Consider the following 115,343-nt stretch of genomic DNA (forward strand, 5'->3'; position numbering starts at 1 on the left):
TCACCACCAATCCTGCCTACCACCCAACAAAAAAGGTGTGAATTCTCTCCAGAATTCACACCTACTTCAGTTCCTTTTACAAAACCCTTGCAAATCCGTGATAAATATGGCCTTGATGAGGGTCGATGGTGACTTCATCCCCGTCTTTAAGTGTAGTGGTTGCTTCCTCCACACCGATGATGACGGCCTTGCCTAAGTGAAGGCCAACAATGGCTCCGTGGGAGGTTAGTCCACCTTCTTCGGTAATGAGTCCAGCAGCTTTCTCAATATACGGGGTAATGTCTTTATCCGTTGCCTTGGCTACAAGGACGGTTCCTGAATCTACTCGATCCTCCCAGCCCTCACTGCCAACCACCACAACCTTGCCAGATGCTGAGATATCGCCGATGCCTTTTCCTCTTGCGACAACTTTTCCAACGATGTGGACTTTCATCATATTGGTCGTTCCTGGTTCACGAACGGGAACTCCAGCTGTGATGATAATCAAGTCACCGCGCTTAATAATCTTCTCTTGAACAGCAGCGTGAATGGCTTTCTCCATCATTTCGTCGGTATTGTCCGCACTCTCAAATCGAATCGGTACAACTCCCCATACCAAAGATAGTCGGTTCACTATGTGCTCGTGCGGTGTAACCGCCACGATTGGGCAAGCTGGACGATGCTTGGACACGACATGAGCCGTATATCCACTTTCTGTAGGGGTAAGGATGGCTGCCGCATGCAATGAAGAAGCCGTGGTAGTAACTGCTAGTCCCATCGCATCGGTGATCGTTACTTTCTCCGACTGGTACGGCTGCAGAACGCGTTCTCTGTACATGGCCGACGACTCAGCGCTTCGAGCGATGCGATCCATTGTCTCCACCGACTCCACTGGATATTTTCCTGCTGCTGTCTCCCCAGATAACATAATCGCATCTGTACCGTCAAAAATTGCATTGGCAACATCACTTGCTTCGGCGCGAGTAGGGCGGGGATTGTTCTGCATTGAATCCAACATCTGAGTAGCGGTAATAACCGGTTTTCCTAGGCGATTGCAGTTGCTTATTAATTTCTTTTGGACTAGAGGTACTTCCTCCGCAGGAATTTCGACCCCTAGATCACCACGAGCCACCATTAAACCATCAGCTACCCCAAGAATCTCGTCGGAGTTTAACACACCTTCCTCGTTCTCAATTTTAGCAATAATGGCGATGTTCGCCCCCTGCTCCTCTAACATTTGACGAATTTGCAGGACGTCGGAAGCTTTACGTACAAAGGAAGCCGCAATAAAATCCACTCGTTTGCGAATACCAAAATTAATGTCAGATACATCTTTTTCTGTAATACTTGGAAGGTTAACTGCAATCTTTGGCAGATTGACACCCTTGCGATTCTTCAACAACCCTCCGTCTACTACACGACAAAGTACTTCTTTTGCTCGAATCTCTTCCACTTTCAGTTCAATTAATCCGTCATCAATTAAGATGGTCGCACCTACATGCACATCCCGTGGGAGTTGATCATAGGTCACACTGACTTTTTCCTGGTTACCTTCGATCTGCTCAGTAGTAAGGATGAAGTGATCCCCTGTTACTAAAGTAACTTGACCCTCTGCAAGGATTCCCGTACGAATCTCAGGTCCTTTCGTATCGAGCATAATAGCGACATTCTTTCCTAATTCCTTAGCCACTTCGCGAATACGGTCGATTCTAACCTCATGCTCCTCATGAGAGCCGTGAGAAAAATTTAATCGAGCTACATTCATTCCTGCAAGGATTAATTTCTTTAGCGTTTCAGGCTGTTCACTGGCTGGTCCAATTGTACAAACAATCTTAGTTCTTCTCATCCCTTCACCTCATTTGTTTATATGGAAAGACTTCTTGCTAGATGGTATTTTGACATGTCAATCGTATGCTTGTCCTTGGCAGCTTCCCCGAATGGGGCATGAATGAGCTGGCCGCCCTTTAGACCAACCATTACTCCCTTTTGACCTTCTAAGAGGAGGTCAACAGCTTTCGCTCCCATCTGACTGGCCATCATTCGATCGTAAGCGGATGGGGATCCCCCACGTTGCAAGTGACCGAGGACAGTAACTCGCGTTTCTAAGCCGGTCCGATCCTGAATAATTTTTGCAATATCTGAACCACTGCTTACCCCTTCTGCTACAACAATGATACTATGCTTTTTCCCGCGGCGATTTCCTTGCTCTAAACGAAGGATGACATCATCCATATCCGTCTCCGCTTCCGGGATAATAATCGATTCGGCTCCGACACAGAGGCCAGACCATAAGGCAATGTCCCCTGCATCTCTACCCATAACCTCAATGATATAGGTGCGTTCATGAGAAGAAGCCGTATCTCTTATTTTATCAATGGCATCGACAACCGTATTGACAGCTGTATCAAACCCAATGGTATAGTCCGTTCCTGCAATATCATTATCAATAGTTCCTGGAATCCCTATCGTCGGGAAGCCTTGTGCTGTCAACTTCTCTGCTCCACGGAAAGATCCGTCTCCACCGATGACAATCAACCCGTCAATTTCGGACTCTCTCATTCGATGAAGAGCCTTCTGTTGTCCTTCTGGAGTTCTAAATTCTTCACTGCGAGCACTGCGCAAAATGGTTCCACCACGATGTATTATGTCCCCTACACTACCTAAGTCCATGGGGATGTAATCCCCTCGCATTAGCCCGTCATAGCCATGCTGGACTCCAAATACGCTTAACCCCTGAAAGATCCCTCGACGGACAACGGCTCGAATGGCCGGATTCATTCCCGGGGCATCTCCTCCGCTAGTGAGTACAGCGATTTTCTTCATGATAAACTCCCCCCATTCGAAACATTGCGATGGACAAGCCATGCGGCTCCAAGCCATCCCGCTCGATTTCCAAGCTTAGCCGGGACAATTTCGGCAGTTTCACTTACTTTCGATAATGCATACTTCTTAAAGTTCTTACGAATTGGTTCCATGAAGAAGTCTCCTGCCTTTGATACGCCTCCACCAATAACAATCTTCTCGGGATTCAATACATTGGATAATTGGGCAAGAGAGAGCCCGAGATAATACCCCACTTGGTCGAGAATCTTCTGGGCGGCTTGATCCCCTTGTCTAGCGACATCAATGACATCCTTCGCCGTAATCGCTCCTGTATTCTTGAGAACTTCAGCCAAAGGAGGAGATTCTCCTGCTTCAGCTATCTTACGCCCATAATAAGTCATAGCCGTAGCAGAAGTCTCAGTTTCTAAACAACCCATCTTGCCACAATTGCATCGTTGCCCTTCGTCCGCTCGAACGGTGACGTGACCAATCTCACCCGCTAAGCCAATAGCCCCGTGATAAATATCTCCATTAAGAATGAGCCCTCCGCCTATCCCTGTACCGACCGTAATGCAGATCAGATGGCGAGCGCCTACACCTGCCCCTTGCCACATCTCCCCTAGCGCAGCTGTATTGGCATCATTATCGACATAGCAAGGAAGACCAAGTAACACTTCTAATTCCTCTTTAAGGGATACATTCTTCCACCCTAAGTTTACAATTTCATAAATATAACCCTTCTCTATATCAAGCAAAGCTGGTACACCAACCCCTACACCCTTCACCGTATCCAGAGAGATCTGAGCCTCAGAAACCAGCTGATGAATCATCTCTTGGAAAACTTCTAGTACATCCTTATAATGTCCTTGCGGGGTAGGTCTTTCTAATTCGCGAACAGACTGCCCGGTCTCGGTGCAAATCCCCATCTTGATGGAGGTGCCACCTAAATCAATACCAGCATAATACTTTTGGTCCATAGAAGACTCCTTGTCAAATGGACAAAAAATGTCCCTGCTTTACATTCTGCGTCCATAGTATATTGTATATGAAACTCCAAAGATTGACAATGAACTTTTTGTATTATTTTGACAAACGTTTTGTAAACAATAGGTTTTCCTTCCAATAGCCTGATTGAATGGAATTAATGGTAACACCGTTCTTCCCGTGTGTATGTACAAACTTTCCATCCCCTATGTATATTCCTGCATGTCCAACGATAGAGTTGGTCTGAAAACGGCCAGGAATCTGGAAAAAAAGCATGTCCCCCGGCTTCATGTTTTCTGAACTCACCGGTATCCCCATAGCCGCTTGTGCTCTTGCCGTCCTTGGCAGCTCAATGCCAAAACGGGAGTAGACATGCCGAGTAAAAGAAGAACAGTCAAATCGCTTCGATTGCGGATAAGGATCTGCCCCGAATTGATAGGGAACCCCTAGGTATCTTCTTGCATAATGAACGAGCGAGGGTCGATGAAGCTCTGGCATTGATTTACCTGACATCCCCACTTGGCCCTGAACCTCTATTACGACTGGTGACCCATCCTCTATTCTCTTATCATTCATAGGGGCAATCGTTAGGCATTGTCGTGCTTCACTCCAGGTTACGGATGTTCCCCAGAGCTCCTGTAAAGCATCAATGGTTATGTATGGTTTTTGTTTAAACGTTTGTGGTGCCATAGATAGGATCATATCTTGACCATTCGCCCATGCTTCCGTTTGCTTCATGCTCACTTGATAGATAACATCCGTATACCCCATGCTAAACGTCTCATCCGTTACATCCCAGTGCGTCTGAAAGTCTAGCGATTGAGCAGCCTCTTCAAGGGGAATCCAAAGATGTCCAGCATTGTCTTTTCGATATAGTATATCAGAAAACGTCGATTTCTCCCCTACCATGAGACTAGCTGCTGCAACGGTTTCTCTTTGAACTCCCATCTGATAAGGATCTAACTTGGCACCGCAAGCTGTTAGTAACAACACAATGATCATGCACAAAATGTTCAATGAAGTTCGTTGAAACAAAATGTTTCACCTCTGCTCATAAGTGTTTACTTCCTTATATTGGAGAAAATTCCAAGGAAGTATTCACTTGTTTTGCAAAAGCGCTGAACCTCGACACTAAGGGTTTAACTTTAATACGCCTTCTGCCGCTGCTTCATCTATAATTAGAATATCGATAAATCCTACTTTTGAGATAGCGTATATGGCTTCCGCCTTATTCACTCCCCCAGCCAATCCAATGACATGTCTGGCCTTCTTCACATCCTCGAGCTGAAGACCCATCGTTTCCATACGGTAGATAATATTTCCTTGTTTGTTAAAATAATAACCAAAAGCCTCTCCCACAGCTTCTCCGAGCTCTAGAACCTTCAGCACTTCACTAGGGGCATTACGCCGGATAGCCATCTCCACCGCTCTTCCTATACCGTGAACGACCACTTGCGAAGAGCGAATAAGTGAGAGCATCTCGCTGATGTAAGGGTCCGCCTGTAAAGACTGATAAGCCGAAGCACCAAGAAAATCGGAAATATGCAACATACGGTATTGGGCTCCTAGCCTTTTCGCACAATTGGCCGCGATTTGGTTGGCTTGCAGCTCCACATTTTCCCCTAATCCACCACGTGCAGGGACAAACATGACATCAGGAAACTGACGTGAACTGCTCATCATCTCCGCCATCGTAGCAATTGTAGAGCCTCCCGTTACCGCAACGACATCACTCTCATGCAGAATAGATGTAAGGTGGTTGGCCGCAGCGCGGCCTAGCTCCTTCTTATCTACCTCCGATTCATGGGATTGACCAGGGACGACAATGACTCGTTTGACTTGGAGCACTCTTTGCAGCTCAGCTTCCATATCGGATAAACCGTACACATCTTTAATTAATCCTTCCAGAGTTTCAAGAATCTGTAGCCCTGTATCCGTTAGGAACATGCCTATGCTCTCTACATGCACAAGTCCTTGCTCCTTTAAAAAATCAACCTCTGCCCTTAAGATCCTTTCCGTCGTGTTTAACGAAGAGGCCAAACTGCGGCGGCCAATTGGCTGCTGCAGATAGATGTTCCTAAGAATGGAGAGGCGCTTTTGCATGACTTCAACTAAGTCTGGTACCAGCTTCAGCTGCAACGACAGAAACTCACGCATAGCCATTCTCCTCTTTGGTAAATTTTATTCTTATTCCTTCCATTATAAAATGATGGGACGCTATTTACAACGAAGGACAAATTGAGTCCCTTTATTCTTTATTTAATTTCCAGTAATTCTGATACCGTAACAAATTGATATCCATCTTGCTTTAAGTCGTGGATTAAAGAAACCAAGGCCTTCATGGATTCCTCTTGGTTCACTCCTCCATCATGAAAAAGCAAAATATCCCCAGCACCTACTTGATTCTCAATACTTCCCGCTATTACTTCAGCCGTGCGATCCCGTTTCCAATCCTTAGGATCGACAGACCAGTGAATCAAGTCATATCCTGCATCAAACGTCGCCTTAAGCACAGCAGGAGTTACGACACCCCCTGGGGGGCGATAACACTTAGGTCGAAATCCGGTAGCTCCTAGGATCACTTTTTCCGCACGCTTAATTTGCTGATAAATTTCTGGTCTTTTTAATTTCTTGATATCAGGGTGGGAATAACCATGGTTTCCAATCTCATGGCCAGCTTTGTGAATCCACTGCAAAATATGTGGGGCCTTTTCCGCCTGTATCCCAAGAACAAAGAAAGTAGCCTTTACTCCTTCTAAGTTCAGAGTTTCTAATAATATGGGGGTATACTTTGGGTCCGGACCGTCATCGAAGGTGAGAGCTACTACTTTTTTCTCCGTGTCGATCTTTAGGATAGGCGTGGCCTGATCCGTACCTGCGTAGGCAATAGGAAGGGACGAAAAGAACAACAAGAGAAGAAACATGGATAACGCTCTATATCTCATGGACTTTCCTCCTTTTACTCACTCTAAATTAGTATGATCCCGCAAAACAGGAATCATCCTTGGCATACAGTTTAAACTAAGACAGTGAGCGTGAGGAGGAGGATGTAAGTTGCGAGTTCGTTTAGGCTATGTTGCCTTATCTCTGGAAGTCAAGGACAGTTCCCCAAATAAGACGATCACTTGGAAAAACCTGCAGAAGGTCGACCCTAAGTATTACATATCAAGACTGCGTATTTTATCTAAAGAAAATCTCAAAAATCAACTCCGGTTACTTCGTTATAATCTAGGTGAGGAGATTATGGTTTATCGATTCACTTCAAAGCTGATTCCTTTAGCCACCCATGAAGCGGCTGCGGGCTGGAACTTCGCTGAAGATCTAGCCGAGGAGTTTGCCCAGATTGGAGAATTTGTCCGTAAGCATAAAATGCGGGTGGGTTTTCACCCTGATCATTTTGTAAATTTAAACAGTCCAAAGGAAGATATCGTGGAAAAATCGATTCAGGATTTACAATATCACCTTCAACAATCTCAAGCGATGGGAATGGATGAAAAGATGAAGTTTAATATTCATATGGGAGGGGCTTATCAAGATAAGCAGAAGTCCCTTAAGCGGCTGATTGATAATTGGAGTCAGGTACCTGAGGTTATTCAGAAGAGACTGACCTTTGAAAATGATGATAAAACGTTTACTGCTCATGAAACCCTGGAAGCTTGCCAAGCACTGAACATTCCCATGGTCCTCGATATTCATCATCATCGATGCAACCATGAGCATCAGGATCTCTCCTCTATCCTGCCTGATATTTTTGCTACGTGGAAGGACTCCGGTCTTCCTCCCAAGATCCATGTCTCTAGTCCAAGAGGGACGGAATCCTCTGCGGCTCTTCGAAGTCATGCCGATCTAGTCAATCTCCATGACCTACTTCCTTTTTTACAGCTGGCCAGCAAGCATACCGATGCGCTCGACGTTATGGTTGAGGCGAAAAATAAAGATCAAGCCTTAAAAGGGTTGATGAACGAGCTTGTCGCGCAGGAAGGCATTGAGAAAATAACTGAAGCTTCTTTTGAGATCTAACGAATAATAGCCTATGCCGTCTGAAAATCCATGAGGAATTCTCGACAGGCATAGGCTTGTCTTCAAATGTGGGAGTAATATTTGTGTAAAGTTTACCTTATCCATGCTGATCTAAACAGTGACCGTACGAATCAAATTCTTCTTCGTCTTCGTAATACTTAATCCTTCCCAGATATCTGGTGTGTTTGCAATCACTTCTACTAATTCTCCCCTATCATCATACACGTAGATCACATTATCACGGTCGAACTCGGTGTCACATTGCAAGCAATACCAGTGTTTCTCGGCCATAAGGTAATTCACTAGCTGTGTCTCTTGACATACGGGGCAGCTCTTCTGTTCTACCTTTCTCTTGCGATTATATCCTGTCTTGATCGTCTGTTTCTTCGGCAGGCTTAAGTTGAATTTAGAAAACCAAGCTCGCACGGTTTGTGGCGTGACATTCCACTTCTCGGAAATCCAATCCACAGTCTTGCCTGCACTCAAAAAACCTTTAAGCGTATCTTTATCCGGTGTAGTCTTAGTTCCTTTCATTCTATTTTTCGACTCCTTTTATATAAGAATACTCTAATTTTTAAACTTAAATATTTACTAATATGTATTAATACGAATTATCAAAGGAAGAAGTTTCGTTTTTTTTTAAAAAAAGTATAAAAAAAAGATGAGAAAGCACCCAGGCTCCCCTAGGTGCTAGATCACTACAGCTTAGATGGACTATCAACCAACCGGATATCGGGATATTTTTCTTGAGCCCAGCGCAATCCGAATTCATTCTGAAATAGAGCAACAAATCGGTCTTGCTTATCTTTTACAATGACATTGGTTCCACTGACAAACTTGTTCACAACATCCTTTGGTCCATCGACCCAACGAGCCAATTCGTAGCCTAAGCGATGCAGTTGAATATCTACACCATACTCCGCTTTCATCCGATGCTCAAACACTTCATACTGTAGGACCCCAACTACGCCAAGGATCATCTCGTCGATCCCCGTCCCATGGGTTCTAAACACCTGGATAGCCCCTTCTTCCGTAAGCTGATCGACCCCTTTATGAAACTGCTTGTATTTCATAGCATCCTTAACCGTTACCTTAGAGAAATGCTCTGGAGCAAAGTGAGGCATCTCATCGAAGGTAAAGCTTTCTCCTACACACAAAGTGTCTCCAATTTGAAAGAGACCCGGATCATACAATCCAATAATATCTCCCGGATAAGCTTCCTCAATGATCTCACGCTCTTGAGCAAAAAATTGCTGAGGCTGAGATAATTTAATCGTTTTCCCTGTTCGTACGTGATTTACGGCCATTCCACGCTCGAAGTGACCCGAGCAGATGCGAAGGAACGCGATTCGATCACGGTGAGCTGGGTTCATGTTGGCTTGGATTTTAAATACATATCCTGAAAACTGAGCACGATTCGGCTCTACGGGACCTTTCTCACTTTTGCGTGGGCCTGGAGTTGGCGCTAAGGTTAGGAAATGATCCAAGAAGGTCTGAACCCCAAAGTTATTAATGGCACTTCCGAAATAAACAGGCGTTAATTCCCCTTTTTGAACTCGTTCCATATCGAAAGGATCTCCCGCTACATCTAGCAGTTCGATATCATCCATGACTTTTTGGTAAAGAGATTCGCCTAGAAGGTTAATCAGAGCATCTTTATTTCCATCAATGACTTCCACTTCATCTTTTTCATAGTAATGTCCATGCTTGTAGAGAACGACTTCGTTTTCGTTACGGTCATAGATTCCCTTGAAATCCTGACCCATGCCAATCGGCCAGTTCATCGGGCACGAACGGATGCCCAATACTTCTTCAAGTTCTTCTAACAAATCAAGAGGCTCGCGTCCCTCACGGTCCATCTTGTTCACAAACGTAAAGATCGGAATTCCTCTCATGCGACAAACGGCAAAGAGCTTTTTCGTCTGAGCCTCTACCCCTTTCGCCGCGTCAATCAACATCACGGCACAGTCGGCTGCTGTTAAGGTTCGGTACGTATCTTCACTGAAGTCTTGGTGACCTGGGGTATCAAGAATATTAACTTTAATGTCCTTGTACGTAAATTGCATCGCACTGGATGTAACCGAGATTCCACGCTGCTTCTCAATTTCCATCCAGTCGGAAGTTGCAGTCTTCTGAGATTTACGCCCCTTCACAGCACCTGCTAGCCGAATAGCTCCTCCAAAAAGTAAAAGTTTTTCCGTCAGGGTCGTTTTCCCTGCATCCGGGTGAGAAATAATCGCGAAAGTTCTTCGGCGATCGATCTCCGGTAGCAACCTTGAATTGGTAGTATTCATTATAAAATCTCCTTGAGTGAGAATGAATTTTTTTAACAATATACAACCATTCATTGTACATTTATGTTCCGGAGAAGTCTAGGGGTAAATCCTAGAGACTTTTTTTACTCTACATAAAAAAGGGTTGATTTCCCATTTAATTATAATTATAATAGTTACAAATAAGAAATTATTTCACGAAGAAAGAAGATGGCTTTTATGAGTAGAATTCTAAAAGATAGACGACTTTACAGCTTACTTACTGCTAATATCTTTTCCTCTATTGGGTCTGGTATTACCATGATTACGATTCCTTGGTTGTTGGTCAATCGAGAAGGTGGAGAGCAGCTCTTCGGCTATGCGGCGCTGAGTATGACTTTACTCTTGTTTTTCGCTTCTCCTTATATCGGGACGTTAATCGATCGTTTCCCACGTAAGCAGATGCTGCTCTTTAGTGAGATCTTTGGTTTTACCGTGATTGCTACCCTGGCTTTTTGGGGATTTTTCTCTGGGCACTTCGAAACCTGGCAATTGATCTCGATCTACGCAGCCGGCTCTTTATACTATTCTTTACACTATCCTACTCAATTTGCTTTTACTCAGGAGATCTTTGAGAAGTCTCAATATCAATCACTTAATAGTGTCATGGAAATCCAAAACCAAACCGCCTCCATGGTTGCCGGAGGGCTAGCTAGTTTACTTATTGATAAAATCAACTTATCGTATCTGCTCATGCTTGATGCTGCCACTTATATTATCGGTTATTTCCTTATCCTCTCTATTCCTTATATTCAACACCAATCTGGGGCTGCTAGAGAGAAGTCTACCGTATGGAACAATATGAAGGAAGGGTTCCTCTATCTAAAGGATAAGCCCTTATTTACCCTCTTTTTCATCTGTTCGCTTATGCCGTTTATCGGAGTCATGGTGGGGAATTACTTATTTCCTGTTTATATCTCCAAGATACTTCAAGCGGATGCTAGTGTGATGGGCCTATCTGACATGGTTTATGCCATTGGAGCGGTTCTCGCAGGGTTTACCCTTCCTATCCTTATTAATAAATTAGGCTCCTATCGCGCTGTCGCCATTACGGTTGCCGTGTTCACGATAGGAACGCTTATTACTGCCTGGATCCCAGTGGTTAGTCTATTCCTTTTCCTCAAGATTGCTTTAGGCTGGGGAAATGCAGGAGCTCGGGTGGCAAGGAATACCATTCTAATGGAAACTGTACCGAACCATCTGATTGGTCGGGTCAACAGCTTCTTCAATGCCGTAGGCATGGGACTACGAGTCTGCCTCATTGGTCTGTTCAGTCAGACCATTGTTTATACAGGTGCATCGGTTTCCTTATCTATTATGGGAATCGTCCTAGCCTTCGCTCTTTTTGGTGTACTATCGAGTCGCAGCCTGTTCACGGTTCAGAAAGCTGATCTCATACCTGCCACCAGCAAACCAACGGCCCTTTAAGGTATATTCAGCAAGTGCCAAACACTCCCGAAGCGTATAATACACGACATTCAATGGAGTTAGCATGACCGGTTCGGCACTTGCTTTTATCCCTATATCACGTGCCATCATTAGGGCTCGATACGTATGAAAACCGTGCGTAACGATAATAGACGACTTCAGTCCATGATTCTTCATCACGTCTTGACTAAATGTAAGATTCTCCCACGTACTCGTAGAGCGATCTTCTATCAGTACATCTTCTTGAGGCACTCCCTGTTTTGCTAGGTAGTCCCTCATCACCTCAGCCTCAGAGTATTCTCCCCGTCCTACCCCACCGGAAACAATGATTCGCGGGGCCATCCCATTCTGATATAGCTCGATCGCGACATCTAGTCGCTCTCTCATAGCAGGACTCGGTTTGCCATTCCAAACGGCAGCTCCAAGAACAATAAGACAATCGCTTTTAACGCCCTCAGATGTTTTCCACGTATTGACGATCTTCCAACTGGTATAACCAAAATAAGCAACCGATGCCAGCATGACTGCCAGCATCGGGAAGAGCCACTTTCTATTTTTTAAGAGGAATAATCTCATCATCAACCTTCAACGTCCCATCCTGCTGGAATTCATAGGAGCCAATGTACTCTTTTTCTATTGGAGGAATCACTTCCTTGCCTGATTCCAGGTCCACCACATAAAGGTACATCTTCGCTACAGACTCAGGAGGGAACCCATGTACACGAAAGGCAGCTAACTTCCCATCTGGGGAAAGCTTCGTTTGACCATCAAGGGCAACTGGCTCATTAAAGTCTGTTTCGAAAAAGGACTCATACTGGTTGGTTGGCAAATGGTAAATCCCAAACCGCATTCCAAAGGTCTTCTGATCAACGGTATAGACGGAGCCTATCAATTGCTTTTCTCCCTGATTAGGTCCATTAAAATGATACTGATCATAGAGGCGACTCTTGGATTGCGCCACTAAGTTATCAACAGGCAAGAATTCGCCCTGATCAAGATGGACAGCATAGAGTTTTTCCGTGCCATGGAATGAAACATCAAAGACAGGACTTCCTACCTTTACGATAGCCACCCTAGGATTCTCATTGACTGGAACTGAAATGTCCTTCACGTACTGCCCTTTGCTGAACTTAGGAAGCAATATTTCTCTATACTCCCAAGCGCTCTGGTTTTGCGTATTCACTCCATAAAAAGCGTGACTGCCAGGGTTATAAACTAATAGCTCCTCATCACTGACCCACGCCACCTCCCAGTTTGCCCTCTGTTCTGGAATATCAGTGCTCACTTCATTCGATTGTTTCGTGATCTGACCATACAAAGGCTTAAAGGTTAGCTCGTCTTCTAACAACTGTCCCACTATCCATTCCCCTCGGTTCTCCATTGCTAGATAAGCCTGGTTCCCAGCAGGAGACCACTCCATGGTATGGGTCGTATCATAACCAGGTTGAGGAAGATTCGCCACCTCAGCAAAGGTTCCATCCGCCTTGAAGAGTAGGACGTGAGCGTCTCTCTTTATCTCTTTGTCAGGTACAAGCACTTCATCTTCTAAGAACCAAATGTAGAATTGGCCTTGCTGATTCGGGAAAGGATAGCTTTGTGACGTGATAATCTGAGTTTTCTCCGTTTCATAGAGAAGGACTCCCCGATTTTCTATTACAGCATAAAGTTTCTTTCTATCAGGAGTTGTATATAAGGCTAGGTTATGTCTCCCCTCATAATCTTGGTCCAACAACTCTAGTTGATTCGTATCAATCGTTTCCCAAGAATCCATCTGCATAGTCAGGGTCTGATTAGGCATCGTTTCAGACGGATCAATATTTGCCATATGGTTGTCTTGGTTGTTAATCCAACCTATAAGGTCATTTTGATAAGCCATCACCCCAACCAGCAAAGATGCAGCTATCGTCCCAGACCAAGCTACTCTACGAAAAAATTTTCTTTTTCTACTCGTCTCCCTAGCCTCTTGCAAAAATTCGGCTTTCAAACGGGCTTCAAAGGCCGGATCGGGTCCAGGAGACGTATACTGTTGTAACGATTCGATAATCTTCTTTTCGGCAGATTCTTGTCTCATCGGATCTCCTCCTTTACCCAATTTTCCGTAGTGACCAATGTTCTCAACTTAGCTAATGCTCGGTTCTGTGTTACGCTCACTTGATTAGGCGATATATCCAAATACAAGGCCGTTTCTTGAACAGAAAGCCCCTTAATAAATCTAAGATAAATAACCGATCTCATCTTCTCTGGCAAATGCATGAGCATCTTATAGATCGAGTCCTTTTGCTCCTTTTTCTGTAGGATCTCCTCAGGTAAGTCAAAGTCATCTGCCGCCTCATAATCTTCAGGAATATGATTTTTCCAGAAGGTCATGAATTTCTTTGTTTTCTTTTGTCTTGTAAAATCAATGACCGTCCTTCTAGCAATGGTGTATATCCAAGTCGAGATGGAGCTGTCCCCTCGAAACTGATGGTACGAGGAGGCTACTTTCATAAAGACCTCTTGGGTAATGTCTTCAGCGTCGGCTTTATTCCCTACCATATAGTACACATAGTGATATATGGAGTGGAAATTCTCTTGAAACAATCGTTCAAAATCATCCATATTTGTTACCTCCCCCCAATGAGTTGGCTATTTTGTTGCCATGGGGTTGTTATCTATTTATTTAGACGAAGAAGCTATCTGTTTCTTACAACTCTTAAAAAAGAATATCATGAAAGAAGCTATATTGGGAAAAGAAAAGGAGAATGGGGCATCCTTTAAAGTGTAAATAAATACACGTTAAAGGAGTCGATTCTTCGTGACCCATACAATCGGAACAAACGGCTTCCCTCCCCAGCATCAGAATCAGCAGCCAGGGATTGAGGCCGTCATGAATCCTCGCCCCGTGTCCGCTCAGCCAGGGGCCAATGGCAATGGAAAGCTTCATAATAAAGTAGCTATCATTACAGGTGGGGACAGTGGAATTGGCCGTGCCGTTGCCTATGCTTTTGCGTTGGAAGGAGCCGATCTCGCAATTGTTTATCTTAATGAGACGGGAGATGCGGAAGAAACGAAGCAGCAAGTCGAAAGCTTGGGAAGGCGCTGTATTCTGTTTGCAGGTGATATTAGGCAAGAAGCATTCTGCCGTCAAGTGGTGGAGCAGACCGTTCAAGAGCTTGGCGGGCTGGATATATTGGTTAATAACGCTGCGGAACAACATCCGCAAAAAAGCATTTTGCATATCACGACCGAACAATTGGAGAAAACCTTTCGAACGAATGTGTACTCCTTTTTCCATTTTACAAAGGCTGCCCTGCCCCACTTCAAGCAAGGCAGTTCGATTATCAACACGGCGTCTGTAACAGCTTATAAGGGAAACGAACAACTCATTGACTACTCCGCGACAAAGGGAGCCATCGTTGCTTTTACCAGGTCCCTCGCTTTGCAGCTTGCTCCTTCGGGGATTCGTGTGAATGGAGTGGCCCCTGGTCCAATTTGGACGCCTCTAATTCCTTCCACGTTCACCGAACAGGAAGTAGCAAAATTCGGTATGGACACGACCATGAAACGAGCTGGACAACCAGCAGAAGTGGCTCCGTGCTATGTCTTCTTAGCTTCTAATGACTCCTCTTATATGACGGGACAGATGCTTCATCCCAACGGTGGGATCCCTGTTAACGGATAAACCATTCAAAACCGGGAAATTTATAGAAGGATCATCTATTTAAGGAGTGAAAAAAATGGTGCGAAACAAGGATAACCACTTCCCTGGTGACCGTGAAATTGAAGATCCAAAAGCAAAAGCCGCACACTCTCCCCTAAAGCCGAACGGACAAACTGCCCCTCGGCCACAAGAGAGAATGGCGAAAAGAACGGAATAGGTGAAGGTAAAAAGAGAAAGGCATCCCCACAGCTTAGGGAATGCCCTTTCTCCTTATCTATCTCCTAGTTCTCTAACCAAACCGTCTTCAGAGAGATCGGCTTGCGCATTCCTGGCTTTATCACCTGATCTGGGTAACCTACGTAGACAAAACCTAAAAGATGCTCTCCCTGTTCCAATCCGAAGAATTCCTTCAACTTAGGTTCATACGTAATTCCGCCCGTTCTCCAGATCGTACCCAGGCCAAGCTCATGACCTGCCAGCATCATATTTTGCACGGCACAAGCGACGGCCTCAATCTGTTCTACCTCAATCACTCTAGCATCATCCGAAGATCGTGAAGCCACTGCAATAATAATGGGTGCACGCAAGGGATTGTTTCTTTGTCTATTTAAGCGTTCTTCTATTTCTGTCGGGTCTGCTGAGTTTAGCGAGTCACGTAGAATGGTAGCCATCGCTTCCCCCAACCGTTCTCTTGCAGCGCCTGTCAGCACGAAAAATTTCCAAGGCTCCGTTCGAAAATGGCTTGGGGCCCAATTTGCCGCTTCCAGCATTTTCTCAATTGATTCTCTTGGCGGCATATCCGTCTTCATCTTCCCAATCGATCTTCTTCCTTTAATAGCTTCCCATAACTCCATATCCGCTCTTCCTCCCTTATACTCTCTGAAGATGAGTATCCTTGAAATCCGTCGGGTACTTCAAACCGTAACCTAACATGCGATCCATTCCAATATGAGCTCCCCAGATGAATCCGTACATTAATAAAGCTTCTATCCCAACAGCCAGACTTATCAAAATGAAAGCCATAGGCCACAGGTATGTATGAAAAATATTATATGCGATAGCTCCAGCATTCTTTCCAAACAAATAACCTAGCATAGATAGATCCGGTACAAGCAGCAGTAGGAAAAAGGTCAACCAGCTATAATCGTGATGGGCGTAAAAGTAGATGCAGGTAATCACCACCGTCAAACCTTCCAACTTTAGCAGGAGCTTGTTCATCAATCCCCATCCTTCACTTTTAATTAGCTGATCAATTCTATCATACACCATTTGCATTCATTTAAGAATGACTATTATGATCAGTTGGGTGCATTTTACTGGAAAATACCAACAAATCCGGGTTCTGAGCATATCAGGAGTTGAAGATGCTTCCTACACATGCTATCCTAACAACTATGATCATTTCAAACGAATAGGTGGTAAACATGGTTGAAGTAAGAACTTCCACACTGAGCAACGGAGCATTCAATAGAGGAGTATTTGCAACACGGGATATCAAAGAAGGTGAGCTGCTCCACGAAGCTCCCGTCATAGCGTATCCGAATGAGGAGCACATCCACATCGAGAAAACACTCCTTGCTGACTACGCATTTGAGTATGGCGCCAATCATACAGCCTTTCTTCTTGGATATGGCATGCTTTTTAACCATTCTTATGAGCCTAATGCGAGGTACGATATTAACTTTGATAATCACACATTCGACTTCTTTGCCTACCGCGATATCAAAGCCGGGGAAGAAATTCTAATTAACTATAATGGAGAAGAGGATAATGACGATCCGTTGTGGTTTAATGAAGAAAGTTAAATACTAATTAAATTTTGACTTACATCTACTCTTACGGAGTAGATGTTTTTTTTGCTAGATGGAGTGAGTAGTAGCCTATCCTTCATAACGGAAGAAATTCCGGTTATTCTTAAACTTGATCGTTTTTTGTTTGAAATAGCAGGAGAAATTCCGCCTATTCACCTAAAAACGAAGAAATATGGCTACTTCACATCAAATCGCGGAACATATTCCGCTTATTTTAGCCCTTTTTTGCCCAATTACCAAAATAACGGAAAATCCTCCGGTTACCCGAGAAATCCACGACCAGGCATAAAAAAAAAAGACCCGGTTCACTCCAGGTCTCATGATAGATGTTTAGGTATTTCCTGTGTATGACCATCTTGTATTACCTCTTCGAAGATACTTTCCTGTGAGGCCCCTGGTGGGATGACAGCAAAGGGGAAGTTCGCCTTCAATAGCTCCTCTAATTCTCCCTTGGTTACCGGTTGGGCATGGGGCATAAGTTCATAACCAAACTCCCCATTGTCTTCGATGGTTCCTGACTTGATGTCCTTGAAGCTTGATAATCCTACAAGCCTCATTCTTTTTTCTAAGTCATCTACCGTTAAACGAAGCGACTTTAAGTTATGAACAAGAATCTTCCCTTCCGAGATAACTGGAATAGATTTCCCTTTAATAACCAACTCTGCATTATTCCATTTCATAGAAACCCATTCTACTAAGGCTAAAAAAGCAATAAAGGTTCCTGTGGCTAATATGGATTGAGCTAACCCCTTTCCAGCTACCTCGGAACCAAGAATCGATCCGATCGTTATCATAATGGCCACTTGTGCAGGTGTCATTAACGCGATCGATTTACGACCACCTATTCGAAGAAATAGTACACCGACCATACCAAGTAAAATAGATTGCCAAAATACAGTGAACACAATGGATTCCACCTTTGATGTTTTTCCATATTTTAACCAATTGGATAAAATCGATGAGTTACTCCTCCAACTATCCGGATAATTCGCCTTCAGTTACTGGAAGACATATCTAATACTAAAAAGCAGCCCCAGGAAAACAATCCCAGGGCTGCAAACTTGTACTTTATTATCGAACAACTTGGCTAACGGATAGAATATTAGGATCGGTTTGAACCTCGATTAAGGCTGGTTTGCCGCTATCTATCGCCCGTTGCAAAGCAGGAACGAATTCTGCGTTACTCTTCACGGTTTCACCATGACAACCAAACAAACGAGCTAGCGCTGCATAATCTGGATTGCTGAGTTCCGTGGCCACTACTCGACCAGGAAAATGCTTCTCTTGATGTGCTCGAATGGTTCCGTACATATTGTTGTTCACTACAATTGTGATGACCGGTACGTTATAACGTGCTGCCGTTTCAAGCTCCTGCATCGTCATCATGAAACCCCCATCTCCCGCGAAGGCAATGACGGTACTATCAGGGCTTGCAATCTTAGCCCCAATGGCCCCAGGAAGTCCGTAACCCATCGCACCTGAAGTAGGTCCAATATAGGATTTCTCCTTTTTGAAAGGATAGAAACGACATACCCAGCCGAAGAAATTACCCGCATCACTTGTAATCACCGTGTTTTCGGGAACACGAGGAATAAGATCATGGATGACCCCTTCCATATCCGTATATTCTTCATTATAATAAGGTCTCGCTGTAGCAAACGTCTCATAATGATCTCGTGCTTTTGCAATTCTCTCTACACGGCTCTCTGGAACGACCGCACCTTCATGCTTTAACGCCTCCACTAAAAAGGCTTTGGCATCAGACACAATCGCAACTTCAGGTGCATAGACTTTTCCAATTTCATTCGAGGAAATGTCGACATGAATCAACTTGGTATCCTCACGAAGAAGCTCATAGTCTTGCGTACTCACTTGAGAGAATCTCGTCCCTAATGCTAGGATAACATCAGCTTCCTTGATCGCATCCAAGGTTGCCTTACACGGACCAAAACCTAACCATCCGATATAGTTCGGATGTTGATTAGGGAAAGCATCAAATCGACGGAAAGCCGTAACAACCGGGATATTAAATTTTTCTGCAAACTGAACGAGCTCTGAAGTAGAACCGGAAAGAGTGACTCCACCACCGGCGATCAAAACAGGTCTTTCTGCTGATGCAAGCAATTCAAGTGATTGTTTCACCAACGCTGCATCCACACCCGGTACCGAAATAGAATACGGCTTACGAACTTGAATATCGACAACATCCTCTAACATATCATGAGGAAGACCAACGACTACAGGTCCCGGTCTACCTGATTGAGCTACAGCAAAAGCGCGGTGCATGATCTCTGGGATGCGGTTGGCATCATCGATTTCTACGGCCCATTTTGCAATGTGACTATAATAACCAGCCAAATCTACTTCTTGGAAAGCTTCTCTCGACTTAAACGGACGCTCTACCTGACCAATTAGTACGACCATAGGGGTAGAATCCTGGTAAGCGGTATGAATACCAATAGATAGGTTAGCGGAACCTACGCCTCGGGTCGCCATACATACCCCAACTTTTCCAGACATCTTGGCATAGCCTTCTGCCATAAAGGATGCCCCGCCTTCATGACGGGCCGAGATCACTCGAACATTCGTATCATATAGCGCATCCAAGACACCTAAGTAGCTTTCCCCTGGTACGCAAAATACGCTTTCGACCCCTTCTGCTACCATTACCTCAACAATTGCTTTACCACCTGACATTCTCACTTCACGAACACTCCCTTCTCACATTCCTGGACCACATCGTTAAATATCTGAAGACCTTCTTCTAGCTGCTCATCTGTAATGACGAGCGGTGTAAGGAAACGTATCACATTGCCATACCAACCTGCAGTGAGAACGATGAGTCCACGCTCCAAGCACATCTTCGCAATTCGTTGCGGTAATTCAGCATCCGGTTCCTTCGTAGAACGATCCCGAACAAACTCAACAGCACACATGGCACCCAAGCTGCGCACTTCTCCAATGGAAGGACAAGTATCCGCAAGCCTCTCTAGGTTTTCACTAATTCTTCGACCGATGACCTGAGCACGGTCTAACAAATTTTCCTCTTTCATCATTTCAATAACAGCCAGAGCCGCTGCACAAGCGAGAGGGCTTCCCCCCAGCGTACCGCCAAGCTCCTTTTTCTTTAGCGAATCCATAATATCCGCACGACCCGTAACAGCACTCAATGGAACACCTGCTGCTAAAGATTTTGACATAACGATGAGATCAGGCTCAATATCGAAATGCTCAACAGCAAACATTTTTCCAGTTCGTCCGAACCCCGTTTGGATCTCATCCGCAATAAACAAAATACCATGTTCTTCACAGATCCGCTTTACTCCCTGTACAAACTCCTTCGAAGGGATAACGAACCCGCCTTCCCCCTGAACCGGCTCCATAATGACAGCTGCAATATCTTCCGGTGCAATCTCCATACTAAATAGACGTTCAAATTGTCGAAGAGCTTCACGATCGGCTTCTGGTCTAGGATTCTCTTCACGGTAGTAGTAGGGATATGGCATCCGATACGTATCCGTAGCTAGTGGCCCAAACCCGAATTTATAAGGTTTCACTTTACTTGTTAGGGTCATGGTTAAATGAGTTCGTCCATGAAACCCTCGATCGAAGGATACAATTCCTCTTCTTCCCGTATAGTAGCGAGCGATTTTTACCGCATTTTCTACGCCTTCTGCTCCACTATTAAATAACGCCGTTTTCTTCGGACTGCTTCCTGGTACTAGCTCATTCAATTGTTGAGCGAGCTTGATATAAGATTCGTACATGACAACATGAAAGCTGGTATGTATAAAAGAATCTAACTGTTCTTTAACGGATTCTACTACTTTAGGCGGTCTATGCCCCACGTTCAAGGCACCAATGGCACCAGCAAAATCAATATAGGTGTTCCCGTCTATATCGGTGAGTAAAGCCCCATCAGCTTTCTTGGCAAAGATCGAAGTCGTATTCGCTAAAGCTTGTGGTACAGCCTGCTCACGCTCAATCTTAAGCTGCTCAGATCTTGGGCCAGGAACCGAGCCTGTAAGTACTATCTCTCCCATGCTTAAAGCACCTCTTTCTCTATTGAGAAGAGAAGCACGGATTGGATCCCGTGCATCTCCCCATTATATATGTTATTTTATAGCACCTTTTTCTTTTAGGTACTTCTCCGCACCTGGATGCAACGGAATCGGCATACCATCCATAGCGCTGTTCAACTCAATGCTGTCGCCTTTAGGGTGAACAGCGGTGATTTCTGCTTTCTTTTCGAAGATCGTTTTTGTTAATGTGTAAACCAATTCTTCAGACAATCCTGCATGGGTTGCTAACATAACCTTTGCACCGGCTGTCGGAATGTCTACATCAATGCCCTTATAGGTTCCCTTAGGAATGATGACGGTGTTCGAGAAATAAGGATACTTTGAAACGAGTGACTTGACTTTATCTTCATCAATTGGAAGAATAACAACTTCATGCTGGGCTGTAATATCAATTACCGCAGAGTTTGGAATACCAGAATCAATCATTACTGCGTCAATTTGGCCGTCTTTCAACATGTTAACCCCTTCAGAATAACCAACAAATTGTGGTTTGATATCCTGTAAAGACAACCCATACTCAGCAAGGACTAATTCCATATTAAGTGCGGAAGAGCTTCCTTGAATCCCTACGGCTACTGTTTTTCCTTTGAGATCGGCATAGGATTGAATACCAGAATTTTTCATAACTACAGTTTGCATCAAGTTAGCATAGAGAGATGTAATCCCGCGAAGGTTTTCAAATTTGGAATCTTTAAACATTTCGATCCCTTCATAGCCATAGTAAGCAATACCCGTTTCCGTAAATCCAATTTCAGCGTTCTCTTGTCCTAATAAACGAACATTCTCATTAGAGCCCCCTGTTGACTCAACACTAGCATTTACACCAATGCCTGCATCATTCAGAGCTTTTCCAATTCCTCCACCAAGTGGATAGTAGGTGCCGCTCGTTCCTCCTGTTACGATAGAGATTGCTTGTTTAGTCCCACCAGATGAGCTTTCTGCAGGCTTTGCAGTTTCAGCTGGTTTTGCGCCTTCTGTAGTGCTGGAAGCCTGTTGGTTTCCACCACCTCCACAAGCAGTACCTAGCATAGTAAGTGCGACAATCGTAGATAGTACCATTCCTTTTTTCCACATCTTCATCATCTTCATAATCCCCCTAGACTGTTTAGTTTGCTTGCTCTATGTTAATCTGCGTTGTCTGTTTGGACGTTTTCCATTGCCATACAAAGATCGATACTAAAGCGATAGCTCCAACCACATCAGTCACGTGTTCCGGAGTTAGTAAGCATGCACCGGAAAGCAGAAGAATGAGACGTTCCACTTTGGTAGTGATTCGCAGTAGATAGCCTTGGATGGCAGCGGCTAAAGCAATAACAGCAAGTATGGCAGTTATTGTAGCAATGACAATATCACTTGTTTCCCCTACCCATAGTAAAGATGGGAAATAAACAAACATATAAGGAACGATAAAGCCGATAATTGCGATTTTCATTGTTGTCATACCGGTCTTCATCGGGGAAGCATTGGCTATACCTGCTCCTGCATAGGAAGCGAGGGCAACCGGTGGAGTAATATCAGCAAATACTCCAAAATATAGAATGAACATATGTGCTGCGATTAACGGGATACCCAGCTGTACTAAAGCTGGAGCGGTAAGAACGGATAACACGATATAGGTCGCTGTCGTCGGTAACGACATCCCTAGAATAATGGAAGCGATCATACTTAAAAATAACCCTAAGAACAAATGTCCATCAGCAATTGAAATAATGAAGTCTGTAAACTTCAAGCCTAACCCTGTAAGAGATACAGTTCCAACGATCATCCCAGCACATGCGGTAGCCGTAATAATACTAATGGATAATTCTGCGCCTTCCTTACAGGCCTCAAATATCTTTTTAATCCCCATTCTAGTAGAAGCCCTAATCATACTGACGGCAATTAAGCTGAAGATAGCAACGTATGCTGCCTTTGTTGGGCTTGAACCAGCCGCCAAGACCGCAACCACCATAACTAGTGGAAGAATAAATTGCCCACCCGTTAGTAAGGTTTGTTTAACATTAGGAATGTCTTCCTTCGCCATTCCTTCCAGACCTGTCCTTGAGGCTTCAAAGTGAACATTCATGTACAAGCTTATGTAATAAAGCAATGCAGGCAAAATGGCTGCCATCGCAATATCCATATAGGGAAGGCCCGTAAGCTCGGCCATGATGAAAGCCGCTGCTCCCATAATGGGTGGCGTGATCTGTCCTCCGGTCGAAGCCGCAGCCTCTACCGCACCTGCAAAATGAGGTTTGTACCCTACTCTTTTCATTAAGGGTATGGTAAAGGTTCCCGTCCCTACAACATTTGCAATGGAACTTCCAGAAATCGTCCCCATAAAACCGCTTGCAAAAATGGCGATCTTTGCAGGTCCTCCCTTGCTTCTACCAGCAAGACTAATAGCTAGATCTATAAAGAACTTCCCTGCACCAGATTTATCAAGGAATGCTCCAAACAAAACAAACAAAAATACGAAAGTTGCCGCTACCCCAAGAGGCACACCGAAGATTCCTTCGGTTGTTAAGTACATTTGGTTTATCACTCGGTCAAACGAATACCCACGGTGATTAAATACACCAGGAATATAATTTCCAAACAACCCGTAAAGAAGGACTACGAGAGTAATAAGAGATAATTCCCATCCAATCGTTCTCCTGGTAGCTTCAAGGATCAGAAGGACCGCTAAGGCACCCATAATCAAATCCATTTGGTTAGGCATTCCCATCCGTGTAATCAACGCGTCAAAAGAAACAATGACGTAAGCGGTTACGATGAAGGAAATAACAGCAAGCCCAATGTCTAAAAATGATAAGCGATCGCTATTTTTCTTCTTACTAGCAGGAAAAAGAATAAAGCAAAGCACTAACGAAAACAAAAGAACAATAGCACGCTGTTTCATAGCTACCAGTGAACCAAAAATAGCAGTATACAGCACGAACAAAGAAAGCATGACCCCAAAGAAAGTAATAATTAGTTTCCAATGTCTAGCATTTCTATTCAATCCCTTTTCACCTCAACTTTAGTTATGATGTAAATCTTTTACCTTCCTTTTATATAGCCTAAATCTCTTGATATGAGATCTGCAGCTTTCTCCGTTTCCTCTAGCAAAATAGGCATACGCTCCTTATTAAAGCGAGATTTCATTCCGCTAATCGTGAGTGAAGCAACGACAGCTCCGGTATGATCCTTAATCGGGAGAGATAATCCTATCGTCTCTAGGGTCTGCTCACCATCACTAATGGAATAGCCATTTTGAAGAATCTTGTCTAACTCTTCCTTCAATCGCTCTGCTGAAGTAATGCTATTTGGCGTCATGGAAACGAACTCCATATTTTCAATAAGTTGTTCCTTCTGTGGATTGTTCATATAGGCCAATAATAGCTTCGAAGCAGAACCGAGGTGGAGCGGTGATCTTTTTCCTACACTGGTAAATAATCGAATGGGCTGCTTACTATCAACCTTCTCAATGTAAACTGCTTCTTCTCCATCAACTACGACTAAGTGAACAGCCTCATCCATAGATTCTGCTAATTGCTTCATAAATGGTAAAGCTACTTTCCGCAACTCGGATTGCTCTAAGACCATATTCCCTAGTTCAAGCAACTTCAGACCGAGACGGTACCTTATGTCCTGTTCTGAATACTTCACCTTGGAAACGAAACCACATGTCTCCAAAGAACTTAGTAAGCGATAGGCAGTCGGTTTTGTCAATTCAGAGAGCTTCGCGATCTCAGCGAGGGATAGTTCAGTTTTATCCGGTGAAAATAAATCAAGTAAGCTTAAAGCTTTAATTACACTTTGGTTCATCTGTTTTTCACCCCAAGACCGTTTCAATATTTGAAATACCATTTCAATAACTGGTTATGTGTTTTATTTTATTTCGAATAGAGCATTATGTCAATATTTTTATTATTTTTAAAAACATTTTATTCATAAACAAAAAACATCAGCACGTTTCTCTCGCGCTGATGTTTTTGGGGCTCTAATTTAAGAGCAGGCTATTCTCCTTGTGCTCATGTAATTCCTCTTTTTCCACATGAGTTACTACTCGATACTCCCCGCTTATCGGAAGGATAACCTCGGCCGCATACTCTCCTGGCTTTTGCTCCATCGCATCGGCGTAGATGTGCTTAGAATCATTGACCTGCCAGTATTCAAACCGCACTACAGCTCCATCCAACGGAGTCCCGTCCTTCTGAATGTGAGCTAGAAAAGTTTGTGGCTGATTAGCTTTGGCCTCCTTATCACCTATAAAGTGAATGTTTACCCCATGATCATGGTGATGATCTTCAGCTTGCTGTTGAGCTTGCTGCTCTGGCTTCTCTTCTCCCGTTACCACCACTTCCATCGCCTTCATCTCGTGCATATCTCTTGCCGTTACATGATACATTACATAATAAGTGCCGGGTTCATGAAATCTTTCTTGGAAAGAGTAAAGCCCATCGCCCTGATATTGGGCCTGAACCATATCATGCTTTTCCTGACCGTCCTTCCAAATCTCAAATTCCACCTCTTGGGCATCATCCACCCATTCTTCGCCTTGCTTAACGAATACTTGTATCGTGGTAATCTCCCCTGCCTTTACAGGTTCCGGTTGTACTTGGAACTCGACCGTGATGGGTTGAGGAATTTCCGGTTCAGGTGGAGCTTGGTTACAACCTACTAATAACGTAAATACGAATAGACTCGATAATAATAGCTTGTACATATAAAAAGTCCTTTCTATGATGGCTTGATACCATAATCTATCGTACCTCATTCTTTACAAATATAAAATGACCCGAGTGGGCCATTTTATATTCTATAAAGTAGACTTCTTTAAGTTAAAGTATCGAAAAAAATAAGAAGCTGATCCCCGTGTTGGTTTACCCAATCTTAGGGACAGCCTCTTATTTTACAATCATGACGGGACAATGAGCTTCGTGTAGTACTCTCTGACTTACACTCCCCATGATGACTTCAGACAATCTTCCTAAACCTCTGCTTCCGATAATAATGACTTGAGAGCCTTCCCGTTTAGCTTGGTTCACGATTTCTGAAGCAGGATCTCCCCATGCAACTTCCAAGCGATAATCAATCCCTTGCTCTTGGAATTGTTTCTCTGTCTGCTTTAGCGCATCATGCGCCTGATCTTCAAGAATACTTAGCACATTAAAATTCGATTCAAATAATTTCTCCCGTGGAGGGATCTTCGAGCTTACATGGATTAAAGTCACTTCTGATTGAGGAATACTCCCTGCGAGAAACAAGGTCTGTTCTACTGCCCGATTAGCATGTTCAGAACCATCCGTTGCGAGTAAGATCTTATACACCTTAAACCACACCTCCTTCTAGGAATTCCACCCATCCTTCTGTCGCGTTCATTCGAGCTCGGACACCGATAGGCAAAGTTAGATTGGGCTGGCAATGACCAGACTTCAATCCATAGTACGAAGGAATTCCAAGAGGCTTGATGATATCATGAAGCACTTGTTCTAAGGACAGAGATGGATCATACTGCTTCGGTTCCGCCTCGCTAAAATCCGTAAACAAAAGTCCCTTTGCCTGTTGCAGTTTTCCTGCTAATCTAAGCTGGGTTAACATCCGGTCTATGGAATAAGGTTCTTCTCCAATATCTTCAATAAAGAAGATCTTATCTTTCGTATCCACTTCAAACGCTGTACCTAACGTAGCAACTAGAAGACAGAGATTCCCTCCTACAAGTCTCCCCTCTGCTGTTCCTTCGTTGATCGTATACTGGAACATGTCTGTTGGATATCTCATCGCAAGATCGGGTTGCGACAAGTGATGGAAAAGAGTAGGCCACGTCCGAGAATCGGGTTCATCAGCGAGCTCTGCAATCATCGGTCCATGAAAGGTAACCAAACCCGTGTGGCGATGAATCGCTGTATGTAAGGCTGTAATGTCACTATAGCCGATGAAAGGTTTTGGATTTCGCTTAATTAAATCATAGTCAAGCATCTCTAAGATTCTAGGCGTTCCGTATCCTCCACGCAAGCACATAATAGCATCCACTTCAGGATCTGCAAACATCTGGTTGATATCATGGGCTCGTACTGGATCACTGCCAGCTAGGTATCCATACTCCTGTCCAAGTGTCTGACCAAGCTTTAGCTGATAACCGAATTCCTTGAAGATGCTTAAGGACTTCTTCATTTTCTCCTGGGGAACCGGGCTCGAAGGAGCAATCACTCCAATCGTGTCCCCAGGTTGAATTGCCTTTGGCTTAATGATTATCATTGTTTACTATCTCCTTAGATTCTCCGGATGCTCTTTATTTGTACATCCGTCACCGTGTTAATCTCACCTGTTGTCAGCGTAATCTCCGCCATACAACGATCAGGGCTCAACCAGCTTAGGACACCTCGAATCTTCCCACTTGTCTTGGTTTGAATCTCGATTTGTTGACCTAAACTTTCCTGAAGCTGTCTTCTCATTTCCTCATTCATCGGAAAGCCTCCCCCATTCACTCTCAAGTTTGTTATACAGATCGCACATCAAAATGGGGATTTGTGATCTGTTCATTAAGTTCAAAAATAAAAAACCACGGGAAGAGGACGCTCTTCTCGTGGCTTCTCGAGCACACCATCGTAGACTTAGAGTAATCCCCCAAGTTTACTTGTCCTGTTCCATAGATAAAGAAACAGAACAAAAATACTGTGCATTCGGTTCACGACACGGTTGCCTCTCTCTGTACGCTTGCGAAGTTAGCTGACGGATTCGGGTATGAGAGTAACCCTACTTGATACATGAATCAAGATTCACCCCATGTGAAGCAAAAAAAGTGTTGCCAACACAAATGGTTCCCCCGCTCCTTAAAAAGGATTCAGCGTTAAAGACAATTTTTAAGTTTATTGGAAACAATAATACTCCTGCCCGAAATGATTGTAAAGGTTAAAATTCACGCAAGAAATCGCTTTCTTAGGGCTATATTGCTGTTTTGCATGATCTTTCTAGTTTGCGTGATATCGAATAGCTAATTGGAGCAAGGTTCGTACCGCAACTCCAGTCGCACCTGCTGGATGATGTCCTTTATCCTTCTTCGTCGTTGCCGTTCCTGCAATATCCAAATGCACCCATGGCGTGTCACCAGCAAAAGCCCCGATAAAGATGGCTCCCTGAATACATCCGGCAGGTCTTCCTGCATCATTCTTGATGTCAGCAATATCACTTTCAATATACTCTTGATATTCTTCAAAGTTTGGCAACTGCCAGACCTTTTCCCCTGCAATCCTTGCTGCTTCTTTTACATCATTGGCCCAGCTCTCATGATTGGTAATTAATCCGGTTGCCTCATATCCCAATGCTGTAATCACAGCTCCTGTTAAAGTCGCTACATCAACGAGCTTAGTTGCTCCTAGATGCTTAGCATAAGCCACACCATCAGCTAGAATTAAACGTCCCTCTGCATCGGTATGGATAATCTCTATGGTCTTTCCGCTGAAAGAGGTAATCACATCTCCAGGCTTGAGATTATTTCCTGATATCATGTTCTCACAAGTAGGTACTACGGCAATGATATTCACGTGGGGACGAAGTGTCCCAATCGCATCCATTGCTGCAATCACAGCTGCGGCACCAGCCATGTCTGTCTTCATTTCACCCATACCTTCGTCAGGCTTAACCTGAATTCCACCGGTATCAAAGGTAATACCCTTCCCTACTAGTCCAATGATCTCCTTGTTATCGGCTGCACCCATATACTTCATTACAATCATCTTCGGTTCATTTGCACTAGCTTGTCCAACACCAAGCAGTGCGCCCATCCCTAGCTCTTCCAAGTCATTCTTATGTAAAATGGTAATATCTAAATTCCGCTGATGGGCAACCCGCTTGGCCCGCTCCGCTAAAACCGCTGGTGTTACTTTGTTTCCTGGTTCGTTCACGAGATCACGGGCTAAATTCGTTGCAAGAGAAGCTGCTTCTGCTCGCTCAATCCCCGCTTGGATCGCTTCCTGTCTGAGCTCGCGGTCTACGACAAGTACCAAATCCTCCATTTTCTGCTCACGTTCTTCTCTTTGCTTATAACCATTAAATTGATACGTTCCGAGGTTAACCCCTTCCACTACCCCTTGAATAATATCTACAGGATTCCAGAGGTTCTTCTCTACATAATAATGAGAAACACCAAAAGTAATATTCTTTAAACCCTTTGCTTTGGCATGCCTTGCCGCGATCCCCATTGCGTCACGCACTTTTTGTACCGTAAGCTTTTCTTCTTTACCGAGCCCCAAAACAAGGGTTCTTCTAGCCGGGATCTTTCCCCAATTATGTAGGAGCGTCACTTCCCCGAACTTGCCCTTAATCTCTTTTTCAGCAATCAACTGGGAGATTCGATGCTCAAGAGCTTCATCTACAACTTTCGTATAACCTTTAACATTATCTTGTCCTTCACAATAGGTGACAATTAAACAATCCGTAGCTATAGAAGAAATCTGTTCGGTTGATATTTTGACGTTCATATCCGAGCCTCCTTAAAGCATAAATGGTATATAAATTCCAAACAATTCCATTATACACTAACAAGGCATCCTCTGTAATAAAAATCCCCTCCAGCATATTTTTAGCGGAAGGGGTATATCAAATTACCACTTTAAAGTTTTAGCTAAGCGAGCAAGTTTTTGTTGAGCCAATCTTTGAGCTTTAGGACCAAAGAAATAATTTAGCATGCTCATGCGCCTCCGTTCGTTGAACTCATCTTCTTCTTGATTTTATTTTATTACGCTGGCGACAAAAATACAATGGTATTTTGTATTTGGTATACCAAAGTTTTGTTTTTGGTCACATTTGCGTTCACAAAGGATTCACAATAGAAAGCTACAAGGAGGGGCTCTCAACTGCCTGGGCTGTGGGTGGGAAGCCCAGACGGGGGCTCTCACCTACCTGTTTTGTGTAGGGGCGGAATAAGCGGAGATTTTTCCGTTAAGTGGTTGTTTGGGCTATTTCAGCCGAAAATAAGCGAAAAAATTTCCGTTAATGGTTTAAAAGTAGCTCATTTTTAAGATTTTGAGACCAATAGGCGGAATTCGTTCCGCTATTTTGACCGTTTTTGTTCGCATGGTGTAAATAGCGGAAGTTTCTCCGGTTACATTGCCTTTTCAATTCCAACAAAAAAACCGGAAATGCTCCGGTTATTTTTGTTCCTCCTGCTGACTCTTTTCTTCTGGTGTCTGATCAATCGTATGCTTATAGGAATATCCACTATTGATATACCATACCGCAAGTCCAATCATCCCGATACACATTAAGATAACTAATACCATTACTATAGATATAGACATGTTACTCACTCCAGATGGTTATTCTTGTTACACTTGCATCTCTGCATGTTGTAGCTGTGATTTCTCCACTTGGATTGTCGTGTGCATTATTTTAAATCTCTCTTCGATCTTATTAATCGCCTGCTGTAAGATCTCCTGACTATCCTTGTCGTCTTCAATCAACAAGTGGCAGCTCAACGAATCTAATCCTGATGTAATGGTCCAGATGTGAAGATCATGTACATCCAAAACACCTTCGATGGATTCCAACGCTTCCTTCACCTCTGCCTGGTCGACCGTGATAGGTGTACCTTCCATAAGGATATGAATCGTATGCTTGATGACTCCCCATGCACTTCGCAAGATTAATATAGAAACAATAACGCTAATTATGGGATCTGCCAAGTACCAGCTGAAGAAATACATAACAAAACCAGCTAAAATGGCCCCGACCGAACCAAGAGCATCCCCTAATACGTGAAGATAAGCACTACGCAGATTCACATTGTTCTTTACATCCCCCTTACGCATAAGGGCCCATGCACTAAGTAAATTTGCTAATAATCCTACCGCTGCGATAGCCATCATCGCCCCACTCGCTACGACTGGAGGCTCAAGGAAACGATGATAAGCTTCCCATACGATAAAACCAGCTATTATAAAAAGGGTAACTCCATTAAATAAGGCCGCTAAAATCTCAAATCGATAATAACCATACGTTTTGTTCGGTGACGCTGGCCTCGACGCGAACCATATCGCAAATAAACTTAAGGCCAAGGAACTTGCATCACTAAGCATATGTCCGGAATCAGATAATAGGGCCAGACTATTGGTAATAAGTCCACCGAAGAACTCCAATAACATAATACTTGTCGTTATTACTAAAGCAATAGTAAGTCCCTTTTTATTTCCTTCACGTGATATCTCATGATGGTGATGACAATGGCCATGCCCATGATGGTGATCGTGATGGTGGTCATGGTGATGCATACTAATCCCCTCTATTCATGCATAATGTGATGAACCATTTGCTTCAGTATCGTAATGACATGTTCATCATCAATGGAATAATAAAATGTCTGTCCCTCTCTCCTATATTTGACCAAACGCAAATTTCTAAGAAAAGAGAGCTGATGAGAAACTCCTGATTGGGTCATGTTTAATACCTCTGTAATGTGTCCTACGGAACACTCTTCTTGCGACAGAAGATGTAATATCTTTATGCGTGTAGGATCAGAAAGGGCCTTGAAAGTAAGTGCTACCTTATCTATCGTTTCTTGTGTTAGAAAATCATGCTGTGCTTTCTCCATATAATCTACTTCACCTCAACCCTATGTAACAATATATGAGCATCTGTTCATATATTATAACCTAATAGTAAAAAAATCAATCTATTTTTATAAAAATAAATGGAGGTTCCGGAAATCCTGTCGTCTCCATAGAAAAAAGCTGACGAAATGTTCGTCAGCCTATGCTTTCTTCCGTTAACCCAAGACGCTCTTGCAGTTTTTTCGGCTGGAACCCTAATACTACTCTACCATTAATAAAGGTTGCAGGTGTTCCAAAAATACGTCGCTCTTGCAGCTCCTTAAAATACTGCTCATTATCCGAGACGTTTCTCTCTTCAAAGGGGATCCTCCATTCTCTAAGCTGCTCCTTAACCTCCAGACACTTTATACATCCAGTGCTGGAATAAACAATAACCTCCATTGGTTCTCCCCTCTTTTCCTTATCAACGCACCGTTCTGCTACTTAATTATAATTATTATTAATAAGTTGTCAATACTAATTGATACTGACATGACAAAGCGTGAATTCTGTAAGAATCCACGCTTTGTCCGTTTTTATTTAGTCCGATATCCCATGGTAGCTTGAACGGCACGTTTCCATCCCTCATAAAGCTGATCTCGCTGTTCCTCACCCATAGCTGGTGGGAAGGTCCTCTCGATCACCTTGTTCTGCTCGATGTCCTCTTGACTTTTCCAGTAGCCTACAGCTAGGCCTGCTAAGTATGCAGCTCCAAGCGCCGTCGTTTCACTCACCCTTGGACGCTCTACTTTAGTCCCCAAGATATCTGCTTGGAATTGCATGAGAAAGTTATTTTGAACCGCTCCTCCATCAACCGCAAGCTTCTCTAACTTGATGCCCGCATCCGCCTCCATTGCTTCTAGAACGTCCCTCGTCTGATAAGCCAAAGATTCCAACGCCGCTCTTATAAAGTGATCTTGGCTCGTTCCTCTCGTTAAGCCGAAGACGGCCCCTCTTGCTTCCATGTCCCAATAAGGAGCACCTAACCCAACAAAAGCAGGGACAAAATAGACACCATCCGTACTCTCCACGGCAAGAGCATACTTTTCCGAGTCTGCCGCCTTCTCAATCAGTTTTAGTCCGTCACGAAGCCACTGAACAGCAGCGCCTGCCACGAAGATGCTCCCCTCAAGAGCATACTCTACTTTCCCCCCTACTCCCCAAGCAATTGTGGTAAGGAGTCCATTCTTTGAACGAACGGCCTTCTCTCCTGTATTCATCAGCATGAAACAACCGGTCCCATAGGTATTCTTCGCCATTCCCTCACGAAAGCAAGCTTGCCCGAACAGAGCAGACTGTTGATCTCCTGCTATTCCCGCAATAGGTATGGTCGTGTGGAACAAGGTTTTTGCCGTCTGCCCATAAATTTCACTGGACGGGCGAACCTGAGGGAGCATAGCCTTAGGAACATCCAACAGCTTCAAGAGCTCCTCATCCCACTCTAACGTATGAATATTAAAAAGCAGAGTTCTAGAGGCATTTGAATAGTCCGTGACATGAACAGCTCCATCTGTCAGCTTCCAGATTAACCAAGTATCAATGGTTCCGAATAATAACTCTCCTTTTTCCGCTAACTCCCTCGCTCCTGATACATGATCTAGAATCCACTTCACTTTCGTGCCGGAAAAATACGCATCAACAAGAAGACCGGTCTTTTCACGGATAAGGGGATCATAACCTTGATCCTTTAGCTGATTGCATATATCTATCGACTGGCGACTTTGCCAGACAATGGCGTTATAGATAGGCTTGCCTGTTTTTTTATCCCATACTACCGTGGTTTCGCGCTGGTTCGTAATTCCTATCCCTGCAATTTGATCAGGAAGGATATGATTTTCAATCAACACTTTCTTTAAGACCGCTAACTGAGACTCCCAGATTTCCTCCGCATTATGTTCTACCCAACCTGGCTTAGGGTAAATCTGAGTAAACTCCTTCTGAGCTATTCCTATCACCGCACCTGAGTAATCAAAAAGTATGGCTCTTGAGCTTGTTGTTCCTTGATCTAAAGACAAAATATATTTTCGTTCCATGATCGAGTAACCGCCTCCCCCAGTCTATTGGAAATATTTTACCACAGTTTTGGGCTTTTCTCTTGTTGGGGAGAAGGAGAAGAACTCCCACTACTGACGGTGGGAGTTCTAAATTCGGCGTCCTTCTCTAACTACCACTTTCCCGTTCTTGATGACCGTATCGACGAGATTGACACCGAAGTTATACTGCAAGTATGGATAGTTTGGAGCATCGAAAAGGACGAGATCTGCCTTTTTGCCCGGTTCGAGGCTTCCGATTTCCTTTGCACGGCCAATCGCATGAGCCGCATTTATGGTGGTTGCGACCAGTACCTCGGCCGGCTTCATCCTCATGTTCATGCAAGCTAAATTCATAATGAGCTGCAAGGACTCCGTAGGCGATGAACCTGGGTTTCGATCCGTGGATAAGGCCACAGGTACCCCCGCTTCAATTAAGCCTCTAGCATCAGCGGGTTCTTCTCTTAAGAAGAAAGCGGTCCCAGGCAAGAGCACAGCGATAACCCCTGCTTCTGCTAGCTTACGGATTCCGTTCTTCGATGCTTTTAGCAGATGATCTGCTGACACTGCTCCAACCTTCGCAGCCAGCTCTGCCCCTCCAAAAGATACAATTTCATCGGCATGAATCTTAGGTTTTAAGCCATACTTCTTCCCCGCTTCAAGAATCTGTTCCGATTGCTCAACAGTAAATACGCCCTTCTCACAGAACACGTCACAGAATTCCGCTAATCCTTCACCTGCCACACGAGGAAGCATCTCTTCTATGACCAATCGTACGTATTCATCTGGGCAATCTTTATATTCACGAGGGATAGCATGCGCCCCCATAAAAGTCGAAACTAGGTCAACGGGATGATGTTCTTGCAAAAGTCTAGCCACCCTGAGCTGCTTCAACTCATCCTCCACCGTTAAGCCATAACCGCTTTTCGCTTCTACTGTCGTTACCCCATAAAGTAGAAAGCGATCTAGCCTTTTACTTGTTTCTTCTATTAGTATTTCTTGCGTTACCGCCCGTGTCGCGTCCGTGGTAGAAAGGATGCCTCCTCCCTGCTTTAAAATATCCATGTAGGTTACACCCTGCAGACGCCATTCCAGTTCTCGCTCTCGACTACCTGCAAACACGATATGAGTATGCGGATCAATTAACCCGGGTGTCACAATCTTTCCCGTGGCATCCAAGATGGTAAATGAGCTTCCTCTGGATTTGGCTTCTTGTTCCGCTTGATCGTCCTTGCCGACGAAGATAATTCGATCATTCTCCAGAACAACCCCGCCACCCTCTATCAGATTGATCTCTGACATTTTGGATCCAGTTTTCGGCTGGTTAGTAGCTCCACTCATCGTAATAACTTGATTGGCATTTTTTATATAGATGACTTCACCCATGAAACTCACCTTTATCATCTAGCATGGGCATTTGAATACCTTTATTTTTAGCCGCCTGGATGGCTAGATCATAGCCCGCATCAGCATGGCGTACAATCCCCATCCCCGGATCCGTCGTCAGAACGCGCTCAAGCCTTTTCCCCGCCTCCTCTGTACCATCTGCCACGACCACCATCCCGGCATGTAAAGAATACCCCATTCCTACTCCTCCCCCATGATGGAAGGAAACCCAGCTCGCTCCCGCTGCCGTATTGACTAGGGCGTTTAGAATAGGCCAATCGGCTATGGCATCGCTTCCATCTTGCATCGCTTCCGTCTCACGATTGGGGGAGGCTACGGAGCCTGCATCCAAGTGATCACGGCCAATCACAATCGGAGCGCTTAATTCCCCGCTCGCCACCATGTCGTTGATGATTTTTCCGAACTTGGCACGCTCGCCGTAGCCTAACCAGCATATTCTAGCGGGAAGACCTTGAAAAGCAATCCGCTTTTGAGCCATCCGAATCCAGTGACAAAGATGCCTATTATCCGAAAACTCTCTTAAAATCACTTCATCTGTCTTATAAATATCCTGTGGATCGCCGGATAAGGCTACCCATCGAAAAGGACCCTTTCCTTCACAAAACTGAGGGCGAATATAAGCAGGGACAAATCCAGGAAAACTAAAAGCCTTTTCTACCCCTTCATCATAAGCCACTTGCCGAATGTTATTCCCATAGTCAAAAGCTATTGCTCCTCTATTCTTCATTTCCAAAATAGCCCTCACGTGATCGGCCATGCTTGCTTTAGACCGCTTCATATATTCGTCCGGCTCGGACTCGCGGAGCTTCGTTCCTTCCTCTAAGGTCACCCCTGCTGGCAGATACCCATGAAGAGGATCATGTGCTGACGTCTGGTCTGTAATAATATCCGGGATGAAGTTGCTCCTCAGCATCTCTGGAAGAATCTCAGCCGCATTGCCTATCAAGCCAATCGACAGAGGTCTTTTCTGTGCTTTCGCCTCAGTAGCCAGCACGATGGCATCATCTAGGGAATCCACCATAATATCACAGTATCTTGTTGCGATTCGTTTTTCAATCCGTGTCCTGTCCACTTCAATTCCTATTAAAATTCCATCATTCATCGTGACCGCTAAAGGTTGCGCTCCTCCCATGCCGCCTAGTCCGGCGGTTACCGTAATGGTCCCTTTCAGCGTCCCTGCGAAATGCTGTCTCGCACACTCAGCAAAAGTCTCGTATGTTCCCTGGACAATCCCCTGACTTCCAATATAAATCCAGCTTCCCGCCGTCATTTGCCCGAACATGATTAAGCCTTTTCGATCTAACTCATGGAACGTTTCCCAATTCGCCCAGGCTGGGACCAGATTGGAGTTAGCCAGGAGCACTCGCGGGGCGTCCTTATGCGTCTTGAAGACGGCTACAGGCTTTCCCGATTGAATGAGTAAGGTCTCTTCTTCTTTCAGATTCAATAGCGCTTCTACAATCCGATCGAATGCCGTCCAGTTCCTTGCCGCTTTTCCGATGCCACCATAGACGACAAGCTGCTGTGGATGTTCAGCGACCTCCTCATCTAGATTATTTAATAACATCCGCAGGGCAGCTTCTTGAATCCACCCTTTGGCATTTAATTGGGTACCTCTTGGAGCACGAATGGGCTTTCCTCTCATCTGGATCTCCCCTTTCAAAGCTTCCTACTTTACTATCTTACGATCAGAGACGAGCTGTTTATGTTATAGGGAAAATAAGTATCTAAATAGGAGAGCTTACCAAGGGTAGTGATAGCTTTATTAGGCCGGTATCAGCCAAAAACAGCCCAATCCTCGAGGGGATGGGCTGTTTTCTCCACTAGCTAAGACTCATTAAAATATTCAGTGGTCGCTCTATGTCCTGGAACCCAATCTCGGTGACACTTCTTCTTGAAGGGGCACTTGCTGCAATCCTTAAAAGACTTTGGTCTGGTGTAATCATCCGTGTTCTGCAACAGATCCTTTGTCAGGTGAAAATAGCCTACAGCCTCTATAATATCGTCGGCAACCGGATAGAAGACATACTCTTGACCTGACAAAAGATTCATGATTTCAATTCGCTCAGGCAATTTCTGAAAAGCTTTGTAGGAAAAGAGAGTCGCCATATGCTTATAGGTCTCATAGAAATCTTCTTCTACGTCGATCACATACTTTTTTAAAATAAAGGATTCTTCCGTCCACTCTGCCACCTGTAAGGTCATGGATAAATCGATCTCTAACTCTTCCACACTGGTTTTAAACTTCTCATACATGAATAAGGGTGGATTTGCCTTTCTTTCTCTCGACAAGAAGCTAATAAGATGATTCGTAACAGATCCTAGCACGTGGAAGTAATGTTCTCTTGAATGGAATAAATCCACCTTCTTCACCCAATATCGCTGAAGCAACTCTAGAATTCTGATCGATGAGCGGCTATGTTCTGGGGATTGATAGTAATCGCGGATGACTTGACCCACCGTCTGTTGAACGGTATGCCGCCAAGTTTGGTAGAGCGGGGCGTGCCCTAACAAGTGGCGGTAATAAAACTGGTGAGAACACCGCATGAATTCCTCAAGATGATAGTCCGCAATAGTCTTAATCGAGACAACGGGCTTTTTATCCATTCCCTTTCCACCTACCCAATACTTAACAACTGTGCAGCAAATTTCCGGCCAAAGTCCTTACATTGCTCTTCTTCTGCACTCGTTGGAGACATTTCAATTTTAAGTCCTTCCTGAACTAGCTCCGCCCCACACTCTTGCAGCTTATTCTCCAGGATATCAACAGCCGCACAAAAATGCAGATAAGCGTGATCACCTGAACCGAATACGGCTGCTTTTTTACCCGTAAGATTAGTAGCATCCATATCATCGTAAAAATCTAAAAAGTCATCAGGTAATTCACCGTCTCCCCATGTGTAAGCGCCTAAGATGATGCCATCATACTCTAATAGGTCCTTGGCAGTAGCATCGAATATCTCTTTTATATCTACTTCTTTACCCGCTTGTTTTATACCCTCAGCTACAAGATGGGCGATCCCCTCTGTATTCCCTGACATGCTTGCAAACACTAAAAGAACCTTATTCATATTTCCGCCTCCTATGTATGTTGTTTGCTTATATTAGTGATAACGATTTTCATTATCTATATAATACATGGTAATGATAATTATTGTCAACAGTAAAAGTCATTCTGAGGCTGACTCGCCCACCCTCCCCCGAAAATAACCGGAGAAAGTTCCGCTATTCCCCCCAACTCACCAAAAACAGCCAAAATAGCGGAACGAATTCCGCCTAATGGCCTCACAAACTTAAAAACAAGCTAGTTTTGGACATTTAACAGGAATTTTCCCGCTTATTTCAAGCCAATTTACCGAAACCAACCACTTAACGGAAAAATTTCCGTTTATGCCCCCGCCGCACCGGACCACTCCCAACAAAAAAAGAAGATTCCCCTTCGGAAATCTCCTTCACACCTTGACTTTACTATGGTATTCCTCTAACACTTGCATCCTTGCCGCGTCACTAATCATGGGGCAGGTCGTGCACGGGGTCGCCTTCGGAAGACAGCTTCTTAGGCAGCATTCCCTTCTCAAGGTTAGCTTCTGCTCAGAAAACAGAGGATGTTCGATGATAGTAAAATCCATCTCAAGTTCTTTTATCATTTGGCATAGCATTTGGTAATCCTCGTCTTGTTCTTTGGCTTGGCCCTTCCACTTATCAAAGAGATAATGAACCGAATAAGCAGCATGCGCCCATAGCACTTTCTTCTTGATGCCGGTATGCCTCATGAGTGTATGGTAGACCGGCTTAAGGTTATCTAGAAAAATCGAAGTCAATGCCTGCTTCTTGCAAGCTTCCCCCTCTATATCCGTAGGCGTGCGATCTAGCACGAGGGAAGGACTCCACAATGGATCCGTTTCAATAGAGATCATAGGCAATGATAGGTCAAGCTTTTTTCCCATATGGGTCAAGGCAAACAAGCCCCCTGCAATAAGGGTGTAACTATAGTATTTGGCAAATAAAGACGCACTCACAACAGGATTTGGCGACTTCAAACTGGCACCGACTAGATTCAGAAGTTCACTCACTTTGTCCCGGTCTTGCAAGTCTTCTCCATAAAATCGATAAGCCTTATCCCCATTCGTAGAAAACGAAAACCCGTAATCTTGCAGGAGCATATTTTCCACCTACCCTATGACACTGACTTTATGATTTAAAGGCTTCACTACTCTTCCTCTACCATGAGGTATACACATGGGGGTTCCAAATAAGGGGTCAACTGTGATCTCACACTGCATGCCGAAGACACTCTGAATCATATCAGCGTTCACGACTTCTTCCGGCTTCCCTTGAGCAAATACGGATCGGTTCTGAATGGCCACGATATGATGGGCATAACGGCAGGCTAGATTTAAATCATGTAACACCATGACAATTGTACGCTGTTCTTTTTCATTGAGTTCAAACAACAGGTCTAGAATCTCGATTTGATGGGTCAAATCTAGGTATGTGGTCGGCTCATCAAGTAAAATTGTTTCTGTCCCTTGAGCGAGAGTCATGGCGATCCAAGCTCTCTGACGTTGCCCTCCTGACAAGGAATCCACCGGACGTTCCGCAAAAGACTTCATTTGTGTTGCTTCAAGCGCACGATACACCATCGTTTCATCTTCTTCCGACCATTGCTTCAACCAGCTCTGATATGGGTATCGGCCTTGCTTTACTAATTGTAGAACGGTTAACCCTTCAGGCGCGATAGGTCCTTGCGGCAGGATGGCTAGTTTCTTCGCAATTTCTTTGGTGGCTAGCTTACTAATTTCGTTCCCATCTAATATAATCGAACCGGTTTGCGGTTTCAGTAATCGGGCGAGAGAGCGAAGTAAGGTAGACTTCCCACAACCGTTGCTACCGATGAATACCGTAATTTTACCTTTGGGTATCTTTAAATGAAGTTGGTCGATAATGACTTCCTTCTCATAGGCTAGTGTTAGAGCCTTCGTTTCCATGGCTTGCATGTTTGATTCTCCTCCTATTTACATATTTCGGTTCTTATAAAGAAGATAAATGAAATATGGAGCCCCTATGACTGCTGTAAACACTCCCGCTGGGATATCTAATGGAGTAAAGGCCGTTCGCGCGACGAGGTCTGCTACCACGACAATGATCCCCCCGATAAGCGCGGAGACCGGAAGCAATCCTCCAAAAGCGGAACCGACTAATTGTCTTGCAATATGCGGAGCCATTAAGCCAACGAACCCAATCCCTCCGGCAAAAGCAACCGCTCCTCCAGCTAAGGCCGTACTAATTAATAAAAGTAACATTCGATGCTTTTGAACGACACTTCCCACGCCAGTGGCCAGATCATCTCCCAGCTCCTGTACATTCAAGATGCGAGTGATAATAAACGTAAAAGGTAGAAGAAAGCACACCCACGGAACTAACGTCCACACATTATCCCAAGATGACCCGTATACGCTTCCTGTCAACCAAATTTTCGATTGAGTAGCCAGATATAACGGACCAAAAATCATCATTAATTGCGTCATCGCTTTCATCGCGGCATCCAAGCCTACCCCGACAAGAACCAGTCGTACAGGGGTTACGCCCTTATTCCAAGATAAACCGTAGATTAAGAAGGCCACGAGAGTCGCACCAAGGAAGGCTACTGCAGGGAGCCAATGAATGCTAACGCTTAAAGTATTATTATTTGAGTCTAAGTAAAACGTCAGGAAAGTAATCACAGCTACCCCTGCCCCACTGGTAATCCCGATAATATCAGGAGACGCAAGGGGGTTTCGCATGATCCCTTGCAGAATCGCTCCCGAAACCGCAAGGGAAGCTCCTACGAGGAACGCAATCAGAATCCGTGGCATCCTGAACTGTTGGATGACGAGCGCGTGCATATCAGTACCTTGACCCAATAACGTACGAACCACATCCAACGGATTGATCTTCATATCTCCCATGCCAATACTTACAATCATGAGAAGAAGAGAAAGAATGAGTAAAACTGAAAAAACCACCATGACTTTCTTGTCTATGAGAAAGGAGAATCTCCCTTTTTTAGGACGAAACGATACATACTTTTTCATTTCCGGTAAAACCCCTTGCGTGCAATGTAAACAAAGAATGGAGTTCCGATCAGTGCGGTCATAACCCCTACTGGTACCTCTTTTGGCATGATAATGTATCTTGCACTAATATCCGCTAGAAGCAGTAAGATCGCTCCCAGTACTCCGGAATAAGGAAGAAGCCAGCGATAATCGACTCCGACCAGCGCTCTTGCTAAATGAGGAACAACGATACCAACAAAACCAATAGGTCCGGCTACAGCAACAGAGCTCCCTGCAAGGAGGACAATAACGGCCCATGTCAGGCTCTTGATCCAGACGGTTCGCTGACCCAATCCTTTCGCTACATCCTCTCCCATGCTTAAGGTGTTGACTTGTTTCGCTAAGAGAAAAGCAGCTACCCAAGCTGTAATCATATAGGGAAGAACCGGTGTAAGCATCTCTAAGGAGCGTCCTTCAACAGAACCTGCTAACCAAAACAGTACTTCATCTAACGCTTTCTCATTCATAGAGAGCATCCCTTGGGTTAGGGAAGAAAAAAGTGCTGCCATGGATGCCCCAGCTAAAGTCAATTTCATTGGGGAAAGACCATTCCTGCCCAGTGACCCTAGAACATAAATCGCTAAAGCCGCTAGCCCTGACCCTAAAAAGGCAATCCAAGTAAATGCAGACAAGGATGATACGCCAAGGAATACAACGAAAAATACGATAAAGAAGCTCGCCCCTGCGTTCAAACCATAGATATCCGGTGCAGCTAACGGATTCTTGGTCAACCCTTGCATCAAGGCTCCTGCCATCCCTAAACTGATTCCCACTGCAATGGCGATCAGCGCCCTCGGCACCCGCGAGGTGGTAATGATGATCTGTTCATTCGAACCATCAAACTGCGAGTACGCCTGCCAAACCATCTCCCAAGTAATTTGAGTCAGCCCAAACCGGACGCTAGAAAAGCCGCATACGATCATAACTAAAATCAAAGCAAATAAACCTAAAATTTTAAGGATTCGATTGGATAATAAAAATGTCATCATTGCACCTTTTCTTCTTCACTACATCTAAATACTCTTCTTCTAGTTTAAAGACAATGAAAATCTTTGTCAACGACGGTGATAATCAGTTTCATTTTTCTGTTGACATTTTTCCTCTTCTCTTTTACCATATGAACGTAAATGAATTTCATTATCAAAAAGGAGAGAATGATTGATGGTTTCCAATACATACAAGTTAATGACTCTTTTGTTAACCTTTGCCCTTTTCCTTATAGGATGCGGCGGCGGTAAAACTCAGGAACCTGCTGCTCCATCTGGTCAAGCGGCTAAGCCACAGGAACAAGCAGCGCCTGCTAGCGATGAAGTCCGCACGATAGAGCATGCTATGGGTACAACAGAAATTAAAGGAACTCCTCAGAAGGTCGTTATTTTAACAAACGAAGGTACAGAAGCCCTGCTTGCCCTCGGAGTGAAGCCTGTGGGAGCGGTAAAATCTTGGACGGGAGACCCTTATTATGAGCACATCGCTGCTGAAATGGAAGGGGTTGAAGTTGTTGGAACAGAGAGCCAAGTCAACCTTGAGGCGATTGTTGCTCTTCAGCCTGATCTCATTATAGGGAATAAGATGCGCCAAGAAAAAGTTTACCAACAGCTATCTGCTATTGCCCCTACTGTTTTCTCAGATACATTGCGAGGACAATGGAAGCCTAATTTTGAATTGTACGCTAAGGCATTAAATAAAGAAGAAGAAGGCCGAAAGGTTATTGGAGATTTTGACCAGCGTATTGAAGAATTCAAGACGCAGTTCGCTGATAAGCTAAATCTTGAAGTGTCGATTGTTCGTTTTATGGCGGGAAAAACAAGAATTTACTATAAGGACACTTTCTCTGGGGTCATCTTCGAACAGATCGGCTTAGCTCGTCCGGCTGCTCAGAACAAGCCAGAATTCGCAGATGAGATCACAAAGGAACGTACACCTGAAATGGAAGGCGACATTCTCTTCTACTTCACCTATGATACGGGTGACGGCGAAGCGAATAAGAATGAACAAGAATGGCTTAAGGATCCTTTATTCCAGAACCTTAACGTTGTGAAAAATAACCGTGCATACAAAGTCAATGATGCCATCTGGAACACAGCTGGTGGTGTAAAAGCAGCCAACCTGCTTCTTGACGATATCACAAAAATTTATTCTGAATTGAAATAAGCCCCCATCTAGGGGCTTATTTTCTTTCCGTTATTAAAGCATTCAGCATAGAACTTACAATGGTCGTGACGATAGCCCCGAAGAACGCCCCCCAGAAGCCTGTAATCTCAAAGCCTGGAACGAGCATGGAAGTAAACCAATACGTCAAGGCATTAATCACCAATAAGAATAAACCAAGTGACACAATCGTGAGAGGTAAGGTAAAAAACACAAGGATTGGTCTGACAATCATGTTGACTAACCCTAGAATAAAGGCAGCGATAAGAGCTGTACCGAATCCTCTAAGCGAGATACTTGCTAACAACCAGTCCGCAATAATTAGAGAAAAACCGCTTAAAACTAAACGAATAAGCCAATTCATTCGTCCCTCACTCCCCTTTTATTTAATGTATATACTTCTGGATGAGCAGTATGAAAAAACGGTGTTTATTATTTAATATAATTATATATGAAAAGCTTCATCAAATCACATACTAGGAAGCCAGGCCTACCTTACATCAAACCTCCAGGAAATTTGGGCTCATAAAAAAAGCAACCACATCGCTGTGGTTGCCTTTGAAAATTACTTCTTCAGTTTCACTATGGTTATTCCTAATAAAGAGAAGATAATCGATATAATTGGCACCGTGAAATTTAACACGGCGTAAGGCGCATAGGCAAAGGCAGAAACGCCTAAGGTTCCAAAAATAAAGACTCCACACGTATTCCAAGGAATAAAGACCGATGTTATGGTTCCCCCATCCTCTAGAGCTCTTGAGAGATTCTTGGGATGAAGGTTACGGTCCTTATAAGCTTTTGCATACATTCGAGAAGGTACAACAATAGACAAGTATTGGTCAGCCGATACGGCATTAGTAAAGAAAGAAGTTCCAACCGTAGAGGCCATCAGACCGCCATCCGTTTTTACCAGCTTTAAGATTTTACGAACAATGGCTTCCAGCATCCCTGTATGCTCTAACACGCCTCCAAATACAGCTGCTACAAGGATCAAAGAAACGGTATACATCATATTATCAATACCGCCACGGTTCAATAGCTTGTCTACCATGGCATTCCCGGATTCTAATTGATAGCCTCCCTGTAAGGCAGAAACCGCCTCACTCATGGTTGCGCCTTGTAGCCAAACATGAGCGATCCATCCCAGCACAACTCCAACGATTAGTGCTGGCAAGGCAGGAACCTTCCTGGAAACCAACATAATAACAATGCCGGGAATAAGAAGGAGCCATGGCGAGATCATAAAGTTCTCCCTTAATACCGTCATCACATCGTTAATTTCTGTAGCAGACACGGTGTCAGAGGCAAAGCCCCTTCCAAGATACCAATAGACGCCAAGGGCAATCACCAAGCCGGGAATTGTGGTGTAAAGCATATGGCGAATATGTTCGAATAAGTTAGCTCCAGATAGGCCAGAAGCAAGCAAGGTTGTATCGGAAAGTGGAGACATCTTATCTCCGAAATAAGAACAAGAAATAACCGCTCCTGCAATCATCGGAGCAGGAATGCCCATACTCATTCCAATTCCCATTCCCGCTACCCCGATCGTAGCCATAGTTGACCATGAACTACCGATAGCCAAAGAAACAACCGCACAGATTAAAGCGATCGCCACTAAGAAATAGGCAGGTGATAAAAGCTGCAAGCCATAGTAGGTCATGGCCGAAATAACTCCCCCACCAATCCACGAACCGATAATCATCCCTACTACAATTAAAATTAACACAGCAGGTAAGACCAACTGGATTCCTTTATACATCCCGTCCTCGATATCCTTCCAAGAGAACCCGTATTTCCACGCGAGCAGAGCAGCGACAACGCTGCCAAGAATTAAGGGGATATGCGGACTTCCCTCAAAAACAATAATGGTGACAGCCATTCCTGCAATCATGACGATCAACGGAATAATTGCCACACCGAATGGGACTTCTCTTCTTTCTGAGCCCATCTCCAGTTCCCCCTTTATATAAACCACTCATAGATTTTATCATTAATCACCATGTACTAATATAACGGATATCCAAGTAAAAGGGCAGAGGATATTTATAGGAAATTTATCTGAAAATGTTTCCATAAACCAAAAAAGGCTGACCCTTCAGCCCATCGCTTCTTGCCCGACCGGATCTAAGGGACAGCCTTTTTGTATGGGTCATGATTTACTAGAATCCTTTATATTCTGGTTCTTCCTGCTCAATCTTCTGAACGCGTTGCTCTAGAGAGGAAATAATGGTTTGTGTCTGCTGAGCGGCCTGCGTATACATCTGCTTCGCTTGTTTATCTTGTGTTTGTAAAGCAAATGTTTCTAGGTTGGCTTGTGCTCCCTTTAATCCAGCAAGGGTTTGTTTTACAGAAGTAGATACAGTCATGGGTTTCCCTCCATATAAAGTTTCTGTTGATCCCCGGGGGACCATTACATAGGTTCTCCCATGACCAAAATCACCCTTCTGGAAATTAGTGGCTATGATTCAAGTTAATCCTCTTCTTTCTCCTTCTTCTTATCTTCCTCTTCACTTAAATCATTCAAAGCATCAAGAGAAGCTATACCGCCTCCACCTTGACTTCCTCCTGATGCTCCTAGTCCACCACCTAATCCTCTAAATAAGGGTCCAATAGTGGAAAACAACTTAAACATCGGAACGATATAATTCATCGCACCGCCTAGGGCACCAAGTCCACCTAGACCTGTTCCTCCGCCTAAACCTCCAAGCAAGCCGGAACCCGCACCTAGACCTGGAAAACCGACCTGTTGTAAATCAACTTTTTTCCGATTAATTCGATGAGCTCTCATCACCACATGATCTTTTTTCACATCTTTGACCTGGACTACATAGGGATCCCCTTTGGAGTTCCTATATAGGAATGGTTTCCCTTTGATTTTCTTCGCCGCTGCCCGCATCCTCTTCAGGCTTTTCCTTTTGCGCATTCAATCCACCTCGTTTTATCTTCTTCTAGCTAGCTTATGGATGAGATGGACAAATGGTAACGGCGCAAGCCCCTACGAGAATATTCTTCTTTTTCCTGAATAGGCTTTATTGGACAAAAAAATGGAAGGGGGAAAACGATTGGGTACTGCCAATTTTCAACAGGCTGCTTTATTTGAACACCGGTTCTGGCTTCAAGTGCTAGGAGATCATGCTCGCATGCTGCTTGACCAGCTATCACCTAAGGAACAGGAAGAAGTCAAGAAAGCTCAGAATTTTATCCAAGTCTTTGATCAGTTACTCATTCAAGCACGGCAAAACCTCGCTGAAAAAGAACTCGCTTCGTTGACCAACACGGCTAAGAAACAGGCGGAGGAAATAAGAGGATTTAAGCTCCATCTGATCCGCCGCCATTTAACCGAACAAATCGCTATTGGCTTTCCTCCTACCTTCATCAATCATATGGTGAACGAGGTTGAAGAATATCTTCGGATCTTAGACTTTTTAACGAAGGGAACTGTTCCTCCGCCCATGCACCCGGTTCATCACCACCTCGTATGGCTGCTTGATGCAGCAGGACACTCTGCAGGAATCGCTGCAGATCTAGACATGGTGGAGAAAAAGCTGAAAAAGCAGAGCGAAAAGTTTGCGATGACTTTTGAACAGTTTTATATTAAAGCTGTCGAAGTAGCCGGTTATATGAGAACCAGTTTACAGCACTTCCCGGCATTAGATCGGTTTAATCATCAAGTGGAAGTGGAAATCCTTGTCTTTACCCAGTTCCTCCGCGAACTAGAGGCGATGGAGCTCCAGCAAAAAGTTTTAAGCACGCTTGCTCCCCTAATACTCGATCATATGGCCCGTGAAGAATGCTATTATCTCACGAAGCTAGCTGAGGTGAATGCAGCCAGGCCACCTCAATGCGACCCGACCAAACCTCGAACAGAAGCCTAAAATCAAGGATCCGAAAAACTCGGATCCTTTTTTTACTTCATGAAAATCGTCCTCCTTCACATCTGGAAATACCTGCGGATAATTTCCTTTTCTTTAATAAAAAATAAGGAAAATAACAGACGAGGTGTTTTTTATGAAAGCGAAAAACAAGTGGATAGTCGGCAGCTCTATCGCCCTTTTTGCTGGCCAACTTGTCGGTAGCTGGTTGCTAAACAAAAATAAAAACATCCAAGAAAACACCGAAACGACTTTCAACCTAAACAAGGATTACCCGACCATCCATCCTTCTTCCTATATCCACCCTCATGCCTCTGTCATTGGACAAGTTCACATAGGTCAAACCGTATTCATTGCCCCTTTTGTATCCATCCGAGGCGATGAGGGTTTAAAGATTCACATTGGGAACCGCTCTAATGTGCAGGATGGTGTTGTGGTTCACGGACTGAAGAATTTCGAGTATGGGGGAAACATTGGCCAGAACTCGGTGTTTGTTGACGATGAACCTTACTCCGTCCATATTGGAGAGCGTGTCACCCTTGCCCATCAGAGCCAAGTCCATGGACCTACCCGTGTGGAGCAAGACGTTTTTATCGGGATGCAGGCCCTTGTATTTAATAGCTATATCGAAGAAGGTGCGGTTCTTGAGCCGGGATGTCGGGTGATCGATGTCACTATTCCAAAGAACCGTTATGTTTCCGCTGGAAGAATTATTACCAACCAAGCAGAAGCAGATCGTCTCCCGGAGATTACGCCGGACTATCGGTATTATAACTTTAATCAGAGAGTCACAGACGTAAATCAAGAATTAGCTTCCGGTTATAGGGGTCAGTAATCATGGAATTCGTAAAGGACTTGCTAATTGTGGCTGGAAGGATTTTTACGATTTTGCCTCTACTGCTTATTGTCACACTCATCATGGGAAAGAGGTCCATTGGCGAACTCCCTGTATTTGATTTTCTTATTATCCTTGCTATGGGAGCTGTTGTTGGCGCCGATATTGCCGATCCCTCCATTCATCATCTTCCAACCATCGGAGCGATTATCTTCATCGCTGTACTTCAGCGCTTGGTCTCCAATTGGGCCATCAGGAGTCGAAGGTTCGGTAGGCTCATCACCTTTGAACCTACCATCGTCATCCACGAGGGACAGTTTTTAAATAGCAACATTAGAGGAATCCGGTACTCTATTGATAACATTCTGCAGATGTTAAGAGAGAGGGATATTTTCGATGTGAGTGATGTTCATCTAGGGATCATCGAATCCAATGGTAAGCTCACTGTACAGAAGAAGCCCAATAAAGAAACCGTGACAATTGAAGATATGGGAATTAAGAAGCGTATTGCAAATATGACCTATCCTGTCATTGTTGAAGGAAAGATTTATGGCGACGTACTCAAAGCGATGAATCTCAATGAATCGTGGCTAAAAGATGAACTGCATCGTCGTGGCATTAGGGACGTGGACAAAGTATTCTTCGCTTCGATTAATGAAAAACATGAAGTCCATCTTTCCCTAGCCAATCCCGAAGTAGCGGTCAGCCCTCCGATTCACCATTAGGGATAAAATTACCTTTTTATTATAAAGAATGGATTCTCTTCCATTGAGAAAAATAACAGTAAGCTCCAGGAAACCATTTATGCTTCAGGAGGAAAAAATGAAAAAGTATCTTTTGCTATTTTTTACTATCGCTTTAGGTTTTTTTTGCATAAGCATGGCCCTGACTAACGTGCAAACCGAAGAAACATTTTCGAAGAGCGTCATTAAACGCGGGGCTGTCGGCGGCGAGGTTTGGGAGCTGCAGGGAAGATTGCAGCACTTAGGATACTTTAAAGGCAAGATTGACGGAAAATTTGGATGGCAGACCTATTGGTCTGTGCGCAACTTCCAGTATCGTTTTGGCATGAAGGTCGATGGTGTCGTAGGACCTAAAACGAAGCTTAAGCTCTGGCAAGCAACGAAGAATTGGCCAACGAAAGGAACCGCGGCTGCGAAGTCTAGCGGAAAGGTAACAAAACGCGGGGCCGTCGGTGGTGAGGTCTGGGAGATCCAGGGAAGATTAAAATTTTTAGGTTTTTTCAAAGGGAAAATTGATGGAAGGTATGGTCCCACCACCCAGACCGCTGTACGTAATTTCCAAAGACAGTTTGGGATGAAGGCGGATGGCACTGTCGGACCTCAAACACGCAGCAAACTACGGACGGCAACGAAGAACTGGAAAGGTACCACAGGTGGTGGGGCTACTGCTCAGCGTCCGGCTCCAGCTCCAGCACCTAGACAAACGGCACCTGCACCTCAAGCACGTGCAACGGCTGCTCCTAGTTACAAGGCACACGGTATGTCCGATAATGATTTAAGAATCATGGCGAATGCTGTTTATGGAGAAGCTCGAGGAGAGCCTTATGTCGGTCAAGTGGCTGTAGCTGCGGTTGTCTTAAACCGTGTAAAAAGTGCAACGTTCCCAAATACACCTTCCGGTGTAATCTTTGAACCTCGGGCCTTCACAGCTGTAGCCGATGGGCAGATCTGGTTAACCCCGAATGAGACAGCACGAAGAGCCGTTCAAGATGCACTGAACGGTTGGGATCCTTCTGCAGGAGCTACCTACTACTTCAATCCGGATACAGCCACTTCCGGATGGATCTGGACTCGTCCACAAATTAAAAAGATTGGAAAACACATCTTCTGTAACTAAGTCTTAAGCGGACAGCTTGCTCAGTGGTCGAGCAAGCTGTCACTGCTTTTACTACTGTTATTCCTTCGATCACTTTGCTTATCCCCTAATTTGATCTTCTCCATCACAAGCTTCATCCCGCCAATACGGTAAAGATAATGATAATCCACTAACCGTTTCATCCAAACCGCTTTAGTTCCATAAATCTTGCGCCCATACACCACGCCTGCTGCCTCTTTTTTTCCAATGGAAACAATCGTACCTTTGATCCTCGGCTGGAAGGGTTGCATCCTCTTCCCTCGAAGGAGCGCCAAGAGATTCTGTGCACAGTGAGTTCCTTGTTGAACGGCAATTTGCGCTGTTGGCGGGTACGGACCACCGGATTCATTAAATAACACAGAGCTATCCCCCACAACAAATACGTCTTCCTGTTCAGGAGGTCGCAGATACTGATCTACTTTTAGTCGGCCTCGAATGGTTTCCTTCATAAATTTGGCTGTTAAAGAATGTCCCCGAACCCCAGCTGTCCATACGACGGTGGGGGATTGCAACTCTTTCTTCTCATCAAGAAGAACTCCTCTTGGAGTACACTCCTGGACTGGCGTGGAGGTATTAATGTCTACCCCTTTTCTCTTTAACACGGTTTTGGCGTACTCCGACAAGTCAGGATCAAACCCTGCTAGAACATGAGGGGAGGCTTCCACATTGGATATCCTAACCTTGTTGCGATCGATTCCATACTCCTTGCAAAGCTCATCTACCCGGTCAGCCAGCTCCCCAGCGAATTCAACCCCGGTAAAGCCTGAACCGCAAATGATAAAATGAAGATTTTCTCGCCGGAACGATTCTATTTTGCTCTTTCGAAACATCCGTTCGATTTGATCTCGAATGGACACGGCGCTGGTAATGCTTCGAATGACATACGTATGTTCTTTCACCCCCGGAACCCCGAATGTTTCGGTTTCACTTCCCAGCGCCATGACCAAATAATCATAGGTGAGGCTTGCACCTCCATTCAACTCAACCTTCTTTTGCTTAAAATCAATGGAGCTAACTTCACCCTTCACCAGCTTTACTTTATCCTCTTGCAGGACCTTTTCAATATCCACCATACATTTATCCATGGGGCTGGTTCCTGCTGCGAGTTCGTGTAGCCACGTGGTTACATGATGGTAGCTGTTCTTATTTACCAGTATGATTTCAGCTTCATGGAGCTTCATCTTTCTTTGCAACGTGACTGCGGTCGTTAATCCTCCGAAACCGGCGCCCAATATCACGATTCTCTTCTGCATATCCCCCATCCTTGCCATCATGATCGTTTTATCCTATGGGCATAAGCCCAGATTCCTTTCCTTTCAGGATATGCGGAGGGGGCCGAGAAGTTCCACTTTATTTAACGGCAATTTATCCTAGAATTTACTTTTTTTCGGTTGGATTCTACCTCCAATTCTTATATACTAACTAGGGGTCAGCCTATGAACCTAGTATTTTCTTAGCGAGGAGCTGCTTATGGATTTTATTATTTTACTGAAGTATGCATTCTTAGGTCTCTTACAAGGCTTCACAGAGCCTATTCCCATCTCTTCTAGTGGACATCTCGTACTCGTACAGCATTTATTTGGATTATATATTGAGGGCTTAAGCTTCGAGATTTTGGTTAATACAGCATCCCTTCTTGCCGTTCTTATCATCTATCGTGAAGATCTTATCCGATTAACGAAGAATGGGATCAACTATATCCTGACAAGAAAAGAAGAATACCAATCAGACTTCATGTTCATTGTCTATCTTGTCATCGCTACCGTACCTGCTGGTGTTATCGGCGTGCTTTTCAACGATTTCATCTCGGAAACCTTAAAGGGAATTTATATGGTAGGAATCAGTTTACTTGTGACCGCTGTGGCGCTATGGTTGATTCGAAACCTGCGTGGACAGAAGGCAGATGCTCACCTCACCTGGAAAGACGCTGTCATCGTGGGATTAGCCCAAGCTGTCGCCTTAATCCCGGGGATTAGCCGATCTGGGGCAACCATCGTCGCTGCGATGGCCCTTGGCATGAAGCAGGATACCGCGTTGCGCTTTTCCTTCTTACTCTATATTCCAGTTAGTGTCGGGGGAATCATTCTTGAAGGTCCGAAGCTGTTTAGTGATTCTGGTGGACAAGGTCTATTCCTTGCGCATACCATCGCTTTTCTACTATCACTCATTGCCTCCTACTTCTCTCTAAGATGGTTTATGGGAATTATGAGGCAAGGTAATCTAAAGTATTTCTCTTACTATTGTGTAGTCTTAGGGGTGTTTATTTTACTGTTTTTATAGAAACGATTAATCTGGGGGGCTTAAGAGACTTTTTTCATTTTAGTCTGTTTGCAGCCCTTTTTTGATAAATTTATTAAAAAATATGGATCAGAAAGAGGATCAGTATTGACTTACCCCCAACCTTCAGGCCCATTTTTTATGGTCTCGGTCGATTTTTGATTCATTAGAGGGCTTGGACCCGCATGTTTCGGCCCGAATCAGTCCGAAACTCACGTTTTTTTGAAAATACTCACGCCTTTATTCATTTTTATCACGAAACAGAAGTCGATTCTCACGATGCTGTAGCCATTTCAAATAATAAGCCTATCAAACTCACGGAACTAGCTATTTTATTAACAAACCTGGAATGGTTCCAAATAAAACCAGGTTCGATGACATCTATGAAACCAAACAGTTGCCAAACTCACGAAAATCAGCCTCGAGGTCACGAACAATCGTTACGAAGTCACGAATCGAAAATGTTTACAATTAAGCCCAAGGCCATCCCTTACGCCCTCGCTTGTGGGATGGCCTTTTCCATAATTCTTCCCTTTTCAATAAATAGGATCTTATCCCCCAGCTTTTCGGCCTCTCCCTTATCATGAGTTACGATAATAAACGGGATCCTCCACATCTCATGGATGCGAAGTAATTCCTCCTGACATTGTAGACGAGTTTCTTGATCGAGTGCCGAGAGAGGTTCATCAAGGAGCAAGATAGAAGGTTCCGTAGCTAGAGCTCTAGCCAGAGCAACCCTTTGCTTCTCTCCCCCTGAGATTTGGTGAGGATACTTGGATAGCAAGTGTTCGATTCCTAATACGCTTAGAAGCGAGCTTACCAGGAAACCTGATTCCCCTCTTTTTTTAGCATCCATGCCATAGGCAATATTCTTCTCCACCGTCATATGGGGAAACAGCGCATATTCTTGAAACAGATATCCTACCTTGCGCTTCTGAGGGGGCATAGGCTTGGACTTCTCATCAAAAAAGGGAACTTCATTTAGCCGAATGAAGCCTTCATCAGGATGTTGAAGTCCAGCGATACAATTCAGTACCGTCGTTTTCCCTGATCCCGAGGGGCCAAACAGGACTACAATCTCATTCTCGGTATCAAATCCCATGTCTAAGGTAAAATGAGCTAATGTCTTCTTGATATGAAAAGAGAGCATCCTCTTCTCCCCCTTAATGAGATTGGTCGTACGTGTATCTCCGGATGTTTCTTTTCGTCCACCAATTCAACCACATGATCGTGCTAAAGCCTAAAGCCACAATGATAGTCACCCAAAACGTTGCTTTCTCCATCTGCCCGGCCTCTACAGCAAAATAAATGGCAATCGGTATAGTATCCGTTTTTCCTGGTATATTTCCTGCTAACATGAGCGTAGCCCCGAATTCCCCTAGCGCTCTCGCAAACGAGAGCACAAGCCCAGCTAATAATCCCGGCCAAGCTAATGGGAACGTCACTGTCCAAAAAACCCGCCATTCCGAAGCCCCCATCGTTCGGGCTACTTGTTCGAATTTCCGATCAATGCTAGAAAAGGAAGCTGTAGCACTCTGATACATCAGAGGAAAAGCTACAACCGTAGAAGCCACAACCGCTCCTATCCAAGAAAACACCACCTGGATTCCGAACCAATCGTTTAGCCAGGCTCCAAGCGGTCCATTCTTACCGAACAAGAGAAGCAAGCCAAATCCCACCACGGTAGGCGGCAAGACAAGAGGAAGAAGAATGAGGGACTCTATCACGCTCTTCCCTGTGAAATCTCGCCGCGCGAGTAAGCGAGCAAGAAAAACCCCTGTAATAAAGACAATGCATGTGGATATTCCAGCAATTTTTAATGAGAGATACAACGGTGTGTAATTCAACTCTTCCCAAGCCCCCTCATTCAAAGCCGTATTTCTTCAATATTTCTTTCCCTGTCTGTCCCATCACAAAGTTTAGGAAAGCTTGTGCTTCTTCTATTTTAGTAGTTTCTGAAAGGACCGCTGCCGGATAGACAATCGGCTGATGCCATTTCGGTTTTGCTTTCGCCAACACTTTCACTTGTGTCGTCGTCGCCGCATCACTCGCGTAAACCACACCTAGCTCTGCATTGCCTGACTCCACATACGTTAACACTTGCCGTACATCAGATCCAAAAACCAATTTTCCTTGCAGCCGCTCCCACAGACCGATCGATTCTAATGCTTCCTTCGTATATCGTCCAGCAGGAACTGTTTCGGGTTCTCCAACCGCCACATGCTGAAGATTCTCCACTGGAATCTGTTCAAAAGAGTTGATTTCAATCAGTCTACTAGCATTGGTGATCAGCACCAATTGATTCCTTGCGAAGTCTTGCCTCGATTCGGTATGAATAAGATTTTTCCCTTCCAAGGCATCCATATCCTTCATACTTGCTGACAGAAAAACATCGCTTGGCGCACCTTGTTCAATCTGTTTGGCTAGCTTTCCCGAGCTACCAAAGTGAAAAGTCAGTGAGATATGTGGATTTTGTTGTTCATAGAGTTGTTTCATCTCATTCATAGCATCCGTTAGGCTTGCAGCGCTAGAAATCATAAGCTCTGTTTTCGAAGCCCTGGAATCAGGAGCTCCCTGCGAAGAGCAGGCGGCTGCGAAGACAAGAAAAACAACTAAAGCAGCGAATCGGCCTAAATGTTTCAACTTTTCTCCCCCTACCCTCCCATTGTAAACAACTGACTTCTATTATACTGTGAAAAGGTTAACAGTTGAAGAAAGACACGCTCTTAGATCGGCCGTCCTTGACATTAATTCCCTCTAATGTTTTAATTCACGGTAGGCGTAAATAAGGTTTCATCTATACATATATTAGGTCGGTGTATACACTTGGAATGGTCAAATAGAAGAAAAAGATTAAGCTCCGTTCAAATTATTATATTGTTTTATGCCTTTTCCGTAGTCACGGCATCCCTGTTACTGAAGATTCCTCTGTTCCATAATCCTGGAATCGAACTTTCTCTCATTGATGCTTTCTTTACTGCCATTAGCGCGATCAGTGTGACCGGTCTTACTGTCGTCAACACCGCCGAAACCTTCAATGTCTGGGGAAGGTTGGTTCTCATTGTCATCTTCCAGATTGGCGGAATTGGCATTATGGCCCTCGGTACCTTTCTGTGGATCTTGCTCGGTCGTTCCATTGGCTTAGAACAGAGGCGTTGGATCGCCATAGATCACAATCGTTCGACCTTATCTGGGTTAGTCGCTTTGATGCTCACCATCCTGAAGCTTGCTTTAATCATCGAAGCCATTGGAACGGTTATCTTAGGCCTTTACTTTTATTATTCAAACGTAATTTCTACATGGCATGCCGCCATGTTTTACGGTTTTTTCTCCTCTGTCAGTGCCTTCACCAATGCAGGCTTCGATATTTTTGGAAACTCTCTCATGCGGTTCCATGACGATCATTTCGTACAAACCGTCCATATGCTGCTCATCATTCTTGGAGCCATTGGATTTCCCGTCCTAATCGAGATCCAAGAGAACTGGAAAAATTACTGGACAAATAAACGTATACAATTCTCGTTGTTTACCAAGATTACATCACTTACGTATTTTGGCCTTCTAGGTCTCGGGGCCGTTGTCTTCTACTTATTAGAGCGAAATCACTTCTTAGCAGACAAGTCTCCTATCGATTCCTTTTTCTACTCCCTGTTCAACTCGGTAACGAGCCGCAGTGGGGGGTTAGCTACGATGGACTTCAATGCCCTAACCGATCCTACTCTCTTTTTCATCAGCCTGCTTATGTTTATTGGAGCTTCTCCGAGCAGTGTAGGGGGCGGGATACGAACCACTACTTTTGTGGTGATTCTACTTACCATTGTCATCTATATGAGGGGCCGAACCGAAATTAAGATTTTTCGAAGAGAGCTGCATCCTGAAGATATTAATAAAGCCATTATCGTATTTATCTTTGCGACCAACATCGTTATTGCATCCGTCTTCTTTATCATGGTTGTAGAAGGGTTTAGTATGGTGCAGATCATCTTCGAGGTAACATCGGCGTTTGGTACTTGTGGCTCTTCGCTGGGAATCACGCCGTATCTATCCTCACCAAGTAAGATCCTCCTGATGATCTTGATGTTCATTGGTCGTGTCGGGATTATTCCTTTCTTGCTCTTACTAAAAAGAGACGAGAAAAAAACAGGATTCCATTATCTTAAGGAACGAATTATTGTCGGGTAGTATTATATGCGACAACGAAAGGGCACGGCTATCTGCTACTGGCAAAGCAGGTAGGTCGGCCTTCCCCAAAATAAGCGGAGAATGTTCCGCTATTCTCCCCAAGTGGCTAAATTCGGCTATAAGAGCGGAACAAATTCCGCCTATTGGCTTCCCAAAGCCTAAACTGAGCTGCTTTTGGACGAATAAAGGAAAAATTTCCGCTTATTTGACTATAAAATAAACAAACCGGCCACTTAGCGGAAAAAACTCCGCTTATCCCTCTCATGCTAACCATAAATAATTAACGAAAAAAGGGAAATAATGACGGTAAAGCTAGCAAGGAAGGACTGAATCAACATGACCATTCTAAACCAAGACGAAAGATACGAGGCTTACCTTCAATTACTCCAAAGTCGACTTGACCGCAATTTATCGGATCAAGAAACCGAAAAAATCAGATGGCTCGCTCAATCTGAAAAGGACAACTTTCAGATCTTTAAGAATATCTTTGAGGAATTAGGAAGCAAGCGGGCAGATAATTAAGGGAATCGAATAGAAAAAAAGAGCATGAGATTTACTAAATCTCATGCTCTTCTTTTCTATATTCTGCTTTGGGTTGTATTACCCCTTGGTACTTAGCCCCTACCCCATCACACTATAAATAAATCTTTCCAATGCAGTGACATCGGTAATGCTTTGATTACATTTATGATGATCTATACACATGTAATTTCCAACCGCTTTATAATAGTCAATGGACTGGGAAGACTTCGCCTTGGATATGGCTGTCACTAAAGCGACTTCTCCGTACCCTTTACACAGGGAGCATACATCCTTTTTATTGGCCATCGTGAAGCGACCCTCCACTCCTACGACCTCACCGTTTAAGGGATAGACCATAAACACTTTACTAGTTGCAATATCACTCCAACCTAGATAAGTCAATGACTTGTGGTCAACCTCTGACAGGTCCGGAATTGTAAGCTTCTTGTTCTTGGGGAATAGCTTCTTGATTTGCTTTTCGGTCACTTTCGGGAAGTCTACTACGTATGGAGCTAATTCATCGAGATATTCCTGATACTGATCTGTTGATTTTAGTGTAGAAATCTTTTCTAGCAATTGCTTTTGTTCCCCTGTCACTTCTGGGAACATTTCTACTACTTTCGACGCTGCACTATATCTAACCGCTTCAATGACTTTAGGATCTGTTGTCATGGTGCGCTGCATAATCTTCGTCTGTTGTTTAATAAAATTATATTCATGATGACGAATGAAAGGTTCGTTCATGATTCATCCTCCCTTACACTTCAAAAGACATCCTCTGTAATAATGTAAACCAATCGAAGCCATAAATATATGTAAAAAACGAATAGGAAACAAACTGTACATAAAAATAAGCCCTGATTATCCATTGATCAGGGCTGCTAAACGCTTATTTAGAGTATACAATTTTCTTGATCGTCTCGATCGAGAGAAAATATTCCTCTGCCAGTTGGGAAATGGACACTCCATCCCGAAACTTACATCGAATTGAAGTATTTCTCTGATCGATCATTTTCCTACCTCCAGAACGAGTTCCCCATTTTCGATAGTTGGCTTCTGGTTTCGGTATATAAAGAGTTTCACCTTGGATATATTTCTGGATTTCTAGTATTAACTCTTCGGGTAAAATAGCTGTTGCATTTACATATTTCATGATCTGCTCGCCCCTTATTCTTAATTAAGAAAAATAAGGTGCAAAGCCTAGAATATTAGAAATGCTATAAGCTCACTAGGCGATTTTTATTAAATAAAATTCCACCTCATGCAAAGTATCGCCTCTCTAATACTAGGCTTTGCATGAGACGCTGCAGATTCTGGCAACCGGTTCGCTACCATGACTGACCACCCCCCAAAAAGTTGATACAGCAATTCCCATTATAATACAAAGTATATAATTAGCAACACCTGACTAGTTTTGTTTCTTTCTTTCAAACTGATCAATCGTTTCACCACTCAACACCTGATAGAGCCTGCTCTTCGGCTCATACATCGTCTGAGATGGCCAGAGTCCATGATGCCCAGAAACCAGATAACTGACGAAGCAAGCTATAAAAAAGTATTCGATTCCCTTCCCATCAAACATCTCCACACTTAATAAAAAGGCAGCAATCGGGGTATTAGCCCCTCCAGAGAAAACACAAATCAACCCTAGGGCGGCAAGGAAGGATAGCGGTAGGTTGATGAAGGAGTACAAGGTATTCCCTAAGGTCGCTCCCATAAAAAACAAAGGGATAGCTTCCCCACCGACAAAGCCCGATCCCATGGAGATAGCTGTAAAGATCAGCTTGGCAAGAAAGGCAAAGGGAGGAACTTCTTCTTTGAACGATTGCTCAAGCATTTGTAACCCGCGTCCGTTATAGTCCTGAGAACCAATGATAACTGTTAGAGCAACAATAATCACTCCTCCCACAAAGGCACGTATCATGTGATTCTTCTTAAAGTACTTTTCGGTTACAGTCTGAATCTCATGTCTAAGTTGGCAGTAAGCCAATGCGATCAGGCCAAACAGAATAGATACAAGAACAACGTTTAGAAAAACCCAAACAGAATGTTCAGGGACCGTTTGGATCTGGAACGATTCATGTTTCACTCCCCAAGCAATCTCCGTCACGTAATGTCCTACAAAACTGGCAACGAGACAAGGTACCAGGGCCTCATATTTCATTTTTCCTATAGCAGCCATTTCCATGCCAAACACAGCCCCTGTAATCGGAGTTCCGAACGCGGCCCCGAATCCAGCACTAATGCCACTCATCAGTAATATTTTCCGATCAATGGGATTGATCTTAAAAAACTGATTGACCGATTGAGCTACACTTCCTCCCATCTGAATGGCCGCTCCTTCTCTCCCCGTTGATCCGCCCAAGAAAACGGTAATAAAAGTTCCCAAATAGACAATGGGACCCATTCGTCGTATAACCCTCGCCTTACCGTGAACACCATCAATTACGAGATTATTTCCTTTCCCCGCATCATTGTTTGATTCCTTGCCATACTTCATGTACATATAACCGATCATAATTCCTCCAAGTGGAAGAAAATAAATCAGCCAAAAATTTTGCTCTCGTATATTTCCTAAAAAATCATTCGTCGTTAAAAGAAAGGCAGTTGTTGAACCAATGATTACACCAATGAGAGCTCCGCAAAAGATCCATCTAGATAGAGTATTAAACATGTGTCCTGTCCCTCCTCATTTCAGATGTTCTGGCGGTTCTTGAAGGTGTCCATTATCGTTCACTTCTTTAAAAATGTTAGCGTCAGAGGCTTGACTCGGCAAGTTCGGTAGGTTTGGAAGGTTGGCTTGCAGCAACGCTATCAACATCTGAATATCTTCCTTCGTGGAATATTGTTTTTCAGGCTTAAGCATATATCCCAGTTGTCCGTTTGACTCGATCGTTGCCCATTGTAAATCACTAATTCTCTGAACTCCCTGCTGCCTCAACCGGACCTCCAGCATGTCCACGGTTAGACGTAGTTTTCGTAGATTGTCTTCCTTAAGTTTTCCATCCTCTATTACCACTACCGATTTACCGTAGAAAAACGATTCTAGGGCATCTGACTTCATGACGATGTATTCAATGAATAGAAGAGTCAGTACCATTAGAATCGTAATCAACAGGGTAATCCAGATATTCCTGTCCCCAACAGGCTGAATGATTAAGGAACCAACGGAAACCATCATCACCGTTTGAGCAACAGTTAATTGCGAAATGGACTTTCTTCCGGCCAATCGAAGGATCAGCACGCCCCCAATAACAATGACAATGGCCTTCCATATGAATCTCAGATCGGTATCCACTTCCATTCAACCTCCTTCCCCTGCTTACTATTAAGGTCCTATTAATTGGAAAAAATATGCGTATAAAATAAAACAAGCAGGAGAGGTTCCTGCTCATGCATGATAGTTTCCTACTTTGGCCAAGATAAAAAACAATAAAATATTTTGAAAATAAAAATAATATATCCAAAGATCAAAGTTAACCATCAAAAAAATTCCAGATTATTCTAAAATTATACTTTTATTAACATTTTGTTTGTTGTATAATTCTAAATAAAGAACGAACGGCTTCTCTAGAAAGGAGTATACTGATGTGTTAGGACGCCGAAAGCATTATCGCCACTACTTCAAAGAATACGCAAAAGGCACAATAGAAATTAGTGAAATTAAAAACCGTAAGATTGTAACAAAAAAAGCAGCAATTTTGATCAAAGATATTTGTGGGAATGGATTACGGTTTTCTACTGAGTTAAGATTTCTTGCTTCGGATGTCATCATCTATAAATTTGACTTTTTACTCACAAATCATGATCTATCCTTTCATGGGAAAATTGTGAGACGTGACCAACTTCAGGATGGAACATATGAATATGGTGTTCAATTTATAGAAGAACATAAATTCCTTACACACATCATTAATAAATTATCTCAAAAGATCTTGAGGAATAGCGCAAGCTAATTACGAATAATGAAAGGGAGTACAACACCCATGATATTTAAACAGTATGTAATAGATATTCTGGAGCTAGCTGACAAGCCGGAATTTATTAGAAAGTTAGCACAAGACGTTATTAAAACCGAAGGTGATGTTAATTACATCCTCCATAATATCAAGGTTAATGGAAGGGATAGAATTTTCCTTTATTTAAGCCAGTTAAGAGCAATAAAAAAAGAAAAAGAACTTAAATCCAAGCAGGCATGATCCTCCATAGATCTTGCCTGCTTCTTTGTCTTTCACTTCAAAAACAGCTTAATCTTCTTCAACCCATCCTTTACATTGGGATATCGAAACGGAATATCGAAGCGGGTGGTTTGTTTTAAGACACCTTTTTTATGTGAAAACGTATCAAAGCTGCCTTTTCCATGATAGGCGCCCATCCCGCTATTCCCAACACCCCCGAAGGGCAGATAAGGTGAAGCTAGGTGGTAGAGCGTATCATTCACACACCCCCCACCAAAAGAAACCTGATTAAGCACTTCTTGTTGAGTGGTCTTACTCTCTGAAAAGATATAGAGGGCAAGGGGATTCGGATGCTGGTGGATGCCTTCGATGACTTCAGACAGCTGCTCGTATTCCATTACAGGAAGAATGGGTCCAAATATTTCATCCTGCATCACCGGATCTTCCCACGTAATATTCGTAAGTACGGTGGGTTCAATCGCTAAACCCTCCTCATTCACTTTACCCCCCATAAAGATATCCCCATTATTCATGAACGATCGGAGTCGTCTAAAGTGCTTCTCGCTCACAATCCGTGTGTAATTCAGGTTCTTTAGCGGTTCCGCTCCATACAATTCCTCCGTTGCTTCTTGAAAATACCGTAGGAACTCCTCTTTAATTTTTCGATGAAGGTACAAGTAGTCTGGAGCAACGCAAGTCTGGCCTGCGTTCATAAACTTCCCCCACGCAGTTCGTTTCGCAGCGAGCTTCAGATTAGCGTCCTCGTGAACGATACAAGGACTTTTCCCCCCTAATTCGAGGGTTACAGGAGTTAAATGTTTCGCAGCAGCTTCCATAATCACTTTTCCTACGGGAACACTTCCCGTGAAAAAAATGTAATCCCACTTTTCCCCTAGCAGTGCTTGACTTGTTTCCACTCCACCCTGAACGACGGAGATATACTCTTCAGGAAACATCTCTGATATCAGATCACCTAACACCTCTGAAGTTCTCGGCGTCAGTTCGGACGGTTTTATCACTGCACAATTCCCTGCAGCTATCGCCCCGATTAATGGAGCAATGGCAAGTTGAAACGGATAATTCCAGGGAGAAATAATGAGCGCTGTTCCATAGGGTTCTGAATAAATGTAACTCGCTGACCCCAGATGAGTCATCGGCGTCTTGACTTTTTCCGGCTGCATCCAAACACGTAAGTTCTTGATCGTAAAGCGTATCTCTTCTAGCAACACACCAATCTCCGCGGTGTAAGCTTCGAATTCAGATTTATTTAAATCAGCCTTTAAAGCGTGAAGAAGAGACTCTTCCTTCTCCCGAATCCCATTCCTAAGCTTTTCTAGTGCATCCAGACGATAAGTCATCTCTTTCGTTTTTCCGGAGCGAAAAAATTGTTTTTGTTTATTCACTAGAGCTTGATAGTCTTCCATAGCATCTACTCCTTAATGATCTGATAAAGATGACCTCTTTTTTAATTAGTTAATTAACTAACGGTTCATAGGAATAATAACGGTAAAAGTAGTTCCTTCCCCTGGAATGCTTGAGACCTGAATCGTACCTCGATGGGCTTCTACAATCCATTTGGCTATGGCGAGCCCTAGGCCCGTCCCTCCCGCTTGCCTGGATCTATTTTTATCCACACGATAAAATCGATCAAAGATACGGTCCTGGTCTTCGGCCGGAATCCCCACACCCGTATCCTGAACCATAATTCGTAGTGCGCGTTGCTTTTCCATCATTTCATTAGAAATCGTAATGTTCACAACCCCACCACTTGGACTGTATTTAATCGCGTTATCCAACAGGATATACAGCAATTGTTTCAAGCGTTCTTGGTCACCCTGAATGATGAGTGTAGGAGGCGTTTGCAAGTGCAATTCTATTCCATTCGACTGGGCAAGTGTTTGCGTAGAGCTGATAAGCTGTTCAACGGATGGAACGAAATCAAAGGTCTCTACCTTCAATTCAGGCGTTCCTGAATCCGAACGCGCCAGAGTCAATAAATCACTCACTAGTTTTGTCATCCGCTTGATTTCATCCTTCATATTGTTTAAGACGTTTCGTGAGAAATCCGAGAGTTGAGCCTCGTCCTCCATCTTCACCACATCAAGAGAGGAATGCAATATACTGAGGGGGGTTCTGAGTTCATGCGAAGCGTCTGCGACAAACTCTCGCTGTCGATCAAATGATTTTCGAATCGGAATCATAGCTCTTTTTGACATGAAATAGCTAAGCCAGAGAGCTACACCAAAAAACAAGATGCCTAATATCACCAATATAATGAGTAATAAATTCATAAGTTCATTAATAAAGGAAACCTCTTTACCGGTATAAAATACAGCTACCAATTGATCTCCCTGATAAATCGTCCGACCTGCCATCATGAGATGGAGTTCGCGCCCTTTAGGTGATTGAGGGTCAAACCCGCGGCGGGGAGGCGGTGAGTTCTTTATGGTTCCATACCGAATCTCTTGCGAATGAGGAATCCATCCGTCAACAAGTTGCAATAGTTTAGGTTGTAACCGCGATATAAAAGCGTCACCGAAGATCACGCGTCCTCTAGGATCAACTACATAATAAAAGAATTGATTGCCGCTTTCTCTAATCGTATTGAGATTATTTATTTCTTCCTGGTTCAGTTTACGATCCCTTAAGGCTTCCCGCAGCACCCTCATCTCCTGATCCGTGATGGACTGCAGTTGCCTTTCTTGTTCATAAAAAATGACCGTATGAACTAGGAAGTAAACCACCGTTACAAAGAGAGTGAGAAAAATCATGATCATGGCACTGTAGAGTATGGTTAATCGAGTTTGAGTGTGAATAAAGAGATCTGCATTCCAATTTCGGAATCGAGTTAACCAATTAAAATTCAAGTTTGTAGCCCACCCCTCGAACACTTTGAATGATGTCCTTTTCGCTGCTCAAGTTCAGCTTTTTTCGAAGTAGCTTTACTGTAGCATCTATTGTTTTCATCGATACTTCCGTTTCATACCCCCAGATTCGGTCAAAGATTAAGTCTCTAGATAAGACCTGTCCTTTATTCCGAATGAATAAATCCAATAATTGATATTCTCGAGGAGTTAACTGTATTTCTCCCTCTCCATTAAAGACCGTACGGTTGGTCAGATTTACACGAAGATGCTGAATTTGAACGATTTCCTCCTGTATCGGGGCAAAATTTCGTCGGGATAACGCTCTAATCCTAGCCAGCAGTTCATCAATTTCAAATGGCTTAACGAGATAATCATCAGCACCTGCATCTAATCCTATTATTCGGTCTTGAAGGGCATCCTTAGCTGTTAATATAATAATAGCTCCCGAATATCCTTGTTTTCGAAGACGCTGACATATGCTGACCCCCTCTTCCCCCGGCATCATCCAATCGAGAATGAGGACGTCATAATGAGATTCCACGGCATAATGGTACACTTCATCCCCTTTCATGAGCCATTCTACATTATACCCACCCTTCTTTTTTAGTAAATGAGCTATAAGCTCCCCCAGACGCACATCATCTTCAGCCAATAAAATATTCATATTGAAACACTCCATTTTAGACCTTAATATAGATTGCAAATATACTCCATGAGTTTGCAAATATACTCCATGAGTTGCAAATAAAATAAACCATCTCTTGATGAAAAACAAGTGAAAAAAGACTGCCGAAGCAGTCTTATGTAAAAATCTATTTCCTCATTTTACCACGAAAATGATGACCCTCCTGTTCAAACTGAGCCTTCAATTCTTCTACGGTGATGCCCTTCTGTTTTGCCAACTCTGCAAGTTTGGCTTCACGCTTTTGTTCCATTTCCGCTTTTAAAGCTTCCACGGTGATCCCTTTTTCTTTTGCCAACGCATCAAGTTTGGCCTGGTGTCGTGCTTCGCGTTCCTGCTTCATCTGAGCTTTCAACTCATCCACCGTAATTCCCTTTTCTTGCGCCAGTTGCTCAAGATTCTTGCCGCGGTTTTGCTCCCTTTGTGCTTTTAATTCTTCAACAGTGATACCTTTTTCAGCAGCAAGCTGTGCTAATTTAGCTTCACGACCGGCTTCATTCCGAACCTTAGTCCCTTTCTTGCCAAAATGCCCTGCCCCTCCAAAAAGTTTATTCATTTGTATTTGAGTTTGAGGTTGTGTTGTTGTTTCTTCCGCAGCAAACGCAGATCCGAATGCACTAATCGCAAATACTGCTCCTAAAGCTGTAGCTAAGATCTTCTTTTTGTTTAACATGATTCATTACCTCCAAGGTTTTTTATTATCTTTCGATAGTTATAATTTAGACGAGCTTAGTGAAATTTGAGTGAAATTGTGAGCATTATTCTTGCTTTTATTAAGCATTATTAACAAAAATAAAAGAGTTCGTCTCCAGAACCCTTCGTAATGTATTTCATATCTAGTTTTAGACAAACACGGCCGTGAATAAGGCTAATAAGTACTTAACAGGTTAATACTTGAAATATCGGTCCATCTCAAGTATTTACTTAGATTTGAACTACTGTAGACAAAATTACACCTTCTAGAAGACCTACGCCAAATTCTTCCCTTAATTTAAATAGGAACCCGTCTGAATTTTACTTCCTCCGTTGGAAATATCAGCAGGCTGAATACATGTTGTATCCAACACAACCACTACTGCACCATGCACACACAGGGGACTCGACGCTGTGGTCTTAAGTTTCATGGAACAACAAGGACTAGATTCTCAAACCATGTATGGTAAGCATGCCAATCTCGAGTAAACGTGTGTTCCCCTTCAATAAAGGCGACGTCTTGAAATCCCATCTGCTTTAGAATATAGGCACCGAGTGCTGCTTGTCCACCAGCTCCACAAGTGACCAAAACAGGACGATTGCGATCCTTCAACCTATCATCTCTCAGGTGTTCAGGTACGAGTAAATCAGCTCGAATCGGCAGCATCCCTAGCGAAATATTGACACCACTAGGAATGAGCCCACAAGCTCCTGCATCTGCTGCATCTTGAACATCAATGACTAGGGTATCGGGATTGGCATTTAGTTTTTCTCTTGCTTCTTGGGAGGTAATTCCTGGTACATTTTCACGTACTTCGGTTACCATGTCTCGAAAAGTCTTAGCCATTATATTAACTTCTTCACTACCCAATTTTAGGGATTCTTAGACCACAAACCAGCTGTTTTAAGGAAAACTCTCGGATGAAGCTTTAATCATGCTACAATGAGACCTGCAAGATCCTCTGGATGCATGACTCGTTGTACACGTTGTACATCTCCCGTAATATGAGCGATTCCGTAAGACCAAGAACTGCAAATTTTGATGCTTGTAAGCGCTGGTGTATGATAACCAAAGCTTCTAAAAATTACTTTTAAATGAATCAAAATAGAGAAGACCCTCCCCTTCTCATCTCACTCATCATGAATATTCATCATGGACTGTATTTCATGGATATCACCATTTAATTTTAGTATTTCCTCTTGCTCTAAAATTAGAGGAATAGTATCTCGCAGAGTAATAACCATCTTCTCATTTAAATCAATCGCTTTTGAAGTCTCATCTAACATTTTGCTTATTTGATTCCTTACCCAAACTGACTGTGTAGGAATGTTTTTAATACTTCTTATTTCTAGTTCATTAGCTTTACTATTAATATTGCCATCAATAATTTGACCACTGTACCTTCTAGGCATTTCTTCCTCCTAATCGATTTTATCTTTTATTATTGGTTGGTTTGTATATAAAATACCCTGATACATCTGACAAACATTTAAACGATCTAGCAGCCAGCGGAGTGCACTCGTTTAACTATGGAATCCCGATTGTTGAATAACACATTGACTTATTATATTATCTGTAATAAGATATTTAACAACAAATGGAGTATCCATTAGTGCTATGAAAAGGACACGAATCATTCTTTGTTTTTCTTATCAGAGAACAGGGTCATTGGCTGAAAGCCCTGAAGAAAAGGAAATGGTTTACCACCTTGGAGCTATTACAGGGAAATGGTTTAACCAAAGTATCTATAATCGGTAAATCCGTTATCTTTTTAAGCATAAAGCACAGTTTTGTGTTTTATGGAATTAGGGTGGTACCACGAACCGCACTCGTCCCTTTTATTGGGATAGGTGCGGTTTTATTTATGTTAAAGCAAATAACACAGCGTTGAAAAGGACATGAATCATTCTTCGTTTTCTTTTGCAGAGAACAGGGTCATTGGCTGAAAGCCCTGAAGAAAAGGAAATGGTTTACCACCTTGGAGCTATTACAGGGAAATGGTTTAGCTAAAGTATCTGTGATCGGTAAATCCGTTATCTTTCCGAGCATAATACACAGTTTTGTGTTTTATGGAATTAGGGTGGTACCACGACCACACTCGTCCCTATGTATTGGGATGGGTGTGGTCTTTTTTATTTTATAAATNCCACACTCGTCCCTATGTATTGGGATGGGTGTGGTCTTTTTTATTTTATAAATTTATAAAAAAATCAGGAGGGCTAAATATGTCTAATCAAATTTTGGAAGCTGAAAAAAGAAATCATCGAAAGTTAGGTCAAGAGTTAGAATTGTTTACTTCAATGGAAGAAGCACCGGGTATGCCTTTTTTCTTACCAAATGGAATGGTTATTCGAAATGAACTCGAAAATCTTTGGCGAAAGTACCACCAAAAAGCAGGCTATCAGGAAATCAAAACACCTATTATGATGAAACAAGAACTTTGGGAGCAGTCTGGTCATTGGTCTCACTACCAAGAAAATATGTATTTTTCGAATGTTGATGAACAAAATTACGCCATTAAGCCGATGAACTGCCCGGGTGCAATATTAATTTTTAATAGCAAGCGGAGAAGTTACCGAGAATTGCCTATTCGTTTGGCTGAACTTGGTTTAGTTCACCGTCATGAACTGTCGGGGTCATTAAATGGATTGTTAAGAGTCCGCTCCTTTACTCAGGACGATGCTCATTTGTTTGTTCGAGTAGACCAGATTGAATCTGAAATCGATAAGGTTCTAGCTTTGATTGATGATTTTTACTCTCACTTTGGTTTTAGCTACAAGGTAGAGCTTTCAACTCGACCAGAAGAATTCATGGGTTCCGAAGACATCTGGAATAAAGCTGAAGCTGCGTTGGAATCCGTCTTAAAAGACAAAGGTTTAGATTATCAAGTAAATCACGGTGATGGAGCTTTTTATGGTCCTAAAATTGATTTTCACATCCTTGATTCACTTGGACGAAGCTGGCAGTGTGGTACTGTACAACTAGATTTCCAGATGCCAGAGAAGTTCAATTGTTCTTATATCGGAGAAGACGATAAACTTCACCGTCCTGTCATCATTCATACAGCCATTTACGGTTCAGTTGAACGATTTATGGCAATTTTAATTGAACATTTTGCCGGGAAATTCCCGCTTTGGCTATCTCCTATTCAAGCAAGAGTAATACTAATTACTGACTCCCACGTAGACTATGCAAATGAAGTTAAATCCCAATTAGAATCAGTAGGATTACGTGTAGAAGTGGATTACAGAGATGAAAAGATGGGATTAAAGATTAGAGATGCTGAAAAACAAAAGATTCCATATATGCTCGTTATTGGGGATAAAGAGGTAGAAAACCAATCCGTGGCGGTAAGAAAGCGCAAAGATGGCAATCTTGGTGTATGGAGTATCCAAGAAATTATTGAGCGATTCAGTAATGAAATACAGAATTAATTCAAAACAAAGAGTCCAAAAAGATGCCTTCTCATGTCCTAACATGCCCTGATTAAAATCTAATGGAGCGCCATTATCGAGTAGTTGGCAAGCGTAGGTGTGCCGAAAACGATGAGGATAAACATTGACAGGAATCCTTCCACGGACTGCAATCAACTTCACAGAATAACGGAGGGTCGGGATGGTCATCCGACGAATCGGGTTGCGCTCGGTTACAAATAGTGCTTCACAGTCATCTTTTCGGCTATCTAAATACGTTTATCTGCTTTGTATAAATTCTACAACTCACTTAAATACATAAAAAACCCCTCCCAAGAATTTATCTTCTTGAATCCAGCATTACTGAACTGGGAAGGGGTTAATCATTTTGTGTTATTGAAGTAGCGATCCTCGATAGTGAAGTAAACATTTGCTCTTCTTGGATAAACTGCATTCGGACTGGATCACGTTTTTTTACCCTGATGTTCCGAATTAGACCCTCACCAACAAGTTGTGCCTAGCTTAACTAGGCACTCTCTGTTAAGAGTTAAAAATGTCGGGAATCAATTTCGTTGATTTTACTGAGGTTGTAGAACCACTTGTAAAAACGTAAAAAAAGAAAGTGTGGAACCGCTAAAAAATGACTTGTAAAGAAAGTTGGAAACTACTCATCCTTCAAAAAACGAGCTATTCTTCAGATCTCTACAAAATATGGACTCTAGTCCTTGCTTTTTTTACTATCCTCTTAAGTAAACCAGGTAAAACGTTAAACCAATTTCCCTTAGAAAAAGATACGCATACCAAGGAAACAAGCAAATCTCACTCTCAGTATAAGACCTTGAAGACTCATTATTACCTAAGCCTAAAGCAACACTTGAAGCGATGAATTACAGGCGCGCTTGTTATCGTGCTCCTTCTCAAAAAATTAGTGCCAACTTTAGCATTATTAACTTTTAACATTTCCATACAGAACTTCTAAGTTTATGAAATGACAAGGGTCTCATCCAATATAGTTTCAATTTTTGATACTAAGTCTTGAAACAATGTCATATTCACTTTAACTGCCACTTGAATAAACTTTATTTTCACTTGCTCTGCTGGTAATCCAAGTTTGCCACTTAAATAATGAAAATAGTCATGATGATCCCCAAAATACGGACTTCGTAAGATATCCGCAACCTCTTCCTTTTCGCAATTTGTAGAAATAGCAAAATTTATGCAGAACTCATCATTACGATTCATATTCATTAACCATTTTTCAGGTGGTTCATTACCGGGCAATTTAAATGTATGGTTAGCTAACCAATTTATATGTGTTTGATCTAGCGTTTGAACTCCAAAATGTTTCTTATACTCTTTATTTACTTCAGACATGTTACAATCACCATCATAAATGGCAAGATTTTTACCAAGATTATTATCTCGAAAAAATGCAGCAGTCTGTGAAGTTACAGTCATCCAACTACCAACATAAATCACCCTCACTCTTTTCCTTATTCTCAAAGGTAGCGCTGCTAGAACTAGGTTTTGGGCAACGTCATCTTCTGTGTAAATTGTTAATTCAGGTATAGACTCCTGGATAAGAATGGAGAATGCATAACTACTTGAAATCCTGTATTCAGGTGTTACTTTTGTTCCATTTCTTCTTAACACCACACGCCCCTCAGGAGGTAAAGAATCAAGAACAACTTGAGAATGGGTAGTCATAATGACCTGTAAGTGTTTTTTGAAGGAAATATCAATAATGTGTTTTAATATTTCTTTTTGTGCCTTCGGATGCAAGCCAGTCTCAATCTCTTCTATTATTACTAGAGTATCATCAGGGACTTCGTGTAACATATTTATTAGAGTAAGAACAACATCTTCACCAGCACCCATATTAAATCCTGAATAAACATCTCCAGCATTCACTACATTTAAGGAATGTATATCATTACTCCCGTATCTCTCAGCACTTGTATAAGTTCTTCCAAGAATAGCTGATGCAATTTGTTTAACTTCTTGACTATAGACCATATGCGTATTTTTACCTTTTCCAACAAAATGGGCCTTGAGTACACGTTGTTCAATTGCGGGGAGTGCTCTTGAAATCCCAATAAATTGAACTGCTCTCTTTGGTCTCTTTTCATACTTCGACCATTTCTTTCCTTTTCTTGCTGTATAACTTTCAGGATAATTAGCACCTGAGTAGTTCCAAATTACTTCTGCATTGTTATACGGAGTATCAAATCTTGATGTGATAAAAAAATCCCCAAAAGTATAATATGGAAAGTTATTTCCTTTATCGAATGGTGTAAAACCTTTAACAGAATGATATGCACAAGCTATACAACCTAATATTGTAGATTTTCCTGTCCCGTTTTCCCCAGCAATCGCAAATACCGGGTAATTAATATCAAGGGAAAAATCATCTAGACCTCTAAGTCCATTTATTTTCAATTTTCTTAGAGTTGTCTTTTGATACTGCATGGATTCCCATCTTTCTAGTAACCTTCTTTCAATATCTCGTAACGGCATTCTAATACCATCCTTATTCTTCTATCTCTGAATTTTATTAAAAACTAAATGATTAGTTACTCAAACATCGCAGCGTGAATTTGGCAATTAAGCATTGATATAGCTAGGTACTCCCGTTATCCTCTACTGAAGTTGGCTTTTAATTAGCTTTTTTCGTTTGATTGTTTGTCTTTTTGGAGTTTCTTCATGAAGCTCGATTAATTGATGTAAATCAGCAACTCAATGCTATTTCAAGACAAGGTATCGGGCAAACATCATGGTGGTTTAGCTAAACAAGCAGATGATAAGGAATCTCTAAAACTCTTTAAGAAAGCATAATAGAGATTTGGTTGTTTTTAAAAAAGCATGCCATAAATACGGACCATTTCTTAATATAAAAAGGGTACACTCCGTACTGAGAATACGCCAATCGCTCTTTTTGTTACGGCTATGTACAAATATTACTTTAGCTGGTATACCCATTCGCTAAGGTGTTTTGGATCAATAGACTTTCCTTTTACTAGAGCTGAAAAACACTAGAACTCTTTAAGAGGTACATACTTTTGCTCGCGATATAACATTAATTACCTAACTTTCCTCACTGCAATCATATCGAGGCCTAGATTTAGGATGGTTTCAATTAAAGGATAATGAGTTTAACATTCACTTTATCTCTCTATACAAATTTAATAACTTATTTCTTCTTCATCTTCATCTTCTTCTTCTTCTTTTTCTTCTTCTTTTTCTTCTTCTTCATAATCATCAAAGAATACATATTTACTTCCAATAAGACTTAGTTGTTCAAGTCTATTTTTTAAATTATCTTCATCATAATAAATATTTTCAACGTGGTCTATTAAGTCTTGAGGAATCTTTCCCACAATTACTTCCGATATATATTCTTGAATTAGTGCATTATCTAACTCTAATGGTACTATACTTTTTAAAAATCCCATAAATCCATTTTTCTCTTTTGTGTTTACTATGTAGATTAATAACTCTTTGAGAGCTATCAATTCATTTGCATTTATACGATGTAAGGAATTTTTATTATATTCCGGAACAAATATTTTCCTCGCCTTCGAAGCATGACTAGTTTCATAGGTATATATATTTTTCTCACTAGAGATCTTTTTAATTATATTAAAATATTTTTTAACTATTGAACCGACTACTCTTCCTAATGTTTCTTTTTGTTTATCCAGATTTTCTTCAAAATACTTTTGTGTATTACTGTAAATTGAATGTTTTTTTATATAATCATTTATTGCAATTATGTGTTGATATAAATTACTATTCACTAGATAATTATTATATCTACCACCTTTGTAGAAACTTGACAATAAATCTATGAACTCATTCTGCCTTCCATTAAAAGAAATCACCCGATGATGTCTAATACGGTCATGCAATTCTCTATGGCTGTGTGTTATTAAACTCTTTTCAAACTTGTCTATATCAGTTATATCATCAACTAAAACAATGATAATTTTTTGCATCCTCTCTATTCCTATAGCAATATGGTATAGGAATGAAAAAACTTCACTTTCAATATCAAAACTTTCCATAGTTTTTAAAGTATTAATGCCATCATATATAAAAGTACCAGCAATATCGAGCTCTGTCCCCATTTTGAAATTTCTATAGTTGAAATATTCATCCATAACACGCACAACCTTTTATTGGATATATTTGAAAATCGCAATCTACTTATTACCCATTAAAATAGCACTAGGCTCTCGACTAATGTTAAACAATTAGTTTATATTCTAAATTTTAAAACTCTAACGTCATTACCACCTAACTTGATACTATCCTCAAAAAAATATGCGTTGGGATTGAGTTTTTCAACGACAAAAGCTAAGCTGTACTTTGCCCGAGTGACACCAACATAATATTTATCTGGGGCTTTCAATCTACTGCTAGGATCTAGCAAAAATGTAGAAAGTGGCTTATTAGGGAATATTAGAACACGTTCCAAAGTCATCCCCTTACTCACCCCAAAGTTTATAGATGGATAGCCTAAGGTTGTCGTTTTAACATCATATCTTAATATATTTGGTTTTAAGTGCTGAATATAATCATGTACATCCGTTTGAAGAATCTGAAAAACTCCATTAACCGGTTCCTCGGCTTCTAACATTCCAATAATCGGATCCTCTGGGTAAACCAAATTAGCAAAATTGGCAATATCAGAAGTAAACCGCTTAGAAATATTATTTTTTATGATATTAATATGGTGTGACTCTCTGCATGTCTCAAGATAACTAAAGACATGCATTCCACCTTTTTTTCTATCAGATCTTGGATTATGTGTCTTTAAAATAGATTGTTTATAGTCACCAACACAATAAACTTTTATAGATGAAAGGAATAATAATTCAAGCAGATCTATATCTTTTCCCACTAAGTCCTGTAATTCGTCAATATAAAGACATGCGTAAGTATCCTCTAGTCTTTTTAATACGGCTCCATCGGATAATTTATTTAACAATAGTGCAAACTCTGAAGCCCGGTTGGCTTTAACATCATTATTTCTATTCAAAAAATAAGATGTCGTATTTTTCTTTGCATAATCAACACCGTATATACTGGAAAAATCAATCGATCTTATCTGACTAATTCTTTTCAAAAAACTTCTCTGGTATGGTCTGATTAATTCTTTTAGAACGAATTGAAACCATGTACTTATAACAACATTTTTATCTATAACACCATTATTTTGTTTTGCGTATTCTTTCTTTATGGAGTAAATACCTTTATGCGTGTAAGAAAGCATCAAAACTTTCTTATTGGATTCCTCAACAAAAGACCTTGAATCATTACACATACCATACGTTTTACCTGAGCCGGCACAAGCAAGAACCAATGTATTATCGTATCGCATTCTTAATGTAATTGGGATATTCGATACATTCGTCTGAATCAAATACCCTCAATCCCCATTCTGCTTTATTGTTAATCATAAATGCTTCTACTTCAGCCACACTTTTATTAATCATCGAGCTTCTTTTTGAAATAATCCTTCTAAACTTATTGAAGACCTCTAATTCGACCGAGTTAACTGCCAAAATACTGGGTTCAATTGTGTAGTAATATTCATTTTCCTCATAATATATTTCAATCAAATCACCATGTGTTTCGATGTACTCTTTGTATTTATCAATGATGTTCCGTTGAACATCCCCGTCATTGTCTGTAATAATTCGCAAGGGTTTCCTTACTAAAACAGCTAGCTCACAATATCTTTTAAATGCAAGTGAATCGACGGTAATGACATCTACTCCATTTTCGATTGGCAACTTGCCATAAACATCCTTGTAAGCACGCTGAACAATTAATTCATCAGTTGGCCCCTCAACTAATATCACCTTATCTGCTAACAAAAAACGAACAGTACCGTAACCAGGCAATTTCTTGAAAAAGTTCATAGTATCAGGATTTATATCGCTCAGATGACTTATATTCCCTTTGTACAAAAGTATGATATTCTTCAGCCCTAATTTGTTAGCCACATAACTGCTGTGAGTTGAAATAAACACTTGTTTATTTTCGTCTTGATTTATTTTGGATATTAGACGTGACATATTTCCAAAGGCTAGATTATTTTCAGGCTCCTCAAACAGCACTACATTAGAATTTTCTGTATTTTGCTTAAACACTAGTTCCATTTTTATTAAATTTTGAGTGCCGAACCCCATATCCTCAAATGGAATATTCTCAACATCTATTGAGACCTCATTCATCCATGCTTCAAGTGATTCTTCACGCATACCAAACTTAATAATCTTTTCGTCAAGCCTTTCTTCTGTTGCCAGTCTTTCATTAAGGGCTAGTACGTTCGGATTGTTATTAAATTCATGCTTCATTTTTCTATACGCCCTAGCTAGATGTACCTTTTCATCCCCAGATAAATTGTTAGTAATTCGTGAATTGATAAACTTGTTCACTGCTGAATCATAATCTTTTTGTGTAGTGTCAATCAGTGTAACCTTCACTGGAAATGTCCTAAATACAATTGGATTATCACCAAAATCTCTCCAACCAATTTTGTAAAACTCTACCGGTATATCATAAACTTCCCCGTTTTTTAGCATACTCTGAAATGCTCTTGAAAAGTCAGGGTTAAACTCTACTGTCATACGAATTCCCGGACAGTCTTCTCCCAATTCGTTATTTGTCCCTTTATATTCTGTGGTATTACCATCATTTTCAAAGTATGCTTCAATAATTATAGAAGGCATTTCTTCAATAGTTTTAGATGGATCCGCGATAATCTCTCTAAAAATTGAACGAGTTACATAGTTAAAATAGGAAGCTTTTAATTGACGTTCGAAAGATAAATTGTTTAATCTTCCACTTAAAAGAATTTGAATTATCTCAAGCAGGGTACTCTTTCCCGAATCATTATCCCCGACAAAAATATTGCAACCGCCGTTCAGTTTTATCAACACATCTTTAAACATTTTATAATTATGAACATATAGCTTGTTTATTTTCACAAGACATTCTCCTCAACTATGTCTTTCTTAATCTTAAGAATTCAAATTCCGCAGAGTGAAATTGCAAATAAGCCTTGATGTAATTGAGCAGACCTGCCATCCATTCTTGAAGTTGACTCTTTATTAGCTTTCTGACTCTGTTTTTAGTCTTTTATAGGCTATCTTCATAAAGCTAGATTAATTGCTGCATTGTAACATCCCAATCCAGTTCACTTACTTCATTACAAAGTTTATAAAATAGATCACCAAGGGCGTGCTGATCTGTGTTCCAGAAGCCATGACAAGGAATGAAGGTATATCTTTCGGTCTAATGATAATCGGTCGTCCGATATCCTTAGGAATCTCTGCTACAAAAGCAGTAGAGTTCCAAAAGAAAAAAATGGTTTACTTTGTTTGCATTACCTTCAGTTCTTGAAAGACTAATCCAATAGGAAAATACGAAACTGCACCTCTGACACCAGTCAATCAAAAAATCCTAATGGCTCACTGCCCTTTGTACTCCCAGATTAAATTTTTTAGCTTTGCGTCAAACATAGGGAAAACACGAATTTCCCAGCGCTACAGCCCCTGTCAATAACAATCTAAACTTTCTTTCAAAACAACTTTTTGATTTATTTACTCTTAATTATCATTCGACAAAATAAGTTATATTTTACCATAATTTTAACATAAGCCTTGGAAAACAAGTAACAACTTTTGATTGATATATTTATTTTCAGTAGTCAACTAAACAAAAAATATAGGAGTCATATATGAATATGAAAAAAAGGACCAAATTGGGTCCTTAATATCCTATATTCAATCTTTCAAGAATGTCATTAATTTTCCTCTTCATTTCAACAGAGCAATTTCTATAAGATCTTCTATACGCCAATATATTCTCTACTGAAACAATCGTATAGTTATAATAGGTGCGCAATTGTTTTACTAAGGCTGGAATATGGCGGAGTTGATACTCTTCCACAGTCTCTACGTTCTCGTTCAGTGTTTTTTCGGTCACTGGTAAGTTCTTTAAATACGATTTAATACGCCCTCTCTCTTGTTTAGAAAGAGCATTTATGATCATATATTTACCAACTCTCGTTCCTGGATTAGATTCAACAAGTTGCTTTGCTATTTCCTTAACACGTTGAGATAATTGAAGATCTACTAAGTTCCAAGAAAATCTGTTAATTGATCTAGATGGTGGTAAATGGTTCTCTAGCCACTCATTATCATGTTCTTTCAACCATCTATATTCCTTTCTACATTCTAGAGAAATTTCATTCCTGTTTTTATTAGGATTTTTACTAATAAATGATTCTAGTCTTGACCTATAGTTATCTCTTTTTAAGTTACCAATTTCTGTAGCACTAATCTGGAGTAAACCATTATTTATTTCAGATTGAACTCTGGAGATCACTTCCGCACTCTGTCTAGAATAGCTCTGATCTTTTTCCAAAACCTTTCTAATTGTTGATGGATCACAATAAAATTCTATTGCAATATCTTTGATTAACTTCCCTTCTTTCCGCAATCGGATAACCCTTATTTTCATGTCTTCAGATAAAGAAGTAAGTCCAAATTTCCCCCTATCACCTTTACCCCATCTCCATTCTTTAACATATGAGCGCCCACAAGTAGTGCATGAGAATTCTCCAGTTATTCCGCGAGATCGTTTAATCTTTCGTTCGCACTTGGTGATAACTTCCTTTTTGTGATCTGGACAAAGTTTATTCTCACAACACCATGGTCCAAAACCAAATGGTACCTGACTAGCCATAGGTGGAATTTCATCATGAATGAATTTTTTCATAGAACCCGCCAAAAATTGAACAAGTAACAAGTATAATGGAATATTGGGTACCAACTCATCATCTTTATATAACAATTTTTCTAACGTGTTTCTCTGTTTTAGATATTCAATAGAAAGTCCTAACACCAGTATTTCTTCTTCTGAAAAATAATTACATATATCTAAGATAATTTTATCCCTTTTTAAAGCCCCCACATATTTAAAGTATCCTCTATTAAACAAATAATTTTGGAGTCGATAATCAATCAAATTTCTGTACATTCTTTGGTCTGTATACAAAAGGAAACTAATGTCCTTATAAATCTTCCTTTTAAATTTCAACTGATTATCATCATTAATGTCTTCATTCCCACTTTCTAATAAAAGGCAGTGCCCTTGTTTACATCGACCAGAAAATACGTCTAATAAAGGAATATGGCATTGCGGACAATCCGTAATTAATTTTTGATTATGTATTGGACAAATATCTAGAAAGGCTATTTGATGTTCTCTATGCATATAACTAACACCATAATTTTGATTATCCTCCTTCATACAAAAAGTACAATATCGAATTTCTTCTGAGATACACCTGCCATATTTATTGCCCACAAGTTTTCCAATATTGCTATGCTCCGGTTTAACTGCATTATTTATCTCTTGATATAAACCATCTAAGCGATGAGTAGAAATAAAGGGTCTAAAAATATTGAATAAAGTATGTTCTTTTAAAATACTTTCTGCATTAAATGAATGATTAACCGGCATTTTGCAAAATAAAGCACTAAGATTTCTTGGAAACACTGTAAATTTTTCATTACTAAATCCAAACAATTCATTTGATGTTAAATATACTTCTTTATTTCCCGAACACTTATGAAAACGATAAAGAATACTACGATAATCCTCATTTGGAAACGGAGTTGGGAAATAAGCGATTTCTTCATTCATTTTAGCAACCTCTTAATCATGTTGATCACTTTTAAATTTCAACTTTATTCATGTTTTCTCTTTAGATTAGCTACAAATAAGTTATCATGCTCAGCAAGTAAATCTTGAATCTTCTCGAAGACACTTTCAGTCACATTACTTGAAATCCCTGCATATCTTAAAAGTTTCCACCCATTTAGCTTGATTTCTTGTTTAATCTTTTTTGCTGCCCATTCTAAGCGTCGTATTTGAAATTGCTCTGTAGTTTCCAAGTACTTCAATAAAACCATTTTAGTTTGTGGCATTTTATTAAGGTGCTTGTCCAATAAAACCCTTTCATCTATATGCCTTCCAACAGCAGCAACGCTAATTTTTATCGGTTCATCATAACATTTTATTTCTTTAATAGATTTTTCAACTATTTTGCTTAATTTTTGATCTCTGCTTTTCCAATCAACCCTGGGAATACTTTTTTTCTTCTGCTTTCTTTCCGGGAGTTGTTGGAAAAGCCATTCACGGTTATGTCGATAAAGCCAAGAATAATCCCTAGAATTTGCTTTTTGTATCGCCTTTCTCCCTTCTTCCTTATAAGCATGAATTGTTTGTATCATGCGCCCTCTCCTTAAAGCTAGCTCCTCATCATTTACTTTTTTATTAGGCTCTTTTTTATCTTGTTTAGCTTTAGAGAGCTGATTTTTTACAGTACCTGGATCTACCCCTAATGTAGCAGCCATGCTGCGGGAGGACTTACCTAATAACTTCAATTCAGACAAGCGATTGAACCACACCGAGCCAAATGATTTAACCCTACCCCTTCGATAACGATCATCAGGCGTCTTGTCGGGCCCCTGTCGGGCATAAATAAATCCACAGAAACAACTAAACGTTCCGACCGGTAAACGTGTTTTAAAACAAGAGGTTATCTTACATTCCATTATTGTCAGCTCTCCAAAATGATCAGCAGCTTTGTTCAAACAAGGCCAAGGACTAGATCCAAACGGCAAATATACAGTATCGCAACTCTTCATTTCAATATCAGCGTTTAAAAATTTGAGAACCAATATATGTCGAAGAGGATGAAACGAATTCTTCGGTTTACGGAGAAGTTTGTGCAACCAAGTTTCTTTTATGCCGAAATGAATTTCACAACCAATATGTTGAAGAAATTCTTCACTATAATACCTCTTAAATTCATCTATAATTTTGCTTATCTTCTTTTTCCCCGAAACAGAAACTAATCCAAGTTTTCTAAGGGATTCCGTATACTTCTCATTTAAACTTTCAAATCCATTCTGTTGTTTTTGCCCATTAAGTAGTATTTCAGATTGTTCTGCAACAAAGATCAGGTTCTGCCATTCCTCTGGATTATAAGAAAGGAAAACTTGACCTTCGTTTATTACAGTCGATAATGGAAAAAAACTATGTTTATGATCCTTAGTGGAAAACAAAATATTACTCTTTGATAATGCCTTATGATGTTGTGGACAAACTAACACACCCGGCAGTTGGTGTACTCTATGCCAGTATGGTTCTCCATATTCCTTAATATCTTCTATATAACAGGCTGAACAATATCTTAAATAACTAGGATTCTTGACTCGGCAAGCTATTAATCCTAAATGGGCATGAACCGCCCCCCAGGGTTGCCCTGCCTTCATTATACAATTAGCCTTAGATGCACTTTCCTCTGCTAGAAAGGAAATATAGTAAGGAAGTAAGGTGTGTTCTTTCAATAACTTTTCCACTGTATAGCCTGTATCCAAGCAATCAGCTAGCCTTTGCAAATGACTTGGTAGATCTACTGCCGAGGATACCTTTCGATCTCCATATAAATCTTCAATAGTCTGTTTAAAGGATGGATTACTCATTCTTTGATGGTATCTGGCAATTCCACTATAAAGTAATTCATCAGGATATAATCTGGGGAACATAGCTAGCAAAAGAATCATCTCCTACATGATTTATTACTAGTTTCCCCTCTCCAAATGCAAATTCTCTCTATGATCCTAAGCCAAACAATTCCTCTTTGCTTAGAATATTTCCTCTCTCAAGAAGTTTTTCATATACTTCTTCTTCTCTAATTTCCTTATTTATCACTACCCCCCTGATATCGTTAGGCTCAAGAATTGGATTTACCTTTTTCCTTTTATTAGTGGAATTACTCTTTGTATCTGTACTTGATATAGTATGAGAAGGTATCGCATTAACAACTGCCCTTTTTAGGAAGACCAAGTCCTGTTCCACTTCATGTTCCTTAATCACTTGTTTAGCAATTTGTTCAGCAACATCTAAAGGAGCTCCAAACTCGACCGCTGTTTTTACTAGGTCCATGTACTTGTCATGATCTTGTTTAACTTTCTCTTCTTTGTATATTTGCTTTCTTATTTCTCCTTCCAAATTCACCTTTTCTTTAGATCTCTCGAGAAACTCATTAAAAACATCCCACTTAGGATATAAATCATCAACTAGTAACAATGCTTCCTTTTTATTTTGCTTCATTAACTTTAAGATAGGTTGAACTAATTGCATATCTCGCTTAGCAACATGTTTTAATAAGGATACTGAGATTTGTTCACTCTCACCAATAGCTTCCCACTGTGCTAGCATATAAAGTTTAACTGCAATATCAATAATACCTTGCGATAATTCATACATCGCCTTCTTTAAAGGATCATTCAGCGCTGTCTTCTTGGCAGTCCATTGATATCTCCAAAGTCTTTCAATAAAATAACTCCATTCTTCTCCTTCTATTAGCCTATCAATAATTACATCCCCTTGACCTGTGCTCCTTCTAGCCTGACTAAATGATCCAGATAATATTTTCATGGCCTTAAATGTCCCAATGGCTATGACTGGAACGCCAATTGTATTTATTAGTTGTGTAAAGTAGTTCAGCATTTGCTCGGCTCCACCACTCTTCATGGTACTCAAGTTTTGAATTTCATCAATTACCAGTACACCAAGACCATGGAGGGAGGCAATCTGAGCCATAATTGGTATTAAAACATCTACTGAATTTCTTCCATTGGATACAAACTTTTGAAAATACTTGGTCCCTATAACTGAATCTACCGCCTGAAAAAAATTAATACATAAACCTTTTAAAGAACCATCAAAAGGACAATTTAACTTTAGCCAAACTAACTGTTTAAGAATAAATGGTTGACCATTAAATTGGGAATGATGAATTACCTGTGGATACAGTAATAGTGAACTTTCAATCGCTGTCGTTTTCCCCTGTCCACTTACTCCTACCATTGCAAATGCATTGGCTGTTGATCGTACACCAGCTAAGTTAACCCCGTTATCATCCACACCCTCCTCTAAAAGCTTGTCAAAACCAATATGGAACTGTCTTACAAATTCTGGTGAGAAAGGATTTCTAGCTTTATATCCATGTCTCAATAGTCTTGATAATCTTTGTTCTACTCTTAAATGAAAAGGGAGAGTTTCAACATAATCAGCAATTTCCTGCACAAGATGAAGCCGAGTCTGTTTTCCAAGTTTTCTATGTTCATCTTGGTACTTTGGATATCTGGCTATTTTTAAGGCTACATACTCCTCCTCAAAAATTGGGGGAAGTGCCTCTATAAATGGGTTCCCGCAATGACTATCAATAGTTTGTTGAGAGTAATTCGCTTCAATTTGACTTCCTCTTAAGCTTGGTGTAAAGTTGTAGTTCAAATTTTTTTCTGGTTTTCTAGCCATTAGGTCTTCCCCATTCATTTAAATTCTTACATCTCTTTACTTTTTTTCAATCCTTTTATTCTCAACTTATTTCGTGCGCATGATGCTTTAATTCCTTTTTATGTTCTGTAAACTTCGGTCAAATAAATTACATGTTTTTTCCTCCTCTGATTTTACAATTGCGTATAATTTCTCATTAAGTTCTAATTCGGATTGTAATCCAGTAGACAACATATATAAGCTGCGATCTAATTTTTCCTCATTTTGTTTTTCTTTAATTTCTTCCAAACTTAAATCTCTAAAACGAGTTGATTTTTCAAGTAAATGACATTTAACAAATCCCAGCCCGTCCTTTGTTTTAATGTAAACATAATTCATACATCTTTTATCATAAGAAATCTTGATCTTCATTGATTTTCCTCTTACAAACCATTCTTGATCGACTAATTCTTCACTTCCAAAATACATTCCTTGAAAATATACCCCATTACGACTAGCTGTAACTGAAGCCTCCGGAAGTACATTGAGTCCTTCGATATCAAGAGGTATGTCTTTTAAGTAATGATTACGACCTACCCCCCAGTTCCATAATTCCCTAGGAATCGGTCTCACTTTGTCGATTGAAAGGGCCTTGTCTAAAGGATAATCATCCATATAGTGGAAATTATTATGATGAAGCACCATTTCAACTAACAAACGTGTAAACCCTTTTATAGTCAGTTTTGCTTCCAAAACAAAATCCGTTTCACCGCGTTTCTGGTACTCTTTTTTCACTGCACCTGGCATCCATTCTTGACACATAAGACCTATGGCCCGGAATTTCTTCTCAATAAACTCCTTTAGTGGAGTGTACGGCGGTGTGTTTTTTATTTTCACATCAATTCCTCTTACCATGAAACCTGCATTATGACTTTCCATTTCTCCACGATCTGCGTATATGTATTTAGGTAGATAATGGCAAGGCCAATCATCCTCAGAAATCATTACACCTAACTCTGCACAATATTCAACTTTATCAGCAACCGTATTCTCAATTGCCATCATCATTCCCAGCTCAGAAGGTCCCTCAATTCCAACATATATCCCTACAATCATACAACTCCAGACATCTACGACCATATAAACCACGGGTCTTCCTATAATTTGTTTATAATCATAAGAACTAACTAGATATACATCAGCTGTAGTTGACTCCACCATAAAAATTTGGCCTACTCCCTGAGATCTACCTTTAGAATCCCTATCACATTTATTAAGACTAGTCTGATTTCCAAATCCTAAATTCTTATTCATATGTCCTGTTTCCTTTAGTTATAGTTGATAGAAATCCTAATTTTGATCTTGGAATATATACATCTTCTGCCTCTGCTGAGTCAGATTGTTTATCTACCTGTTTATCATTAGGTGACAATTCAAAATACTGTTCTTTTCGTATTTTCTCTCGCTCAGCCTTCTTGTTATATTTAATGTTCGCTTTTCTCTCTAATTTTGTCAGGTTTGTATCAATTGCCTGATTTGTTTTTTGCTCTTCTGACTTTACAATTGCTTCTAATTTGGCATTCAGTTCTACTTGGGATTGTAATTCAGTAGACAGATACAAGCTGCGATCAATTTTTTCCTCATTTTGTATCTCTTTAATTTCTTCCAAACTCAAATCTCTAAAACGAGATGATTTTTCAAGCAAGTGACATTTGACAAATCCCAACCCATCTTCCGCCTTAATGTATATATGATTCATACAACGTCTATCGTAAGCAATCTTGATTTTCACTGAATTCCCTCTTATAAACCATCCTTGATCAACTAATTCCTCGTTTCCAAAATACATCCCTTGAAAATATACTCCATCACGACTAGCTGTGACTGTAGCCTCCGGTAGTACATTAAGTCTCAGAATGTCAAGAGGTATCTCTTTTAAATAATGATTACGCGCTACACCCCAATTCCATAGCTCCCTAGGAATTGCTCTCACTTTGTCAATAGAAAGCGCCTTGTCTAAAGGGTAATGCTCCATATAGTGAAAATTATTATGATGAAGCACCATTTCAATTAACAAACGTGTAAACCCTTTTATAGTCAGTTTTGCGTCCAAAACATAATCAGTTCCACCGCGTTTCTGGTACTCTTTTTTTACTGCACCTGGCATCCATGGCTGTAACGTAAGATTTATAGTGAGAAATTTTTGCTCAATAATCCCCTTTAGGTCTGGTCGGTACGGAGGTGTGTTTTTTATTTTCACACCAATTGCCCTTGCCAAAGAATCGGCATGGTGACTTTCCATCTCTCCACGATCTGCATAAATGTACTCAGGAAGGTGATGACAAGGCCATTCATCCTCTGTTATATCTATACCTAACTGGGTGCAGAATGCTACTTTATCAGCGGCAGTGTTTTCAATAGCCATCGTCATTCCCTGCCAAGAAGGTCCTTCGAGACCAACGTACAACCCTACGATCATATGACTCCAAACATCTACAACCATATAAACGACCGGTCTTCCAATAATTTGGTTGGGATCATCTGAACTAACTAAATATACATCAGCTATTGTTGCATCAACTTCAAAGATTTGACCTGGTCCGTTTGCTCTTCTTGTTTCAGAACCTAGAACCGGTCTAAAATCGCGGTTAAAAGTGGTCTCCCCTTCTCTTGAAATCAGTGTTCTTCGTTGATTTCGTTTCTTACGAAGATGGTATCGAAACTGAGCTAGGCTAGGCAATTGATACTCAGGTGGAATGATAGGAATCTCAACGCCATTCTTTGTAGTTGTTCCAACTGAATAATATTTGGAAAGCATCCTAACATACGCAAATTTAACTGAATCCTTTTTTGTACTATCATAAAACTCTGAAAGAGCTGCATCAAAAATTTTTCTAGTTGTCTCTGTTACTTTGACCCCAGCATAATCCGGATCTATTATCTTGGTTTTTCTTGGTCTCCCCATTTTTTGTTTTGGTTCCTTATTTTTACCTCTCCCGCCACAATTGCCAAACCGGGGAACTAATGCATTTTCTGTTTTCCCACCCATCCAGTAGTACCTAAAATACTTATAAAGAAATTTTTTGCCTACTTTTTTGGACTCGCAAATTTTTCGTATTATTTCATAACGTTGTTTAGGATCAAAAATTTGTGGTTCTAAATTTATATAATCCTTGATTAACGACCAAGCATGATCTCTGAATGAAATCTCCTTCTCGCTTAACTGATTTTCTGGAACCATATACCGGCCATATGGGTCCCAATCTAACTTAGAGCATCTCCCATTGATCAAATCATATTCTAATGCATCCAGTGACTTGAAAACCGGCACTCCCCTTTTTTCATCCATGATTGAAATGGTAACCACACTATTAGACTCTTTTGATATCCATAATATCCTTTCAATTAATATCACTTCCAACTTGTCATCTCTGTATTCTATAATGTTGTTGATAAATAGCTTCATTATTCCAATATCTTTCTAACTACTCTTACTGGGGTCAAAGAGGGCGTAAGGACACTTTTCATATCTATCTCCCATCGACGGTTTGCAACAAGATACCTTAAGATATACATCGATGTACCTGGTGGCAAATCTGAAGATTCATCGAAACACATGGTAATGTCAGTACAAGGCTTTGTCTTTTCCTGTAGTGCTTCATACAAATATGGCTCAATTCCATCGACTAAATCCGTATTTAAATGGGGCATCCCTAACAATGTCTTTGCTGAATGTACCCATTTCACATTTTCTACCAAAATTCTGTCTATTTGCCTCTCTGTTACTAGCCTCCAGCTAATACCCTCATCCTCAAAAAATCGACGTTCAATCTCCAATTTTTCCAAGACTCTTTTGCTAATTTTGGATTTGGGTTTAATTGAATGTGCTTGGAAATGTATTTCATCACCTCTTTTAACTGTCAATAACATGTCTGTTGTCATTACAACCGATTGATGTGTTTTAGGATGGGTCGGATGTTTGACACCTAGCTTTTCGGCAATGAACATTGTTTTTTCTATAGGCAATAGTGGAAACTGCTCACGTATGTCTAAAACATTTGTTGCCCATTCCATTTGAAAAAAGTGAGCCAACTCATAATGCTCTGATAGAAAATGATGCAATCTTCCGCTCTTCCATCCTAATACCCTAGTAACCACACCTTTAGATGGAACATCATGAATTGTTAACCATGGCTTATATTCTGAAAAGTGTCCTTTCCCTCGACCTTCCTTAAGCTTTCGTTCAATCCAACTGCTATTTATTAGTCGTTTCCTTTTTGCCATGAGACCTCCGCTGATCTAAACATGATCCAAAGTATCAATGTTCTTTTTAACCTCGTATTTTCTAAAAATCCTCGTTAAATTAATTATTGCGAAGTAACCTTCCTTCAATAACATTTCTCGCTATACTTCCTAATAGCACATTCTACCCAATAAAAGCCTTTTAGTAAACAGAACATTACTATTATATTAAAATGTTGCATTTAGTTTACAAAAATTTAAATGTTACGTAATGTAGATTTTTCTAAATAAAGCAGATAAAATGATAGTTACTTTGCTTACAATGAGGAGCCAATTCAATGGAAAACAATCTTGGAGTATTCCTTAAAAAACTACGTGGAAAAAGAAGTCTTAGAGAGATTAGTTCAATAAGTGGTTTAAGTCATACTTATATTCGAGACCTTGAACTCGGGTATAACAGAACTACAAACTCTCCTATGAAACCATCAATGGATTCTCTAAAACGCTTGGCTAAAGCATATAATTTTCCTTATGAAGAGTTACTTAAAAAAGCGGGATATGTTGACAACGAATCTGGTTTCATTGAATTGGAGGGAAATAAGGTACCTAATGACATTTCTTTACTTTTAAATGGGGGCTACGATCTTACATTTGAGGGACATAAGCTCTCCGATAACGATAAAAACATCATATATGATATTCTAAATTCGATTTTTATAAAGTACTCTAGATAAACGTTTATTTCTTCTCTTTGCTTTTCAATAGATCCAAACTCCTTTTAAGATATGGATAAGAGAAAGTATCCCGAAACAAGACAGATATGTGTATATTAAGTGCATCAGCCATTTTGTGCGCAGTTTCCAAACGAGGTTTGACATGACCATTTAGTATTCTTGAACAAGCCCAATATGATACGCCACAACTAAAACTAAATTCACGTAGAGTTAATTCCCTTTCTGCCAAGGTAATACGTAATCGATTCCTATATGTATTTTTCTCCATAACTATATGGTTAACCTCCTCAAACTAACTTTATTTAAGGCTATGATTATTCTGGACATGTTAATGCTAAAGTTCGAAAATCCGAACAGTAAAAAAACAATAGACCCTCCAATTTTGACGAGGGTCTATTATCACTATCTCCCTTTAACAAATACAACAATCCAGATGAATTAAGAAATTTAATAAAAATAATTTATAACAGAATAATAATTTGTCCAATACAAGTCACCATTTTGTCTATCAAAAGCTATACCACCTGTTTCACTATTGTCTGTTAATATATCAATAGCGGTGGGCAAACTTGTTGACATATCAGCTTTTTATATTCCATTATTTGTTACAGCATATAGATTGTTTGAGGAATCAAATGTAAGACCGTAAACACCATCGAATAAAGCATTGTAACTATGAACTGGGTTACTATTGATATCCGTATAAACTCGAACATACCCACTATTGTTACAGCCAACATAAACCTTATCTGATGAATCAACAGCTACAGCAGTAGGCCCACCTTTGTCACCACACATGGCTCCAGTATTTAAGTTAGCTTTAACCTCTATCCATCGCCTTTTGGCACAATATCCAAAAGTTCCACTCAAAGACACTTCGGATGGGATTCAGGCAGGCTACTGTTTTGTATTCATTTTCGTGCTCTTAACTTTAGCTGAGTACTGGATTGCTACTCCCCTTGTTAACGAAAGCAGAGAAATCGCACTCACTACCCTATTCAGCTTATTTCCCTTGCCATAACAGCCAATATTCGTTGATAATTGTAGATTAAGCCATCCAATTCCTGACTTACTTGTAATACCTCAGGATTGGATAATCCTTTTTTTTTTGCAAGCTCATGTAGGTATTCCCTTTTCTTTTCTATTAAAATTTGGAGTAAGATATTTGACAACATAGTCATTCTCCTATAGATTGTAAGCTAACGATCTTGCAAAGGAATATATAATCAATAGACTCTCGGAATTAAGTTCTTAGTTCTGGGTGGTCTGGAGAGTAGAAAATTCAAATTGGCTCTCCGATCTTCATATTGAAAGAGGCGTTTTAAAAAAGTGCATACCAAATAGACGTCACGAGTAGGTTTTTTAAAAAATTAGGCAGCTGGAGAAGTGGTAAACCAATGGTCTATCGAAGGAAGGGAACTTTTCTTTGCCTCTTACAACCAAGCATCTGCATGCTGACACATCGCAATGAGGTAGACTCGAATGGTCCAATGGCGGGAACTTCTCCCTCTAGAGGCTTCTAACTTGTAATCCACCTTCTGTCGTTTGATACACCGTTCGACTCCGGTTCGGAGAGCATACCGTTCTCTCCACTCCTTACTGTCACGGCGAATGCGTGGGAATAGCCTGGGATTATCCTTGGTTGACGTGTAAAACGTTCTTCCATAATCGGAAGGAGAACAAGGATGAGGACATTCCCATTTGCCGACTTTGGCTGGGCAACGCCATTTTGTCCGATGACGACCGGAACACTTGCCCCATTTGTTCATTTTGCGACGAATGGGGCAGATCCGCACACCATCGGAGCCGATTTCCATTTCATTGTATACCCACTTGCCGGAGCCTCTCCGATTTAAGTCGATGATGGCGGCAACCTCATCTTGCTCCAGCAAGGTATAGATAGGGAAAGCGTCGTGGGCGGAATCCAAGATCGCCTCCCCCATTTTCCAAGATTTGTACCAATGACGAAGTTCACGGTAGCCACAAATCCAGGAAACGGAATCGTGTCGACTGGCTTTAAACAATCGAGGATAGACGGGCAAGTTATACGAACTGTCTGCCGCACAGAACATGTAGAGGGTTCGACCATAGTAGTACTTTTCCCGGTAACTATAAGAACCGTAATCGGCGTCAGGATCTGAAAACTGGCGATCACAGGAACACTTCCAAATTCCCGTTTTCCTACAATCGCAGAGAAATTCCCCAGTGTCCACCGGGGTACCATCGCCAATGACGCTTAACAATTGGGTATTTCCTAATAGCCCTTTGGTCGCAGAGAGCAACACGAATAGCGTTTGAAAGAGCTCTTGGAGTCGATCATGTGCCTTGGATGCGTAGTGGATCTGGTTAGAGCGAAGGGCACGTTTCACAAGCTTTTCCGTAATCTTTGGGTTTTTGGGTTCCTGCTTCTCATTCTTTTTCCCTTTCTTTCTCGGCTTTCGAAGCTTGCGTTTCATCCTCTTGGTCAGATAAGGAGAATCGGCCATCCAGAGACGGTGGAAAAAGTCGCAGAACGTACCGACACCCGGCGTCTTTCCGGGGGAAAATCCGCTGAGAATGGCATAGACCGGAGTAATTCTCATGGTGTAGATCCATTGATCTACACTCAAGTGAAGCTTGGTCATCAACAATGTGCTTCGAAGAAGATTAGCTGGATCATGAGGTTTCCTTCCTTGGGATTTCGTTGAGTAACGGTCCTTCATGAGCAGAGCTGTAGGAGACAGATCCATGGAAGTCATCCAGAGAATGGTTTCCACAAAGAAGTCTTGTAGAAAGTGGATCGAATCTCCATAGTGTTCATTTAACGTTTGAGTCACAAATTGTAGATAGTCATGATGAGAACGCGCAGTAGGAATCATGGCAATCACCCCATCGTCCGTAGTAGGCAGTACACCTTCCCGGCAATTTTGTAGGGTGTTGGTTTTGTCAAGAGGAAAATTTGTTCTCACCTCCTTTTTGGAGGTGAAACAATAAAAGGCCCTAGTCAAAAGACTAGAGCCATCAAGGAAAATTTAATTCCGAGAGTCTTAGATCATCCTAGAGAGGTGCCCAAAATACCAATAAATATATAAAACGTCACCAATGGAAGCACCATTTGGGGTGTACTAAACCGGTATATTTAATAGTTTCGGTAGCGCTAATGAAATCTCCGGTATAAAAGTAACCAATAGTAATACAACAATCATAACCACAATCCAAGGGAATATCGCTTTAACGAGATCATCAAATTTAATATGACTTATCTTACTAGCCATAAATAAGTTGGCTCCAAGAGGTGGCGTAATAAAACCAATCGATAAATTAAGAATCATGATTAGTCCGAAATGTATGGGATTTACATCCAAAGCCATAACAATAGGAAGAAGTATAGGTGTAAGAATAATAATAGCAGAATTGGTTTCCATAAATGTCCCAACAATGAGTAGAAGAATTGTAATCAATATTAATATTATGATTTTGTCTGTAGTGATATTTAAGATAAAGTCAGCAATTGTAATCGGCACTTGTGTGATGGTAAGGATACGACCGAATCCTGCTGAAATCCCAATAATAACAATCACTGCGGCACATAATAAACAGGCGTTAAAGCCAATAAACGGAAGCTCACGCATTTTCACTTCTTTATAGATGAAAACACTAACAATAATTCCGTATAGACATGCTACTGCCGCCGCTTCCGTCGGGGTAAAAATCCCCCCATATATCCCCCCCAGAATGATTACAGGAACCATTAGGGATGGAATTGCATCCTTGAAAATGGAAACTACTTCTCTTATCGTATATATACGCTGATCACCCTTATAGCCGTTTTTTTTAGCATAGTAAAGGGTATAGATAATTAAGGCCACTCCAACTAACAACCCTGGACCTATTCCTGCAGTAAACATCCCAGTAACCGAAACTCCAGCAGCAACCGCGTAAATGATCATCGGTATGCTTGGTGGGATAAGAACACCAACAGTTCCAGCTGTGGCGACAAGAGAACCGGCAAAAGGCTTGTTATAGCTTTTGGATACCATGGCTGGAATCATAATCATCCCAATCGCTGCTACGGTAGCCGAACCAGATCCCGATATTGCGGCAAAAAATAAGCAGGCAACAATGGAAATTACCCCCAAGCTACCAGTCCATCTACCGAAGAACACGCTTGCTAAATTCAATAATCGTTTAGATATTCCCCCTCTCCCCATTATGTCACCTGCGAAGGCAAATAAGGGAACTGCTAAAAGCGGAAAGGAATTAAGTCCCTGAATCATCGTTTGGGTAAAAGCTTCCATACTCATGGGCTGAACCCCATAAATCGTAACAATCGAGGCCAGTCCAAGGGCTATGGCGATAGGTACAGACATCGCCAAGAATAGAAGCAAACTTCCGAATAACAAAGCCACTGTCATCTTATATCCTCCTCTTTCAATTTGGCCTTTCAGCAGGTTCCGTACTTTTTATGTTTGTATTTGATATAAGACCATTAACTTTTTCACTTGCCTCTCCCTTAGGTACCAGGCAATGATCAACCGCTCCAGAATAGACTTCCCCCCCATTTTCAAAGTACTCCATGGGCTTGGAAAAATGCTTCAACTTCCAAACGATACTTTGAACTAGTCGCATGAGGATAAGAAGAAAACCAACGACCCCTGCGCCGTAGAGAATATTCATGGAAACATTTAAGGATACCGCTCGGTCATTAAATTCAAGAGCGGATTGACAGATTTTAATGGCTGATAGAAATATTACGACAGAAAAGCCGATAAACAAAAAGTCTGACAATATCATGATGGCTTTCTGCGTTTTTTCATTTAATTTTCCGATTACTAAAGATACTTTAATGTGCCCTTGTGTGCGAGTCACATAAGATATACTGAAATACATCAACCAAACAAAGATAAATCTGGCTACTTCCTCTGCCCATGAAAAACCTGTATTGAATCCAAATCGCAAGAGAACCTGAACGGTAATCAATATCATCATGGCGTAAAATAGCACAGACATGACTATAGGCTCAAAGTTTCTATCTAACCAGACCAATAGACTTTTCATTATGCTCAGCTCCTTTGGAATTGCCATATAAACTGATGTTTATATGGCAATCACCCAGATGATTATTTTCTTTCTGCTTTTACTTCAGCCATGACCATATCATAGACATCTTGACCGGCTTTTCCTATGATATCCGCTTTTATAGCTTCGTTCATCACTTTGCCCAACTTTTGTCGTTCTTCTAAAGCAACCTCATTGATCTTAATCCCTAGCTTCGATAGATTCCCCAAAGTTTCTTGTTCTTTTTTAGCCATCAATTCTCTTTGCAGACCAATCGTAGCTTTTGCTTCCGCTTCAATCATCTGCTTATCCTCCGGAGATAACCCGTCCATAAACTTTTTGTTGGCATACCACATATAGTTAGTGTAGATATGCTTAGTTAAAGACCAATATTTCTGTGCTTCATAGAACTTCGCTTCCTGAAAACTTGTCGTCGCACTTTCTTGTCCATCGATAAGGTTTTGCTGCAGGGAAGTAAACACTTCCGACCAAGCTAGATTTGTTAAGGAAACCCCTAGGGATTCCCAAGCCTTGATCTGAATCGGGTTATAGCCTCTTATCTTCAGTCCCTTTAAATCTTCAACTGTTTGAATTGGTCTTTTGCTATTCGAGAAGTTTCTAAACCCTATTTCCATGTAGCCTAATCCTGTAAGTCCCAAGTTTTCTAAAGGTTTCAGCAACTCTCTGCCAGCTTTTCCATCTAGCACTCTATGTGCATGGGCTTCATCATCAAATAAATAATAACTGTCCCAAACGGCAAATTGAGGAATGTTCTGGGGAAAAAGAGCGGTTGCACCCAGACTCATTTCAATGTCTCCGCGACGCACTTGATCCATCATCTCGTTCACACTGCCTAACTGAGCTCCTGGGAAAATTGTAACCTCAATTCTTCCTTGTGATTTTTCCTCTACCGCCTTTTCAAATTCTTGCAAGGCATGGTGAGTGGGGTGTTGAATACTACTGTCGTGACCAATGCGAATCTCGATTTTTTCATTCTTTGAAGATTCGTTCCCACTGCTTTCCATATTGGATTGGGCACAACCTGCAAATAATCCACAAACAAGAACCATCGATGTTAACTTAGCCAACGCTTTTCTTCTCAACATGTTTACCCTCCATTAAATATAATAAATAGTTCCAGCTATTAGCGATTAGGGTAGCTATTATTAAAAATTTGAATATTTTCTAATGCTAATTTTCCGAGGGAAACACTGTCCGACATCACGACAACGAGATTGTAACCCTTTTCATATAGAGATAAGGCTTGTTCTATACTACCAGCAACTGTACCGAGAAACTTCCCAGAGTTTAGGACAGTCTTTTCCACCACGGCAATCGCATCCTGTACTTCTTTTTGGGATGGGTTACAAAAATATCCCATGGACGTGGCTAAATCCATCGGCCCGATAAACACCCCATCAAGACCTTCTACAGCCACGATCTCCTCAATATTGCTTATCGCTTCAGGCGATTCAGCCGCTATCATTACTAAAGTTTGTTCATTCGCATGCTCTAGGTAGTCTTTACCGTTCATGCCAAAACCGCCCGCCCTTGGACTAGGAGCAATCCCCCGGATACCTTGAGGAGGATACTTGACTGCAGCTACAGCTTTCTTCGCCTCCTCGGCTGTTCCAACTTGAGGAACCAGAATGCCATAGGCACCTGCATCCAACACTCGTTTGATCGTTACAAAGTCATTCCAAGGTGTCCTTACAAAAGGAACTACATTGTAAGCATTTAGCGCTTGACATTGACTGACCAGCGTCATGATATCCCCCGGTGCATGCTCCATATCAATCAATGCCCAATCGAATCCTGCTTTACCAAAAATTTCAGCAGTAAGCGGACTAGCTAATTGCAACCAGGCTCCTACTGTTTTTTTATTATCTTTTAACAACCACTTTGGTTTATTAAAAAAAGTTTCATCTCTTTTCAGCAAAGATTTGACCTCCTTTATTAAAATTATATTTTTTTAAATGTTCGAAAATAAACGAACAAATCTGGTCATAGAGTTCTCAATCACTTCTTGCATCTCTTCCATGATTACTGAAAGATGAAGACCTGGCTTATCATTCAATTGTCTTGTCAAAAAGGATACAGCCTCCATCGAAATTTCTGTATTAACATTAATCTTGCAAATGCCCCTTTCTATGACTTGCTTGAGGATCTCATCAGGGGTGTCAGATCCACCATGAAGAACCAATGGAACATGGACCCGTTCGCGAATCTGCTCTAATCGTTTTAAATCAATTTTAGGTTTCGTCACATACATACCATGAACCGTCCCAATAGCCGCGGCCAAAAAATCCACATTCGTCTCGTTAACAAACTCTTCTGCGAGTCGGGGATCGGTTAAGATTCCATTTCCTTCCTCCTCATCAGAAAAAGCCCCCTTGGCCAAAGAGCCAATCTCCGCTTCAATAGAAACACCTGCTAAATGAGCGATTTCTGCCATGTCTTTGGTTAAACGAACATTCTCTTCAAATGAAAAGCTTGACCCATCATACATCACCGATGTAAAACCACTGCGAATGGCACGAAGGATCGACTGTTTTTGATAAGCATGATCTAAATGGAGAGCAATCGGAGCCGTTGTTTTTTGGGCTACCGTTTGGATGAAGGAAGCAAACCCTTCCACATCTACGGATGAAAAGTAACGTTCTCCTACGGCTAAGATCACCGGATTTTTTTCCCTGTTCGCTACGTTAATTGCCGCTTGGGCCGTTTCCAGGCTATACACGCTAAATGCTGCGACAGCATACCGATTTTTTTGAGCATCCTGTAAAATAGATGTCGTATCGACTAACAAGATAATACCTCCTGCTGGATGGATGTTTAGGAGATCAGCCAATTTCGCATGGCCGCGGAAACCGCTTCTGGTTGTTCCAATGTGCTCATATGACCACATTGCTCAATCTCTACTAGATTGGCATAAGAGATCTTTTCTTTCATTTCCATATGGATATCTACAGGACATAGACGATCCTCTCTTCCTACGATGAGTAGCGTCTGGCAACGTATGTTTGGCAATACGTCAAAACCATTCGGTTTGGTCATGACAGCCTTCAACTGATTAATATAGGCTTCTTTTCCTACTTTTTCGGCCATATCTATAATGTTGGATGATAAAGTTTCTATTAAAGGATGGGCTTCATAAAGGAGGTTTGGTAAAAATTTTTCTCGAACGACCGTCGAAAATTCACCACAGCTCACCCTCTTTATAAGCGGACCCCAAATATCCATTTGTTCCGCCCTAGGGGGCTGAGCCGTTGTATCCAATAAAGCTAGCTTCAACACGCGCTCCGGTGCTTGGCGCATGATTTCTATCGCTACAATCCCTCCTAAAGATAACCCTGCGAGGGCAAACCTGTCTGGAGCCTGCTCCAACATGTGCCTCGCCATTCCTTTAATGGTAGGTTGCGTGGTCACATCTCCCACCGTTATCTCTGCCAGATCAGATAGATGGTCTATTTGATGAGCCCAAAGTTGTTCGTTGCAAAGCGTCCCAGGCAGTAAAAGAAGCGGTGTTTTAGCCATCATTTCAGCTCTTACTCCCCCTTTAACTTTTCCCCGCAGGATTCCCGGACCACTAGATGATCCTCCAGAATAATATGGGGTCGATCGATCTTTTCTTGCTTGATCTTTTTAAGAAGAAATTCCATGGCCCTCTTCCCGATTTCAAATCGCGGCTGGTGGATGGTTGTTAATCGTGGTGTGGTAAAGCTGGACATTTCCACATCGTCAAAACCAACTACTGCAATATCCTCCGGTACCCGCAATCCTGCATCTTGAACCGCTTTTAAAGCGCCGATTGCTACATTGTCGTTTCCCCCATAGATGGCCGCGGGAAGCTTCTCGAAGCTTAGAAGCTTTTGGGCCGCTAAATAGCCGTCTTCGAATTGATATCCGCCTTCTTGAATTAGCGATTCCTCAACAGGTATCCCGTGCTGATACAAGGCCTGTTTATATCCTGACAAACGGGTTTGACTTTGCAAACGTCTCATATCTCCTGTAATATGGGCAATACGCCGATGACCCAGGCTGATAAGATGGTTCGTAATTTTCCGGCTTGCACTTTCATTATCGATGGAAATGGAAGGGATATCCGGATCGGGTATATAATCAAAAGCCAACACAATCGGGCTGTTTTGATGGATCTTTTCAATCGTTGAATTGACATCTATACCCGCTGTCGTAAGGATCACCCCATCCACCCGATTCTCAAGGATCAGATCAATGTATTCTTTTTCTTTATCCGCCTCTCCATCTGTACTTCCAATTAACAAATAGTAGCCGGCTTCCCGAGCGACGTCCTCGATCCCTCGAATAAATTCAGCAAAAAATGGATTTTTAATATTAATCATCAAGACTACAATAATATTGCTTTGGGCCATCCTTAAGGTGCGAGCGGCGCTGTTAGGCTTATAGCCGAGTTCTTCCATCGCCTTCATCACACGCTCTTTTGTTTTTTCATTTACATTATTTTCATTGGATGTTACCCTTGAAACGGTAGCTATCGATACGTTAGCTAGTTTCGCCACATCGTGAATTGTTGCCATAACCTCATATCCTTTCAAATAAATCGACCATGTAAAGGTTTACATGTATTATATCATACCTGCTCGATTTATTGAAATTACCAGTTAAAACAATATATTGTGTTTTCTTTAAGCTAGCTGTTCCACAAGCTCCACTAAGGTAGAATCGTCTCCCACGTTACCCGGAAACACAATATACGGCATATGAGGAAACTTCGCCTCTTCTCCTGTCAGCCAAACCGGAATGCCTGCAGCCGCCTGTCCGATTACATTCGCCATTTGAATACCGAGACCGATCGTAGCCACATCACTGGACGTAATCCCCCCCTTAGCAAGGATAAATTTCGGTGCTACCTGCAAAGTTTGGATAACTTTAGTGAGGGCTTGGGACACATGTTGGCTGATTTTTAGGTTGTCATCTTGATTTTTAGCGACAATAAGCTCTCGGCTGGTGTAGACCACAACCGTTTTTCCCGAACCGATCAAAACATTAATTTCAGCTTGTACGCGATCTATTTCCGCGTCTCTTTTTTCCGGAAGAAGTAACCACTGAACGCTGATCTCCAAGGGGGTTACTTGTCTGCTTCCTAATAATCGCTGGAGCTGGTTCGTAGTTTTCTGAACATGAGATCCAACGATAACCAAGCCCCCTTTATCATCCTGCCCCGTTTTTATCATCTGTTCTTTGGACAAGTAGGCTTGATCCTCTATACCAGCATAAGACTTGATAAAGGAAGAGGCCGTCCGGTAAATAAATCTTTTTCCTTGATTCTCCGCTTGTAGAAGAGCTAAGGATAAAACATCTAGATCTTCATAACAGAGGGCATTGACGATAATGGGTTGGTTTTCTTTTGCAGCTAGCAAAAGATTCATTACGCTATCCGGACCTTTTCTAAGCGTCTCAATTGATATTCTGGTGCACTGCTCTTTTTTGATGCGACCCTTTGTTTTTTCTTCTACCCATTCACACAGATGACTTTTTTCAAATCCAAAAGCTTTGTCCTTAGAAAATTCCGTTTGGCTGATCGGAGTAAGACGATTCCCTTCTTTTATATAGTGGGTATCATCATACGTATAACGTTGTCCTTCGAAAAAGGCCGGGATGATTAAATGCGCATCGATCGGATCCTTGATCGCCTGATTCCATTCCTCAACAGCGACGTCAATTTCTAAAGGATAGTGCCCACGGAGGGTGGAATCCCCTCGGTTAATTAAGGCAAAAGAACAGCCCTGTTCTTTTGCCACCTCCGTCAGGTTTTTAAGGATCTCTCGATTCATCTCCTCTGCTTTTCCAGGCTCAAAACTTCTAGTATTCGTTAGAATATAAAAAATGAAGTCCGCCTGCTGAAACGCTTTCCGTAGTAGATCTATATCCCATCGGGTTAGGACAAGTAGGTCGTGAACGGTTTGCGTGCCAGTTGGATCATCATCCAACACAATGACTTTTCGGTTCAGTTGCTTATTTAAGGACTTGATTTTTTGTCGAGCATTTTCTGCTGTCCAGGGTAATGGCAATATTTCCTTCAGCTGTTCCAATCCTAATCGAGATGGTTGAATCACAGTTCTCTTCCCTCCAGCCATTTCCTTGTTCAAACCTTATATGTTTATCCTAAGCCCTGAATTAGGGCTTAGGATAATGGCTACTCTCTTATTAAACGACCATGTTCGTCCAGTTCCATCTTATTCTTTTTGGCTTCCTCAATAACCGACTCAGTCCATTGAAGAGGCACCCATTCATCACCGCCGCTGACCACATAAAGGAAACCCGTTTCCTTCCCTACATTTCTAATGCTTCGAATCAGATTTTTCGGCACGGACATCACATCTTTTTCCGTCAAAACAATTTCGTCTTCTTTACCTTCTAAACTCCAAGAAACCTTCCATTCCCCTTTGTAAACGATTAGGACTTGTGATGTAGACTGACTACACGAGCTTAATCCGTTTCCAGGTTCGGCTTCCAGCAATTCAAGACTGAAAGAATGTGGATTTGTAATAAGCGTAGGGCGGTTTGGATCGGTTGAGATCCCTGGTCCGATAATTCCATACGTTAACTTCTTTCCACCTTCCGAAAGACAATCCAAGAAGGCCTCCTTATACGGAAAACGATCCTTAAAACAGAATACGCGGGCATTCATTTCTTCCTGAGTCACCTTGCGAATTTTGGCTAACTCTTCCTGAATCATCGGCTCGATGACTTTTGCCTCCTCAGGAATGGTCACCCCCTGGGCCGTATCAATCAATCGACCATCTTCTAAGAGAACTAGACCATAATCTTTTGCATCTCGCAGGACCTGTGGCCCCCACGTCACTTTTTTCGGGTCATCCTCACCTAAGATAGAAAACAGAAAACCATCATCTGATCCAATATTCTTAAATCCTCGGAAGATATGTGTCGGAAGTGAAATGACATCCCCTTCAGTTAAAATCGCTTCTCCGTCGGTCCCCTCATTCCCCCAAATAAAGCGCCAGGTTCCTTTAGCTACAATAAAGACTTCTGCCGTTTGATGAAGGTGCAACGAATTGATACATCCATTTGGCATGGCAGCGGCCCCAATGTTAAATCCATGTGGTTCTATAAGATTGATAAAGCGGTTAGGATTCTCTGAAACACCAGGCCCAATGATACAATAGTTTTCCTTTTTATCAGAGCCTGGCGTGCGAGCATCGATAAATGCCGTCTTATCCGCTACAAAATCCTCTTTTCGAATGACCCTCTTTAATATTTCCTCTGTACTCAACGTCTTCACTACCATTCTCCTTCCTTTTCTGTCTACAATAATGTTGCAATGTTAATTAGCATCAGTATGTTACCAACTTTCTGAAATCATTGTACTTGGTAATGTAAAGCTTTACAACTATTTTTTTAGATTTAATTATAGGAGTCTCAATAAATTTTCATTAAACCTTGATTTATAAAGGTTTAATGAAAATTTATTGAGATCTAACTGTTTGAAACTAACTATAAAAATGTAAATGTTTACACAAAAACCTACATCAGTCTGAAAATTTATTTCAAGAACAATAGACGATATTAAAAATTATGGGTATATAAATTATCAATGGAACTTTTGGTAACTCCGAATGGATGTAACAAATAAATAATTAACAGATGTTCCGTGGAGATATTATTTGAGGATTCAAAGTAGGTTTTAGAAATTCGATAATCCATACTCAACATAGGAGGTATTTATTTATGGATATTTTAACAATTTGAATGTATATCGCTTAACGGGAATACCTAGACCTTGGGTGACATTGACGTTATCCTATGACTTGAGGTTTTTCAGTAAACACCAGGAACAGCCCAAGCCGATGACCCCCCCAAAAATAAACAGGGAAGAAATAGTAGATAAAGATTATCCATAGGTTTAATTTTTTCATTTCGCCTCGTATAATAGAAACGGAAGCATCGAGGAGTAGTTCTCCAGTATTACGCTTATAAATCTAACGCAATGACGCTTGGATTGAACAAACTTTAAGTCCCACAGGATCATTAAACAACCTCCCTCGCGCAGTCGATTGGTGTGAACCCACCCCTTGCCTGAATCGTCAACAAGTACAAAGGAACATCCTCTTCAAAAGAAGAGATCTTTTACAATTTAGGTTCCATTTTATTTCCCGTAAGAGTCACTTTATCTTTTGCTTGTTTAGCACGCCTTAAATTTAGCATCTTTTTTCCCGATCCCTCTCTTCTTCATATCAACGGCCATTTGGAAATCACTTCATTAAGCAGTTTTAAAAAACAAGAATCCTTGTTAAAAGGATTCAGCGTGTAGAGAAACTAGCCGTTTCTCTACACGTTTTTTAATTTTTTGGGGGCAATAGAGAAGAATTTAAAGTTTAGGGGAGATTTAAAAAGTGGGTGAATCCCACTCTAACCTAGCTTAGCCAGCTTAGCTAGGTGGTTCGCAATCTTCTTGTTGTTCTGGCAGGCTGCGGTCATCAGTGCCTGCTCCTGAACATTTCGAAGTCCCCGTAACCGGCAGTAGCGAAGTCCATGGAGCTCTTTGGCATCCGCGAAACTTCGCTCAATCGTTTGACTTCTTTTTTTGTAGAGCATCTTCCCGGAAATGGTTAGGCGATTCACTCTAATCTTATCCTTGAAACTCTCCCAAATATGTTGGGTAATCACTCGTTGCTTATTCTTAGACCTTGTGCATTGTTCAAGAAAAGCACACGTGGAACACACCTTCGCATCCGATTTGTAGTGACGATACCCCTGTTGATTCGGACAAATATAATGATCTTCTTGCTCGATATAGATAAACTTCTTTTTAGGAAAGAGCCCTTTTACGGGTGCTAGTCGGTAAAAACGCAATTTTTTAAATTAAGCCACTACCTTTTTAGCGTTTTCCATCTCCTTTCGAATCCGGTCTGCAGCTAACTTGGATGCGTTATATACAAGAGTAACCAGGTCAAAATGGACTTTGGCTCTTTTTCCAGTACGGTAGCGAACATGGTTCAATTGAAAAAACTCTTTCAAATAAGCGATTACTCGCTCCACAACTGTTCGTTGGTCATATAGTGCTTCCCATGTCTGACTACCACGAGCTGGTGCAGCGTAACGACGAAAATCGCTCTCAATTCGTACTTTATACACCTTTTGGTACAATGAATCTTGTGCCAGTGGACAGTTTTTATACTCTTTGGGACGTACGAATTTTATCGTTTTGAACTGTCATAGCGATAGGAATACTCTCGAACGCACGTTGGAGCGAAATTTTTGTCAAATCCGATGACTTCTCCTTCATTTCTCTTGTTGTAGGCAATGATGGAGTGAGCTTTCATTCGATGAATTTGTTGGTATATGGGAACATAGTCATACCCGGCATCCATCATGTCATAGCAAATCGAGAGAGGAAGTTGGTCGACTCTTTTTAGTAAAGGGATGGCCGCTTTTCCGTCATTTAAGCTTCCCGATGACATGAGCGATTCCAAAATGTATTGACTCTTGGTTCCTACAGCAAGATGTGCTTTAAAGCCATACCAAAAAACGTTCTTTCCTTCGCTGTTTTTCTTATTTCCCCAAGCAGGTGCCAGTGGAATTTGATCACGAAGGTCTTCGAACGGAACATCCAATTGAGCAGCAATGGACTTTTCAAACAACGTTTGCTTTGCTTCCTCTTCTTGTTTTTGCTTGTTGTAGGCTTCTTTTTCGGCTTTTGATTTGCGACCCCGTATTTGGGTTCAGGCTTCGGTTTTTTCTCTTCCGCTTTAGCTCGGTCACGTGCTTCAAAGTGTGTCGCATCGATCGCAAGGGCTTCGTCATCGACGAATCCTTCTCGAATGGCTTGAAGAAGAAGCTCGTTTTTGATGGTCTCAAGACCTTTACCGTTCTCCGATTTTTGCACTAAACGAGAAAAAGAGGCCTCGGAGGGAAGTTGATCCGAGAATAGAAATCCGCAGTCCAAGCGAAAGATAAAGTCGTTTTTCAATCGCTATAGGAATACGTTCGACGATCCGGGCGACCAAAACAAAGATCATCGCAGCATAATTGAGCTCAGTGGGTGCTCCAACAATCATTTTTTTGGAGATCTCCTTGAGCAAGGGTTCAATGTATAACGTCGAAAAAATGGCTTCAAAACGATGGGTAGGTTCTAAATCATATAAATCTTGTATCCCAAAAAGGTTTCCTTGTCGTATAATAAACACAGGGAGTCACCATCCTATCTCTAAGTTTTGGGCGCACTTAACTTATTCGAGATTTGGGGAGGCACTTCTTTTTCTATGCTTGAAAACCCTTAAGCTACTTAGGCTCAGATTTATGAAATTGATTCAGTTAAAAAAATTTTTTTTAAAAAGATTGACCCCAACTAGGGTCAATCTTATTTGACTTCTATTCACCTAACTCTCTCAGAGAATCTGACTCTATTATTTTTACACACTAATCTTCCCATCCTCCATGATATACTTCTGCGTAGTGGTCTCAACAATTCCCTGCTCCCTTGCCAGTTCTCCTGCCACTCTCGGGGCTAGCCAGAACATAGGCAGCAAGATGAGAGACACCGGAACCGCGGTAACTACAATAAACGATTGCAGAGCACTGACTCCGCCATCACCGATGGAGAGCAAGATGATCGCGATGGCTCCCATCAGCAGGGACCAAAACACTTTCAATCCAGTAGATGGTCTGTCGTTTCCGGTGATCGCCATTCCCATCGTGTAAGCCATGGAATCGCCTGTTGTGGCAACGAACAGAATGGTTAGCAGCAAAAAGGCGGGTGCAAGGATAAAGGATAATGGAAGCTGCTGGGTGATGGAGATCATGGCAGCTGGCAGTCCAAATTCGTTAAGTGCATTGGAGATGGAGCCCGGATTAGCCATTTCCAAAGAGATTCCGGTACCTCCGACAACGGTAAACCAGAAGCAAGTAACAATAGGAGATATGATAGAAACCGCAGTTACAATTTCCCGAATTGTTCTTCCGCGAGAAATCGAACTAATAAAGATCGCCATCATCGGTCCGTAACCTAGGAACCACCCCCAGAAAAATACGGTCCACCAGCCCAGCCAATCAGCATCAGCCCGGAACGTGCTCATGGGGATAAACTCTTGCAAATACATCCCGAAAGAAGAAATGAAGGCGTTTACGATAAACTCACCGGGACCCATGAGCAGGATAGCCGCCATCAACACCAAGGTCAGTCCAACATTGATGCGACTCAAGAGCTGAATTCCTTTAGCGAGACCTGATACGGCAGAGATCGTGATTACCGCTACAACGCAGACAATAATGGCCACTTGTGTTCCGAATCCATTGGGTATTCCGAAAATTTGATTCAAACCAAAACTCGCTTGCAACCCCAAAAATCCAATCGGGCCAATCGTTCCTGCAGCAACTGCGATGATGGAGAAAGCATCGATGGCTGTCCCTAAGACACTGTTTTGCATAATCTTCTCTCCGAAAATGGGATAAAGCAATGTTCTAGGCTTTAAGGGCATTCCCTTATGATAGTGCCCATACATGATGACTACAGTGCTTAACGTCCCAAGAATGGCCCAGGCAAGGAAACCCCAGTGCATGAACGCTTGAGCAAGAGCAGGATTCACGGCAGCTGGCGTTCCGGCCTCAATGCCCCCGAAAAGCGGCGGGACGCTTGTAAAATGATACATTGGCTCAGCCGCTGCCCAGAATACGCCCCCTCCAGCAAGCAGGGTGCACATGATAATCGCGATCCATTTATACGTACTCATTTCTGGTTTGTCCAATTTCCCTAACTTGACCCGTCCGTACCTGGAAACGGCCATGGCAACAGCGATGATAAATGTGCCTAACAGTAAGATCTGCCAAAACGCCCCAAAATACTTTACGGAAAAGGCAAAGGATGCATTCACGAAACCGGATACAAAATCCAGACTGACTAAAGCGGCAATGACAAATACCAACAGCAATCCGCCGCTTGTAATCAATACCGGCCAATCAATAAGAGACTTCTCATTTCTCATCGTTCTTCCCCCTTATTTGTTATTCCACTTCAATGACCATTTCAAGCTCTACAGCCGCTCCCCGTGGGATAATTGCTCCAATCGATGTCCGCGCATGGCAGCCGATTTCCTCCCCAAACACTTTAACCAATAGATCCGAGGCGCCGTTCATTACCTTGGCATGCTCTTTAAACTCCATCGTGCAGTTGATGAAAGCCAATACTTTGACAAACTTCTTCACCTTCGATAGGTCGCCAACCGCATCCTTAATTTTTCTCAATGCTTCCAAGCCGGCCTGGTGAGACGCATCGTATCCCTGTTCAACGCTTACGCCTTCCCCGAGTTTTCCTACATAATCATAGGATAGACTTCCTGATAGAAAGAGTAGATTTCCCGTTCTTACCGCGGAAACATAGTTTCCCACACTTCCCCGCTGGGAGGGAAGTTCATAGCCTAGTTCTTGCAAACGCTGTTCTGGATTCATGTTAACCTCCTGTAATAACAAATGGCTTATTCAAATGATGCTGTAATTTCTTTTGCTGCTTTCCTCAATACGGGGACAAATGACGTCATCGCACTCATATTCCAGCGGTACACGGGACCTGAGGCAGATAAAGCTCCAATGATCCGCTTTTGGTGATCAAATACCGGAACAGAGAGGGCACCAACATTGGGTGTAATCTCCTCCTCGTTGGTGGAATAGCCTTTTTGTAGCGTCTGAGCCAATCGCTTCTTGATCTCTTCTTTTTGCGTGTCCGGCAAAGAAGCAAGAATCTGATCCTGCATGTCTTGCGACATATGAGCGAGAATGACTCGCCCGCTGGCTCCCAAGTGCAGCGGAATGCGCCTTCCGATTCCAACGCTTCTGCGGATTTCCTGCTGGCTTTCATATTCCATCACGCAAATTCGGACATTTCCGCTGGGAACATAGAACCCAACGGTCTCCCCCGTCAAATCCCGCAGCTTGACCAATTGTGGTTCCACTAGGGGAGCAAGGGGCATTTCAGTCAAAATCTTATTGGCATAGTCAAGAAATACGGTTCCCAAGGAATAGAGTTTAGATCGGGGGTCCTGGAAAACCAGGCCCTCCGATTTTAAAGTGGTCAGCAAACGATGAACGATCGTCGGCGACAAGTCCAAGCTCTGGCTGATATCGGATAGTGCCTGCGATCCAGGAACCTCCTTCAAGTAATTCAATACTTTAATCGCGCGCAGTACCGTTGATGATGTTTCCGACTTCGTTTTCGTCGTCATGCCGCTTCCTCCTTTTAGCTATATAAAATATATCCGGTTTTGGTCCTAGTATAGATATCGATCGCTTCGCTTCCCAGCTCTTTAAAGATACCATTGCTGGAGCCCTTGTATCCTCCAAATGGAGCTTGGAAAGACGTACCGGTTGTGGGCATGTTCACTTTAACCAACCCTGCCTCAATTTCCTGCAAGCATTTGTTCATATTCTTCAAGCTCTTGGTGCACACCGCTGAGGACAAACCAAATTCGATTTGGTTGGCAATTTCTATCGCTTCATCTACACTCTCGACCTCAATGATGCCGATAACCGGCCCAAATACTTCCTCCAAAGCAATCTTCATGGCAGGCGTTACGCTCCCCAACACAGTAGGATTCACATAATACCCATGCTCGGTTTCATCATGTTGCGGGGTATACCCTCCTGCTAATACAACTGCCCCTTCGTTCACAGCATCTTGAATCGCCTGTAAAGTGGAAGCCAGTTCGCCAGCCGTGGCCTGCGGCCCCATTTCAGTTCCTGGGCTCATTCCATTTCCGACCTTGATCTGCTTGGCTTTTTCAACCAGCTTTTGCGTAAACTCCTCCGCTACGGCAGACTGCACAATCACTCGGCTGGTTGCTGTACAAGCTTGGCCTGCCTGGGCAAATCCTCCACGCACTGCTAAATCCACAGCTAAGTCGATATCCGCATCATCGAGAACGAGAAGCGGGTTTTTTCCGCCCATTTCCAGCTGCACGCGCTTCATGTCCTTACTCGCTTCCTGGTAAATCAAGTTTCCTACTCGATTGGATCCTGTGAACGTGATCACTTGAACAGCAGGATGCTGAATCAAACCTGACACCAATCTTCCAGGCCCGACAATTCCGTTCACAACCCCAGCCGGAAGGCCAGCCTGCTGCAGGATCTCCATCAACTTCATGCCCACTAATGGCGTATCGGAGGAAGGCTTGAAAACAACTGTATTCCCGGCCACTATAGCAGGAGCAATTTTCCACGCTGGAATCGATAGAGGGAAGTTCCAAGGCGTCACTGCGAGAACCACGCCCATCGGCTCTTTGATCAGCTGGATTTGTACATCTGGATGATCGGATGATACGAGTCCTCCGTTTAATCTGGTTCCTTCACCCGCATAGAATCGGATAATATTGACGGCATAAGCGACTTCCTTTTGCGCTTCTGCCAGCGTTTTCCCCATTTCACGGACAATCAGCCGGGCTAACTCGTCCTGCTGTGCCTCCATGATATCGGCAGCTTTGAACAAGTAGGCTCCCCTTTGCGGGGCAGGGACCTTTTTCCACGTCCGAAAAGCCCGGCTGGCCGCTTCCACTGCTGCCAGCGCATCTTTTTCCGTACAAGGCTGCACCAGGGCAATCACATCCCGTCTATCTGCCGGATTGATATCTTCCTGCTGTTCCGTTCCGTTGCCTGCTACAAATTGCCCATCGATGAAATTCTTGATTACTTCTAGATTTTTGGTCGCTTCCATGGTTAATCTCCTCTCCCTGTTTAGCTATTCGCTTGCCCCTTCTCCCGCTCCTCTTAGGCGAGACTGCTCCGTTGCTTCCACCAAGACTTGACTGGCTGCAGAAACCAGCACAGTCCAAGACTCTTCGTTCACTTCTTTTCCGTACTTCATCGCGTGATCCCAATTCTCTTGGAGTCTTTCTGACGATTGTTGATCTTGGATACTTATAGGAAGGTAGCCTGGCTCGGCACAAAGAATCAGAAAGCTAGATATATAGGATGATCCTGTTCCTTTGCTGGCGATCACAGGCTGTAGCATAGTCGGAGTCATCATGGCCATATGATCGCCATCCCGATCACTCCAAAGGATCGTGCAAGCCAATCCCCGTTTCGCTATCTGCAATGCATTTTGGGCAAGCCAATCGGATGGACGAGTGTTTATTACCTCTGCGATCCCAATCTTTCTTTCCTTTGCTTGAGCATAAGCCAGATCTGCTGCCGCCCTTCCCGTCAATAAAGAAGGAAGGCCAGCGCCGTCAATCAGGGAAAGTCGATCGGACTCGGAACTAATGTGAATCGCAGAAACATCGGCCCGCTCCAACTGAGGCAATACTTCTGCAAGCTGCGCCACCCCATTTAATCCCACAAACTCCGCCCACGCTGCCGTTTCCGCCGCTTCTTCAATGGAGCCTAAGGGCAGCCCGCAGGATTCCAGCGCCTTTTTGCAAAGGACGTATAGTTCTGGATAGCTTACACGCATACCTTCAACTCCTTTTCCGATTTGAAGCTTTCCGTAAAGAAGTTCAGCCAATTCCCGCCCATTACGGCATAAACATCTTGCTTGCTGAAGCCATGGGCCAGCAATCCGTCTGCAATATTCGGGAAATCGGCCGGTCCTTGGAACCAAGCAGGCCATGCCGGCCAAGACGGATTGTCCTTCGATCCTGCACCGTAATCCATTTCAAAAGTCCAGCGCCCCATGCGCATCCATTTCAGGAATTCATCATCAAGGTTCAGCGTTAAGTCTGTTCCCAATGCAACCTGCTCCACACCCATAAAATCAACAGATCGAGCAACCAGTTCACAAAACTCCGTCATCGTCGTAGCTGCACCGTTAATGAGGAAGGGATATACACACAGTCCAAGCATCCCCCTATTGTCTTTCAAGGCATGAAGTACTTCCCTCGATTTATTGCGTCTAGATGGATAAATCCAATCGGGATTCGCATGCGTGATAGAGACTGGGCGACGCGATGCTTCAATGGCATCCAGTGTTGTTTGGTCACCGCAATGCGATAAGTCGATGAGCATGCCGACTCGGTTCATTTCTGCAACTACGTTCTTTCCGAAGCGGGAAAGACCCGTATCCGTTTTTTCGTAACAACTGCTGCCAATCAGATTCTGATTGTTATAGGTCAACTGCATAATTTTTAAGCCTAAGTTATTGAAAACCTCTATCAAGGCAATATCATCGTCAATAGGAGAAGCATTTTGTGTGCCTAGAACAACGCCTACCTTGCCCTCCGCTTTGGCCTTTAGGATATCTTCGCCTGTCCTGACCGGGATGATCAGATCTGCGTTTTCTTCAAAAAAACGATACCAGCGCCCGATCTTCCCCAGCGTTTCTCTCGCATTTTCCCAGAGCCCAACGCAAGCATGGATACAAGTGACTTCTCCCTTATGAAGCTCCAGCAAAAGATTTCGATCCCAATTACACAGTTCCAAACCATCAATGATAATCATGTCTTTTTTTGCCAAGCTGTTCATTGTATAACCTCCAGTCGAGGAATGGCTGGAAAAATCCAATCGTCCTCAAATTCTTCTCCGATGTCTTCTACTAACGGCGCTCCTTGAAACAAAGTCACTCTTACCCAGCGATTGGACTGCGGATCGAACCGCTCTGCCCCAAACATGGCCAATTTAAATCGCAATAAGTGAATCGGCAATAACCCTTTAGCGAGCAGGTTCCCATGAATTTCGGCATAAGGCTCATCCTTAAGCGACTGAATACGGCGAATGATCGCCTTATGCTGCGGATGACGGAGCACGAACTTCGCGACCACCTCCGAGTCGGTTGCCTCTCCCAATGTCTCGTTGAGATGTTGTACCTGCAGGGCGATGCCCATGGGCATTTCATGATCTTCTCCCGGATCAACCCCTCTTTCTCCCATGCGGGGCTCTTCCTTTTCCGCTGAGCGGTACCAAAAGTACTTTCGCTCATCTTTGTCCGAGAAGTCATAGCGGAGAGCCCAAGCATACTTTTCACGGACAATGGCTCTCAATTCCTTGATTCTCATCTGAGGGATGAGATCATAGTCTTCTTTCACGGTGGTTTGATCCTCAAGATCTAAAATCAGCTGAGGATATAACTCCATGATTAAGGCATTCAATAATTCCTGGGTTTCTACCCCAAATGATTCTTTAGCGATTTCAGATAGTTCACTCCAAGGAAGCTCGCCTTTTTCGATGAACTTTTCCGCAAGCTGTTTAACTTGCTTAAGCTCGTCTGCCAGCACTTCCGGTTTGGTGAAAGCTTGAAGATGAACCAAAGGCGACTCCAAAAAGTAGGAAATACAACGTTCGATGTGTCCTAATAGCTTATTGCCCTCTGCTTGGGATGCCTTCACGCCCATGACGCGGGCCATGGCTGTTTCTCTCATGTGAATCCAAGCATGAATCAACTTCGGATGAGAGATTAAGTAGGGCACCATGCCAAGTCCGGTGGCATTTCCGATTCCCAGGAATCGCTTCAAATCGGGATGAAGCTGAGCGGCTTGCGGATTCTGCGCCTTGGCGATATGATCCAGCATTTCAAAGCTGAATTGGCGTATCATCCAAACGGCAAACATTTGCGCTCGGAACGCTCCATAGAAGGGATGATCCGGCTTCAATTTTTCATATGGGGCGATTCCGAATTTTCCATTCCCGTAAACCGCTGTGGTACGAAGCAGATAGCCAGCCTCAGCCAAAAATCGGGAGTCCGGCTGTTGGCCTTGTACTAATGATTGGATGATAGATTCAAATACTCGCGTACTGCGATTCGCCCTCGACCAGACAAGGTCCATCGCATCTCCGCGGCCAGCTTCCTGATAAGGAAGTCCTTGGCGGAGCCGCTCTTTCTTCTCTTCTGTCAACGGGCCTTCACATAAAGCAAACGTTACGTCCCATCTTTCCGCAATCACTCGGTCGCTTCTCTCCTGATCAGACAATTGATGGGAGAAGACAACAAAGTAATAAGTTTCGTTTCCCGTCTCAATCGAATAGCAAGCTTCACCATATCCCTGTTCATCCAATTCAAATTGAATACGCTTAATTTCCCATTTTTGATTCATGACTTTTCGAAGCATGCTTCGGCTAAAGCTGAGGCTTGTCATTCTGGATGCCCCTAATCGTTCTGGAGTCATAACCTCATCAGCTGATCTCAATAGCTCCTCATGAAAAGTGGTCATCATGATCACCCTTTCAAATTTCGATTATCGGAATTCATTTTCGTTTTTTGTATATTTGCGTATATTTTAATTGCATCGATTGTTTTCGTCAACTACTTTTTTCAGAAAAATACAACAAGATTTCTCCTTATAAGGAAGACAAATTACGACTATGCACAAAAAGATTTGTAACCTACTCTCTCTAAAAGGCTAAAACACGATTTTGAAATTGTTATTCTGCATTCCTGCCGTTTCTGCAGGATGTTTCACCAATAAAAAAACTCCTTCCATGCAGGACAGCCAAAGAAGAAGCTAAAGTTTAAACTTAATAAATAGCTTTCAATAAAGCACTATCAAAAATTTACAGCTTGACTAGACACTTAATGTAGATTAAGTGCCTAGTGATGACCAATGATAAGAATCTATCGAATTGGGAGCACAATTGGCTATCGCCTATTTATGCACAATTGAAGGGTTTCATGCTGGCAAAGTCGATTATCCATGTCGATGAAACTCCTGGACAGATTATTAACCGATCCATAGTAAATCAGATCAATCTAACGCCTATAATTGGGTGTATCAAAGTGTGCCCTTCTAAGGTTCGACCATTGTCCTATTAAAAAACTGGCTCCATTCTGTTAGTGAAGACGGTGCAACAGCCAACGCGATCTGTTTAACCATCGCAGAAACAGTCAAAGCAAATGGAGTAGATTTCTATCGTTACCTTGTAAAAATACTAGGGAAGGATCTACCCAATCTGGATATCCATCGAAACTCAGAAATTTTAAATCAATACATGCCTTGGTCAAAAAATATCCAAGAAACGTGTGGAAAGTAAAATAGCCGTATATCCGTTGAAAAAATTAATGATATACGGCTATTTGCCATGCTTACCAAAAGGTATGCTTAATTATATAGTTCGGGGTTACGACTCATTTATTAATACGACGAATCTAATATTTAGCATAAAGAACAAAAGATGGTTCTTCTTTACATAAGAGAATCGTCTTTTTGGACTCCAAATATATATATGTGTATATAAAAATACAAATAGCAAAAATTTTACTTTAGAACTGAAGAACTACATATTAACCCTGAACAAGGAGTAGCTTTCCCTTACCCCTTAAACCGCTGTGCAATCCTTGAAAGTTTACTAGACTGCTCGGAACGGCTTTCCGCTTCATCCGCAAGCAACGTAACTTACATCGGAATGTTCTTCCATCGAAGCAGCGGCGATAGTGACCGATTCTGTGAATTGCTCGGCGATATATATGATGCCACTAATAATACCATGAAGTTCGTCACTGTCTTGCAACAAAACAGTAGCATTGAGCAGGACTTGATAATTAGCATGTAATTGAATGACTTAATACCTAGAAATAGTTACTAGTGTTTTCTGATAAGCCACAATTATTTTATCTAACTCCTGACTCGCTGTTAGTACATCATGACTAGATATTCCCTTTTTAACAACAAGTTTATTTAGATGCTCCTTTTCCTTTTCAATCTTTCTCAAAAGATATACCAGTTTATATAGTATCATTGTCATTCTCCTAAGAGGGATTCTTTATACTTAGGAAAGCTTGTCTCCTTTTACTCAAGCTATTTATTTCAAATATCATAACAACATTTAAAGGCCTAAATTATCATCCATTTCTTCACTACGGTATTCTTAACTCAATCAATAATTTTCATCAAGAAAGATATATGGGCGATATATTCTTATACCTTTACAAAGCCAAGACCGGTCTAGATAAACTTTAATAAAGCTCTTAAGTCTTGGCGTTGTGCAATCTCCCCACAGTCCAACCTTTTTTCTCTAGGCAATACGTACTTTCAATCATTTTTTTATATTACTGTACCGTGACTACTCCCTTTATTTTGGTTTCTTTTTCTCGTAATGTTAAATATTGTTGCAAAAACGAATATACAGATTAGTGAAATTATATAGACTTGTATAGTTCCTATTGTTTCCCACTTATTAATGAGGGTCAAGAAAGCTGGAATGGTAGCAGTTACCCAAGCTTGGATTAGGGTAACCCATCCAGTAAATATAGAAATCTCTTTTTTCAAAGCAAGGAGAAGGAAAAATAAGGTCCAAAGGAAGGCCCACATGAACCAAATAACCCCAAACTTAAGATCATTAAATTCAACAATACTCATGATTCCATAGCCTACGGCTAATATGGCAACCCATAAAGAATACCATCCAACACCAGAACCATCATATCCTTTCAAATTTGTAATTCCTACATATAAGTAAGTGAGACCAAACAAGAAGATACCGGAGGCATTAAATATCGCCCACAAGTCACCATTCGCTGTAAATATTAAGTAAAAAGGGGTAATGACTTGTAAGGTACCTATGAAGAGATTAAAAACACCTGCACTTTTCCCATCTACTTTTCCAAGTAACATTAGGCTATTTACAAAGAGAACTGCTCCAACATACATAAGTCCAACCGTTCCCATCCCTTTTCATCCTTCCCTATAATATCTCTTCCTTCCATGCTAATGCATCACCGGAGTTGCTTACTATATATTGTATGGCTTGATCTTGTTGTAATCGATTACTTAAATGGGCAGCCAAAGGAACCTCTACGTACTTTCGGATCGTCCTTCTTAAATTCCTGGCTCCATATTTCCTATCAAAGCCTTTTTTTAACAAAAATTCCTTGGCACTTTCATCTAGTTTAATCATACATTGATATTTTGTAATTCTTCGATTGAGCGATGCCATAAAGGTATCCAGTATGGGATTGAGCCCCTCCTTCTCCAACCAGTTAAAGACGAAGATATCATCGAACCGATTAATAAACTCTGGGGTAAACCGTTTTTCAAGCTTAGATTGAACGATTCCCTGTAACAGATTCTCTTTCCCCCAGTATTTCGGATGTAGCGGGTACATCAAACGCTTCCATTTCCCTTTTAAAGTATCATGGGCAAACTCCATGATTTCCTCCGCTCCTAGGTTGCTTGTCATAAAGATCATAGAGTTCCTAAAATTAATCTTCTTCTCCCCTGTGGGTATAACCATGACCCCGTTATCCATCACATTTAACAGGGATTGTAAGACTTGGTCATTCGCTTTCTCCATTTCATCAAACAGAACAATTCCCGGCTTGCTGTAGGTCCCCTCAATGAGAGAAGGATCAAATAAAGAGGATCCCTCCTTACTACCAACATACCCTGGTGGAGCACCAGTTAATGCGGCAGCATAATGCTCTTGAGATAAGGTGTTCATGTCGATTCGGCAGAAGGCTTCTGGCTGACCATGGATAGCTTCGGCTAAGGCTCGAATCATTTCCGTTTTTCCTACACCTGTAGGACCGAGAAACAAACCCACATAGAGCGGTCTAAACGGATCTGAGATATCGGACCAGATGATTTTCAGAGTCTCTTCCAAACGATCGATGATCTCATCCTGTCCATAAATCCTAGCTCGCAGTTTCTCGACCACGTCTTCGGCTTTAAACCGAAAGCGAGTAACTAAATGTTTTCCTTCTATATCCACTTGAGATTCTGAATGGAGTACAATGGATTTTTGTTCCATACCCTTTAATTTATCTGTGATAAATGGCATAGCCACTCCTCCCTAAATAGAATAGGCCAGGCTCTATGCCTGGCCCGCATTTAATCAATTACTTTATACCGGCCACTTTTTCTAATCCTTCATGAGGGATGCCTTCCATTGGACATTCAGCTGTACCTACAGTAGTACGCGTAAACTTTTCTACATCTGTTCTTGCCTTCTCAGCATCTAGTACCCAGGTACGGTAGAATTCAAATGGACACTCCGCTAAGCCCCGATCACCCTCCCCAGAGTTAATTAAGCCCGTATATCCACGGTGGAGAAGCTTGAATAAGTGGTTCTGAGATTGAGAATTTTTGCGGAAATCACGGATCTGAGAAACGGAGAGTTCCGCATACTGAATACCATTCTGTTCTGTTCCGCATTCACCTAACGTACGTCCATCAAATCCAATGATGGACGAATGACCGAAGTAGGAATACACCCCGTCAAAGCCAGTTGCATTTGCAACAGCCACATAGGTATTATTGGTCCACGCCATTGTCTTGGACATCATAATTTGTTGCTCTTTTGAAGGATACATATAACCTTGACAACGCACAATGAGTTCTGCTCCTTTCATTGCACAGTCACGCCAGATTTCCGGATAGTTACCGTCGTCACATATAATTAAACTTATCTTCAAGCCCTTTGGCCCTTCAGCTACATACGTAGTATCACCAGGATACCAACCCTCAATCGGACACCACGGGATAATTTTTCTATACTTTTGTACTATTTCACCTTTATTATTTATGAGTACCAATGTGTTGTAAGGAGCCTTATTTGGATGATCCTCATGTTGCTCTCCTGTCAACGAGAAGACGCCCCACGTATTAGCCTTACGGCAAGCTTCTCCAAAGATTGCTGTTTCCTCTCCTGGAATAATAGAAGCGGTGTCATACATCTCTTGCTCGTCGTACATGATTCCGTGAGTACTGTACTCCGGAAAAATAACAAGATCCATACCAGGTAAGCCCTGCTTCATCCCTACGATCATTTCTGCAATTTTATGGCAGTTCTCAATGACCCCCTCCCGTGTATGGAGGCGCGGCATTTTATAATTCACCACCGCAACTCCTACCGTATCGTGACTGCTAGAAATGTCTCCGTGTCTCATCCTCATACCCCTTTCGCATCGGTTATTTAGTTGGATCGCCCTGGACCCTTATGGATCTCTTGGTTGATCTGCTATCTTACATTGCAAAAGGCGTGCCAATTATAAAAACGCTTTATATTCCATAAATGAATAAAAGAGTAATAAATGGTTATGTATCGAAATAATACAAATTATGTTTAAAAAATTCTAAAAATATTGTATTATATTGTATAATATCAAAGAAACATGTAAACTGTACCATTTGTATACACTGTCTTATATTTAAACAGGAAGGAAGAAGACGTTGATGATATCTTTTCGTATTGGTCTACTTTTTTCTCTCACAGGTACTACTTCCACAACAGAGCAAGGACAATTTCGAACCGCTCAATATGCCCTGGAAGAATATAATTGTAAAAAGGGACCTCATAACCTGAATATTACCTTTGAATTACGTAACATTCAGTCGGATC

At 42.0% G+C, this 115,343-nt stretch carries 107 protein-coding genes, 5 pseudogenes, 1 riboswitch and 2 other annotated features (1 of these 115 only partly in view); of the genes and pseudogenes, 20 read left to right on the plus strand and 92 right to left on the minus strand.

The features are described 5' to 3' along the window. Window positions 1-76 precede the first annotated feature (76 nt). The 6 genes from pyk to EIZ39_RS17655 form a co-directional block, all read right to left on the minus strand. A complete protein-coding gene (gene pyk / locus EIZ39_RS17630) occupies window positions 77-1,825 on the minus strand; it encodes a pyruvate kinase (RefSeq protein WP_129201411.1) in 1,749 nt (582 codons plus the stop codon). A 17-nt stretch (window positions 1,826-1,842) separates the two neighbouring features. Next, window positions 1,843-2,802 (minus strand): 6-phosphofructokinase, encoded by a 960-nt coding sequence (gene pfkA / locus EIZ39_RS17635; protein ID WP_129201412.1) that lies wholly within the window; start codon window positions 2,800-2,802, stop codon window positions 1,843-1,845. Continuing rightward, window positions 2,799-3,779 (minus strand): ROK family glucokinase, encoded by a 981-nt coding sequence (locus tag EIZ39_RS17640; RefSeq protein ID WP_129201413.1) that lies wholly within the window; start codon window positions 3,777-3,779, stop codon window positions 2,799-2,801. The genes pfkA and EIZ39_RS17640 overlap by 4 nt, the downstream gene beginning before the upstream one ends. 103 nt (window positions 3,780-3,882) lie before the next feature. Beyond that, window positions 3,883-4,821 (minus strand): C40 family peptidase, encoded by a 939-nt coding sequence (locus tag EIZ39_RS17645; protein ID WP_164985154.1) that lies wholly within the window; start codon window positions 4,819-4,821, stop codon window positions 3,883-3,885. 96 nt (window positions 4,822-4,917) lie between these two features. Continuing rightward, entirely contained in the window at window positions 4,918-5,943 is a 1,026-nt protein-coding gene (locus EIZ39_RS17650; protein ID WP_129201415.1) for a sugar-binding transcriptional regulator, read from the minus strand. Between the two features lie 98 nt (window positions 5,944-6,041). Continuing rightward, window positions 6,042-6,731 carry a polysaccharide deacetylase family protein gene (locus tag EIZ39_RS17655; protein WP_129201416.1) on the minus strand — a complete coding sequence of 230 codons (690 nt, stop codon included), beginning with the start codon at window positions 6,729-6,731 and terminating at the stop codon, window positions 6,042-6,044. A gap of 109 nt (window positions 6,732-6,840) precedes the next feature. On the opposite strand from EIZ39_RS17655, the gene uvsE reads away from it, so the two are divergent. Beyond that, on the plus strand, window positions 6,841-7,806 hold the full coding sequence (gene uvsE, locus EIZ39_RS17660; protein WP_129201417.1) for a UV DNA damage repair endonuclease UvsE: 966 nt from the start codon (window positions 6,841-6,843) through the stop codon (window positions 7,804-7,806). Between the two features lie 111 nt (window positions 7,807-7,917). Here uvsE and EIZ39_RS17665 read toward each other — a convergent pair whose 3' ends face one another. Together EIZ39_RS17665 and EIZ39_RS17670 are read right to left on the minus strand one after the other, a co-directional pair. After that, window positions 7,918-8,340: a hypothetical protein gene (locus tag EIZ39_RS17665; RefSeq protein WP_129201418.1), complete on the minus strand. Its 423-nt coding sequence runs from the start codon at window positions 8,338-8,340 to the stop codon at window positions 7,918-7,920. A 164-nt stretch (window positions 8,341-8,504) separates the two neighbouring features. Then, entirely contained in the window at window positions 8,505-10,100 is a 1,596-nt protein-coding gene (locus EIZ39_RS17670) for a peptide chain release factor 3 (RefSeq protein ID WP_129201419.1), read from the minus strand. A 198-nt stretch (window positions 10,101-10,298) separates the two neighbouring features. Between EIZ39_RS17670 and EIZ39_RS17675 the strand changes: the two genes are divergently transcribed. Beyond that, a complete protein-coding gene (locus EIZ39_RS17675; protein WP_164985155.1) occupies window positions 10,299-11,546 on the plus strand; it encodes an MFS transporter in 1,248 nt (415 codons plus the stop codon). Here EIZ39_RS17675 and EIZ39_RS17680 read toward each other — a convergent pair. From EIZ39_RS17680 to EIZ39_RS17690, 3 genes are read right to left on the minus strand one after another with little or no spacing between them, the layout of a single operon-like run. Further along, a complete protein-coding gene (locus EIZ39_RS17680) occupies window positions 11,472-12,125 on the minus strand; it encodes a YdcF family protein (protein ID WP_129201421.1) in 654 nt (217 codons plus the stop codon). The two genes, EIZ39_RS17675 and EIZ39_RS17680, sit on opposite strands and share 75 nt — an antisense overlap. Then, the gene (locus tag EIZ39_RS17685; protein ID WP_129201422.1) at window positions 12,097-13,617 is read right to left on the minus strand and encodes a hypothetical protein; all 1,521 of its coding nucleotides are present in this window, start codon (window positions 13,615-13,617) and stop codon (window positions 12,097-12,099) included. The genes EIZ39_RS17680 and EIZ39_RS17685 overlap by 29 nt, the downstream gene beginning before the upstream one ends. Next, on the minus strand, window positions 13,614-14,144 hold the full coding sequence (locus EIZ39_RS17690; protein ID WP_129201423.1) for an RNA polymerase sigma factor: 531 nt from the start codon (window positions 14,142-14,144) through the stop codon (window positions 13,614-13,616). Before EIZ39_RS17690 ends, EIZ39_RS17685 begins: the two co-directional genes overlap by 4 nt. 196 nt (window positions 14,145-14,340) lie before the next feature. Between EIZ39_RS17690 and EIZ39_RS17695 the strand changes: the two genes are divergently transcribed. Together EIZ39_RS17695 and sspK are read left to right on the plus strand one after the other, a co-directional pair. Further along, entirely contained in the window at window positions 14,341-15,207 is an 867-nt protein-coding gene (locus EIZ39_RS17695) for an SDR family oxidoreductase (RefSeq protein WP_240675859.1), read from the plus strand. 55 nt (window positions 15,208-15,262) lie between these two features. Then, complete coding sequence (gene sspK / locus EIZ39_RS17700) at window positions 15,263-15,403, plus strand: small acid-soluble spore protein K (RefSeq protein WP_129201424.1); 141 nt, start codon at window positions 15,263-15,265, stop codon at window positions 15,401-15,403. Between the two features lie 64 nt (window positions 15,404-15,467). On the opposite strand, the gene EIZ39_RS17705 is transcribed toward sspK, so the two are convergent. Together EIZ39_RS17705 and EIZ39_RS17710 are read right to left on the minus strand one after the other, a co-directional pair. Continuing rightward, window positions 15,468-16,040, minus strand: coding sequence for a nitroreductase family protein (locus EIZ39_RS17705; protein WP_129201425.1), 573 nt, complete (start codon window positions 16,038-16,040; stop codon window positions 15,468-15,470). A 16-nt stretch (window positions 16,041-16,056) separates the two neighbouring features. Next, a complete protein-coding gene (locus tag EIZ39_RS17710; protein ID WP_129201426.1) occupies window positions 16,057-16,404 on the minus strand; it encodes a DUF4260 domain-containing protein in 348 nt (115 codons plus the stop codon). A gap of 206 nt (window positions 16,405-16,610) precedes the next feature. On the opposite strand from EIZ39_RS17710, the gene EIZ39_RS17715 reads away from it, so the two are divergent. Next, window positions 16,611-16,991, plus strand: coding sequence for an SET domain-containing protein (locus EIZ39_RS17715; RefSeq protein WP_129201427.1), 381 nt, complete (start codon window positions 16,611-16,613; stop codon window positions 16,989-16,991). Window positions 16,992-17,314: 323 nt separating this feature from the next. Here the strand turns inward: EIZ39_RS17715 and EIZ39_RS17720 are convergent, their stop codons facing one another. The 24 genes from EIZ39_RS17720 to EIZ39_RS17835 form a co-directional block, all read right to left on the minus strand. Then, entirely contained in the window at window positions 17,315-17,902 is a 588-nt protein-coding gene (locus EIZ39_RS17720; RefSeq protein ID WP_129201428.1) for a DUF421 domain-containing protein, read from the minus strand. A 166-nt stretch (window positions 17,903-18,068) separates the two neighbouring features. Further along, on the minus strand, window positions 18,069-19,694 hold the full coding sequence (locus tag EIZ39_RS17725) for a thiamine pyrophosphate-dependent enzyme (RefSeq protein WP_129201583.1): 1,626 nt from the start codon (window positions 19,692-19,694) through the stop codon (window positions 18,069-18,071). Window positions 19,695-19,696: 2 nt separating this feature from the next. Further along, on the minus strand, window positions 19,697-21,040 hold the full coding sequence (gene gabT / locus EIZ39_RS17730) for a 4-aminobutyrate--2-oxoglutarate transaminase (RefSeq protein WP_129201429.1): 1,344 nt from the start codon (window positions 21,038-21,040) through the stop codon (window positions 19,697-19,699). Window positions 21,041-21,112: 72 nt separating this feature from the next. Continuing rightward, on the minus strand, window positions 21,113-22,162 hold the full coding sequence (locus EIZ39_RS17735) for a TAXI family TRAP transporter solute-binding subunit (RefSeq protein WP_164985156.1): 1,050 nt from the start codon (window positions 22,160-22,162) through the stop codon (window positions 21,113-21,115). 22 nt (window positions 22,163-22,184) lie between these two features. Then, complete coding sequence (locus EIZ39_RS17740) at window positions 22,185-24,062, minus strand: TRAP transporter permease (protein WP_129201431.1); 1,878 nt, start codon at window positions 24,060-24,062, stop codon at window positions 22,185-22,187. A 38-nt stretch (window positions 24,063-24,100) separates the two neighbouring features. After that, complete coding sequence (locus tag EIZ39_RS17745) at window positions 24,101-24,868, minus strand: IclR family transcriptional regulator (protein WP_129201432.1); 768 nt, start codon at window positions 24,866-24,868, stop codon at window positions 24,101-24,103. A gap of 175 nt (window positions 24,869-25,043) precedes the next feature. Next, window positions 25,044-25,769 carry a FixH family protein gene (locus EIZ39_RS17750; RefSeq protein WP_164985157.1) on the minus strand — a complete coding sequence of 242 codons (726 nt, stop codon included), beginning with the start codon at window positions 25,767-25,769 and terminating at the stop codon, window positions 25,044-25,046. Between the two features lie 181 nt (window positions 25,770-25,950). Further along, window positions 25,951-26,373, minus strand: coding sequence for a universal stress protein (locus EIZ39_RS17755; protein ID WP_164985158.1), 423 nt, complete (start codon window positions 26,371-26,373; stop codon window positions 25,951-25,953). 1 nt (window position 26,374) lies between these two features. Next, window positions 26,375-27,301, minus strand: a complete 927-nt coding sequence (locus tag EIZ39_RS17760) for an LD-carboxypeptidase (RefSeq protein ID WP_205668580.1) — start codon at window positions 27,299-27,301, stop codon at window positions 26,375-26,377. A 14-nt stretch (window positions 27,302-27,315) separates the two neighbouring features. Next, window positions 27,316-27,510 (minus strand): hypothetical protein, encoded by a 195-nt coding sequence (locus EIZ39_RS17765; RefSeq protein WP_129201435.1) that lies wholly within the window; start codon window positions 27,508-27,510, stop codon window positions 27,316-27,318. 231 nt (window positions 27,511-27,741) lie between these two features. Further along, window positions 27,742-27,903, minus strand: a riboswitch (cyclic di-AMP (ydaO/yuaA leader). Between the two features lie 111 nt (window positions 27,904-28,014). Further along, window positions 28,015-29,523 carry a leucyl aminopeptidase gene (locus tag EIZ39_RS17770; RefSeq protein WP_129201436.1) on the minus strand — a complete coding sequence of 503 codons (1,509 nt, stop codon included), beginning with the start codon at window positions 29,521-29,523 and terminating at the stop codon, window positions 28,015-28,017. 669 nt (window positions 29,524-30,192) lie between these two features. Then, the gene (gene ytzI, locus EIZ39_RS17775; RefSeq protein WP_129201437.1) at window positions 30,193-30,342 is read right to left on the minus strand and encodes a YtzI protein; all 150 of its coding nucleotides are present in this window, start codon (window positions 30,340-30,342) and stop codon (window positions 30,193-30,195) included. A gap of 27 nt (window positions 30,343-30,369) precedes the next feature. Next, window positions 30,370-31,311: a cation diffusion facilitator family transporter gene (locus EIZ39_RS17780; RefSeq protein WP_129201438.1), complete on the minus strand. Its 942-nt coding sequence runs from the start codon at window positions 31,309-31,311 to the stop codon at window positions 30,370-30,372. Between the two features lie 11 nt (window positions 31,312-31,322). Beyond that, window positions 31,323-31,631: an ArsR/SmtB family transcription factor gene (locus EIZ39_RS17785; RefSeq protein ID WP_129201439.1), complete on the minus strand. Its 309-nt coding sequence runs from the start codon at window positions 31,629-31,631 to the stop codon at window positions 31,323-31,325. Window positions 31,632-31,785: 154 nt separating this feature from the next. After that, entirely contained in the window at window positions 31,786-32,031 is a 246-nt protein-coding gene (locus EIZ39_RS17790) for a glutaredoxin family protein (protein WP_129201440.1), read from the minus strand. A 134-nt stretch (window positions 32,032-32,165) separates the two neighbouring features. Then, window positions 32,166-33,662 carry a glycerol kinase GlpK gene (gene glpK / locus EIZ39_RS17795; protein WP_129201441.1) on the minus strand — a complete coding sequence of 499 codons (1,497 nt, stop codon included), beginning with the start codon at window positions 33,660-33,662 and terminating at the stop codon, window positions 32,166-32,168. 108 nt (window positions 33,663-33,770) lie between these two features. Continuing rightward, on the minus strand, window positions 33,771-35,045 hold the full coding sequence (gene hutI, locus EIZ39_RS17800) for an imidazolonepropionase (protein WP_129201442.1): 1,275 nt from the start codon (window positions 35,043-35,045) through the stop codon (window positions 33,771-33,773). Beyond that, complete coding sequence (hutU, locus tag EIZ39_RS17805; protein WP_129201443.1) at window positions 35,038-36,711, minus strand: urocanate hydratase; 1,674 nt, start codon at window positions 36,709-36,711, stop codon at window positions 35,038-35,040. Before hutU ends, hutI begins: the two co-directional genes overlap by 8 nt. Window positions 36,712-36,893: 182 nt before the next feature. Next, the gene (locus tag EIZ39_RS17810; RefSeq protein WP_129201444.1) at window positions 36,894-37,673 is read right to left on the minus strand and encodes a hypothetical protein; all 780 of its coding nucleotides are present in this window, start codon (window positions 37,671-37,673) and stop codon (window positions 36,894-36,896) included. 11 nt (window positions 37,674-37,684) lie between these two features. After that, window positions 37,685-38,137 carry a flavodoxin gene (locus EIZ39_RS17815; RefSeq protein ID WP_129201445.1) on the minus strand — a complete coding sequence of 151 codons (453 nt, stop codon included), beginning with the start codon at window positions 38,135-38,137 and terminating at the stop codon, window positions 37,685-37,687. A 381-nt stretch (window positions 38,138-38,518) separates the two neighbouring features. Continuing rightward, window positions 38,519-39,229 (minus strand): siderophore-iron reductase FhuF, encoded by a 711-nt coding sequence (fhuF, locus tag EIZ39_RS17820; RefSeq protein ID WP_129201446.1) that lies wholly within the window; start codon window positions 39,227-39,229, stop codon window positions 38,519-38,521. 9 nt (window positions 39,230-39,238) lie between these two features. Beyond that, window positions 39,239-40,063 (minus strand): ABC transporter ATP-binding protein, encoded by an 825-nt coding sequence (locus EIZ39_RS17825; RefSeq protein ID WP_129201447.1) that lies wholly within the window; start codon window positions 40,061-40,063, stop codon window positions 39,239-39,241. 18 nt (window positions 40,064-40,081) lie between these two features. Continuing rightward, complete coding sequence (locus EIZ39_RS17830) at window positions 40,082-41,140, minus strand: FecCD family ABC transporter permease (RefSeq protein WP_129201448.1); 1,059 nt, start codon at window positions 41,138-41,140, stop codon at window positions 40,082-40,084. Continuing rightward, window positions 41,137-42,147 carry a FecCD family ABC transporter permease gene (locus tag EIZ39_RS17835; protein WP_483296055.1) on the minus strand — a complete coding sequence of 337 codons (1,011 nt, stop codon included), beginning with the start codon at window positions 42,145-42,147 and terminating at the stop codon, window positions 41,137-41,139. Before EIZ39_RS17835 ends, EIZ39_RS17830 begins: the two co-directional genes overlap by 4 nt. Before the next feature lie 175 nt (window positions 42,148-42,322). Here EIZ39_RS17835 and EIZ39_RS17840 point away from each other — a divergent pair, with 175 nt between their 5' ends. Then, on the plus strand, window positions 42,323-43,315 hold the full coding sequence (locus EIZ39_RS17840; protein ID WP_129201450.1) for an ABC transporter substrate-binding protein: 993 nt from the start codon (window positions 42,323-42,325) through the stop codon (window positions 43,313-43,315). A gap of 16 nt (window positions 43,316-43,331) precedes the next feature. Here EIZ39_RS17840 and EIZ39_RS17845 read toward each other — a convergent pair whose 3' ends face one another. From EIZ39_RS17845 to EIZ39_RS27575, 4 genes are all read right to left on the minus strand, one after another. Next, a complete protein-coding gene (locus EIZ39_RS17845) occupies window positions 43,332-43,676 on the minus strand; it encodes a phage holin family protein (protein WP_129201451.1) in 345 nt (114 codons plus the stop codon). Between the two features lie 201 nt (window positions 43,677-43,877). Continuing rightward, window positions 43,878-45,260, minus strand: a complete 1,383-nt coding sequence (nhaC, locus tag EIZ39_RS17850; RefSeq protein ID WP_129201452.1) for a Na+/H+ antiporter NhaC — start codon at window positions 45,258-45,260, stop codon at window positions 43,878-43,880. Between the two features lie 211 nt (window positions 45,261-45,471). Continuing rightward, entirely contained in the window at window positions 45,472-45,678 is a 207-nt protein-coding gene (locus tag EIZ39_RS17855; protein WP_129201453.1) for a DUF1657 domain-containing protein, read from the minus strand. 104 nt (window positions 45,679-45,782) lie between these two features. Next, complete coding sequence (locus EIZ39_RS27575) at window positions 45,783-46,235, minus strand: hypothetical protein (protein ID WP_129201454.1); 453 nt, start codon at window positions 46,233-46,235, stop codon at window positions 45,783-45,785. A gap of 139 nt (window positions 46,236-46,374) precedes the next feature. Here EIZ39_RS27575 and EIZ39_RS17865 point away from each other — a divergent pair, with 139 nt between their 5' ends. The 5 genes and pseudogenes from EIZ39_RS17865 to sleB all read left to right on the plus strand — a co-directional run bounded on the left by EIZ39_RS17865 (window position 46,375) and on the right by sleB (window position 49,879). Further along, window positions 46,375-47,187 carry a DUF2935 domain-containing protein gene (locus EIZ39_RS17865; RefSeq protein WP_129201455.1) on the plus strand — a complete coding sequence of 271 codons (813 nt, stop codon included), beginning with the start codon at window positions 46,375-46,377 and terminating at the stop codon, window positions 47,185-47,187. Window positions 47,188-47,320: 133 nt separating this feature from the next. After that, window positions 47,321-48,019 carry an LbetaH domain-containing protein gene (locus EIZ39_RS17870; RefSeq protein ID WP_129201456.1) on the plus strand — a complete coding sequence of 233 codons (699 nt, stop codon included), beginning with the start codon at window positions 47,321-47,323 and terminating at the stop codon, window positions 48,017-48,019. A gap of 2 nt (window positions 48,020-48,021) precedes the next feature. Next, complete coding sequence (locus EIZ39_RS17875) at window positions 48,022-48,744, plus strand: DUF421 domain-containing protein (RefSeq protein ID WP_129201457.1); 723 nt, start codon at window positions 48,022-48,024, stop codon at window positions 48,742-48,744. 154 nt (window positions 48,745-48,898) lie between these two features. Further along, window positions 48,899-49,063: pseudogene (locus tag EIZ39_RS27875) on the plus strand (peptidoglycan-binding protein); the annotation flags it as partial. Between the two features lie 24 nt (window positions 49,064-49,087). After that, complete coding sequence (gene sleB, locus EIZ39_RS17880) at window positions 49,088-49,879, plus strand: spore cortex-lytic enzyme (protein ID WP_483296056.1); 792 nt, start codon at window positions 49,088-49,090, stop codon at window positions 49,877-49,879. A 20-nt stretch (window positions 49,880-49,899) separates the two neighbouring features. Here the strand turns inward: sleB and EIZ39_RS17885 are convergent, their stop codons facing one another. Beyond that, entirely contained in the window at window positions 49,900-51,171 is a 1,272-nt protein-coding gene (locus tag EIZ39_RS17885; protein WP_240675860.1) for an NAD(P)/FAD-dependent oxidoreductase, read from the minus strand. A 196-nt stretch (window positions 51,172-51,367) separates the two neighbouring features. Between EIZ39_RS17885 and EIZ39_RS17890 the strand changes: the two genes are divergently transcribed. Then, window positions 51,368-52,177 carry an undecaprenyl-diphosphate phosphatase gene (locus tag EIZ39_RS17890; RefSeq protein WP_129201458.1) on the plus strand — a complete coding sequence of 270 codons (810 nt, stop codon included), beginning with the start codon at window positions 51,368-51,370 and terminating at the stop codon, window positions 52,175-52,177. A 487-nt stretch (window positions 52,178-52,664) separates the two neighbouring features. On the opposite strand, the gene EIZ39_RS17895 is transcribed toward EIZ39_RS17890, so the two are convergent. From EIZ39_RS17895 to modA, 3 genes are read right to left on the minus strand one after another with little or no spacing between them, the layout of a single operon-like run. Then, complete coding sequence (locus tag EIZ39_RS17895) at window positions 52,665-53,324, minus strand: ATP-binding cassette domain-containing protein (protein ID WP_129201459.1); 660 nt, start codon at window positions 53,322-53,324, stop codon at window positions 52,665-52,667. Window positions 53,325-53,337: 13 nt separating this feature from the next. Then, window positions 53,338-54,021, minus strand: a complete 684-nt coding sequence (gene modB, locus EIZ39_RS17900; protein WP_129201460.1) for a molybdate ABC transporter permease subunit — start codon at window positions 54,019-54,021, stop codon at window positions 53,338-53,340. 16 nt (window positions 54,022-54,037) lie between these two features. Further along, the gene (modA, locus tag EIZ39_RS17905) at window positions 54,038-54,817 is read right to left on the minus strand and encodes a molybdate ABC transporter substrate-binding protein (protein WP_240675861.1); all 780 of its coding nucleotides are present in this window, start codon (window positions 54,815-54,817) and stop codon (window positions 54,038-54,040) included. A 183-nt stretch (window positions 54,818-55,000) separates the two neighbouring features. Here modA and EIZ39_RS17910 point away from each other — a divergent pair, with 183 nt between their 5' ends. Together EIZ39_RS17910 and EIZ39_RS17915 are read left to right on the plus strand one after the other, a co-directional pair. Then, complete coding sequence (locus EIZ39_RS17910; RefSeq protein ID WP_129201461.1) at window positions 55,001-56,356, plus strand: TrkH family potassium uptake protein; 1,356 nt, start codon at window positions 55,001-55,003, stop codon at window positions 56,354-56,356. 336 nt (window positions 56,357-56,692) lie between these two features. Beyond that, window positions 56,693-56,878 (plus strand): hypothetical protein, encoded by a 186-nt coding sequence (locus EIZ39_RS17915; protein WP_129201462.1) that lies wholly within the window; start codon window positions 56,693-56,695, stop codon window positions 56,876-56,878. Between the two features lie 99 nt (window positions 56,879-56,977). On the opposite strand, the gene EIZ39_RS17920 is transcribed toward EIZ39_RS17915, so the two are convergent. From EIZ39_RS17920 to EIZ39_RS17935, 4 genes are all read right to left on the minus strand, one after another. Continuing rightward, window positions 56,978-57,622: a FusB/FusC family EF-G-binding protein gene (locus EIZ39_RS17920; RefSeq protein ID WP_129201463.1), complete on the minus strand. Its 645-nt coding sequence runs from the start codon at window positions 57,620-57,622 to the stop codon at window positions 56,978-56,980. Between the two features lie 145 nt (window positions 57,623-57,767). Next, window positions 57,768-58,031 (minus strand): CD3324 family protein, encoded by a 264-nt coding sequence (locus tag EIZ39_RS17925; RefSeq protein ID WP_129201464.1) that lies wholly within the window; start codon window positions 58,029-58,031, stop codon window positions 57,768-57,770. Window positions 58,032-58,286: 255 nt separating this feature from the next. After that, the gene (locus EIZ39_RS17930) at window positions 58,287-59,552 is read right to left on the minus strand and encodes a voltage-gated chloride channel family protein (RefSeq protein WP_129201465.1); all 1,266 of its coding nucleotides are present in this window, start codon (window positions 59,550-59,552) and stop codon (window positions 58,287-58,289) included. Between the two features lie 15 nt (window positions 59,553-59,567). Continuing rightward, window positions 59,568-60,182 (minus strand): DUF421 domain-containing protein, encoded by a 615-nt coding sequence (locus EIZ39_RS17935; protein WP_129201466.1) that lies wholly within the window; start codon window positions 60,180-60,182, stop codon window positions 59,568-59,570. 286 nt (window positions 60,183-60,468) lie between these two features. Between EIZ39_RS17935 and EIZ39_RS17940 the strand changes: the two genes are divergently transcribed. Both EIZ39_RS17940 and EIZ39_RS17945 read left to right on the plus strand, forming a co-directional pair. Then, window positions 60,469-60,834 (plus strand): PilZ domain-containing protein, encoded by a 366-nt coding sequence (locus EIZ39_RS17940; protein WP_129201467.1) that lies wholly within the window; start codon window positions 60,469-60,471, stop codon window positions 60,832-60,834. A gap of 30 nt (window positions 60,835-60,864) precedes the next feature. Then, window positions 60,865-61,077 (plus strand): hypothetical protein, encoded by a 213-nt coding sequence (locus EIZ39_RS17945; RefSeq protein ID WP_129201468.1) that lies wholly within the window; start codon window positions 60,865-60,867, stop codon window positions 61,075-61,077. A 32-nt stretch (window positions 61,078-61,109) separates the two neighbouring features. Here the strand turns inward: EIZ39_RS17945 and EIZ39_RS17950 are convergent, their stop codons facing one another. From EIZ39_RS17950 to EIZ39_RS17985, 7 genes and pseudogenes are all read right to left on the minus strand, one after another. Beyond that, window positions 61,110-62,480, minus strand: coding sequence for an aldehyde dehydrogenase (locus EIZ39_RS17950; protein ID WP_129201469.1), 1,371 nt, complete (start codon window positions 62,478-62,480; stop codon window positions 61,110-61,112). A 57-nt stretch (window positions 62,481-62,537) separates the two neighbouring features. Continuing rightward, entirely contained in the window at window positions 62,538-63,923 is a 1,386-nt protein-coding gene (locus EIZ39_RS17955; RefSeq protein ID WP_240675862.1) for a sensor histidine kinase, read from the minus strand. After that, on the minus strand, window positions 63,913-64,587 hold the full coding sequence (locus EIZ39_RS17960) for a response regulator transcription factor (protein ID WP_129201470.1): 675 nt from the start codon (window positions 64,585-64,587) through the stop codon (window positions 63,913-63,915). Before EIZ39_RS17960 ends, EIZ39_RS17955 begins: the two co-directional genes overlap by 11 nt. Before the next feature lie 148 nt (window positions 64,588-64,735). Further along, window positions 64,736-65,278: a hypothetical protein gene (locus tag EIZ39_RS17965; protein WP_129201471.1), complete on the minus strand. Its 543-nt coding sequence runs from the start codon at window positions 65,276-65,278 to the stop codon at window positions 64,736-64,738. Between the two features lie 447 nt (window positions 65,279-65,725). Then, the gene (locus tag EIZ39_RS17975) at window positions 65,726-66,145 is read right to left on the minus strand and encodes a rhodanese-like domain-containing protein (RefSeq protein WP_129201472.1); all 420 of its coding nucleotides are present in this window, start codon (window positions 66,143-66,145) and stop codon (window positions 65,726-65,728) included. Between the two features lie 26 nt (window positions 66,146-66,171). After that, window positions 66,172-66,276, minus strand: a pseudogene (locus EIZ39_RS17980) (short chain dehydrogenase); the annotation flags it as partial. 153 nt (window positions 66,277-66,429) lie between these two features. Next, window positions 66,430-66,711 carry a hypothetical protein gene (locus EIZ39_RS17985; protein ID WP_129201473.1) on the minus strand — a complete coding sequence of 94 codons (282 nt, stop codon included), beginning with the start codon at window positions 66,709-66,711 and terminating at the stop codon, window positions 66,430-66,432. Window positions 66,712-66,907: 196 nt separating this feature from the next. Then, window positions 66,908-67,139: a binding site (T-box leader), on the plus strand. A gap of 38 nt (window positions 67,140-67,177) precedes the next feature. After that, window positions 67,178-67,408: a binding site (T-box leader), on the plus strand. 116 nt (window positions 67,409-67,524) lie between these two features. Between EIZ39_RS17985 and thrS the strand changes: the two genes are divergently transcribed. Further along, complete coding sequence (gene thrS, locus EIZ39_RS17990; protein ID WP_129201474.1) at window positions 67,525-68,733, plus strand: threonine--tRNA ligase; 1,209 nt, start codon at window positions 67,525-67,527, stop codon at window positions 68,731-68,733. Window positions 68,734-68,769: 36 nt separating this feature from the next. On the opposite strand, the pseudogene EIZ39_RS27580 reads toward thrS, so the two are convergent. The 11 genes and pseudogenes from EIZ39_RS27580 to EIZ39_RS18045 form a co-directional block, all read right to left on the minus strand. Next, window positions 68,770-68,964 (minus strand): annotated as a pseudogene (locus tag EIZ39_RS27580) (tyrosine-type recombinase/integrase); the annotation flags it as partial. 729 nt (window positions 68,965-69,693) lie between these two features. Continuing rightward, window positions 69,694-71,229 (minus strand): ATP-dependent nuclease, encoded by a 1,536-nt coding sequence (locus EIZ39_RS18000; RefSeq protein WP_129201475.1) that lies wholly within the window; start codon window positions 71,227-71,229, stop codon window positions 69,694-69,696. A 665-nt stretch (window positions 71,230-71,894) separates the two neighbouring features. Further along, entirely contained in the window at window positions 71,895-72,872 is a 978-nt protein-coding gene (locus tag EIZ39_RS18005; protein WP_205668581.1) for a hypothetical protein, read from the minus strand. Window positions 72,873-72,970: 98 nt separating this feature from the next. Then, window positions 72,971-74,137 (minus strand): UvrD-helicase domain-containing protein, encoded by a 1,167-nt coding sequence (locus EIZ39_RS18010; RefSeq protein ID WP_129201476.1) that lies wholly within the window; start codon window positions 74,135-74,137, stop codon window positions 72,971-72,973. Then, window positions 74,082-75,710: an ATP-dependent nuclease gene (locus EIZ39_RS18015; protein ID WP_129201477.1), complete on the minus strand. Its 1,629-nt coding sequence runs from the start codon at window positions 75,708-75,710 to the stop codon at window positions 74,082-74,084. Before EIZ39_RS18015 ends, EIZ39_RS18010 begins: the two co-directional genes overlap by 56 nt. Before the next feature lie 784 nt (window positions 75,711-76,494). Continuing rightward, complete coding sequence (locus tag EIZ39_RS18020) at window positions 76,495-78,435, minus strand: TnsD family Tn7-like transposition protein (RefSeq protein ID WP_129201478.1); 1,941 nt, start codon at window positions 78,433-78,435, stop codon at window positions 76,495-76,497. Window positions 78,436-78,479: 44 nt separating this feature from the next. Further along, complete coding sequence (locus EIZ39_RS18025; protein ID WP_240675870.1) at window positions 78,480-80,345, minus strand: TnsD family Tn7-like transposition protein; 1,866 nt, start codon at window positions 80,343-80,345, stop codon at window positions 78,480-78,482. A gap of 67 nt (window positions 80,346-80,412) precedes the next feature. Beyond that, window positions 80,413-82,122: an ATP-binding protein gene (locus tag EIZ39_RS18030; protein WP_164985160.1), complete on the minus strand. Its 1,710-nt coding sequence runs from the start codon at window positions 82,120-82,122 to the stop codon at window positions 80,413-80,415. Window positions 82,123-82,209: 87 nt separating this feature from the next. After that, window positions 82,210-83,394, minus strand: a complete 1,185-nt coding sequence (locus EIZ39_RS18035) for a Mu transposase C-terminal domain-containing protein (protein ID WP_129201481.1) — start codon at window positions 83,392-83,394, stop codon at window positions 82,210-82,212. Beyond that, window positions 83,387-85,546 (minus strand): Mu transposase C-terminal domain-containing protein, encoded by a 2,160-nt coding sequence (locus EIZ39_RS18040; protein ID WP_129201482.1) that lies wholly within the window; start codon window positions 85,544-85,546, stop codon window positions 83,387-83,389. Before EIZ39_RS18040 ends, EIZ39_RS18035 begins: the two co-directional genes overlap by 8 nt. Next, the gene (locus EIZ39_RS18045) at window positions 85,546-86,364 is read right to left on the minus strand and encodes a TnsA endonuclease N-terminal domain-containing protein (protein ID WP_129201483.1); all 819 of its coding nucleotides are present in this window, start codon (window positions 86,362-86,364) and stop codon (window positions 85,546-85,548) included. The genes EIZ39_RS18040 and EIZ39_RS18045 overlap by 1 nt, the downstream gene beginning before the upstream one ends. A gap of 296 nt (window positions 86,365-86,660) precedes the next feature. On the opposite strand from EIZ39_RS18045, the gene EIZ39_RS18050 reads away from it, so the two are divergent. Then, entirely contained in the window at window positions 86,661-87,056 is a 396-nt protein-coding gene (locus tag EIZ39_RS18050) for a helix-turn-helix domain-containing protein (protein ID WP_129201484.1), read from the plus strand. A gap of 4 nt (window positions 87,057-87,060) precedes the next feature. On the opposite strand, the gene EIZ39_RS27775 is transcribed toward EIZ39_RS18050, so the two are convergent. From EIZ39_RS27775 to EIZ39_RS18155, 21 genes and pseudogenes are all read right to left on the minus strand, one after another. Beyond that, the gene (locus EIZ39_RS27775) at window positions 87,061-87,324 is read right to left on the minus strand and encodes a helix-turn-helix transcriptional regulator (RefSeq protein ID WP_129201485.1); all 264 of its coding nucleotides are present in this window, start codon (window positions 87,322-87,324) and stop codon (window positions 87,061-87,063) included. Between the two features lie 730 nt (window positions 87,325-88,054). After that, window positions 88,055-88,231, minus strand: coding sequence for an aspartyl-phosphate phosphatase Spo0E family protein (locus EIZ39_RS18060; RefSeq protein WP_129201486.1), 177 nt, complete (start codon window positions 88,229-88,231; stop codon window positions 88,055-88,057). Window positions 88,232-88,489: 258 nt separating this feature from the next. Further along, on the minus strand, window positions 88,490-89,914 hold the full coding sequence (locus EIZ39_RS18065; RefSeq protein WP_240675863.1) for a DDE transposase: 1,425 nt from the start codon (window positions 89,912-89,914) through the stop codon (window positions 88,490-88,492). Window positions 89,915-90,160: 246 nt separating this feature from the next. After that, window positions 90,161-91,450 (minus strand): TRAP transporter large permease, encoded by a 1,290-nt coding sequence (locus tag EIZ39_RS18070; protein ID WP_129201487.1) that lies wholly within the window; start codon window positions 91,448-91,450, stop codon window positions 90,161-90,163. 16 nt (window positions 91,451-91,466) lie between these two features. Next, window positions 91,467-92,093: a TRAP transporter small permease gene (locus EIZ39_RS18075; RefSeq protein WP_164985161.1), complete on the minus strand. Its 627-nt coding sequence runs from the start codon at window positions 92,091-92,093 to the stop codon at window positions 91,467-91,469. Window positions 92,094-92,155: 62 nt separating this feature from the next. Further along, the gene (locus EIZ39_RS18080) at window positions 92,156-93,199 is read right to left on the minus strand and encodes a TRAP transporter substrate-binding protein (RefSeq protein ID WP_205668582.1); all 1,044 of its coding nucleotides are present in this window, start codon (window positions 93,197-93,199) and stop codon (window positions 92,156-92,158) included. Window positions 93,200-93,237: 38 nt separating this feature from the next. Then, window positions 93,238-94,032: an HpcH/HpaI aldolase family protein gene (locus EIZ39_RS18085; protein WP_129201489.1), complete on the minus strand. Its 795-nt coding sequence runs from the start codon at window positions 94,030-94,032 to the stop codon at window positions 93,238-93,240. A gap of 33 nt (window positions 94,033-94,065) precedes the next feature. Beyond that, window positions 94,066-94,902: a class II fructose-bisphosphate aldolase gene (locus EIZ39_RS18090; RefSeq protein ID WP_129201490.1), complete on the minus strand. Its 837-nt coding sequence runs from the start codon at window positions 94,900-94,902 to the stop codon at window positions 94,066-94,068. A 26-nt stretch (window positions 94,903-94,928) separates the two neighbouring features. Then, a complete protein-coding gene (locus tag EIZ39_RS18095) occupies window positions 94,929-95,633 on the minus strand; it encodes an alpha/beta fold hydrolase (RefSeq protein WP_240675864.1) in 705 nt (234 codons plus the stop codon). Between the two features lie 8 nt (window positions 95,634-95,641). After that, window positions 95,642-96,652, minus strand: coding sequence for a LacI family DNA-binding transcriptional regulator (locus tag EIZ39_RS18100; RefSeq protein WP_129201491.1), 1,011 nt, complete (start codon window positions 96,650-96,652; stop codon window positions 95,642-95,644). A gap of 108 nt (window positions 96,653-96,760) precedes the next feature. Continuing rightward, complete coding sequence (locus EIZ39_RS18105) at window positions 96,761-98,191, minus strand: four-carbon acid sugar kinase family protein (RefSeq protein WP_164985162.1); 1,431 nt, start codon at window positions 98,189-98,191, stop codon at window positions 96,761-96,763. Between the two features lie 80 nt (window positions 98,192-98,271). Continuing rightward, window positions 98,272-99,378 carry a cupin domain-containing protein gene (locus tag EIZ39_RS18110; protein ID WP_164985163.1) on the minus strand — a complete coding sequence of 369 codons (1,107 nt, stop codon included), beginning with the start codon at window positions 99,376-99,378 and terminating at the stop codon, window positions 98,272-98,274. Window positions 99,379-100,505: 1,127 nt separating this feature from the next. Next, a pseudogene (locus EIZ39_RS18115) lies at window positions 100,506-100,937 on the minus strand (transposase); the annotation flags it as partial. 21 nt (window positions 100,938-100,958) lie between these two features. Beyond that, a pseudogene (locus tag EIZ39_RS18120) lies at window positions 100,959-102,283 on the minus strand (transposase). A gap of 225 nt (window positions 102,284-102,508) precedes the next feature. Beyond that, window positions 102,509-104,077: a BCCT family transporter gene (locus EIZ39_RS18125; RefSeq protein WP_129201495.1), complete on the minus strand. Its 1,569-nt coding sequence runs from the start codon at window positions 104,075-104,077 to the stop codon at window positions 102,509-102,511. A 19-nt stretch (window positions 104,078-104,096) separates the two neighbouring features. Then, on the minus strand, window positions 104,097-104,540 hold the full coding sequence (locus tag EIZ39_RS18130) for a RidA family protein (protein WP_129201496.1): 444 nt from the start codon (window positions 104,538-104,540) through the stop codon (window positions 104,097-104,099). A gap of 26 nt (window positions 104,541-104,566) precedes the next feature. Next, window positions 104,567-105,310 (minus strand): IclR family transcriptional regulator, encoded by a 744-nt coding sequence (locus EIZ39_RS18135; RefSeq protein WP_129201497.1) that lies wholly within the window; start codon window positions 105,308-105,310, stop codon window positions 104,567-104,569. A gap of 14 nt (window positions 105,311-105,324) precedes the next feature. After that, on the minus strand, window positions 105,325-106,794 hold the full coding sequence (locus tag EIZ39_RS18140) for an aldehyde dehydrogenase family protein (RefSeq protein WP_129201498.1): 1,470 nt from the start codon (window positions 106,792-106,794) through the stop codon (window positions 105,325-105,327). A 24-nt stretch (window positions 106,795-106,818) separates the two neighbouring features. Next, on the minus strand, window positions 106,819-107,532 hold the full coding sequence (locus EIZ39_RS18145; RefSeq protein ID WP_164985164.1) for a DUF3726 domain-containing protein: 714 nt from the start codon (window positions 107,530-107,532) through the stop codon (window positions 106,819-106,821). Continuing rightward, window positions 107,523-108,539 (minus strand): membrane dipeptidase, encoded by a 1,017-nt coding sequence (locus EIZ39_RS18150; RefSeq protein ID WP_129201500.1) that lies wholly within the window; start codon window positions 108,537-108,539, stop codon window positions 107,523-107,525. The genes EIZ39_RS18145 and EIZ39_RS18150 overlap by 10 nt, the downstream gene beginning before the upstream one ends. Further along, window positions 108,536-110,224: a hypothetical protein gene (locus EIZ39_RS18155; RefSeq protein WP_129201501.1), complete on the minus strand. Its 1,689-nt coding sequence runs from the start codon at window positions 110,222-110,224 to the stop codon at window positions 108,536-108,538. Before EIZ39_RS18155 ends, EIZ39_RS18150 begins: the two co-directional genes overlap by 4 nt. A 380-nt stretch (window positions 110,225-110,604) precedes the next feature. On the opposite strand from EIZ39_RS18155, the gene EIZ39_RS27105 reads away from it, so the two are divergent. Further along, on the plus strand, window positions 110,605-110,820 hold the full coding sequence (locus EIZ39_RS27105) for a hypothetical protein (protein WP_205668583.1): 216 nt from the start codon (window positions 110,605-110,607) through the stop codon (window positions 110,818-110,820). A gap of 746 nt (window positions 110,821-111,566) precedes the next feature. Here the strand turns inward: EIZ39_RS27105 and EIZ39_RS27780 are convergent. From EIZ39_RS27780 to EIZ39_RS18180, 4 genes are all read right to left on the minus strand, one after another. Continuing rightward, a complete protein-coding gene (locus tag EIZ39_RS27780) occupies window positions 111,567-111,749 on the minus strand; it encodes an aspartyl-phosphate phosphatase Spo0E family protein (RefSeq protein ID WP_129201502.1) in 183 nt (60 codons plus the stop codon). A 299-nt stretch (window positions 111,750-112,048) separates the two neighbouring features. Further along, the gene (locus EIZ39_RS18170; protein WP_129201503.1) at window positions 112,049-112,672 is read right to left on the minus strand and encodes an AmiS/UreI family transporter; all 624 of its coding nucleotides are present in this window, start codon (window positions 112,670-112,672) and stop codon (window positions 112,049-112,051) included. Window positions 112,673-112,688: 16 nt separating this feature from the next. Beyond that, window positions 112,689-113,783 carry an AAA family ATPase gene (locus tag EIZ39_RS18175; protein WP_129201504.1) on the minus strand — a complete coding sequence of 365 codons (1,095 nt, stop codon included), beginning with the start codon at window positions 113,781-113,783 and terminating at the stop codon, window positions 112,689-112,691. A 58-nt stretch (window positions 113,784-113,841) separates the two neighbouring features. Continuing rightward, complete coding sequence (locus EIZ39_RS18180) at window positions 113,842-114,891, minus strand: aliphatic amidase (RefSeq protein WP_129201505.1); 1,050 nt, start codon at window positions 114,889-114,891, stop codon at window positions 113,842-113,844. A 286-nt stretch (window positions 114,892-115,177) separates the two neighbouring features. On the opposite strand from EIZ39_RS18180, the gene EIZ39_RS18185 reads away from it, so the two are divergent. Continuing rightward, window positions 115,178-115,343: the 5' portion of a transporter substrate-binding protein gene (locus EIZ39_RS18185; protein WP_240675865.1), read on the plus strand. It continues 2,180 nt past the right edge of the window; 166 of the gene's 2,346 nt are visible here — the first part of the coding sequence; it begins with the start codon at window positions 115,178-115,180; the stop codon falls past the right edge of the window.

The sequence above is a fragment of the Ammoniphilus sp. CFH 90114 genome (assembly GCF_004123195.1).
In the GTDB taxonomy this organism is placed as follows: domain Bacteria; phylum Bacillota; class Bacilli; order Aneurinibacillales; family RAOX-1; genus YIM-78166.

Bases quoted from the DNA above. Each gene is read 5' to 3' on its own strand.
- pyk (WP_129201411.1), bottom strand. From the start codon at position 1,825: ATGAGAAGAACTAAGATTGTTTGTACAATTGGACCAGCCAGTGAACAG.
- pfkA (WP_129201412.1), bottom strand. From the start codon at position 2,802: ATGAAGAAAATCGCTGTACTCACTAGCGGAGGAGATGCCCCGGGAATG.
- EIZ39_RS17640 (WP_129201413.1), bottom strand. From the start codon at position 3,779: ATGGACCAAAAGTATTATGCTGGTATTGATTTAGGTGGCACCTCCATC.
- EIZ39_RS17650 (WP_129201415.1), bottom strand. From the start codon at position 5,943: ATGCGTGAGTTTCTGTCGTTGCAGCTGAAGCTGGTACCAGACTTAGTT.
- EIZ39_RS17655 (WP_129201416.1), bottom strand. From the start codon at position 6,731: ATGAGATATAGAGCGTTATCCATGTTTCTTCTCTTGTTGTTCTTTTCG.
- EIZ39_RS17665 (WP_129201418.1), bottom strand. From the start codon at position 8,340: ATGAAAGGAACTAAGACTACACCGGATAAAGATACGCTTAAAGGTTTT.
- EIZ39_RS17670 (WP_129201419.1), bottom strand. From the start codon at position 10,100: ATGAATACTACCAATTCAAGGTTGCTACCGGAGATCGATCGCCGAAGA.
- EIZ39_RS17675 (WP_164985155.1), top strand. From the start codon at position 10,299: ATGAGTAGAATTCTAAAAGATAGACGACTTTACAGCTTACTTACTGCT.
- EIZ39_RS17680 (WP_129201421.1), bottom strand. From the start codon at position 12,125: ATGATGAGATTATTCCTCTTAAAAAATAGAAAGTGGCTCTTCCCGATG.
- EIZ39_RS17685 (WP_129201422.1), bottom strand. From the start codon at position 13,617: ATGAGACAAGAATCTGCCGAAAAGAAGATTATCGAATCGTTACAACAG.
- EIZ39_RS17690 (WP_129201423.1), bottom strand. From the start codon at position 14,144: ATGGATGATTTTGAACGATTGTTTCAAGAGAATTTCCACTCCATATAT.
- sspK (WP_129201424.1), top strand. From the start codon at position 15,263: ATGGTGCGAAACAAGGATAACCACTTCCCTGGTGACCGTGAAATTGAA.
- EIZ39_RS17705 (WP_129201425.1), bottom strand. From the start codon at position 16,040: ATGGAGTTATGGGAAGCTATTAAAGGAAGAAGATCGATTGGGAAGATG.
- EIZ39_RS17710 (WP_129201426.1), bottom strand. From the start codon at position 16,404: ATGAACAAGCTCCTGCTAAAGTTGGAAGGTTTGACGGTGGTGATTACC.
- EIZ39_RS17715 (WP_129201427.1), top strand. From the start codon at position 16,611: ATGGTTGAAGTAAGAACTTCCACACTGAGCAACGGAGCATTCAATAGA.
- EIZ39_RS17725 (WP_129201583.1), bottom strand. From the start codon at position 19,694: ATGTCAGGTGGTAAAGCAATTGTTGAGGTAATGGTAGCAGAAGGGGTC.
- gabT (WP_129201429.1), bottom strand. From the start codon at position 21,040: ATGGGAGAGATAGTACTTACAGGCTCGGTTCCTGGCCCAAGATCTGAG.
- EIZ39_RS17735 (WP_164985156.1), bottom strand. From the start codon at position 22,162: ATGATGAAGATGTGGAAAAAAGGAATGGTACTATCTACGATTGTCGCA.
- EIZ39_RS17745 (WP_129201432.1), bottom strand. From the start codon at position 24,868: ATGAACCAAAGTGTAATTAAAGCTTTAAGCTTACTTGATTTATTTTCA.
- EIZ39_RS17750 (WP_164985157.1), bottom strand. From the start codon at position 25,769: ATGTACAAGCTATTATTATCGAGTCTATTCGTATTTACGTTATTAGTA.
- EIZ39_RS17760 (WP_205668580.1), bottom strand. From the start codon at position 27,301: ATGATAATCATTAAGCCAAAGGCAATTCAACCTGGGGACACGATTGGA.
- EIZ39_RS17765 (WP_129201435.1), bottom strand. From the start codon at position 27,510: ATGAATGAGGAAATGAGAAGACAGCTTCAGGAAAGTTTAGGTCAACAA.
- EIZ39_RS17770 (WP_129201436.1), bottom strand. From the start codon at position 29,523: ATGAACGTCAAAATATCAACCGAACAGATTTCTTCTATAGCTACGGAT.
- ytzI (WP_129201437.1), bottom strand. From the start codon at position 30,342: ATGTCTATATCTATAGTAATGGTATTAGTTATCTTAATGTGTATCGGG.
- EIZ39_RS17780 (WP_129201438.1), bottom strand. From the start codon at position 31,311: ATGCATCACCATGACCACCATCACGATCACCATCATGGGCATGGCCAT.
- EIZ39_RS17785 (WP_129201439.1), bottom strand. From the start codon at position 31,631: ATGGAGAAAGCACAGCATGATTTTCTAACACAAGAAACGATAGATAAG.
- EIZ39_RS17790 (WP_129201440.1), bottom strand. From the start codon at position 32,031: ATGGAGGTTATTGTTTATTCCAGCACTGGATGTATAAAGTGTCTGGAG.
- glpK (WP_129201441.1), bottom strand. From the start codon at position 33,662: ATGGAACGAAAATATATTTTGTCTTTAGATCAAGGAACAACAAGCTCA.
- hutI (WP_129201442.1), bottom strand. From the start codon at position 35,045: ATGGGTGAAGTCATCTATATAAAAAATGCCAATCAAGTTATTACGATG.
- hutU (WP_129201443.1), bottom strand. From the start codon at position 36,711: ATGAGAGGAAAGCCCATTCGTGCTCCAAGAGGTACCCAATTAAATGCC.
- EIZ39_RS17810 (WP_129201444.1), bottom strand. From the start codon at position 37,673: ATGGATAAAAAGCCCGTTGTCTCGATTAAGACTATTGCGGACTATCAT.
- EIZ39_RS17815 (WP_129201445.1), bottom strand. From the start codon at position 38,137: ATGAATAAGGTTCTTTTAGTGTTTGCAAGCATGTCAGGGAATACAGAG.
- fhuF (WP_129201446.1), bottom strand. From the start codon at position 39,229: ATGCTCCTGCAAGATTACGGGTTTTCGTTTTCTACGAATGGGGATAAG.
- EIZ39_RS17825 (WP_129201447.1), bottom strand. From the start codon at position 40,063: ATGCAAGCCATGGAAACGAAGGCTCTAACACTAGCCTATGAGAAGGAA.
- EIZ39_RS17830 (WP_129201448.1), bottom strand. From the start codon at position 41,140: ATGAAAAAGTATGTATCGTTTCGTCCTAAAAAAGGGAGATTCTCCTTT.
- EIZ39_RS17835 (WP_483296055.1), bottom strand. From the start codon at position 42,147: ATGACATTTTTATTATCCAATCGAATCCTTAAAATTTTAGGTTTATTT.
- EIZ39_RS17840 (WP_129201450.1), top strand. From the start codon at position 42,323: ATGGTTTCCAATACATACAAGTTAATGACTCTTTTGTTAACCTTTGCC.
- EIZ39_RS17845 (WP_129201451.1), bottom strand. From the start codon at position 43,676: ATGAATTGGCTTATTCGTTTAGTTTTAAGCGGTTTTTCTCTAATTATT.
- nhaC (WP_129201452.1), bottom strand. From the start codon at position 45,260: ATGGGCTCAGAAAGAAGAGAAGTCCCATTCGGTGTGGCAATTATTCCG.
- EIZ39_RS17855 (WP_129201453.1), bottom strand. From the start codon at position 45,678: ATGACTGTATCTACTTCTGTAAAACAAACCCTTGCTGGATTAAAGGGA.
- EIZ39_RS27575 (WP_129201454.1), bottom strand. From the start codon at position 46,235: ATGCGCAAAAGGAAAAGCCTGAAGAGGATGCGGGCAGCGGCGAAGAAA.
- EIZ39_RS17870 (WP_129201456.1), top strand. From the start codon at position 47,321: ATGAAAGCGAAAAACAAGTGGATAGTCGGCAGCTCTATCGCCCTTTTT.
- EIZ39_RS17875 (WP_129201457.1), top strand. From the start codon at position 48,022: ATGGAATTCGTAAAGGACTTGCTAATTGTGGCTGGAAGGATTTTTACG.
- sleB (WP_483296056.1), top strand. From the start codon at position 49,088: ATGAAGGTCGATGGTGTCGTAGGACCTAAAACGAAGCTTAAGCTCTGG.
- EIZ39_RS17885 (WP_240675860.1), bottom strand. From the start codon at position 51,171: ATGATGGCAAGGATGGGGGATATGCAGAAGAGAATCGTGATATTGGGC.
- EIZ39_RS17890 (WP_129201458.1), top strand. From the start codon at position 51,368: ATGGATTTTATTATTTTACTGAAGTATGCATTCTTAGGTCTCTTACAA.
- EIZ39_RS17895 (WP_129201459.1), bottom strand. From the start codon at position 53,324: ATGCTCTCTTTTCATATCAAGAAGACATTAGCTCATTTTACCTTAGAC.
- EIZ39_RS17915 (WP_129201462.1), top strand. From the start codon at position 56,693: ATGACCATTCTAAACCAAGACGAAAGATACGAGGCTTACCTTCAATTA.
- EIZ39_RS17920 (WP_129201463.1), bottom strand. From the start codon at position 57,622: ATGAACGAACCTTTCATTCGTCATCATGAATATAATTTTATTAAACAA.
- EIZ39_RS17925 (WP_129201464.1), bottom strand. From the start codon at position 58,031: ATGAAATATGTAAATGCAACAGCTATTTTACCCGAAGAGTTAATACTA.
- EIZ39_RS17930 (WP_129201465.1), bottom strand. From the start codon at position 59,552: ATGTTTAATACTCTATCTAGATGGATCTTTTGCGGAGCTCTCATTGGT.
- EIZ39_RS17935 (WP_129201466.1), bottom strand. From the start codon at position 60,182: ATGGAAGTGGATACCGATCTGAGATTCATATGGAAGGCCATTGTCATT.
- EIZ39_RS17945 (WP_129201468.1), top strand. From the start codon at position 60,865: ATGATATTTAAACAGTATGTAATAGATATTCTGGAGCTAGCTGACAAG.
- EIZ39_RS17950 (WP_129201469.1), bottom strand. From the start codon at position 62,480: ATGGAAGACTATCAAGCTCTAGTGAATAAACAAAAACAATTTTTTCGC.
- EIZ39_RS17960 (WP_129201470.1), bottom strand. From the start codon at position 64,587: ATGAATATTTTATTGGCTGAAGATGATGTGCGTCTGGGGGAGCTTATA.
- EIZ39_RS17965 (WP_129201471.1), bottom strand. From the start codon at position 65,278: ATGTTAAACAAAAAGAAGATCTTAGCTACAGCTTTAGGAGCAGTATTT.
- EIZ39_RS17975 (WP_129201472.1), bottom strand. From the start codon at position 66,145: ATGGCTAAGACTTTTCGAGACATGGTAACCGAAGTACGTGAAAATGTA.
- EIZ39_RS17985 (WP_129201473.1), bottom strand. From the start codon at position 66,711: ATGCCTAGAAGGTACAGTGGTCAAATTATTGATGGCAATATTAATAGT.
- thrS (WP_129201474.1), top strand. From the start codon at position 67,525: ATGTCTAATCAAATTTTGGAAGCTGAAAAAAGAAATCATCGAAAGTTA.
- EIZ39_RS18000 (WP_129201475.1), bottom strand. From the start codon at position 71,229: ATGCCGTTACGAGATATTGAAAGAAGGTTACTAGAAAGATGGGAATCC.
- EIZ39_RS18005 (WP_205668581.1), bottom strand. From the start codon at position 72,872: ATGGATGAATATTTCAACTATAGAAATTTCAAAATGGGGACAGAGCTC.
- EIZ39_RS18020 (WP_129201478.1), bottom strand. From the start codon at position 78,435: ATGAATGAAGAAATCGCTTATTTCCCAACTCCGTTTCCAAATGAGGAT.
- EIZ39_RS18025 (WP_240675870.1), bottom strand. From the start codon at position 80,345: ATGTTCCCCAGATTATATCCTGATGAATTACTTTATAGTGGAATTGCC.
- EIZ39_RS18030 (WP_164985160.1), bottom strand. From the start codon at position 82,122: ATGGCTAGAAAACCAGAAAAAAATTTGAACTACAACTTTACACCAAGC.
- EIZ39_RS18035 (WP_129201481.1), bottom strand. From the start codon at position 83,394: ATGAATAAGAATTTAGGATTTGGAAATCAGACTAGTCTTAATAAATGT.
- EIZ39_RS18040 (WP_129201482.1), bottom strand. From the start codon at position 85,546: ATGAAGCTATTTATCAACAACATTATAGAATACAGAGATGACAAGTTG.
- EIZ39_RS18045 (WP_129201483.1), bottom strand. From the start codon at position 86,364: ATGGCAAAAAGGAAACGACTAATAAATAGCAGTTGGATTGAACGAAAG.
- EIZ39_RS18050 (WP_129201484.1), top strand. From the start codon at position 86,661: ATGGAAAACAATCTTGGAGTATTCCTTAAAAAACTACGTGGAAAAAGA.
- EIZ39_RS27775 (WP_129201485.1), bottom strand. From the start codon at position 87,324: ATGGAGAAAAATACATATAGGAATCGATTACGTATTACCTTGGCAGAA.
- EIZ39_RS18060 (WP_129201486.1), bottom strand. From the start codon at position 88,231: ATGTTGTCAAATATCTTACTCCAAATTTTAATAGAAAAGAAAAGGGAA.
- EIZ39_RS18065 (WP_240675863.1), bottom strand. From the start codon at position 89,914: ATGATTCCTACTGCGCGTTCTCATCATGACTATCTACAATTTGTGACT.
- EIZ39_RS18070 (WP_129201487.1), bottom strand. From the start codon at position 91,450: ATGACAGTGGCTTTGTTATTCGGAAGTTTGCTTCTATTCTTGGCGATG.
- EIZ39_RS18075 (WP_164985161.1), bottom strand. From the start codon at position 92,093: ATGAAAAGTCTATTGGTCTGGTTAGATAGAAACTTTGAGCCTATAGTC.
- EIZ39_RS18080 (WP_205668582.1), bottom strand. From the start codon at position 93,199: ATGTTGAGAAGAAAAGCGTTGGCTAAGTTAACATCGATGGTTCTTGTT.
- EIZ39_RS18095 (WP_240675864.1), bottom strand. From the start codon at position 95,633: ATGATGGCTAAAACACCGCTTCTTTTACTGCCTGGGACGCTTTGCAAC.
- EIZ39_RS18100 (WP_129201491.1), bottom strand. From the start codon at position 96,652: ATGGCAACAATTCACGATGTGGCGAAACTAGCTAACGTATCGATAGCT.
- EIZ39_RS18125 (WP_129201495.1), bottom strand. From the start codon at position 104,077: ATGAGAAATGAGAAGTCTCTTATTGATTGGCCGGTATTGATTACAAGC.
- EIZ39_RS18130 (WP_129201496.1), bottom strand. From the start codon at position 104,540: ATGAATCCAGAACAGCGTTTGCAAGAACTAGGCTATGAACTTCCCTCC.
- EIZ39_RS18135 (WP_129201497.1), bottom strand. From the start codon at position 105,310: ATGACGACGAAAACGAAGTCGGAAACATCATCAACGGTACTGCGCGCG.
- EIZ39_RS18140 (WP_129201498.1), bottom strand. From the start codon at position 106,794: ATGGAAGCGACCAAAAATCTAGAAGTAATCAAGAATTTCATCGATGGG.
- EIZ39_RS18145 (WP_164985164.1), bottom strand. From the start codon at position 107,532: ATGCGTGTAAGCTATCCAGAACTATACGTCCTTTGCAAAAAGGCGCTG.
- EIZ39_RS18150 (WP_129201500.1), bottom strand. From the start codon at position 108,539: ATGAACAGCTTGGCAAAAAAAGACATGATTATCATTGATGGTTTGGAA.
- EIZ39_RS18155 (WP_129201501.1), bottom strand. From the start codon at position 110,224: ATGATGACCACTTTTCATGAGGAGCTATTGAGATCAGCTGATGAGGTT.
- EIZ39_RS27105 (WP_205668583.1), top strand. From the start codon at position 110,605: ATGACCAATGATAAGAATCTATCGAATTGGGAGCACAATTGGCTATCG.
- EIZ39_RS27780 (WP_129201502.1), bottom strand. From the start codon at position 111,749: ATGACAATGATACTATATAAACTGGTATATCTTTTGAGAAAGATTGAA.
- EIZ39_RS18170 (WP_129201503.1), bottom strand. From the start codon at position 112,672: ATGGGAACGGTTGGACTTATGTATGTTGGAGCAGTTCTCTTTGTAAAT.
- EIZ39_RS18175 (WP_129201504.1), bottom strand. From the start codon at position 113,783: ATGCCATTTATCACAGATAAATTAAAGGGTATGGAACAAAAATCCATT.
- EIZ39_RS18180 (WP_129201505.1), bottom strand. From the start codon at position 114,891: ATGAGACACGGAGACATTTCTAGCAGTCACGATACGGTAGGAGTTGCG.